This window comes from Geodermatophilus tzadiensis (assembly GCF_003002915.1).
GTDB lineage: Bacteria > Actinomycetota > Actinomycetes > Mycobacteriales > Geodermatophilaceae > Geodermatophilus > Geodermatophilus tzadiensis.
In genome coordinates, this window is record NZ_PVTG01000002.1 from 1 (window position 1) to 111,820 (window position 111,820).

Sequence of the window (111,820 nt, forward strand, 5' to 3'; positions counted from 1 at the left end):
CTGCGGAGCGAATGGTCTTCGACAACCACGTGCGTTCCGCAGAGGCGCCCCCATGTCAACACTCAGTTGCTGCGAGCAACCCACATAACGCGCCTCAGGGGTGGGTCATGGACAGGACGTCGAGGGCCTCGTCGAGCTGCTGCTCGGTGAGCTTCCCCTGCTGCACGTAGCCCCGCTCGACCACGACCTCGCGGATCGTCCTGCGCTCGGCGAGCGACTGCTTGGCCACCTTCGCCGCCTCCTCGTAGCCGATGTACTTGTTCAGCGGCGTGACGATCGACGGCGAGGACTCGGCGTAGGTGCGGCACTGCTCCACGTTCGCGACGATCCCGTCGACGCAGCGGTCGGCCAGCAGCCGGCTGGCGTTGGCCAGCAGCCGGATCGACTCCAGCACGTTGCGGGCCATCAGCGGCAGCGTCACGTTGAGCTCGAAGACGCCGGTGGTGCCGGCGTAGGTGACCGCGGCGTCGTTGCCGATCACCTGGGCGCCCACCTGGATGACCGCCTCGGGGATCACCGGGTTCACCTTCCCCGGCATGATCGAGCTGCCGGGCTGCAGGTCGGGCAGCTGGATCTCGCCGAGGCCGGTGCGCGGGCCCGAGCCCATCCACCGCAGGTCGTTGGCGATCTTCACCAGGCCGACGGCGATCGTCTTGAGCTGGCCGGAGCCCTCGACGAGCGCGTCACGGGAGCTCTGCGCCTCGAAGTGGTCGCGCGCCTCGCTCAGCGGCAGGTCGAGCTCGGCGGCGAGCTTCTCGATGATCGCGGCGGCGAACCCGGGCGGGGTGTTGATGCCGGTGCCGACGGCGGTGCCGCCCAGCGGCAGCTCGCCGATGCGCGGCAGTGAGGACCGCAGCCGCTCGACGCCGTAGCGCACCGCCGCGGCGTACCCGCCGAACTCCTGGCCGAGGGTGACCGGGGTGGCGTCCATCAGGTGGGTGCGGCCGCTCTTGACGACGTCGGCGAACTCCTCGGCCTTGCGCGACAGCGAGGCCTCCAGGTGCTGCAGCGCCGGGACCAGGTCGCGCACGATCGCCCGGGTGGCGGCCACGTGGATGGCCGAGGGGAAGACGTCGTTGGACGACTGCGAGGCGTTGACGTGGTCGTTGGGGTGCACCGGCGTGCCCGTGGCCTCGGTGGCCAGGGTCGCGATGACCTCGTTGGTGTTCATGTTGCTCGACGTCCCCGAGCCGGTCTGGAAGACGTCGATGGGGAAGTGGTCGTCCCACGTCCCGGACGCCACCTCGCCGGCGGCGTCGGTGATCGCCCGGGCGACGTCACCCGGGAGGACGCCGAGGTCGGCGTTGACGCGTGCGGCGGCGCCCTTGATGGCGGCCAGCGCCGCGATGAGCTCGCGCTCGATGGGTGTGCCGGAGATCGGGAAGTTCTCGACGGCACGCTGGGTCTGGGCCCGCCACTTGGCCCAGGCGGGAACGCGGACCTCCCCCATGGAGTCTCGTTCGATGCGGTGGTCCTGCTCCGTGGCCACGCTGGCTCCCGTGTGGTGTCGGTGGGATCGGTGCTGCACGCGTGACCCTAGAAGCACCCCGCCCCCGCCTCTCCTCCCAGGCTCGGAGCGGGAGCCCGGACGGGGTCGCGGCGGGCCCTACGGTCCCCCGGACGTCCCCAGCCCCGAGGAGGGCCACGTGTCCCACCCGCCGTCCGTCGACCCGTCCTGGGAGCCGCCGGCCTGGACCCCGCAGCCGGCGCCGGGCACCCCTGGGGGCGCGTGGACGCCGTGGGGGACCTGGGACCCCGCCGCCGGTCGGGCGGTCCCCGCACCCGGACCGGTCCCCGCGCCGCCGGCGTCCGCCGGCCGGCCGCTGCTGACCGTGCTCGCCGCGACCGCCGTCGGGACCGCCGGCCTGGTCGTCGCCGCCGTCCTCGGCACGCTGGTGCTGAGCTCGGCCGCCGACGACGTCGGCCGCGGGATCGGCGAGGGCATGGCCGAGGCGGTCGGCGCCCAGGCGGGCCTCTACGCCGACCCGTACCCGTCCGGCGGGACGCTCGGGCCGGTGGAGCAGTCGGATCCGGTGGAGCCCGGTGAGCTCGGCCCCGACCCGGTGCTCGACGCCTACGCGCAGAGCTGCTTCGACGGCGACCTGCAGGCCTGCGACGACCTGTTCTACGAGTCGCCCCCGCAGTCGGGGTACGAGGACTACGGCTCCAGCTGCGGGGGCCGGGTGCGGCAGTACGAGGTCCCCTCCTGCACCGACCTGGACTGACCCGCCGTCCCGGCCGGCCACCCCGCGAGCCCGTCCCACCAGGCCGTCCGCGACCCGAGGGACCGCCGGGGGTGCTGGGGCGGGGCGCCGCCGTCCCGTGACCGCGCCGTGCTCCCGGTCCGGCCGGGGCCGACCTAACCTGTCGACCGCAACCGACCCGAATCGAGGAGCCCGCCACCATGTCCCAGCCTCCCTCCCCGCCGCCGGGCGGCACCGACCCCGGGGCCCCGCAGCCGGGGCAGCAGGGCTGGGGCGCGTCCGACGACCCGACCGCGCAGGCGGGCCGGCCGGCACCGCCCACGTCGCAGTTCCAGCCCGGGCAGTACGGCCAGCCGAACCCCTACGGCCAGTCCGGCGAGCGGGAGCAGACCACCCCCTTCGGGCAGCCGGGCCAGGACCCCCACCAGGCCCCGTACGGCCAGCAGCCCTACGACCCGAACCAGACGCAGCACGGCCAGCCGTACGGGCAGCAGCCGTACGACCCGAACCAGGCGCAGTACGCGCAGCAGTACGGGCAGCAGCCCTACGGCGGCTACGACCCCCACCAGGCCCCGTACGGCCAGCAGTACGGGCAGCAGCAGTACGGGCAGCAGTACGGGCAGCAGTACGGCCAGCCGCAGCAGCCGGGCAGCAGGAGGAACCTCGTCGTCGCGCTGACCGTCGGCGGCGTGCTGCTGCTCGCCGGCCTCGCGGTCGGGCTGTTCTTCCTGCTCCGCGGGGACGACGGCGGCACGACGGCGGCCGACCCGACCACCACGAGCGCGAGCTCGCCGAGCTCGTCCGCGAGCTCATCCGCGAGCTCCTCGCCGTCGTCCGCCGGTGACTGCCGGGAGCCGGCGGGGGCGGGCACGGCAGGGGTGCCCGACCCGGCGTCGCCCTGCGACATCACCGAACCCGACCCCGACGGGGACTTCCTCCCCCTGGCCGAGCGGTGCGCGGCCGAGGACTGGGCGGCGTGCGACGACCTCTTCTACGCCACGCCGGTCGGCTCGGCCTGGGAGGAGTACGGCTCCACCTGCGGCGGTCGCAACGACCCGCAGGGCGGCAGCTGCGAGCAGCTCTACGCGGGCGGCGGGAGCCCCACCCCCGCTCCCGGCTCCGTCCCGCCGGCCACCGTCCCACCCACGGGTCTCGGCTCGGACCCGGCCCTGGACGCCCAGGCGCAGCGGTGCTTCGACGGCGACATGGGGGCGTGCGACGAGCTCTTCCTCGCCGCCGACGCGGGCTCGGAGTACGAGCGCTACGCCGACACGTGCGCCGGCCGGCAGCCGGAGGGCACCAACCGGTACTGCACGGACGCCTTCCCGGAGTGACGCGGCGCTGACCGGCGGAGGCCGACGGACGGCGGGCCCGGCACCCCTGGGGGTGCCGGGCCCGCTGCGTCCGCCGGGGGTCAGTGCCGGTCGAAGGGCACCGCGGAGTAGGCGCGCAGCTTCTCCAGCGCGTGCAGGCTGTCGATGGAGCGGATGGTGCCCGACCGCGACCGCATGACCAGCGACTGCGTCGTGCAGCCGCCGGCGTGGTACTGCACACCGCGCAGCAGCTCGCCGTCGGTGATGCCGGTGGCCACGAAGAAGACGTCGCCGCGGACGAGGTCGTCGATCTGCAGCACCCGGTCGAGGTCGTGGCCGGCGTCGAGGGCCTTCTGCCGCTCCTCGTCGTCCTTGGGCCACAGCCGGCCCTGCAGCGCACCGCCCATGCACTTGAGCGCGCAGGCGGCGATGATGCCCTCCGGCGTGCCGCCGATGCCCATGAGCAGGTCGACGCCGGTGCCCTCGCGGGCGGCGGCGATGGCGCCGGCCACGTCCCCGTCGGTGATGAACTTGATCCGGGCGCCGGCCTCCCGGACCTCGTGCACCAGCTGGTCGTGCCGCGGGCGGTCGAGGATGCACACGGTGACGTCGGCTACCGAGCCGCGCTTGGCCTTGGCGACCCGGCGGATGTTCTCGGCCACCGGGGCGGTGATGTCGACGACGTCGGCGGCGGCCGGACCGGTGGCGATCTTCTCCATGTAGAAGACGGCCGACGGGTCGTACATGGCGCCCCGGTCGGCCACCGCCATGACGGCGATGGCGTTGGGCATGCCCTTGGCCATCAGCGTGGTGCCGTCGACCGGGTCGACGGCGACGTCGCACTCCGGGCCGTTGCCGTCGCCGACCTGCTCGCCGTTGAAGAGCATCGGCGCCTGGTCCTTCTCGCCCTCGCCGATGACGACGACCCCGCGCATGCTCACGGTGCCGATCAGGGCGCGCATCGCGTCCACGGCGGCGCCGTCGCCGCCGTTCTTGTCGCCGCGGCCCACCCAGCGGCCGGCGGCCATCGCCCCGGCCTCGGTGACCCGGACGAGCTCGAGCGCGAGGTTGCGGTCGGGCGCGGGCCGGTCGGCGCGGAAGGAGCTGCTGGTGTGCGTGCTCGCCGTCAGCGGGCCGTCGGGCGCGGGCAGGGTCACGGGACCTCCAGGTCGGCCACCGGCGCCGGCGGGGCGGGGTGGGTCGGCGGTGCTGCGATCCTAGGGGAATGAGCACTCCCGGCCCGTCGAGCGAGCAGGCCGCACACCAGGGCGCAGGACCGTCGGCCGACGAGCAGCCACCGCCCCCGCCGTCCGCGGTGGAGCGGGCGAACCGGATGAGCGCGGTCAACATGATCCGGTCGCTGCTGCCGCTGGTGGTCATCTGCCTGCTCGCCGTCGGCTGGATCGCCTTCCGGCAGGGCGACCCCGACCCGGTGCGGCCGATCGACCCGACGAACGCCGTCCAGCTGGCCGCCGCGCGGGCGGGCTACGCCGTCCAGGTGCCCTCCGAGCTGCCCGACGGCTACCGGCCCACCAGCGTGCGCACCGACGCCGGGGACGCCGTCGACGGTGCCCCGGTGACGCTGGAGATCGGCTACGTGACCCCCTCGACGGAGTTCGCCGGCTACGTGACCAGCGACGACCCCGACGCCGACCCGCTCACCGCGGTGCTCGACGGCGCGCAGGCCGACGGCAGCGTCCAGCTGGCCGGCGAGGAGTGGACCCGCGCGACCTCCGGCCGCGGGGAGACGGTGCTCTCCCGCGAGGAGGACGGCGTGACGCTGCTGGTGACCGGCTCGGCTCCCGACGAGGAGCTGCAGACCGTGGCCGCCGCCGTCGCGCCGGTGGCCGCGCGCTGAGCCCGGCTCAGGCCTGCGGCTCGCCGGGGGTGGCCGCGGCCAGCCGTTCGCGCGCCCGGTCCAGCCAGTGCTGGCACAGCCGGGCGAGCTCCTCGCCGCGCTCCCAGAGGGCCAGCGACTCCTCGAGGGTCAGCCCGCCGGCCTCGAGCCGGCGGACCACCTCGGCCAGCTCCTCGCGGGCCTGCTCGTAGGTCTGGGTCGGCTGCTCCGGGGTGGGCTGCTCGGCGGTGGGCTGCTCGGCGGTCACGGCTGCCCATCCTGCCGGTCGACCCGGACGGGCAGCCGGCCACCGGCGACCCGCACCGCGAGCCGCTCGTCGTCGCCGACCTCGGCCGGGTCGCGGACCAGGGCGCCGTCGGCCCGCTGCACCAGCGCGTAGCCCCGCTCGAGCGTGGCCTGCGGTGAGAGCGCGGCCACCCGTGCGCGGGCGTGCTCGACGTCGCGCTCGGCGGTCTCGACGCGGTGGGTGAGGGTGCGCCGGGCGCGGTCGCGCAGCGCCGCGACGTCGTCGCCACGGCCGTGCAGCAGCCGCTCGGGAGCGGCCAGCGCCGGCCGGCTGCGCACGCCCTCCAGCCAGCGCACCTGCTGCTCGAGCCGCAGCGCGAGCAGGTGCCGGGCGCGGGCGCGCAGCCCGTCGACCAGCCGCCGCTGCTCGCCGATCTCGGGCACCACCCGGTGCGCGGCGTCGGTGGGGGTGGCCGCCCGGACGTCGGCCACGTGGTCGACCAGGGTGGTGTCGGTCTCGTGCCCGACGGCGGTGACCACCGGCGTGCGGCAGGCCGCGATGGCGCGCACCAGGCCCTCGTCGGAGAAGGGCAGCAGGTCCTCCACCGAGCCGCCGCCGCGGGCGACCACGATGACCTCGACCTCCGGGTCGCGGTCGAGCCGCTGCAGCCCGTCGATGACCGACGCGGCCGCGTTCACGCCCTGCACCAGGCTGTGGTGGACGGCGAAGCGCACCGCGGGCCAGCGCCGCCGGGCGGTGACCAGCACGTCGCGCTCGGCGGCGGAGTCCTTGCCGGTGACCAGCCCGACCACGGCCGGCGCGAAGGGCAACGGGCGCTTGCGGGCGGCGTCGAAGAGGCCCTCGGCGGCCAGCAGCCTGCGGATGCGCTCGATGCGGGCCAGCAGCTCGCCCAGGCCCACGGCGCGGATCTCGGTGGCGCGCAGCGAGAACGACCCGCGCGCGATGTAGTAGTCGGGCCGGGCCCGGACGACGACGCGGGCGCCCTCGGTGAGCTCCAGGCCGGGCCGGTCGACGACGTCGCGCGCGCAGGTGACCGGCACCGAGAGGTCGGCGGCCGGGTCGCGCAGGGTGAGGAAGACCGTCGCCGCCCCGCGCCGGGACAGCTGGGCGACCTGGCCCTCCACCCACACCTCGCCCAGCCGGCCGATCCACTCGGCGACCTTGCGGGCCACCGTGCGCACCGGCCACGGCGCCTCGGGGGAGGAGGGCGCGGTCATGCACCCGAGGGTGCCAGGCGGGACCGACCGTCCTGCCCGGCACCCCGGACGGGCACTAGCCCCGCGGCTGCAGGGGGCTGGCGTCGACGGCCTGCTGCTCGAGCTTCTCCAGCCGGTTGCGCAGCATGGTGACGAACTGCGGCCGGTTGCGGGTGGCCTCCTCGTAGCCGAGCAGGTCCTGCACCGTGGCGAGCTGGTAGCCGCGCAGCCGGCCGCGCAGCTGGGCGATGGTGAAGGCGTCGTAGCCGTCGATCGGCGCCGAGGCCGCGGCCGGCTCGCCGCTCCCCGCGTCGTCGCCGGGGGCGTCGGACCGCTCGCCGGCCGCGCCGGGAGCCGCGGCGACCGGCGTGCCGCCCTCGTCGGTGGCGGTCGCGGTGTCGGTCGCGGTGTCGGTCGCGGTGTCGGTGTCGGCGGTGTCCGTGGTGGTGCCGGTGTCCGGGGTCGTGGTGGTCGCGGCGTCCTCCGCCGGGCCGGCCTCGGCGCCCATCTCCTCGTCGACGCGGGCGTGCTCCTCGGTGACGACGTCGCTGCCCTCACCGGTCGCGGTGTCCTGCCCGGCCGTCGCGGTCTCCTGCCCGGCCGTCGCGGTGTCCTGCCCGGCCGTCGCGGTGTCCTGCCCGGCCGTCGCGTCGCCGCCCTCGGGGGCGACGACGCCCTCCTCGGTGACGGTGCCCTCGACGGTGGCGACCTCGCCGTCGGGCGTGATGACGTCGACCTCGGACGGCGCCTCGCCACCCGCGTCGGGCTGCGCGTCCTCGGCCAGCACGCCGGCGTCGCCCGCGGGAGCCTCGTCGGCCAGGCCGATGTCGGTGTCGGGGACGCCGGAGTCGGCGGCGTCGGGGGTGGTGGTGTCGTCGCTGCCCACGTCCGGCGCGCCGGCCAGCTCCCCGACCGGGGAGCCGCCGGGGTCGCTGGCGGCGGGGGCGTCGTCGGGGGTGGCGGCGCCGGACTCCGGGCCGGTGCCCTCGGCCTCGAGCAGCGCCGACTCCAGCGCGTCCTCGGCGGTGAGCGTCGAGTCGGCGGCGTCGAGGACGGCCGCGGCCTCCTCGGCGCCCTGCACCTGGTCGGTGATGTCCTCGAGGGCGGCCACGACCTCGGCCGGCGCCGGGTCCGGCGGCAGCCCGGCGGCCTCGTCGTCGACCAGGCCGGCCGCGTCGGTGTCGACGTCGACCTCCATGACGTCGACCTCGGTGAGCTCCGTCCGCGCACCGGTGTCGTCCAGGGCGGAGGCGGTGTCCTCCACCGCGGCGACGACGGCGTCGGCGGCCGGGTCGTCGGGGAGGGCCGCCACCTCCTCGTCGGGGATCGAGCCGGCGGTGGTGTCGACGTCGGGCGCGCGGTCGAAGGCGGAGTCGCGCAGGACGTCGATCGGCTGGGCCACCAGCGGGCTGCCGTCCTGGGCGCGGTCCTGGGCGGTGTCCTCGTCGTCGTCGAAGGTGGCCAGGCCCGGCTCGCTCGCGCCCCGGATACCGGTGAGCACCTCGTCGCCACGGGCCACCAGACCCGACCACTGCTGCTGCAGCTTCATCGCGGCCTGCAGCGCGATGCCGATGAGACGCACCGGGAGTCCCGGCAGCGTCCGGGGGAGGCTGCGGACGTCGTCGAGCACGGTGGCGGCCAGGCCGACACTCGCGCGGATCGGCTCGGGGATCTCACGGGACATGCCTCCAGCCTGCCGCAGTGCCCGCGGAACGGCATCGTGTGCCCTCCGGCGGCCACCCGGTCGGGCGGGGCGCTCGCGCAGCGGCGTGTCGCAGGTCTCACCAGCGGTCCGCCCGGTGGGGCCCGGTGTGACCCGGCGAACGCCGAGGGGCGGGGGGTGCCCCGCCTACCATGGGGGCATGGCTGATCAGCGCGGACGCGTCCTGCTGGCCGATCCCCGGGGCTACTGCGCCGGCGTCGACCGGGCGGTGGTCGCCGTCGAGCGGGCGCTGGAGATCCACGGCGCGCCGGTCTACGTCCGCAAGCAGATCGTCCACAACAAGCACGTCGTCGCCACCCTCGAGCGGCGCGGAGCGGTCTTCGTCGACGAGACCGACGAGGTGCCCGAGGGCTCGGTCGTCGTCTTCAGCGCCCACGGCGTCTCCCCGGCGGTGCACCAGGAGGCCGCGGCCCGGCAGCTGCGCACCATCGACGCCACCTGCCCGCTGGTCACCAAGGTGCACCAGGAGGCCAAGCGGTTCGCCCGCGACGACTACGACATCCTGCTGATCGGCCACCGCGGCCACGAGGAGGTCGAGGGCACCTCCGGCGAGGCGCCGTCGCACATCCAGCTCGTCGACGGGCCCGAGGACGTGGCGAACGTGCAGGTCCGCGACCCCGAGCGGGTGGTGTGGCTGTCGCAGACGACGCTGTCGGTCGACGAGACCCTGGCGACGGTCGACCAGCTGAGGAACCGCTTCCCCGGCCTGCAGTCCCCGCCCAGCGACGACATCTGCTACGCCACCCAGAACCGCCAGCAGGCGGTCAAGCAGATGGCCGCCGAGTGCGACCTGGTCATCGTCGTCGGCTCGACCAACTCGTCGAACTCCGTGCGGCTGGTGGAGGTCGCCCTGGAGGCCGGCGCCCGCGCCTCGCACCTGGTCGACTACGCCGCCGAGATCGACCAGGCCTGGCTCGAGGGAGTCGGCACCGTCGGCGTCACCAGCGGGGCCTCGGTGCCCGAGGTGCTGGTCAGCGAGGTGCTCGACTGGCTGGCCGCGCGCGGCTACCCCGACGTCGAGACGGTCAAGGCCGCCGAGGAGCGGCTGGTCTTCGCGCTGCCCCACGAGCTGCGGCCCAAGCGCGGCTGACCCGCCCCGGACAGCAGCAGGGCCCCCTCCCGGTCGGGAGGGGGCCCTGCTGCTGTCCGGTCAGTTCGGTGCCTTCACCGGCGGGCGGCCCAGCGGATCACGGCGACCACCAGCGCGACGCCGGTGGCGACGGCCATCGTGGGGAAGCCGCGGATGAGCACCGTGGCGATCGTCGGCAGGTTCAGGCCGGCCGAGGGGGCGAGGCCCACGTTCACCGCGGCGACGGCGACGAACACCATCGGCGGGGCGACGACCGGGGTGAGCAGGTCGGGCTTGCGGACCAGCAGCGTCGCGACGGCCGAGCCCGCGACGAGCGTGACCAGGGTCAGCAGGCCCAGGCCGACGCCGAAGAAGGAGTCGACGGCGCCGCCGGCCAGGGTGAGGACGAAGACGCCGAGGACGGCGACCACCCCCCACAGCCGGCCGCCGGACTCCGCCGCGGACGGCGCGGTGCGGGAGCCCGTGCGCGGCGCGGGGCGCCCGGTCGGGCGGCTGTCCCGGCGGGCCGCGGTGTCGGCGTCGTCGCGGTCGGGCAGTGGCGGCACGGCGGCCGAGGGGATGCGCTGGGACGGGCGGGCGCCGGACGGCCGGGGGCCGCCCGGGACGGGGCGGCCCGTCCCGCCGGCGCGGTCGGGAGCCGGCACCGCGGGACGGCCGCGCGGCGGGGGAGGGGGCACCGGCGGCCGGGCCATGCGCACGGGGCGGTCGGGGCCGGTCACGTCGGGGCGGAGGCTGCCGTGGTGGCGCGCCGGGCGCACTCCGCTGTCCCGCCAGGTGTCGGCTGCGCGCACCGAGGCCATGGCACCTCCCCGTCCGGACCGGTGGGCCCCGGGCGGGGCCGCTGTGAGCACTCACGGTAGCGACGGGTGGGGGATCGGCGGGCCGTTTCCCGGTGTCGGACCTCGACACGTCTCCCCGCCGATTTGGCAACTCTGGGTGGGGAGTGGGGGAGGTGTGACGGACGGGACGGGCGGGGTGCGGCCCGGGCGGGTCAGCCGTCCCGCGTCCAGCGCAGGGGGCGCACCTGGTCGTCGGTGTGGTCGTCGGCCCGGTCGTCGGCGGGGTCGCGCTCGGGCAGCAGCGTCCGCTCGGGCAGCGCGGGGCGGGTGACGGGCACGACGAGGTCGCCGGCGACGTCGCCCGCGGGGTCGTCGGCGGGGCGCAGCGTGCGGACCACGGCCTCGACCGCCGGCGGCGTCGGCACCGGGGTCTCGCCGACGCCGAGGTCGTCGAAGCGCCGGGCGGCGGCGAGCACGGAGCGCTCGTAGGAGCCGACCGTCTCGTTGTAGCGGGCGAGCGTGGCGCCCAGCGCCGAGCCCAGCCGGGTGAGGTGGCCCGACAGCGTGGTCAGGCGGGCGTGCAGCCGTCGGCCGACCTCGATGACCTGGTCGGCGTCGCGGGCCAGCCGCTCCTGCCGCCACGAGTGGGCCACCGTGCGCAGCAGCGCCAGCAGCGTGCTGGGCGTGGCGATGACGACGTCGCGGCCGAAGCCGTACTCGAGCAGGCCGGGCTCGGCCTCCAGCGCGGTGGTGAGGAACCCGTCGGAGGGCACGAACAGCACGGTGAACGGCGCCGCCGGGCGGAAGGCGGTGGGATAGCGGCGCGCGGCGAGCTGGTCGACGTGGGTGCGCAGCTGCCGGGCGTGCGCGGCGACCCGCTGCGCCTTGACCGTCTCGTCGGGCGCCTGCACGGCCTCGATGTAGCCGGTGAAGGGCACCTTCGCGTCGACGACCACCTGCCGCCCGTCGGAGAGGGTGACCACCAGGTCGGGGCGGACGCCGGCGCCCTCGTCGTTGGTGGACGACGGCTGCTCGACGAAGTCGCAGTGCTCGAGCAGGCCGGCCACCTCGACCACCCGGCGCAGCTGCACCTCGCCCCAGCGGCCGCGCACGTGCGGCGTCCGCAGCGCGGTCACCAGCGCCGCCGTCTCCTGGCGCAGCATCGCGCTGGTCTGCCCGACGGTGCCCATCTGCTCCCGCAGCTCGCCGTGCGCGGTGGCCCGGGCCTGCTCCATGCCGGCGAGCAGCCGGTGCAGGTGGTCGATCGACTCGTGCAGCGGGTCGAGCCCCGGGTCGGCCGGCCGGCGGCGCGCGAGCAGCGCGACCACCCCGAGCGTGACGGCCGCCCCCAGCAGCACCCCGAAGAGCAGGCCCAGCAGGAGGGAGGCGGCGTCCACGCCAGCAGGGTGCCTCAGCTCACCGACATCTCCCGGGAGCCGCCGCCGAGGCACAGGAGGCTTTCCCCACGTCCGCGGCCCCCGGGACGTGGGGAGAGCCTCCTATGCCTCGACCGGGACCGGGACCTCCACCGGGGCCTCGACCGGGAGCGGGGCGTGCGCGGCCTCGTGGTCGAGCAGCCAGCGCTTGACCGGGGTACCCCACCGGAAACCGCCCAGGCCGCCGTCGGAGCCGAGCACCCGGTGGCAGGGCACGAACAGCGCCGCGGCGTTGCGGGCGCAGGCGTTCGCCGCCGCGCGCACCGCCGACGGCCGGCCGCAGCGGGCGGCGAAGGCGGCGTAGGTGTCGGGCTGCCCGGCGGGCACCGTGCGCAGCACCTCCCACGCGTCCTCGAGGAACGGCCCGGACCGCTGCCGCACCCGGACGGCGTCGATCGCCGCGACGTCACCGTCGACGAAGGCCTCGACGGTGTCGAGCACCGGCAGGGTGTCGGCGTGCTCGACCCAGGTGGGCCGCAGCGCGCGGTGGACGACCGGCAGCAGGTCGGCGACGTCGCCGGTCCAGCCGGCGGCCAGGACGACGTCCTCCCCGCCGGCCCCGGGGGTGACGACGACGGTGAACGGTCCGGGCGGGGTGGCCACGGTGGCGTGGCGGGCGGGCGGGGTCATGACGCACTCCGATCGGGGGCGGGGGAGCGGGTGAACAGTGTGGGCGCGGCGAGGGCCCAGAGGTGCACCGCGGCGTACGACCGCCACGGCCGCCAGCGCGTCGCGGCGTCGGTGTCGGAGCTGCCGACGGCGGCCAGGGCGCGGCGCAGCGCGAGGTCGCCGGGCAGCCACACGTCGGGGTCGCCGAGGCCCCGCATCACCACGAGGGACGCCGTCCACGGGCCGATCCCCGGCAGCGCCAGCAGGTCGCGGGCGGCCTCCTCCCGGTCGCAGCCGGGGTCGAGGGCCACCCGGCCCTCGGCGAGCGCGGCGGCCAGCCCGGTCAGCGTGCGCCGGCGGGCGCCGGTGAGGCCGACCGCCGACAGGTCGGCCGCGGCCAGCGCGGCCGGCCGCGGGAAGGCGTGGGTCAGCGTGCCCACCGGCTCGGCGAGCGGTGTGCCGGCCAGCGCGACGACGCGGGCGGTGAGCGTGCGGGCGCCGGCCACCGACACCTGCTGGCCGAGCACCGCGCGCGCCGCCGCCTCCGGGCCGTCGGGCGAGGCGGGCACCCGGCGGCCGGGCGCGCCGGCGACCAGCGGGGCCAGCGCGGGGTCGGCGCCCAGGACCTCGTCGACGGCGAGCGGGTCGGCGTCGAGGTCGAGCAGCCGCCGGCAGCGGGGGACGGCGGCGCGCAGGTCGCGCAGGTCGGCGAGCAGCAGCCGCGCGGTCACCGCCGGGCCGCCGTCCGCGGCGGGGGAGAGCCGGACGACGCCGGGGCCCGCGGGCAGGTCGAGCACGCGGGAGAACGTCGTCCCGTCCCACTCCTCCAGGCCGGGGACGGCGTGCAGGCCGAGGAAGTGCAGCACCTCGGCGGCGTCGAACGGCGCGCGGGCGGCCAGCCGCAGGGTCAGCCAGCCCGGCGTCCCGCCCTCACGGCCCGGCCGCCGGCGCCGCAGCTCGCTGGGCGTGCACGCGAACACCTCGCGCACGGTGTCGTTGAACTGGCGGACGCTGGCGAACCCGGCGGCGAAGGCGACGTCGGCCATCGGCAGGTCGGTGGTCTCGACGAGCACCCGCGCGGTCTGCGCGCGCTGGGCGCGGGCGACGGCGAGCGGGCCGACGCCGAGCTCCCCGACCAGCAGCCGGTGCACCTGCCGCTCGGAGTAGCCGAGGCGGGCGGCCAGGCCGGGGACGCCGGTGCGCTCGACCTCGCCGTCGGCGATCAGCCGCATGGCCCGGGCGACGACGTCGGCGCGCACGTCCCACTCCGGCGACCCGGGGACGGCGTCGGGGCGGCAGCGGCGGCAGGCGCGGAAGCCGGCGGCCTGCGCGCCGGCGGCGGTGCCGAAGAAGCAGACGTTGGCCGCGGCGGGGGTGCGCGCCGGGCAGGAGGGCCGGCAGTAGATGCCCGTGGTGCGGACGGCGGTGACGAACCAGCCGTCGAAGCGGGCGTCCCGGCTGGCGACCGCGCGGTAGCAGCGCTCGGCGTCGAGGGAGGCGGTCACGGCACGAGCATGGCAGCGCGCGGCGCCGGGGACTGGCGGTTTCCGGACGCCGCCGTGGTCCCCGCCCGGAGTGCGCGCTGTCACCTCCTCCCGACACACTTCCGGGACCCGCCGGTGCCACGGCCGGCCGGGACGAAGGGGGAACCGTGATCGATCCACCGGCCCGCCGGGGCCCGGGCCCGAGGCCGCCCGTCCGGACCACCGGACGCCAGGTCGTCGTCTTCGCCGACCGCGACGACGTGCGGGTCGACTGGTCGGCGGCCGGCGTCACCGACGTCGCCGACTCCCGCGACTTCCCCGCGGAGCGGGTGCCGGCGCAGACGCTGCGCGAGGCCGGTGCCACCGTCTTCGCCCGGCTGGGCATCGCCGTCGTCGCGGCCGGCCCCGACCAGGTCGGCGCCCTGCGCGCCGCGGCCCCGCCGGTGCTGTCGGTCTCGCCGGAGCTGGTGCACCGGGTGCTGCCGGAGGACCTGACCGGCTACGTCCGCGGCTACCGCGACGGCGTCGCCGACCTCGCCGGGCGGGTCCTCGGCGCCGGCGGTGGGGACGGCGCCGCGGCCCCGCCGCTGTTCCAGGACACCGCGGCCGCGACCTGGGGCGTGCAGGCCGTGCGGGCGACGACGTCCCCCTGGACCGGCAGCGGCATCCGGGTCGCCGTCCTCGACACCGGCCTGGACCTCGCGCACCCCGACTTCGCCGGCCGCGCGGTCACCGCCGAGTCGTTCGTGCCCGGGGAGGCCGCCCAGGACGGCCACGGGCACGGCACGCACTGCGTCGGCACCGCCTGCGGCCCGCAGTCGCCGCCGACCGGGCCGCGCTACGGCGTCGCCTCGGGCGCCGAGGTCTTCGTGGGCAAGGTGCTCGGCGACGAGGGCAGCGGGGACGACGGCGGCATCCTGGCCGGCATCGACTGGGCGGTGGCCAACGGCTGCGCGGTCATCTCGATGTCGCTGGGCGCCGACGTGGCCGAGGCCCACCCGCCCTACTCCGCCGCGGGACGGCGGGCGCTGCAGCAGGGCTCGCTGATCGTGGCCGCGGCGGGCAACAACGCCGACCGGGAGAACGGCGAGCTCGGCTTCGTGGGGGCGCCGGCCAACAGCGTCGAGATCCTCGCCGTGGGCGCGCTCGACCCGGCGCTGACGGTGGCCTGGTTCTCCGCGCGGAGCCTGTCGGCGCCCGGCGGCGAGGTCGACGTCGCCGCGCCGGGGGTCGACGTGCTCTCCACCTGGCCGATGCCCGACCGCTACCACACCATCAGCGGGACCAGCATGGCCACGCCGCACGTCGCCGGGGTGGCGGCGCTGTGGGCCGAGGCCACCGGGCGGCGCGGCTACGAGCTGTGGGCGACGCTGACCCAGGCGGCGCAGCGGTTGACCGAGCCGTCGGTCGACGTCGGCAGCGGGCTGGTGCTGGCGCCGCAGGAGGGCGCCGGCGGGGGCTGACGGCGGGGAGGGGACGGGGGTGGGGGGCGTAGCCTCCCGCCATGTCCCTCCCGCTGACGCCGGTCAGCGTGACCGTCGACGACGGCCACCTGGCCCAGGTCGAGACGGTGGCGCAGGCCCTGCGCGACTCCGGGATGCAGGTCGAGCGGGTGCTCGGCTCGCTCGGCGTGATCACCGGGCGGGCGCCGGCCGGCGCCCGCCCGAGCCTGCTGGCCGTCGAGGGCGTCACCTCCGTCGACGAGCAGCTGCGCTTCTCGCTGCCCCCGCCCGACGCCCCCGTCCAGTAGCCGCGGGGACCCTCCCGGCCCGCCGTCCGTTGGCCGGGGTGTGCAGGTCGCCCGCCAGGTCCCGTCCCGGCAGCGGAGGGTCCTCGCGCTCGTCGCCGGCGTCCTCGTGCTGCTCGCGGCCGTGCTGGTGGTCCGCTCCGTGACCGCCGAGCCGCCGCGCTCGGCCGAGTGCGCCGCCGCCGAACCCGCGGTGCGGGTCGACCCCGCCGCGGTCCCGGCGGGCCCGGTCGCCGGCTACGGCGCGGAGCAGCTGGCCAACGCGGCGGCCGTCCTGAACGCGGCGGCGGACCTCGGCCTGGACACCTGCGCGCAGACGATCGGCGTCATGACCGCGATGGGCGAGTCCTCGCTGCGGGTGCTCGACCGTGGCGACGCGGCCGGGCCGGACTCCCGGGGGCTGTTTCAGCAGCGGGACAACGGCGCCTGGGGCTCCTACGCCGACCGGATGGACCCCACCACCAGCGCCACCAACTTCTTCCTCGCACTGCTCGAGGTGCCCGACTGGCCGTCGCTGGAGCCGACCATCGCCGCGCACCGCACCCAGCGCAACGCCGACCCGTACCACTACGCGCGGTACTGGGACCCCGCGGTCGAGGTCGTCTCCGCGCTGGCCGGCCGCCCCGTGCTCGGCACCGCCTAGCAGGAGGGCCTCCCCGCCCCCCGCCACTCGCAGGCTCGCGGCGGGCCCCTGCACGGAGGCCGCCCGTCCACCGACCGGTGGACGGGTGACCCACGGAACGGCCGTCCCGGTGGAACCCGCGGCGGGCCAGGGTGGTGCCATGACAGCGATCCAGGTGGCACCGGCCGCGGTGGAGGCCGGGCAGGACACGGCGGTCCGCGTGCGCGGGCTGGTCAAGCGCTACGGCGGCCGCGCGGTGGTCGACGGCGTGGACCTCGACGTCCGGCGCGGCGAGGTGTTCGCCCTGCTCGGGCCCAACGGCGCGGGCAAGACGACCACCGTCGAGGTGCTCGAGGGCGTGCGCCGGCGCGACGGCGGCGAGGTCACCGTCCTCGGGCAGGACCCCGCGACGGCCGGGCGGGCGTGGCGCGACCGGATCGGCGTGGTCGCGCAGAGCACCGGCGTCGGCGACGCGCTCACCGTGCGGGAGACGCTCGACCACTTCGCCCGCTACCACGGCACCGCGCGGCCCACCGCCGAGCTGCTCGCCGCGGTGGGCCTCGCCGAGGCGGCGGGCACCCGGGTGGCCCGGCTCTCGGGCGGGCAGCGGCGGCGGCTGGAGGTCGCGCTCGGCGTCCAGGGCCGGCCGGAGCTGCTGTTCCTCGACGAGCCCACCACCGGCATGGACCCGGTCGCCCGCCGCCGGTTCTGGGAGCTCGTCCGCGGCCTGCGCGCCGGTGGGACGACGGTCGTGCTCACCACGCACTACCTCGACGAGGCCGCCGAGCTGGCCGACCGGGTCGGCGTCCTGTCCGGCGGCCGGCTGGTCGACGTCGCCCCGCCCGCCGAGCTCGGCGCGCAGCTGCGGCGGGTGGCCACCGTGCGCTGGACGGAGGACGGCGCCACCCGCGAGGTCGTCACCCCCGAGCCGGCCGCCGTGCTGCGCGACCTGCTCGCCGCCCACCCGGCCGGTGAGGTGCCCGGCCTGACCGTCACCCGCCCCGGCCTGGAGGACGTCTACCTGTCCCTGGTCGGCGCCACGCCCGAGGGAGAGACCCGATGACCGCCGTCCTGAGCCCCGCGACGACCCGCCCGGCGCCGCCGTCGGCGCTGGCGATCGGCCTGGCCCGCACCGGCCTGGAGCTGCGGCTGTTCGTCCGCGACCCGGCGCAGGTGGTCTTCTCCTTCGCCTACCCGATCGTGATGCTGGTGATCTTCGCGTCGGTGTTCGCCGGCGAGGACCGGCCGGGCGGGGTGCCGTTCGCGCAGTACTTCCTCGCCGGGATCGCCGCCACCGGGATCATGCTGACCAGCTTCCAGGCGGTGGGGACGGCGCTGGCCGAGGAGCGCGAGCGCGGCGACCTGGCCCGGCTGCAGGTGATCGGCACCCCGCCGCTGGGCTACTTCCTCGGCAAGGCCGGGCAGGTGGTGGTCACCACCGTGCTGCAGCTGGCGGTGCTGCTCACCGTGGCCGCGACCGCCTACGACGTGCCGATGCCCGACGGGGTGGGCCGCTGGCTGACCTTCGCCTGGGTGGTGCTCCTCGGCGCGGTGGCCGGCACGGTGCTGGGCATCGCGGTCGCCTCGGCGGGCAGCAGCCGCGCGGTGGGCAACGGGATCAGCGCGTTCGCCGTCGTCCTGCAGTTCTTCTCCGGGGTGTTCTTCGTCTTCTCCGAGCTGCCCTCGTGGATGCAGGAGGTGGCGGCGGTCTTCCCGCTGAAGTGGCTGGTGCAGGGCATGCGGTCGGTGTTCCTGCCCGACGCGGCGGCCGTGGCCGAGCCCGCCGGCAGCTGGGAGCACGGGACCACTGCCCTCGTGCTGGCCGCGTGGGTGATCATCGGACTCGTGGTCTGCGCCCGCACGTTCCGCTGGCGCCGGACGGCGTGACCGCCGCCCGCCGCCGGCTGGCCGCCGCCCTCCTCCCCACGGCCGGGGACGAGGGCGGCGAGCCGCTGTCCGCGCGCGGGTGGCGCGCCACGGTCGTCGGGATGCACGTCATCTCGGCGGCGGTGTGGACGCTGGCGGTGGCCAGCGTCCTCTCCGGCGAGGTGACCGCGCCGGGGGAGCAGGGGCCGGTGCTCGCCGTCCTCGGGGGACTGGCGCTGTCCTACGTCCTCGCCGGTGCGCCGGCCGTGGCGGGTGGGCACCCGCGGCGGGCGCTGGTCCACCTCGTCGTCGTGGTGGTCGCGTTCGGGCTGCTCGGCTGGCTCGCCCCGGGGCTGCTGTTCCTGCTCTTCCTCGCCTACCCGCAGGTCTGGTTCGTGGTGCAGGGCCGGCTCACCGGGGTGGCCTGGACGGTGCTGCTGGCCGTGGCGAGCGCGATCGGCCCGGTGTCCGGGGCGGCGGCCGGGAGCACTCCGCTGGAGGTCCTGCGCGAGTCGGTGGTCAGCCTGGCGTTCAGCCTCGCGCTGGGGCTGTGGATCAGCCACGTGCTGCGGCAGAGCGCGGAGCGGGCCGACCTCATCGAGCAGCTGGAGCGCACCCGCTCGGAGCTGGCCACCGCCGAGCGCGAGCGCGGGGTGCTCGCCGAGCGGGAGCGGCTGGCCGGCGAGGTGCACGACACCCTGGCGCAGGGCTACACCTCGATCGTGGTGCAGGCGCAGACCGCCGCCGCGCTGCTGTCCGCCGACCCCGACGCCGCCCGCGAGCGGCTGGCGGTGATCGAGGAGGTCGCGCGCGACAACCTGGCCGAGGCGCGGGCGGTCGTGGCCGCGTTCCGGCCGGTGGCCCTGGACGGGTCGACCCTGGTCGAGGCACTGCAGCGGCTCGCGTCCCGCTTCGCGCGCGAGACCGGGCTGGCCGTGCGGGTGGACACCAGCGCGCTCGACGGTCTCCCGGCGCTGCGCACCGACGAGGAGGTGGTGCTGGTGCGCGGGGCCCAGGAGGCGCTCACCAACGTCCGCCGGCACGCGGGGGCCACGGCCGTGGTGCTGCGGCTGGCGCGGGTGGGCCCGCAGGTGTCGGTGCACGTGGAGGACGACGGCGTGGGCTTCGACCCGTCGGCGGTGACCGCGTCGGGGCTGGAGGGCCTGCGCGGCCGGGTGGCGCAGGTGGGCGGCGAGGTCGACGTGGCCTCGGCGCCGGGCGCGGGGACGCGGGTGACCGTGCGGGTGCCGGGGTCGTGAGCATCCGGGTGCTGGTGGTCGACGACCACCCGGTGGTGCGCGGCGGGCTGGTCGGCTGGCTGGCGGCGCAGCCCGACCTCGACGTCGTCGGGGAGGCCGGCGACGGGCAGGAGGCGCTGGCGCAGGTGGCCGCCACCGGGCCGGACGTCGTCCTCATGGACCTGCGGATGCCGCGGATGGACGGCGTGACGGCGATCGAGCGGCTGGCCGTCGCGCACCCCGCCGTCCGCGTGCTGGTGCTGACGACCTACGACACCGACGCCGACATCCTGCGGGCGGTCGCGGCCGGTGCGACCGGCTACCTGCTCAAGGACGCGCCGCTGCCGCAGCTGGCCGACGCCGTCCGCGCCGCCGCCCGCGGGGAGACCGTGCTCGCGCCGCCGGTGGCCGCGCGGCTGGTGTCCCGCATGCGCGCCCCGGCCCCCGAGGAGCCCACCCCGCGGGAGCTGGAGGTGCTGGCCGGGGTGGCGCGCGGGCTGACCAACGCCGAGATCGGCCGGGAGCTGTTCATCGGCGAGGCCACGGTGAAGACCCACCTGCTGCGGGTGTTCGCCAAGCTCGGCGTCGACGACCGCACCCGCGCGGTGATGGTCGCCGTCGAGCGCGGCCTGCTGCCCGGTCCCAGCTCCCGCTGACGCCTCAGCGGGTCGCCGACACCGCGACGAGGGGCGCTCCCGGGACGAGCGTCCGCGGCGGCTCCGGGTGCAGTCCGGCCTCGGTCAGCTGACGGACCAGCGAGCCGGCGTCGGGGAGCTGCAGGTCGCCCTCCTGCGCACGGAGCAGCAGGTCCATGTGCCGGCTGAACAGCTGCGGCACCGTGGCGGTGGTGACCACGAGCAGGGTGCCGCCGGGGGTGAGCAGGCCGGCAACCGCGCGCAGCAGCGGCACCCGTTCGGCCGGCGGGAGGTAGTAGACGACGTTGGCGAGCAGGGCGAGGTCGAAGGGCTCGCCGAGCGGCCCACCCGGTCCCTCGGCGAGCGCGGTCCGGACGTCGAGGGTCGCGACGGTCGCCCGGTCGGCGAGGCCCCGTTCCCGCAGGGTGCGTGCGGCCAGGGCGGCGGCGCCGGCGTCGACGTCCACCCCGACGCCGGTGGCGGCGGGTGCCGCCTCGAGCACCCCGGCGAGCTGCAGCCCGGCACCGCACCCGACGTCGAGCACCCGGCGCGGGCGGCGCTCGGCGACCGTCCGCACCAGCAGGTCGTGCACGAACGGATCGAAGCCGGCGGACATCCGGGCGATGACCTCGCCGTGCTCGGTGGTGTCCCGCCGCCGCGCGCCCTCGGTGAGCACCGGGCGCAGGCCGCGGTAGAGGTCGGTGTGGAACCCGCCGAAGCCCTCGTACGAGGCCCGCACGAGGTCGTCCTCGACGACGGCGCGCCCGGCGCGGGCCAGCCGCCACCGGGCGCCGTCCCCGTCCACGAGCCGGACCACCGCCGCCACCCGCAGGAAGGCCTCCAGCAGGTCGGGGTCGGTGGCGCCGGTGAGCCGGGCGAGCTCCGCGGTGCTCGCGGGCGCCCGGGCGAGCGCGTCCAGCACGCCGGTGTCGAGGGCCGCGCTGACGACCTGCAGACGCAGGGCCGCCTGCCCGTCCTGCGTGGCCCGCAGCCGGGCGCGGAGGTCCCCCCTGCGCAGCAGCTGGAGGAGCGCGCGCGAGCTGATGAGGCGGGCCATGCGACCTCCCCGGGGCGAGGGTGCTCCGGTGGTCAGCGTGCCGGTCGCCGGGACGGGTCACCAGGGTCCCGCGAGCCCTACGCTCTCCCTGCACCCGGGCCGCACCCGGAGGGGGCCTCATGGACGCCGGCGTCGACACCCTGCAGAAGGCGCTGCAGGTCAACCTGGACCTGCGCTGGTACGGGACCATCGCCGAGATCGGCGCGGGCCAGGAGGTGGCCCGCTGGTTCTTCCGCGCCGGGGGCGCGGCGGGCACGGTGGCCAAGTCGATGTCGGCCTACGACATGGCGGTCAGCGACGCCGTGTACGGCAAGGCCGACCGCTACGTCTCCCAGGGCCGGCTGCAGGCGATGCTCGACCGCGAGCTGCAGCTGAACATCGACCGGCTCAGCGACCAGCGCGGCGACGACACGTCGTTCTTCGCCTTCGCCGACACCGTGGTGGCCCGCAGCTACCGCGGCGGCAACGAGTGCCACGGCTGGATGGGCGTCAAGTTCCAGGCGCACCCGCGCGACGAGCCCAGCCAGGTCGTCATCCACGTGCGGATGCTCGACGAGGAAGCGCCCCAGCAGCAGGAGGCCCTCGGGGTGGTCGGCGTCAACCTGCTGCACGGCGCCTTCTTCCAGCACCACGAGCCCGACCGGCTGGTGGAGAGCCTGCTCGACCGGCTCACCACCGGACGGGTCGAGATCGACCTGATCGAGATGAGCGGCATCGAGTTCCGGATGGTCGACAACCGGCTGATGGCGCTCAAGCTCGTGCAGGTCGGGCTCTCCGGCGCGGCGATGTTCGGGCCCGACCGGCGGGTGCTGCAGCCCAGCGAGGCGCTGCGGAAGAAGGCGATCCTGGTGGAGCGCGGCAGCTTCCGCCCACCGACGGTGGTCAACATCGACATGCTCGAGGCGGCCCGGACGGCGTTCGAGAAGGACCCGGCGGTCGCCGGGCGCGAGGTGCTCGTCCTCACCGAGCTCACCATGGCCAACCTGCGCGCCGGCGGGGACGTCGTCGACCGGCGGGACTTCCTCGCCCGCGCCGACCTGCTGGCCGCGTGTGGCCTGCCGGTGCTGATCTCGGACTACCTGGCCTACCACCGGCTGGCCGCCTACCTCGCCTGGCGCACCGACGGCCGGCTCGGGATGGTCATGGGGGTCCCCAGCCTGCTCGAGCTGTTCGACGAGGGCGCGCACGCCGAGCTGCCCGGCGGCATCCTCGAGAGCTTCGGGCGCCTGTTCAAGAACGACCTGCGGCTGTTCGTCTACCCGATGCTGCGCGACGGCCGGGTGGTCACGGTCGACACCGTCGAGGTGGCCGAGCAGCTGCGCCCGCTGTTCGACTACCTCAACCGGCGCGGCAGCTTCGTCGGCCTCGACCACGAGCCGGACTACCTGCCGATCCTCAGCAGGGACGTCCTCCAGCGGATCCCCACCGACGACACCGGCTGGGAGGAGATGGTGCCGGCCGAGGTGGCGGCGCTGATCAAGAAGCGCGGCTTCTTCGGCTACGGCCGGTCCCGCTGACTCCTGGTCGTGCTCCGCTGGCCGGCGGCGCGCTGTTCTGGGGATGAGCCGCTGACCTGGGGATTCAGGCTGCACGAGGGCGTCCCTCCGGCTAGACTTCGTACATGTGTTCGGGTGATCCGCTGACCGGTGACGTGCTGGACGACGTCGCCGCGCTGGTCGCCGAGCGCAACCGGATCGACGCCCTGCTGGCGCGTCGGGTGCGGGCCGCGGAGCTGTCCCAGGCACCGGAGCGGGACGGGGCGAGGAGCATGCTCTCGTGGCTGCCCGGGCACTGCCGGCTGTCGACCGCGGCGGCGGCGCGGGTGGTGGGCAACGGGCGGGTGCTGGAGCACCTGCCGGCGCTGGCCGAGGCCCATGACGCCGGCTTGGTGTCGGCCGAGCAGGTGGCGGTGGCCGCGACCGCGCTGACGCCGGAGCGGCTGGCCGCGGCGGCCGAGCGCGGGGTGGACCTGGCCGTCATCGACGCCGTGCTCACCCAGGTGGCGATCGACCACCCGCACGCCGACTTCGTGCGCGCGGTGCGGCACTACCTGGCCCGGCTCGATCCCGACGGGCCCGAGCCCGATCCCACCGAGGGGCGGCGGTTGACGCTGGCCAGGCACGCTGACGGGTCGTTGTCGGTGCGGGGCGAGCTCGACGCGGTGGGTGGGGAGAAGCTGCAGGCGGCGCTGGAGTCCTTCGTGCAGGCCGACCGTCCCGCCGGCGACGGGCGCAGCCGCGCCCAGCGCCTCGGCGACGCGCTGGTGCAGCTGTGCGACACCGCCCTGGCGTCCGGTTCGCTGCCCACCCTGCGGACGGTGAAGCCCCACGTCGCGGTGGTGATCGACCTCGAGGACCTGGCCGATCCCGCCACCGGCCCCGACGCCGGGCGGATGGGCTTCGGCGCGACCATCTCCGCGGCCCGCGCCCGCTGGCTGGCCTGCGACGCCACCGCGAGCCGGGTGGTGTTCGGCCCCGACGGCGCCCCGCTGGACCTCGGCCGCGAACACCGGCTGGCCGACCGGCACCTGCGCCGCGCGGTCGAGCTGCGCGACCGCGCGTGCGTCTTCGCCGGCTGCGGGGCGCCCACTCACTGGTGCGACGTCCACCACCTGGTGCACTGGCTCGACGGCGGCGAGACCAACCTGGCCAACTCCGCGCTGCTGTGCGAGCGCCACCACACCCAGGTCCACCACGGCTTCCGCGTCGAACGACGACCCGACGGCACCTGGCGCACCTGGCGACCCGACGGCACCGAGATCGGTGTTCCGCCCCCACTGGCCCCGGCGGCCTGACCCTCACTGCTCGACCTCCCGACGCCGGGCAGTGAACGCTCCCGGGTCGTCGCCCGCCCGACAGCGCGAGGAATGCCTCGTCGGCCTCCGAGTGGCTGTGACGTACCGCGGCCGGGTCGGTCGGGTCCCCGGCGCGCGTCGTCCCCTCCCGGGACGGCCCCGTAGGCTGGACTCCCGTGAGTCTCACCATCGGGATCGTCGGGCTGCCCAACGTCGGCAAGTCGACGCTGTTCAACGCGCTGACCAAGAACGACGTCCTGGCGGCCAACTACCCCTTCGCCACCATCGAGCCGAACGTCGGCGTCGTCGGCGTGCCCGACGAGCGGCTGGGCAGGCTCGCCGAGCTGTTCAGCTCGCAGAAGGTGGTGCCGGCGACCGTGTCGTTCGTCGACATCGCCGGCATCGTGCGCGGCGCCAGCGAGGGGCAGGGGCTGGGCAACAAGTTCCTCGCCAACATCCGCGAGAGCGACGCGATCTGCCAGGTGATCCGCGTGTTCACCGACCCCGACGTCGTGCACGTCGAGGGCAAGGTCTCCCCGCGCGACGACATCGAGACGATCAACACCGAGCTCGTCCTCGCCGACCTGCAGACGCTGGAGAAGGCCGTCCCGCGGCTGGAGAAGGAGTCGCGCAAGGACAAGGAGCGCGCCGCGCTGCTGGCCGCCGCCGTGGCCGCCCGGGACGTGCTGGACACCGGGCAGACGCTGTTCGCCGCCGGGGTGGACCCCGCGCCGCTGCGCGAGCTGACCCTGCTGACGACGAAGCCGTTCCTCTACGTCTTCAACGTCGACGCCGACGAGCTGGCCAACGAGTCGCTCATCGCCGAGCTGCGCGAGCTGGTGGCCCCGGCCGAGGCGATCCTGCTCGACGCGAAGACCGAGTCCGAGCTCGCCGAGCTCCCCGCGGAGGAGGCCGCCGAGCTGCTGGAGTCGATCGGGCAGAGCGAGCCGGGCCTCGACCAGCTGGCCAAGGTCGGCTTCCGCACGCTCGGCCTGCAGACCTACCTGACGGCGGGCCCCAAGGAGGCGCGCGCCTGGACCATCCCCGTCGGCGCGACCGCGCCGCAGGCCGCCGGCGTCATCCACACCGACTTCCAGCGCGGCTTCATCAAGGCCGAGGTCGTCTCCTACGACCAGCTGATGGAGGCCGGCTCGATGACCGAGGCGAAGTCCCGCGGCTGGGTGCGCATCGAGGGCAAGGACTACGTCATGGCCGACGGCGACGTCGTGGAGTTCCGCTTCAACGTCTGATCGCTGACGGTCGTGCGCGACCGGCAGCAGTGGCCCCGCCGGGACGCGACACCGCGCCCTATCGGAACGGCGCGTTCCTGTGGTGTGCTCTGGGTCACCCTGCCCTCACCAGCGACGGAGACCCATGAGCACTCCCACCACCCACGCCCCCCGGACCGTCCAGGTCGGCGACACCTCCGTCGCCGTCCAGGAGTACGGCGACGGCGACCCGCTGCTCATCATCAACGGGACCACCCAGTCCCTGGGCTTCTGGGCCGAGCCGGCTCCGGTCCTGGCCGGCGGTCACCGGGTGGTCACCTACGACCTGCGCGGCATGGGTGGGTCCGAGCGGGGCTCGGGCGAGATCAGCGTCGCCTCGCTGGCCGCGGACGCCCTGGGGCTGATGGACGCCCTCGGCATCGAGCGGGCGCACGTCCTGGGCTACTCCCTGGGCAGCGCCGTCGCCCAGGAGCTCGCGCTGGCCGCTCCGGAGCGGGTGGCCTCGCTCGTCCTCTACTGCACCTGGGCCCGCACCGACGGCTTCCAGCGGGCGGTCATCACCGGCCTGGCGCACCCGTGGCGCACCGGCCACCTCGACGCCGCGCTCGGGGCACTCGGCATCGCCTTCTCCCCGCAGCTGCTGGCCAGCCCGCAGTTCGGCGAGCTGATCGAGCAGATGCTGCCGCTGTTCCCGAGCACCGAGCAGCACGTCCGGACCACCGTGGAGCAGTGGGACGCCGACCTGGCCCACGACACGCTCGACCGGATCGGGAGCATCACCGCGCCCACCCTCGTCGTCGCCGGTGAGCAGGACCTGCTCACCCCGCCGTGGCACGGCCGGCAGGTGGCCGAGACGATCCCCGGCGCGGAGTTCGAGCTGTTCACCGGCCCGGGGTCCAGCCACGCGCTCGGCGTCGAGCGCGCCGAGGAGTTCCTCCCCCTGGTGCAGGACTTTCTGGCCCGGAACCCGCTCTCCTGACGAGTCGGGAGACCTGCCCGACCCGGTTCCGCACGTCGTCCTGAGGACGACCCGTTCCGGCACTACTGTGACTCACGTCACTCCAGGCGCACGGGAGGTTCCACCCATGACGGCGACCACTGAGCGGGCAACGGCTCCGGAGACCCGCGGCAGCGACGCCCGCGACAGCGAGCACGTCGACGTCCTCGTCGTCGGTGCGGGGGTCTCCGGGATCGGCGCCGCGCACCACCTCCGGGAGCGGTTCCCGGACCGGTCGTTCGTCCTCCTCGACGCGCAGGACAATCGCGGCGGCACCTGGTGGACCCACCGCTACCCGGGCGTGCGCTCCGACAGCGACCTGTTCACCTACGGCTACCGGTTCAAGCCCTGGCGCGGGCCGTCGATCGCGGCAGGGGAGGAGATCCTGGACTACCTCGACGAGGTGATCGAGGAGGACGACCTCGCCGGGCGCATCCGCTACCACCACAGGGTCACCGCGGCGAGCTGGTCGACCGAGGACCGCCGGTGGACCGTGGAGGTGACCCGGGGCGACACCGGTGAGCAGTTGCGGATTACCACCGACTTCCTGTGGATGTGCCAGGGCTACTACAACCACGCGGAGCCCTACCGGCCGCGGTGGGAGGGCATGGACCGCTACCGGGGCCAGGTCGTCCACCCGCAGCAGTGGCCGCAGGACCTCGACCTCACCGGCACGCGCGTCGTCGTCGTCGGCTCCGGGTCCACGGCCGCCACACTGGTCCCGGCGATCGCGCAGGACGCCGAGCACGTGACGATGCTGCAGCGCTCGCCGTCCTACTTCCTGGCCATGCCGCTGGTGCACGAGCTCGCCGTCACGCTGCGCCAGCTCGACGTCCCCGAGGACTGGACGCACGAGATCGTGCGCCGCGCCTACGCCGCCCAGACCAACGAGCTGGCGCGGCTGTCGCACGAGGCGCCCGACGAGCTGCACGAGTTCCTCATGGAGTCGCTCAGGCCGCTGCTGCCGGAGGGCTTCGACGTCGACAAGCACTTCACGCCGCGCTACCGCCCGTGGCAGCAGCGCATCGCGTTCGTCCCGGAGGGCGACCTGTTCACCGCCCTGCGCGAGGGCAGGGCCTCGATCGTCACCGACACCATCGACACCTTCACCGAGACGGGCATCCGGGTCGGCTCGGGCGAGGAGATCCCGGCCGACGTCGTCGTCACCGCCACCGGGTTCGACCTGTCGGCCTTCGGCGACGTCGACTTCAGCGTGGACGGCGAGCCGGTCGAGTTCCCCGAGCGCGTCACCTGGCGCGGCATCATGATCAGCGGCATCCCGAACATGGCCTACGTGTTCGGCTACTTCCGGCACAGCTGGACGCTGCGCGCCGACCTGGTCAGCGACGTGGTGCTCCGGCTGTTCGAGACCATGCAGGCGAAGGGCGCCACCATGGTCGTGCCGACGCTGCGGCCCGAGGACGCCGACATGCAGATCCGGCCGTGGTCGGACCCGGAGAACTTCAACGCCGGCTACGTCCTGCGCTCGCAGCACGTCCTGTTCAAGCAGGGCGACCGGGAGCCGTGGACCCACATGCTCGAGCACGCGCAGGAGGCCGAGCTGCTCCCGAGGGCCGACCTCGAGGACGGCACGCTCGTCTACCGCTGAGCCGCTCGGACGCCGGGTGCACGCGGGTGCACCCGGCGTCCGGGGTGGTGCGGGGCCGGCGGGCCGCCGGCCCCGTCAGGCCTGCCCGGTGGTCCCGTTGCCCGACTTGGCCGGCGGGACGAGCGGGTCCGGCAGCGGGCCGCCCGCCTGGCTGTGCGCGTCCGTGCTGGTCACCGGCGGCGGCGGGGTCACCACGGCCTCGACGTCGCCGAGGAGGGTGGCCTCGCCCTCGATCGTCCCGGGACCGCTCGTCCCGGTGCCGCTCGTCCCGGTGCCGCTCGTCCCGGTGCCGCTCGTCCCGCGACCCGTGCTCCGGGTGCCGGAGCCCTGACCGCCGGAGGCCTGCTGCGTCAGCTTGTCGATCGTGCCCTGCAGCGGGGCGGGCGCGGCCGCCCGCGCCTGCTCGACGGCCTGCTGGACCTCGGGCCGGCCCAGGAGGCCCTGCGCCGCCTGCACGATCTGCTCGTACCGCTCCGTGCCGGCGCGCGCCCCGAGCACGTACCCGACGGCGAGGCCCAGCCCCAGCGACAGCTTGCCCATGTCTCCTCCTCCAGTCGTGCCCGTCCGGATCGGAACGGCGTCCCCGGAGGGATAGCGCGCGGGACGGGTCCGCAAACCGTCCGCGGCGGTCAGGGCCGGTGCGCGTCGACCACCGTGCGCACCAGGGCGTCGCCGAGGTCGTCGGCGTCCCCCTCGAGCAGGCCCGCGTGCCGCAGCGCGGCCACGCCGTGGGTCGCCGTCCAGCAGGCCTGCGCCAGCGAGTGCGCATCGGCCGCTCGCAGCGTCCCGGCGTCCAGGCACTCCCGCGCCACGGCGACCACCTGGCCGAGCGACCGTTCCCGGCCGGTCTCGCGGGTGGACCGGCCGGGGGTGAAGCCGGGGATCACCGGGCCGAACATGACCGAGAAGAACGCCGGCTCGGTGGCGGCGAACCGGCGGTAGGCGCGGGCCGACGTGACCAGCCGCTCCGGGTCGCCGGCCGGTGCGGGGTCGGCCGCCAGAGCCGCGCGGACCGCGTCACCGAGCCGGCGGAAACCCTCGGCGTAGAGCGCGTCGGCGAGGCCGGGCTTGCCGCCGAACAGCGTGTAGACCAGCTGGGTCGAGCCGCCTGCGGCCGTGGCCAGCCGCCGCAGCGACAGTCCGTGCGGCCCCTCCTCGGCGAGGAGCCGGGCAGCGACCTCGACGACGTGCGTGCGCCGGTCCCGGACCTCGTCGCCATCCCCGTATGACACTGTCATGACACTGTCATAGCATGTCGGCCATGCCGCCTCCCGACCTCGACACCGACTACCTGGTCATCGGCGCCGGGGCCACGGGCCTCGCCTTCGCCGACACGCTGCTCGACGAGAGCGACGCGCACGTCACGATCGTCGACCGGCACGGCAAGCCCGGTGGTCACTGGAACGACGCCTACCCCTTCGTCACGCTGCACCAGCCCTCGGCCTTCTACGGCGTGAACTCCACGGAACTCGGCAGCGGCCGCAAGGACACCACCGGCCCGAACGCCGGGCTCTACGAGCTCGCGACCGGCGCGGAGGTCTGCGGCTACTACGACCGTGTGGTGACCAGCCGCCTCGTCCCGAGCGGTCGGGTCGCCTACCTCCCCATGAGCGAGCACGAGGGCGACGGCCGGGTCCGGTCGCTGCTGTCGGGCGCCGAGACGCGGGTGCGGGTGCGCCGCAAGGTCGTCGACGCCACGTACAACAGCCCGTCGGTCCCCTCGACCCACACGCCGTCCTTCGCCGTGGCCCCCGGCGTCCGGGTGGTGCCGCCCAACGACCTGCCGGGCCTGGGGACGCACCGGGCGCCGCTCCCGCGCCGGTTCACCGTGCTGGGCGGCGGGAAGACGGCGATGGACACCTGCGTGTGGCTGATCGCGTCCGGTGCCGACCCGGACGCGATCACCTGGGTCGTCCCGCGCGACTCGTGGCTGGTCAACCGGGTGACCACGCAGCCGGCACCGGAGTTCTTCGACGAGGTCATCGGCGGGCAGGCCGACCAGATGGCGGCCTTCGCCGCGGCCACCTCCACCGAGGACCTCTTCCTCCGGCTGGAGGCCTGCGGCGCCGTGACGCGGATCGACCGCGAGCGCACGCCCGGCATGTTCCACCTGGCCACGGTCGCCCCGGGGGAGGTCGAGGTGCTCCGCCGGATCCGCGACGTCGTCCGTCTCGGGCGGGTGCGCGCGCTCGAGCCCGACCGCATGGTGCTCGACGAGGGGGAGGTGGCCACGGCGCCGGACACCCTGTTCGTCGACTGCACGGCCTCGGCCGTCCGGCGGCGCCCGGTGCAGCCGGTGTTCCAGGGCGACCGGATCGTCCTGCAGATGCTGCGGCTGCCCCAGCCGGCCTTCAGCGCGGCGCTCACCGCGTGGGTCGAGGCGCACCACGACGACGAGGAGCAGCAGAACCGGCTGTGCGGGCCGGTGGCCTTCCCGCACACGCTCGACGACTACGCCGGCGCGATGGCGAGAACGATGTGGAACCAGTTCCACTGGTCGCAGGACCGCGAGCTGCGCCGCTGGATCCGCGGCAGCCGCCTCGACGGCTTCGGCCGGCTCGTCGCCGGCGTCGCCCGGGACGACGAGCACGGGCAGGCCGTCCTCGCCCGGTACCGGGAGCAGGCGGTGGCCGCGATGGGCAACCTGCCGGCGCTGACCGCCGCGGCGGGCTGACCGCGGACCGGGGCGGAGGGACCTGTCCTCCGCGACGGGCCGCCACTAGGGTCGGCCGCGCTCGCGGGGACCGCTGGCAGGCGAGGCGGCGATGACAGGTGCGGCGCACGTGCGGTTCCGGGTCCTGGGTCCGCTGCAGGTCGAGGACGGCTCCGGGCCGGTCGCCGTCGGCGGTCACAAGCCCCGCACGCTGCTGGCCGCCCTGCTCGTCGCGCACGGTGAGGTGGTGTCCGCCGACCGGCTGGTCGGCGTGCTGTGGGGTGACACCCCGCCCGACGGCGCCCTGACCGCGCTGCGGGCCTACGTCTCCCGGCTGCGCGGCGCTCTGGGGGACGCGGCACCCATCCGGCACCGACCGCCCGGCTACGGCCTCGCGCTCGACGCCGCCACCCTGGACGCCGCCGAGTTCGAGCAGCGGGTCCGGACCGCGCGGGCGGCCGCGGCCTCGGGGGACCACGCGCGGGCGCTGGCCGAGCTCGACGCCGCGCTCGCCCTGTGGCGGGGCGACGCGCTCGCCGAGTTCGCCGACGAGGAGTTCGCCGCCGCCGAGGCGGCCCGGCTGACCGAGCTGCGCACCGGCGCCACCGCCGACCGCGCCGACGCGCTGGTGGAGCTGGGGCGGGCGGCCGAGGCGGTGCCGGAGCTCGAGGCGCTGGTGCGCGGCCACCCGTCGTGGGAGCGGCCCGCGGTGAGCCTGATGCGCGCGCGGTACGCCACCGGGCGGCAGGCCGACGCCCTCGCCGCCTTCCACGAGCTGCGCACCCGCCTCGACGACGAGCTGGGCGTGGAGCCGGCCGCCCCCGCCCAGGCGCTGTACCGGCGGATCCTGGTCCACGACCCCGCGCTGGCCGGGACGCCGCCGCCGGGCAACCTCCCGCGGCGGGCCAGCGGCTTCGTCGGCCGCGGCCGGGAGGTCGAGCGCGTCCTGGCCGCGCTGCGCGCCGGCCCGCTGGTGACGCTGACCGGGGTCGGCGGCGCGGGGAAGTCGCGGCTCGCCGTCGAGGTGGCTGCCCGCGACCGGGACCGCTTCGACGACGGCGTCTGGCTCTGCGAGCTCGCCGGCCTGCCCGAGGGGACCCCGGTCGGCCACGCGGTCGCTGCGGCCCTGGGCATCCGGCAGCGGTCGGGCCTCTCGGTCGAGCAGACGGTGCTGCACTACCTGCGCGAGCGCTCGCTGCTGCTCGTCGTCGACAACTGCGAGCACGTCCTGGAGCACGCCGCGCGGCTGGTCGGCGCGGTGGTGCAGCGGTGCCCGCGGGTGGTGGTGCTGGCGACCAGCCGCGAGCCGCTCGCCGCCGAGGGCGAGCAGGTGTGGCCGGTGCCGCCGCTGCCGCTGGAGGACGCCACCGCGCTGTTCGTCCAGCGGGCCCGCGCGGCGGTGCCCGACTTCCGCCTCGACCCGGCGGCCGCGGACGCCGTCACCGCGATCGTCACCCGCCTCGACGGCCTGCCGCTGGGCATCGAGCTCGCCGCGGCGCGGATGCGCGCCATGAGCCCGGTCGAGGTGGCCCGCCGCCTGGAGGACACCCCGCTGCTCGGCGGCGGGCGCGGACCGGTCGCGCGGCACCAGAGCCTCGAGGCCGCGATCGAGTGGTCCTACCGGCTGCTGCCCGAACCCGAGCAGCGGCTGTTCCGCGGCATGTCGGTGTTCGCCGGCGGCGCCGACCTGCGCGCGGTGCACCGCGTCGTCGACCCGGCGGCGACCGAGGACGACGTCCTCGACCGGCTGACCCGCCTCGTCGACCGCTCCATGGTCGTGGCGCGCAGCGGGGTGCGCAGCCGCTACCGGCTGCTGGAGACCCTGCGCGCCTACGGCCGGGCGCGCACCGAGGAGGCGGGGGAGGACGGCGCGCTGGCCCGCCGGCACGTCGCCGTCCACGTGGACCTGGCCGAGCGCGCCGGGCGGGGCATGCAGAGCGCCGACGAGCGGGCCTGGGCGGAGGAGGGCCTCGCCGTCTACGACGACCTGCGCGCGGCCTTCACCCGCGCCGCCGCCGACCGGGACTGGGAGCCGGCGCTGCGGCTGGTCACCGCGGTGCCCGAGCTCGTGCACCTGCGCGTCGGCTACGAGGCCTACGCCTGGGCCGAGCAGTTGCTGCGCGTCGTCGACCCCGGCCACCCGCTGTACCCGGCCGCCGTGGGCGCCGCGGCCCGCGGCGCGTGGAACCGGGGCGACTTCGCCGGCGCCACCGCCACGGCCCGCCTCGCCGAGGGCCGGCTGCCGCCGCCGGGGAACCCGCGCATCGCCTACCCGGGCGACGTGCTGGCCGACGTGGCGCTCTACCAGGGCGACGTCGGGGCCGCACTCGCGCACTACACCGCGGAGGCGGAGCGGGCCCGGGCCGACGGCGACCGCATCCGGCTGGTCTGGACGCTGTACTACGTCGCGGTGTGCCAGGCGGTCGGCCGGACGCCGGAGCGCGGGCTGGCGGCGGCGCGGGAGAGCCTCGAGGTGGCCGACGCGACGGCCAACCCCACGGCGCGGTCGATGGGCCGCTACGCGCTCGGGCTGGTGCTCAAGAAGACCGACCCCGACCGCGCCCTGGCGCTCTTCGACGCGGCGGGGGAGCTGGCCGCGGGCGTGCGGAACTTCTGGTGGCAGGGGATCGCGATGATGGAGGCCGCGGCCACCCGGGCGGTGCACGGCGACCCCGTCGTGGCCGCCCGCGAGCTGGCCACCGTCCTCGCGCACTGGGAGCGGGTCGGCGACGCCACGCAGCAGTGGCTCAACCTGCGCTACGTCGCCCGGCTCCTGCAGCGGGTGGACGCCGCCGACGACGCCGCGGCCCTGCACGCGTGCCTGGTCGCGGCCGGCAAGCCCTCGCCCCTCGGGCCGGCGGACGGGGCGGGGCACCCGCACGACCTGCGGGCGGCCGAGGCCACCGCCGTCGCGCTCGCCCGCGACGCGCTGGCCCGGGTCGCGGCGTCGTCCGTGCGTGCATGAGCGCTGCATCCGCGCTGCAGCCGGTCTGCAACGCGGCCGCGCCACCGTCGTCGCACCGCGGGGACGACCTCGCACGACGACAGGAGTGATCCATGACCGACACCATCGACGCCGTCGCCGCCGACCGGGCGCTGAAGGCCAGGCACCGGGCCATGTGGGGTCTCGGGGACTACCCGTCGGTGGCCCGCGACCTGATCCCCGAGCTGGGCCGGGTGCTGGTGGCCGCCACCGGGGTCGCCCGCGGGGACCGGGTGCTCGACGTCGCCGCGGGCACCGGCAACGCCGCCGTACCGGCCGCCCTGACCGGCGCCGAGGTCGTGGCCTCCGACCTCACCCCGGAGCTGTTCGACGCCGGCCGCGAGGCCGCCGGGCAGGCGGGCGCCGAGCTGACCTGGGAGGAGGCCGACGCCGAGGCGCTGCCCTACCCGGACGCGAGCTTCGACGTCGTGCTGTCCTGCGTCGGCGTGATGTTCGCGCCCCACCACCAGCAGGCCGCCGACGAGCTCGTGCGGGTGTGCCGGCCCGGTGGGCGGATCGGGCTGGTCAGCTGGACGCCCGAGGGCTTCGTCGGCGAGATGTTCCGGACGATGAAGCCCTACGCGCCCCCACCGCCGCCCGGGGCGCAGCCCCCGCCGCTGTGGGGCGACGAGCAGCACGTGCGCGGGTTGCTCGGCGACCGGGTGACCGACGTCGTCGCGCGCCGGCAGTCGGTGACCGTCTCCGGCTACGCCTCGCCCGAGGCGTGGCGGGACTCCTGGAAGCAGGTCTACGGCCCGACGATCGCCACCTACCGCCACGTCGGCGACGACCCCGAGCGGGTCGCGGCGCTCGACCACGACCTCGCCGCGCTGGCCGCGCGCTACGACCGCGGCAGCGGGGGCACCGTGCTGGACTGGGAGTACCTGCTGCTCACCGCGCGCCGCGCCTGACCGGCCGCGGCGACCGGGGTGGGACCGCCGTGGCGGTCCCACCCCGGTCGGCTCAGCCGGGTACGGGCAGGACACCGAGCTGCTCGAGGAGCTCGGCGCGGTCGAAGTACAGGGTGAAGTGGGTGGTCCTCCCGCCGTCGTCGAACCGGTTGACCAGGACGAAGGGGAGGGTGACCCGCCGCCCGGTCGCCGGGATCGTCTGCCCGGGGGCGTTCATCGGCCCGGTCTGGGTGCCGTGGAACTCGGCCTGCAGGATGCCCGTGGCGCCGTCCTCGAAGATGCCGACCACGTGGACCTCGTTGTCCGGGAACGCGTCCTGCCAGATCGACCAGAACGTGTCGGCCAGGTCGGCGGCCGAGCCGCTGACCCCCGGGCCGGCCAGCTCCGCGTCGGGGCGGAAGCTGCCCACCCAGGCCGCCGAGTCGTGGGCGTTCCAGGACTTCGTGTTCTGCTCCAGGAGAGCTCGTGCCTCACCCATCTCCCGTCCTCCTCCACCGGAACGAGGTCGTGCGGGGCGGCGACGCTACGCCGGGGGCCGTGCCCTCGTAAGGGGTCCGCCGCCGTCTCTGTGCCCGCGCGGGGATCGGTGCTTCACTGGCGGGGACGCCGTGGCGGGAGCACCCACCGCGGCGCCGCCGTCCCGGTCGGTCCGCAGTCGAGTCCCTCGGGCGAGGAGCCGCAGATGGGCACGCTCACCGCGTCGTCGTCCTCCCGCGCCACCCGGGTCGCCCGGCCGCCGCTGCGGCCGTGCGTGGCCGGGGACATCGGCCCCGAGCGCCGGGAGATCGAGTGCGAGCCGGTGGCCGACCCGGCTCCGGCCCGGCCGGAACCGGCGCCGACCGCGCCGGCCCAGCCCGCGCCGGCGTGACCTCGCCTCCCCGCCCTCCGGACCCGTCCCCGGCGCTGGTGCCCGGGGAGGTGCGGGGGTACCGGCGGTTCCGGCTGACCGAGGACGGGTTGTGCCCGCCGGTGCACCTCGACGCCGGGCCCTGGCGCGGGCCGGTCGAGCGGGCCCGGTGCGCGGTCGACGAGGAGCACGTGCCGCCGCAGTGGGGGTGCGGCTGCGGGCTCTACGGCTGGTACCACCCCAGCCACACCGGCCTCGGCACGGGCTGGGGGAACGTGACGGCGGTCGTCGCCGCCCGGGGCCGCGTCATCCTGGGCGACTCCGGCTTCCGCGCCGCGGCCGCGCGCGTCGTCGCCGTCAGCCTGCCCCCCGGCACCGGCCCGCGACGGCGGCGCCACTGGGAGCAGGTGCTCGCCGAGCGACACCCCGGGGTGTCGGTCCACCGCTCCCGGCGGCAGATGGTCCGCCGGCACCCGCCCGAGGACCTCTCCGGGCTGGGCATCGACGTCCGTCCCAGCGCGGCCGTGCGCTACCGCTGGACCGCCCTGGCGCTGTGGCTGTGCGGCGTCCTCGCGGTGTGCTCGGTGGCGGTGCTCCCGCGCGGGGTGCTGGTCCGGATGGGCCCGGGGGAGTGGCTCGCCGTCCTCGCCTGCTTCGTCGCGTGGCAGGTGGCCCTCGGCTGGCTGGTCTGCCGGGCCTCCCCGCCTCCCGCGGGCGCCACCCGCGAGGAGCCCCCGTGGGCCGACGGCGGCGGGGAGGGGCCCCGATGAGGACCAGCCGGCTGGTGCTGACCGGCGCGGCGGTGGGCACGATCGTGGGCACGGCCCGCGCGGACCTGAACGCCACCCACGTGTTCAACCCCGAGTGGCCCCCGCACGCCCGGTTCCACGGCGCCGCCGGCTGGGGCACGGTGGCGGGCGCCCAGCTGGTGGCGCTGTGGCTGCTCTGGCGACCGGCGTCCTCGGCGGCCGAGGAGGACCTGGCGGCCCGGACTGCCGCGCTGCTGTCGGCGGTCGCCTGGGCGCCGTTCTTCCCCGCCCTCGCCACCCCCGGCACGGCGGTCGAGGACGAGCCCGGTCACCTGCCGCGGGTGGCCGGCGTGCCGCTCAACCTGGTCCCCGCCGGCCTGGTGCCGGCCGTCGCCGCCGTCGGCCTCCTGCTGCACCGGCACGGGCGGTAGGCCACCCGGGCCGGGTCGCCTGCGGCCCGGCGACGGTCAGCCGGCGGAGGCGGCCTGCTCGGCGTACCGGCGGCGGGCGTCCTCCAGCGCGGCGACCGCCTTCGCCTTGCGCTCCCAGCCGCGGGTCTCGGCCGACTTGTCCGGCGCCAGGGCCTCGTAGATCTCGAAGAAGTGCCAGATCTCGGCGATCTGGTGCATCGGCACGTCCTCGAGCTCCTGCAGGCGCTGCTGCCGCGGGTCGTGGGCGGGCACGCACAGCAGCTTGGCGTCCGGCCCGCGCTTGTCGTCCACCCAGAACACCGCGATGACCCGGGCGCGGACCAGGCAGCCGGGGAAGGTGGGCTCGCCCAGCAGGAGCAGCGCGTCGATGGGGTCGCCGTCCTCGGCGATGGTCTCCGGCACGAAGCCGTAGTCGCCCGGGTAGCCGGTCGCGGTGAAGAGCATCCGGTCCAGCCGGATCCGGCCGAGCCGCTGGTCGTACTCGTACCTGTTCCGGGAGCCCTTCGGCACCTCGACGATCACGTCGGCTTCCACGGACGCCCTCCTCCGGTGCGGGGATCGCGGTACCCGGCGGAGCCGGCTGCGGCCCGACCCTGACGCCGGTCCCGCCCGGCGGCAACTCGACCCGGCCGCCGCGACGCGTGAGCGAGGGTCAGGCGGACGGCGTCACCAGCCTCGTCACGTCGCCGGCGAGCTCGGCCAGCCGGTCGCACTGCTGCAGGGACAGGGCCCGGGGCTGCTCGTCGAAGACGCACAGCGTGCCGATGGTCGAGCCGTCGACGACGAGCGGCGCGCTGGCGTAGCCGCGCACGCGGGCGTTCCGGCCGTCGACCCACGGGTTGCCGGTGAAGCCGGGCTCCTCGGCGAGGTCGGTGAAGGCGTACACGTCGGGGGCGTCCCCGGTGACCTGGGCGCAGATCGAGTCCGCGAGCGGGGAGTCGGTGCCGGCGAATCCGTGGCTGCCGACCTGCCGCTGCCGGTCGCCGTCGAACAGGTTCACCGTCGCCTTCGGCATGCCGGTGGCCGCGGCGGCGGCCCGGACCAGCTCGCCGAGCTCCGGGCCGGCCGCCCGGGCGGTGGCGGTCTCGGGGGTGGGCGGGGTGGTCACCGGAGGTGTCCTCTCGTCGGCGGTGCGGGCTCTCGACCGAGGTGATCGGCCGGTCCCGGACCCGACTTGAGCACCTCCCCGGGGGAACGGCCGTCGCCCGGCGCCTGAGGGCACCGGGCGACGGGGGTGCAGCGCGCTGCGGCTCAGGCCGCCGCGCGGTGGTGGTGGCAGCGGCCGCCGCTGGTGGCGCGGGCGGCGCAGGGGGCACCGGCGCGGGTCACGCCGCCGCTGTCGCCGCAGCGGGCCGGCGCGGCCGGCCGCTCGACGGCCACGGGGCGGGGGAAGGCCAGGACGACGGCGTCGGGTCCCTCGGCCGGGGCGGCCGGGAGCGGCGCGGCGGACGGGGCCGGCGCGGTGCGCCCGGCGGACCGGCGCAGGAGGGAGGCGGCGGTGAGACCGGCGGTGAAGGCGGCGAGGGCGGTGGCGAGGTGGCTGGCGCGCATGCCCGCTTCATCGGCGGTCCGCGCACCCGGCGGGACCCGCACGCCCCAGCCGTCCCACCCGTCGCACCGGCCGGTCAGGTGCCGCAGAAGGTCGTGTAGGCGCCGAAGGTCTCCGGCGCCGGCGCGGCGTACCGCTCCAGGCCCGGGCGCTCCTCGAACGGCCGCGTCACCGCGTCGAGCAGCCGGTGCAGCGGGTCGAGGTCGCCGTCCGACGCGGCGGCCAGCGCCTCCTCGACCAGGTGGTTGCGCGGGACGTAGACGGGGTTGACCCGGTCCATCGCGTCGGCGTCCGGGGTCAGGGCCCGCCACCGCGCCAGCCAGCCGTCGATCCCGGCCAGGTCCAGGAAGAGCTCCCGCGTCGGCTCGGCGGCGCCCCGCGCCGCACCGGAGAGGCCGCGGGAGAACGAGGTCAGGTCCACGCGGCCGGCGGTGAGCAACGCCAGCAGGTCGTCGTACAGCGCCCGCGCCACCTCGTCGTCCAGGCCCCCGGGCAGGCCCAGCTTGCGCCGCATGCCCTCGGACCAGGCGTCGTTGTAGGCCGGGCGGAACCCGCCGAGCGAGGCCACCGCCACCTCGATCGCCGCCTCCTGCTCGTCGGCCAGCAGCGGCAGCAGCGCCTCGGCGAAGCGGGCCAGGTCCCACTCGGCCACGATCGGCTGGTTGCCGTACGCGTAGCGCCCGCCGACGTCGATCGAGCTGTAGACCGTCGCCGGGTCGAACGCGTCGAGGAACGCGCAGGGGCCGTAGTCGATGGTCTCGCCGGAGACGGTCACGTTGTCGGTGTTCATCACCCCGTGCACGAACCCGACGAGCATCCACCGCGCCACCAGCGACGCCTGCGCGGCCACCACGGACTCGAACAGCGCGACGTAGGGCTGGGGCGCGTCGGCCGCCGCCGGGTGGTGCCGGGCGATCGCGTGGTCGGCCAGCCGGCGCAGCAGGTCGGCGTCGCCGGTCGCCCGCGCGTACTGGAAGCTGCCCACCCGCAGGTGGCTGGCCGCCACCCGCGCCAGCACGGCGCCGGGCAGCACCGTCTCGCGGCGCACCGGCCGGCCCGTGGCGACGACGGCCAGCGACCGCGTCGTGGGGATGCCGAGGGCGTGCATCGCCTCGCTGACGACGTACTCGCGCAGCATCGGACCCAGGGCGGCCAGGCCGTCGGCGCCGCCCCGCGCGAACGGCGTCCGCCCCGACCCCTTGAGCGCCAGGTCGCGCAGCCGGCCCTCGCCGTCGGTGAGCTCGCCCAGCAGCAGCGCCCGGCCGTCGCCCAGCCGCGGCACGAAGCCGCCGAACTGGTGCCCGGCGTAGGCCTGCGCCACCGGGGTGGCGCCCTCGGGGACCGCGGTGCCGGTCAGCAGGCCGACGCCGTCGGGGCCGCGCAGCCACGACGGGTCCAGTCCGAGCTCACCGGCCAGCGGTTCGTTGAGCACGAGCAGCCGCGGGTCGGGAGCGGCCTCCGCCTGCCACGGGACCGCCATCTCCGGCAGCTCGCGGGCGAAGCGGTCGCTCAGGGTGACGGTCGGCGGCGGGGCGACACTCACGCCCACGACGGTACGTCCCTCCCGCCACCCCGGCGGAACGGTTCCGTGCGTGATGGGCGCTGACCTGGGGTAACGCCCCCACCGCGTGTCCAGAACGTCCTGCGACGAAGGAGGATGAGCGATGACCACCAAGGTCGAGAAGTCGATCCAGGTCGACGTCCCGGTGACGACCGCCTACAACCAGTGGACGCAGTTCGAGGACTTCCCGCACTTCATGGGCGGGGTCAAGGAGGTCCGCCAGCTCACCGACGACCGGATGCACTGGGTCGCCGAGATCGCCGGCGTGCGGCGCGAGTGGGAGGCCGCCGTCCTCGAGCAGGAGCCCGACCGCAAGGTCGCCTGGGCGGCCACCAGCGGTGCGACCAACGCCGGGGCCGTCCGGTTCGAGCCCGCCGGGCCGAGCTCGACCATCGTGTACCTGGAGCTCGAGTACGAGCCCGAGGGCCTGGTGGAGCAGGTGGGCGACAAGCTGGGCATCGTCGGGCGGCAGGCACAGTCCGACCTCGAGCGGTTCAAGGAGCTGGTCGAGAGCCAGGGTTACGCCACCGGCGCCTGGCGCGGCTCGGTCAACGAGCACGTCGACGTCGGCACCCCCACCACCAGCGACGCCTACGGCTCGCACGGCGACAAGGGCAAGGCCGGTGTCTCGGGCGTGGCCGTCGCCGCCGGCGTGGCCGCGGTCGCGGGCGCCGCGGCGGCCGGGGTGGCCGCGGCGACGTCGTCGTCCGGGAGCCGGCAGGAGGAGGTGCCGCCGCCGACCACGGAGGGCGTCGTCCAGCCGCAGGAGGTGACCGTCGTCGAGCAGCCGCCGCCGGACGCCGTGGTGCGCGACGACGTGCTCGTCCCGGAGTCCGGGTCCGAGGGCTACACCGCGACCTCGTCCACCGAGGGCGTCGAGCACGACGTGCGGCGGGACGGCGACGACCCGATGATCGGCGGCGGCAACCGCTGACCGCACCCGGTGGCCGGGAGGGGCGGACGTCCCTCCCGGCCACCGTTCTCGAGGAGGACCCGTGGAGTACCGCACGCTCGGCCGCAGCGGCTGCGCCGTCTCCGCCCTCGCCCTGGGCACGATGACCTTCGGCGCCGAGACCGACGAGACCGGCGCGCACGAGCAGCTCGACGTGTTCGTCGAGGCCGGCGGCACGCTGGTCGACACCGCCGACGTCTACTCCGCCGGCGCGGCCGAGGAGATCACCGGGCGCTGGCTGGCCGCCCGCCCGGCCGAGGTCCGCGACCGCGTCGTCCTCGCCACCAAGGGCCGGATGCCGATGGGGGAGGAGCCCAACGCCGTCGGCAACTCCCGCCGTCACCTGCGCCGGGCGCTCGACGACTCGCTGCGCCGGCTCGGCGTCGACCACGTCGACCTCTACCAGCTGCACGCCTGGGACCCGCTCACGCCGCTCGAGGAGACGCTGCGCTTCCTCGACGACGCCGTCCGCGCGGGCAAGATCGGCTACCCGGGCCTGTCGAACTTCCTCGGCTGGCAGGTGCAGCAGGCCGTGGACCTCGCCGAGCGCGAGCACCTCGCCGTCCCGGTGACGCTGCAGCCCTCCTACAGCCTGCTCGTGCGGCAGGTCGAGTTCGAGATCGTGCCCGCCTGCCGGCACAACGGCCTGGGCCTGCTGCCCTGGGGGCCGCTCGGCGGCGGCTGGCTGTCGGGCAAGTACACCCGCGAGCAGCGGCCCACGGGCGCGACGCGGCTGGGCGAGGACCCCGCCCGCGGCATGGAGGCCTACGACCGGGTCGGCGGGCGCGAGCGCACCTGGGACGTGCTCGAGGCCGTGCAGGACGTCGCCGAGGCCCGCGGGGCGTCGATGGCGCAGGTGGCGCTGGCCTGGCTGGCCGCACGGCCGGCGGTGACCTCGGTGGTCCTCGGCGCCCGCACCACCGAGCAGCTGCGCGGCAACCTGGCCGCCGCCGACGTCGTGCTGGACGACGACGAGACCGCCCGCCTCGACGCGGTCAGCGACCCCGGCGCGGCCGACTACCCCTACGGCGAGATCGGCGTCGAGCAGCGCACCCGCGCGCTGCCCTGACCGCGGCGCGGGGACCCGGCACCCACCCGGGCACCGGGTCCCCGCGGAGCAGCCCTACCGCCGGCCGGTGAGCCGACTCGCCGTCTGCACGATCTGCTCGTAGCGCGGCCGCCCGGCCTGGGCCCCGACGACGTAGCCCGCACCGAGGCCGGCGCCCAGCGAGGCCATCCGCACGACCCGCCTGCCCCGCTTGCGCGCCCGGTGGCCGGCCTTGACGACCGCCTCGGGCACCTCCTCGACGGCGCGCTCCGCGCGCATCGCCGCGCGCAGGCCGGTCCGGCCCAACTCGGCGCCGGCCTCGGCCGCCTTGGACACGGCGGTCGCGGCGAGCCCGGCACCGGCGTCGACCGCCCGGAGCGCGGCCCCGGTGCCCACGCCCGCGCTGTGCTGCAGCGCGGCGCCGGTCGAGGCCAGCAGCGGCCCGGCCTGCGCGGCGGCCTCCGCCGCGCGGGCCCGCACGACGGGAGCGGCCGCGGCCGCCTGCTGCGCGGTCACCACGGCCGCCCGGCCCACCGAGTCCACCCCGGCGCGCGACGCCGTCCCGACCACCTGCGCGGCGGTCGCGGCGAGCGGCGCCACCGACGCCGACAGCTGCGCGAGCCGGGCCCGGCCCGCCGTGGCCTGCGCCGCGGTCTGCCGCCGCGCCCGCCGGCCCACGCGCCCGGCCTGCCGCGACGCCGAGCGCGATGCCCTCCGCGAGGCCTTCCGTGACGCCCGGCCGGCCCTCCGCGACACCTTCGCGGCGGGCCGCTGCCGGCGGCGGGTCAGGGAGAAGACCGTGCCCCCGAGCGCCAGGACCGCGGCCACCACGGCGGCGATCTGCCCGGCGCGCCCGGCCGACCGGTCGGGCGCCGAGCCGTCGCGGCCGAAGTCGCGGTCGCCGGGCTGGGCCACCGGCGGCGGGGGCTCGGTGGGCAGCGCCTCGGGGTCCCGGGGCGCGACGGGAGCGGGCTCGGCCTCGGCGGCCGGCAGCACGCTCTCCGACGCGTCGGTCGAGTACTGGATGCCGTAGTGCAGGTAGAGCTCGGTCTCCTGGTCGGTGGTCAGCCGGCGGCTCTCGCCGTAGCGCGGCGCGGCGAGCACGGCGGTGCGCTCGACGACCACCCGCACCCGGCCGTCGTCGTCGGTGGCGTCGAGCAGCGGCACCGCGACGACGGCGTCGTCCACCTCGGCGTACATCCACTCGGGCGCGCCGGTGTCCTCGTCGGCGAGCAGGTGCGTGACCCGGCCGATCTCGGTCCCGTCGCGGCCGACCACCGTCCGGCCGACCCAGTCGCGCACGGAGTCCCGGTCGGGGAGTGCCATGGTCGTCTCCCAGCTGAGTTCGCGGCGGCGCCCTCGTGGCCCGCCTCGTCCGCGCCGCCGTACCCCTCCGACCTGGGCCCAACCGGAACGGAGGAGGACGCGACCTGCGGTGACGGCCCGGCTACCCCCGCGCGGCACCCACCGCCGACCGGGCCGGACCGCTCAGGCGCGCACGGCCTCCCGGACCTCCCGCAGCGACGGGTTGGTCAGGTACCGCCCATCGACGACGACGGTGGGCGAGACCTCCCAGCCCTCGGGGTGGTGCGCCCGGACGGCGGCGGCACCGTCGGGATCGTCGGCGAAGCGCACCGAGCGGTGGGGGAGGCGGGCCAGCGCCAGCTGCGCCCGCAGCTTCGCCGAGAAGGGACAGCCCGGCTTGTAGTACACGGTGACGGCCTGGTCGGTCATGACGACTCCTGCTCTCGAGCCCGCGGCGGGCACGCTCCTCCGCTGCGCTCGCCCGGGCAAGTGGGTTGCTCCGCCGCGCGGCGCGGTGTCCCGCCGGGCAGGCTGGGCCCGTGAGCTGGCTGGTCACCGGGGGCGCCGGGTACGTCGGGGCGCACGTCGTGCGCGCCATGGTGGCGGCGGGGGAGGACGTCGTCGTGCTCGACGACCTGTCGACCGGCGACGCCGACCGGCTGGCCGGGCTGCCCGGCGTGCCGCTGGAGGTCGGCTCCGTGCGCGACCGCGGGATGGTCCGGCGGGTGCTGCGCGAGAACGGCGTGACCGGGGTGGTGCACCTGGCGGCCAAGAAGCAGGTCGCCGAGTCGGTGGCCGACCCGCTGCTGTACTGGGCCGAGAACGTCGAGGGCCTGGTCGCGCTGCTCGAGGGCTGCCGCGCCAAGGGCGTCACCCGCTTCGTGTTCTCCTCCAGCGCCTCGGTGTACGGCACGCCCGACGCCGAGCGGGTCGACGAGGACACCGTCTGCCGCCCGCTGTCGCCCTACGGCCGCACCAAGCTGGCCGGTGAGGACCTGCTGCGCGACTGCGCCGCCTGGGGGCTGGCCGCCACCAGCCTGCGCTACTTCAACGTGGCCGGTGCGGCGGCTCCCGAGCTCGGCGACCGGGGGACGGCGAACCTGGTGCCGTTGGTCTTCGCCGCCCTCGACGCCGGCCGGCCGCCCCAGCTGTTCGGCGACGACCACCCGACACCCGACGGCAGCCCGGTGCGCGACTTCGTGCACGTCTCCGACGTCGCCGACGCGCACGTGGCCGCGGCCCGCGCGCTGGCCGCCGGCCGGCCCGGCGGCACGTACAACGTCGGCCGCGGCGAGGGCAGCAGCGTGCGGGAGGTGCTGCGCGTCGTCGCCGAGGTCACCGGCGGGGACACCACGCCCGAGGTGGCCGGCCGCCGTCCCGGGGACCCGGCGCGCGTGGTGGCCGCCGTCGACCGGATCGGCCGCGACCTCGGCTTCCGGGCCACCCGCGACCTGCGGGAGATGATCACCAGCGCGTGGACCGCCTGGCGGGCGCTGCAGCCCCTGTAGTGCCCCTTCGGACGGTCGTGCTCTGCCCACGGAGGCGGGGCAGAGCACGACCGGGCTCCGGGCTAGAACGCGTCCCCGGTGCGCCAGGCCATCTCCTGCAGGGTCAGCGTGTTGCCGTCGGGGTCGGCGAACCAGGCGTAGCGGACCCCGCCGCCGACGTCGACGACCTCGCCGACCTCCACCCCGCGGGCCACCAGGTCGGCGCGGGCCGCCTCGATGTCGGGGACCACGAGGTGCAGGCCGCGGACGGTGCCGGGCGCGGCGTCGTCGTAGGCGGGCACGCCGGTGCCGAAGCCGAGGGAGCAGGCCGAGCCCGGCGGGGTCACCTGGACGACGCGGACGCCGTCGGCCGGCCGCACGTCGACGTCCTCGGTGAAGCCGAGCCGGTCGACGTAGAACGCCTTGGCGCGGTCGACGTCGGCGACCGGGACCGGCACCAGTTCCAGCTTCATGTCCACGGGGTGCTCCTGTGCAGTGAGGGGGCGTCGCAGTCCAGACCCCCGGTCGCGGCGCGAGTCATCGGCGCGCGGCGAGCTCCCGGGCGCCGGCGTCGGCGAGGACCACCTCGGGCAGGCCGGCCAGCGCCGTCCGCATCTGCTCCGGCCCGCCGAACTGGAAGCCGAGCTGCGTGGCGTAGCAGGCGCAGGCGTCGGCCCGCCGGTCGAGGTCCTGCGGCAGCTCGAGCGGCGTCAGCCCGGCGGGCAGTTCCGGCCCCGGCACGGCGTCCGGGTCGCGCAGCACGTAGGGCGAGTCCCGCCACCACAGCACCGGGCGGCCGGTCCCGGCGACGGCGCGCAGCACCTGCAGGTGGTCGACGTGCCCGCCCAGCGCCTGCGGGGCCAGCCACAGGTCGCCGGGCAGGCCGGTCAGCGCCGCCCGCACGTCCTCCCACACGTCGTCGTCCTCGCGCACGCCGGCGAACAGCTCCGCCGCGCTCTCGTAGCCGCGGTGCGGGGCCTCGCGCAGGTCCAGGTGCAGCGGCGTCGCCCCCAGCACGGCCATCGCGGCGGCGTCCTCGTCGCGGCGCAGGGCCATGTAGTCGACGTCGGCGGGCAGTCCCTTGTCGAGCTGGCAGGCCAGTGCGAACCCCTCCGGGTCGGGCACGCTGCGGGTGAAGCAGGTGACCACCGTGACCTCGTGCCCGGCGTCGGCCAGCGCGGCCAGCGTGCCGCCCACGGAGAACGCGGCGTCGTCGAGGTGCGGGCTGACCGCGGTCACCCTCACAGCAGGTGCGCGGCCGACCGGAACCGGCAGGAGAGGTCGACCTCCGGCGGCATCGTCCAGCCGGTGGACGGCGTCGTCCCCGCCACGTCCCGGTAGACGGTGTCGATCGAGCGGGCCAGCACCGGCCACGAGTAGAGCCGGCGCACCTCCTCCAGCGCCGTGCCCGCCAGCCGCTCCCGCAGCGGGCGGTCGCCGAGCAGCCGGTCCAGCGCGGACCGCAGCCCGGCGACGTCACCCGGCTCGTGCAGCAGGCCGTTCTCGTCGTGGCGCAGGCAGTCGACGACGCCGACGCTGTCGGTGCTCACCGTGGGCAGCCCGCTGGCCATCGCCTCGAGCAGCGTGTTGGAGAACCCCTCGCTGTAGGTGGGGCTGACGAAGACGTCGGCCGAGCGGTACACCGCCGGCGCCTCGCCGGGCGGCACGTAGCCGAGGAACGTCGTCCGGTCGTCGGCGCGCGCCCTCGCCTCGTCCAGGTCCGGGCCGATGCCCGAGACCACCAGCCGGACGCCGTCGGGCAGCGCCTCGAGCAGGTCGAGCACGCCCTTGCGGCGGTCGACGCGGCCGTGGAACAGCAGCACCGGCGGGTCCTGCAGCGCGCCCAGCGGCCGCTCGGCCGGCGTGAACCGGCGGGTGTCGGTGGCGCCGGGGACGATCGTGAACCGCGCCGGGTCGCTGCCCAGGTTGCCGACCACCTCGTCGCGGAAACTGGCGCTGCCGATGAGCACGGCCGACGAGGCGTCGACGACGGTGCGCATCGCGTGCGCGTGGGTGGCGCAGCAGGTGCCCACCCAGTGCCCGTCGCCGCCCTGGATGCTCACCACGGCCGGCAGCCCGGTCTCCCGCGCGGCGGCCAGCACCGCCAGCCCCGGCGGGTAGCCGTACTGGGCGTGCAGCACGTCGAAGGGCCGCTCGGCGTGCAGCGCCAGCACCGTGCGGACGATCTCGGCGATGTCGCCCTCCCAGTCGGCGGGGACGACGGTCTCGCCGCGGCTGGGCAGCGCGCGCACCTCGACGCCGGCCGGCACGCGGTCGGGCGGGGGCGGGCCGCCGCCGTAGACGCGGGTCCCGGCCTCGTCGTCGCGGTACTGGCTGACCAGCACCACCTCGTGACCGAGCGCGACGAGCTCGCGCAGCAGGTTCTCCGCGTAGACGCTCATCCCGCTGACCGCGGGCCAGTAGCGCCGGCTGACGAAGCAGGTCCTCACGCGCCCTCGGCCTCCCTCAGCGTCGCGATCGAGCGGGGCACCATCTCGTGCGCCCGGTGCCCGTCGCGGGACAGCTCCAGCGTCACCAGCCGGTCGAACGACGCCTCGCGCAGCGCCCGCAGCACCGCGGGCAGGTCGACGTCGCCCTCGTCGAGCGGCAGGTGGTCGTGCACGCCGCGGCGCATGCCCTCGACGGCCACGGTGCCCAGGTGCGACGCGAAGCGGGCGACCGCCTCCTCGGGCGCGTACGCGCCGGACACCACGCAGTGACCGGTGTCGAGCGCCAGCGTGATGCCGGGCGCCGCCGCGGCGAGCCGGGCCCAGTCGTCGCAGTCCTCGACCAGCATCCCGGGCTCGGGCTCGACGGCCAGCGCGTAGGAGCGCCCGCCGTGGCTGTCGGCCAGCGCGCGCACCCCGTCGGTGAACCAGCCCCACGCGGCGTCGCGGTCGACGCCCGGCCTGGGCACGCCGGCCCAGAAGCTCACCGCCTCCGCACCCAGCACCTCCGCCAGGTCGCACGCCAGCCGCAGGTAGGCCAGCCGCCGGGCCCGTCCCTCGGCCGACGCGGTGACGAGTGTCGGCTCGTGCTTGGCCCGCGGGTCGAGCAGGAACCGGGCGCCGGTCTCCACCACCACGCCGAGGCCGAGCTCGTCGCAGCGGGCCCGCACCCCCTCTGCCTGGGCGAAGGCGTCGGGCGCGAACGGGTCGAGGTGCACCACGTCGAGGGTGAGCGCCACCCCGGCGTAGCCGCAGTCGGCGAGGAAGGGCAGGGCGTCGGACAGCCGGTGCGAGGTGAGCCCGTTGGTGTTGTAGGCGTACCGGAGCCTGCCCCGTCCCTCGCGTGACCTCGCGAGCTCGGTCACGAGGCCAGCACCTCGGCGACCACGTGCCGGCCCGGCTCCCGGTACAGCGCGTACAGCGCCCCCACCCGCCGCTGCGCGCCCGCGCGGTCGAACCACGCCGGCCCGCCCAGGCGCTCCTCGGCCGCGGGCGTCAGGTGCACCCGCGCCCAGCCGCCGGGGTCGGCGCCGACGACGGCCAGACCCTCATCGTGCTCGACGAGCCGGCGCACGCCGCGCTCGCCGATCCGGCCGTAGGACATCGTCTCGACCTCCAGGCCGGTCACCAGCACCTTGGCCGCGACGGCGTCGCCGACCGAGGGCTGCAGCTCCACCAGCACGTCGTGGCCGGCGCCCTGCACGGCGCCGGTGACGTGCGCGTGCAGGTCGTCCCCGCGCCAGGTGGACAGGCCGGCCAGCGGGACGGTGGACCGCCGCGACAGCACGGTGTCCTGCAGCAGGTCCACCAGCGCGGCGGTGCCCATCCGGGTCCAGGAGAGCATCGCCTGCAGCGCGCGGTCCTCCTCGACCAGCCGCTCCGGCGGGTGCCCGCCGCGCCAGTGCTCGAGGTAGCCCGACGGCGTCGCCGGCAGCACGACGTCGAACGGCCCGTGCATGAATGCCTTGCGGCTGCGCGCCGAGGCGAACTCGTGCAGCGCCTTGCGGACGGCGGTGTCGCGGTCGGGGTGCGCCGCCTCCCCGCACGCGGTGGCCATCACCGGCACCGGCTCGGAGCCGTCGCGCGAGCAGCCCACCGCGTAGACGTCGACCACGCCGAACTCCGTGGACGCCAGCTTGACCACGACGTCGATGCCCGCGGCGTCGAGCCGGTCGAGCAGCGCGAGCGCGTCGGGGTCGGTGAGCCCGTCGAGGTCGACGACGACGCCGCGGTCCATCGCGCGGAAGGCGGTGGCGTTGCCGTCGCGCTGCAGCACCTCCAGCAGCGCGTGGGTGACCGCCCGGTCGGCGTCGAAGGCCGCGCCCTGGCCGTTGGTGATGACCGTGGTCAGCCAGCCTCCGGGCGGGGGAGCGCCGGGCAGGTCGTCGGGCGCGGAGGCGACCAGCTCGGCGGGCACCTGCACCGTCTCGCCGTCGCGCAGCCGGGTCATCGGCAGCCACTGCAGGACACGGTCGTCGTCGTACGGGCTGCCCGCCTCCAGGCACAGCTCGCGCGGGTCGGCGACCCGGTGGCGGCCGTGCCGGCGGGTCATCTCGGCGAACGAGCCCTCCTCGCGGGAGACGCCCTGGTGCGCGCGCAGCGACAGGGCCATCTCGGCCATCTCGCCCATCGCGCCGGTGCGGGCCTCCTCGCGGGTGGCGCCGTAGCCCAGCCCGCTGCCGCCGGGGTGCAGCTCGGACGGCGGCAGCACCGCGGAGTGCAGCGGCACGTCGAGGACGTCGATGCCCGCGATGGCGAAGTCCTCGACCGGCGTCGGGAACGACTCCCGGTAGCGCTGGGACGGGGTCGTCCGCGTGGCGGTCACAGCTCGGCCAGGGGGACGGGGGCGGCGTCCGGCGGCCCGGACAGCAGCCGCTGCACCAGGTGCACGACGTGGTCGGTGGTGACGCCGGGGACCATCTCGAACGGCGTCGCGACCACCTCGAAGTCCAGCTCCGCGACGACGGCGAGCATCTCCCGCAGCTCGCCGTGCGACAGCGGGATCTGCGCGTGGAACGCCTTGTGCGCGCTCAGCGCGACCGGCTTCCCGTCGTCGGCCAGGTCCACCTTGAGCGAGTCGCCGCAGAACAGGACCCCGCGGCGGGAGTCGTGCAGCACCGAGTGGCCGGGGAAGTGGCCGCCGGTGCGGTGCAGGGTGAGGTCGGGGGCGAGTGCCAGCACGTCGTCGGCCGGCCAGGTGACCCGGAAGGCCTTGGTCCAGACCAGGTCGTGCACGTTGACGCAGACCACCCGCGGCTCGAGCTCCTGCTGCAGCTGCCACAGCGCGCCGTAGCCGTGCACGTGGCTCGAGGCGAGCACGGGGAAGCCGCCCTTCTCGGCGGCCATCCGGCGCAGCTCGGCGAGCATGTCGGCGGTGTACCAGGGCGCGCACTCGAAGCCGACCAGGCCGATGTCGGTCTCGATCACCCAGCCGCGGCTGTCCAGGCCGAAGCGCGGCTCGGTGCCGAACTCGGTGACGCCGTCGACCGGGGCCGGCCGCCAGAACCCGGTGACCAGCTCGTCGGCCTCCTTGGCGGGGACGAACTCGAAGCCGTGCTCGGGCAGCGCGTTGCGGACGTCGGCGCACACCGGGCAGACCACCGGTCCGGGCGCCGGCCAGCGCTGCCAGTGCCCGCAGTTGGTGCAGGCGTAGGCCGGCAGGTCGGGCAGCAGGCCGCGGTAGGGGTTGGTGTCGACACCTCCCTGACGAGCCTGGCTGGACACGTGCCGCGCGCCGTCGTCGGCGGCGGGGTCGGTGGCCCGGTCGATGGCAGCGGGCACGTCGGGCGAGCTCACGGGGTCCCTCTCTCCAGAGCGGTGAGGAGCAGGCGGTGCAGGGCGAGGTCGCGGGCCGGGTCGTACGGCCACCGAGCGCGGCCCGCGACCGCGTCGGTGAAGGCGGCGAACTGCGCGGTGAACGGCGGGGTGTCGGCGAACGGCACGTCCACCGGGTCGGGGCGGTAGAGCGTCAGCGAGCCTCCCGCCGTCTGCCCCATCGTGTCGACGGCGACCGCCATGCCGCGGGTGCCCACGACCTCCAGGCGGCGGCGCGGGAGCGCGTCGGGGGTGTTGAACGCGACGTGCAGGCTGACCAGCACGCCGCCGTCGGTGCTGCCGGTCAGCAGCGCGCCGTCGTCGACGCCGTAGCCGTGCACGCGGGTCTGCAGCAGCGCCGACAGCGTGGTGACGTCCTCGCCGAGCAGCGTGCCGGTCAGGTCCAGGCCGTGCGGGGCCAGGTCGATCGCGGCACCGCCGCCGGCGCGGGCGGGGTCGACGCGCCAGTTGTCGTGCGGCCGGCCGTCGGGCGTCCAGTCGCCGGGCAGCCAGCAGCAGTAGACGATCCGCACCGCGGTGACGGTGCCCAGCTCGGCCACCAGCTCCCGCAGCCGCACGTGGGCGGGGTGCCAGCGCTGGTCGTAGGCGGTGCCGAGCAGCACGCCGGCCGTGGCGCACGCGTCCACCAGCGCCCGCGCGTCGGCGACGTCGGCGGCCAGCGGCTTCTCGCACAGCACCGCCTTCCCGGCCGCGGCGGCCACCTCGACCAGCGGCCGGTGCCCGGCGTTCGGGACGGCGACGTAGACCGCGTCCAGGCCCGGGGTGGCCAGGAACTCGGCGAGGTCGGTGCTGCGCCGGGCGCCCTCGACCGGCATCCGCTCCATCGCGGCGGCGTCGAGGTCGTGCAGCGCCACCACCCGCGCGTCGGGCACGGCGAGCAGCGCGCGCAGCGCGTGGTCGCGAGCCACCCACCCGCACCCGGCGACGCCCCACCCGACGGTCACGCCGGCCCCCCGCTGCACGAGATCGGCGCTCTCGTGGCGATCGGCGCCTGATGGCCACGAGAGCGCCGATCTCGCAGGGAGGACCGGGGACTCACCATGCCTCCGGGAGGTCGACGAGCAGCCGGCGACGGGCGGCGTCGGCGGGCAGCGGGTCGGGCCAGCGCGCCGGCAGGTACGCCGAGCGCGGGCCGTACTCGGCGGCGTAGCGCTCGCTGGGCCAGGTCAGCACGCCGTCGCGGTAGAGCGGGTTGGGCGACAGCGGCGGCAGCGGCTCGCCGAGGTCGGCCGGGGCGGGCCCCAGCGGGTCGCCGGCCACCAGCGCCACCGCCTCGCTGGCGTGCAGGTCGGCGGGCGCGGACGGGCGCGGCGGACGGCCCTCGAGCAGCGACCGGGTGAGCTCGTCGTCGTCGTAGAGCAGGCCGGTGCCGAGCACCTCGGCGTAGCCCTCCGGTGTCAGCGGCTGCCCGTGCGGGTCGGCCACGTGCGCGTGCCCGACGACGACGGTCCCGCCGTCCCCGGCCAGCGCGCGCATCGCCGCCGCGGCCGCGGGCTTGTCGCGCAGGAAGTAGAAGGCGTCGTGGCACATGACGTAGGCCGGGGTGCCGACGGCGAGGTCGGGCGCCGCGGTCAGGTCGGCGCACACGTAGCGCGCGCCGGGGCAGACGAACCGCCGCGCCAGCCAGAGCTTGGCCCACACGACGTCGACGCCGAGCAGGTCGCCCGCGCCCCGCCGCGACAGCTCGCGCAGGTGCGCGCCGGTGCCGCAGGCGACGTCGACCACCGGCCGCCCGCCGGGCCAGTGCGCCTGCAGCAGCGCGAGCCCCGCCAGGTGGGTCGGGTCGGACCAGCGGTGGGCGAAGTAGTCGGCCACCCGCCCCATGCCGAGCAGCGCCATCGCCTCGCGCAGCGTCCGCGCGGCCGGGACGCGGGCCAGCTGATCGGGCGGGGGCGGCGGCTCGGTCCACCAGTCGTCGGCGTCGGCGAACAGCAGCACCCGCGCGCGGTCGGTCTCCCCGGCGGCGAGCAGCCCGGTGACCTCGGCGCGCAGGTCGTCGCGGCCGGCGCGGGCGAAGGGGATCCCGTCCACGACGGGCGCGTCGAGGAGCAGGCCGGTCACAGCCCGGCCGCCGCCAGGACGTCGAGGTGGTAGCTCTGCACCGGCCCGGCGTGCACCAGCTCCAGGTCGTCGAGCGCCTGCGACGCGGTGAACGCCGCCGCCCGCGCGTGGTGGTGCACCTGCAGCACCCGGTCGAGGACGTCGGCGGCGTGGAAGGCCCGCGCCTCCGGGACGTCGGCGCCCGGCCGCAGCGCCAGCACCTCGCGCAGCCGGCCGGCCAGCGGGCCGGGCAGCGCGGCCAGCTCGCGCTCCTCCAGCGTGGCCATCACCCGCTCCAGCGCGTCGCCGAGCAGCACCTCCCCGGCGAACCCCGCGTCGGGCAGCACGACGTTGTGCAGGTGGTGTCCCAGGCCCAGCAGGAACGGCGCCACCGGGTCGGCGCCGACGACCGGTGCCACCAGCGCGCCGTAGACCGCGACGGTGAGGCAGTGGTCCCCGTGGCTCTCCGGCGGCTCGATCACGATCCGCGCGACGCCGGGCGCGGTGGCCCCGGCGCGCGGCTGGCCGTTGAGCGCCGCGGCGAGGTCCGGCGCGGAACCGGTCGCCGGCAGCGGCCCCAGCGCCGCCCGCAGCCGCTCGCGCAGCTCCGGGTCCAGCGGGCCGGCGACCTCGTCGAAGCCCCGGTGCAGCACCTCGAGCGCCTCGGCGTCCGACAGCCCGGCCGTCGTCAGCACCCCGGCGTCGATGCCGGCCAGCCGGGCGCGGGCGACGGCGGCCGCCGTCTCCGACTCCGCGACGGCGGCGACGTCCTCGCCGGCCACCAGCCGCGCCCACGCGCGGGCGAAGGCCTGCTCGGCCAGCGAGCCGGGGACGCCGGAGACCCGGACGCGCTTGGCGTCGCCGATCTCGGCGAGCAGCGGTCGCAGCCCGGCGAGCGCCTGCAGCGTCCCGGGGGAGGCGAGCGCGGTCACCGGGAGGGAGTGCCGGCGGCCAGCCAGTCGAGCAGCGCGGACTCCTGCCGGTGGAAGGCGTGCTCGGGCACGCTCCCGTCGGCGGTCATCGGGGCCTTGAAGAACCAGCCCAGCTGCCGCTGCACCCCACCCTCGCCGCGCTGTTGCGCGAGGTCGGTGAGCCGGGCCAGCTCCAGCGCCAGCGGGGCGGCGAGGATGGAGTCGCGGCACTGGAAGTCGACCTTGACCTGCATGCGCTGGCCGAGGAAGCCGACCAGGTCGATGGCGTCCCAGGCCTCCTTCTGGTCGCCGCGCGGCCGGTAGTAGTCGATGCGGACGACGTGGTCCTCGACGGGGTAGCCCAGGATCGAGTCGAGCACGCTGCCCTTGGTGTTCAGCTTGCTCGCCAGCGAGTCGGGGTCGTCGAGGGCCAGGCCGTCGCGGTTGCCGAGGATGTTGGTGGAGTACCAGCCCTCGACGGTCAGCGAGCGGGCGCGGAAGGCCGGCGCGAGGACGGTCTTCATCATCGTCTGGCCGGTCTTGCCGTCCTTGCCGGCGACCGGCACATCGCGGGCCTCGGCGAACGCGACCAGGGCCGGGACGTCGGCGGCCAGCGACGGCGTGAAGTTGACGTAGCCGACGCCCTCGGCGATCGCCGCGTAGGCGTAGACCATCGCCGGGGTGATGGCGCGGTCGTCGGCGTCGAGCCCGGCCTCGAACGCCTCGATCGTCTGCAGCGCCTCCGCCGCCGGGTCGGGCCAGCGCTCGGTGGAGGCCAGGTTGACCAGCACCAGGCCGTCGAGGGACTCCTCCTCGCGGAAGCGGCGCAGGTCGGCGCGGACGGCGTCGACCTGCGCGCGGCGCGTCTCGGCCAGGACGACGTTGCCGCCGGTGACGTTGCGGCAGAAGTCGGCGTCTCCGGCCGCCGGCCAGGGCGTCACGGACGACAGCGCCGGGCCGGCCTCCTCCAGCTGGCGGGAGTCGAGCACGGCGTGCTGCTCGGCGGCCTTGCGCAGGTCGGAGCCGTCGAGGTCCCACCCGCGGACGACCAGCGAGTCGTAGGACACCAGGCCGGTGGTCTCCTCGACCGGTCCGCCGGCGACCTGCAGCCCGGCGAGCGGCAGCCCGTCGGTCCCGGCCGCCCCGGTGCGGACCAGCTCCAGACCGGCGACGGCGGTCGTCGCGACCGCACCTCCCAGCCCGACCACAGCGACGCCGACACGACGGGACTCCTGCGACAAGACGACCTCCCACCCTCGACGGGTGGACCTCCGCCACCCCCCCGACCGAGCCTGGCACAGCGTCCGCGGCCTCGCCGGGTGAGCGCCAGATTCTCGCCCGCAACCGAGTGGCCCCCCGTCCTCTGTGCAGGTAGGGGTGTCCGGGAGGCCCCGCGGGCGGACGGCCCGGGCCAGGATGGAGCCCCGCCCACCCGAGAGGAGCCCGCCGTGACCGTGCCGCCCGCCGCCCAGTCCCAGCCCTCTGCCGCGATGGTCGTGCCGCGCTTCGCCGTGCGCCAGCGGATCACCGTGATGGTCAACCGCTACGAGGTCCGGGCCGTACAGCCTGACGGCAGCGAGGGCCACCTCCTGGCCATGGCCCAGCAGAAGCGGCTCAAGCTCAAGGAGGAGGTGGTGTTCACCGCCGACGAGGCGCGGACCCGCCCGGTGTTCTCCTTCCGGGCCCGCCAGCGGCTCGACGTGCACGCCGAGCACGACGTCTTCGACGAGTACGGGCAGGTGCTCGGCTACTTCCGCAAGCGGTTCGGCGCCAGCCTGCTGCGCTCGACCTGGGAGCTGTCGGTGCCCGGCCTGCAGGCGATCGGCCGGGAGCGGCGGCCGTTCCTGGCCATCCTGCGGCGCATCTGGGAGTTCATCCCCTACCTCGGCGACGTCTGGGTGCCCTTCGTCTTCCACTTCGACTTCGTCGACACCGCCACCGGCGCGCCGGTGCTCGTCGTGGAGCGGCGCAAGAGCATCCGCGACCGCTACGACGTGCACGTCCCCGACCCGCGCCTGGACTTCCGGGTGGCCGCCTCGATGGCCGTGGCCCTCGACGCCCTGCAGAGCCGGTGACCGCCACCGCCGACCCCACCGGCGAGTTCACCGACGACTTCGACGGCGACGACCTCGACCGTGACGTCTGGGTCCCGCACTACCTGCCCCAGTGGAGCTCGCGGGCGGCCACCGCGGCGTGCTACGAGGTCCGCGACTCCTGCCTGCGGCTGTACCTGCCCGAGGAGGCGCCGCTGTGGTGTCCCGGCGACCACCCGCCGCTGCGGGTCTCGGGCATCCAGTCCGGCGTCTTCTCCGGGCCGGTCGGCAGCACGGTCGGCCAGCAACCGGCGCGGCCGGGTGCCGTCGTCCGCGAGGAGCAGCCGGCGCACTGGGGGTGGACACCCCGGTACGGGCGGCTGGAGATGCGGGCCCGGGCGACCGTGACGCCGCGGTCGATGGTCGCCTGGTGGCTGGTCGGCCTGGAGGACTCGCCGGAGCGGTCCGGCGAGCTGTGCGTGGTGGAGGTGTTCGGCGACGCCGTCGACCCGGTCGAGGGCGCCGCCGTCGGGATGGGCACCCACCCCTTCCGCGACCCGCGGCTGGCCGAGGACTTCGCCGCCCCCCGGCCGGGGATCGACGTGGCCGACTGGCACACCTACGCCGTCGACTGGCGCCCCGACGGCGCCGCGTTCGCCGTGGACGGGCGGGTGGTGCGCGAGGTCGCGGTCACCCCCGACTACCCGGTGCAGGCGATGCTCGCCGTCTTCGACTTCCCCGACGAGGCGGTGCCGGGGCAGCCCTACGTCGTCCCCGAGCTCGTCGTCGACCGGATCGGCGGCGGCTGAGCCTCAGGCCGGCAGCGGGAAGACCAGCAGCGAGCTCGACGCCGTCGCCACCTGCTTGCCGGCCGCGTCGAGCACCTCGCCCTCGGCGAAGGCGACCCGCCGGCCGGGCTTGACCACCCGGCCGATGGCGGTCAGCGGCCCGCTGGCCTGGGTCACCGCGCGCAGGTAGGTGACCTTCAGCTCGATGGAGGTGTAGCCGACGCCGTGCGGCAGCGTGGTGTGCACCGCGCACCCGGCCACGGAGTCCAGCAGCGTGCACACCAGCCCGCCGTGCACGACGCCGATCGGGTTGTAGACCGACTCGTCGACGGCGCAGCGGAACTCGACCCGGCCCTCCTCGACGACGACCATGTCCATCTGCACCAGCTGCGCGATCGGCGGGGGCGGCAGGAGGCCGTCGCGCACCGCCTGCAGCGCCTCCAGTCCCGAGCGCTCCCGCCCGCCGGCCGCGGTGACCATCGGGTCGTGCCAGCTGACGGTGCGCGTGCGCGGCTCGCCCCACGACTCGGGGCCGGCGGCCGGTGCCCCCGGGACGGCGTCAGTGCTCATGGCCGTGCTCCTCGGCGGGCAGGCCCGACAGCACCCGGCCGGCCGGGGTGAGGACGCGCTCGACCCGGCTCTCGTTGACCGGTTCGCCGCACGTCCGGCACACCCACGCGGCGTCGACGGGGTGCGCCTCGTGCCCGGCCGGCGCGTGCCGCAGGCGCACCGGCGGCTCCTCGGCGGCCCACCGGTCGCCCCACTGCAGCAGCGCCTGCAGCACCGGCAGCAGGTCGCGGCCCGACGCGGTGAGGTGGTAGCCCGACCGCGGCGGCGAGTCGCTGTACTGCCGCCGCTCCAGCACGCCGGCGGCGACCAGCGCGTTGAGCCGGGCGGTCAGCCGGTCACGGGGTGCGCCGGTGCCCCGGGCGATGTCGCTGAAGCGGTGGTTGCCCAGCGACACCTCCCGGACGACGAGCAGCGCCCACCGCTCACCCACCAGCTCCAGCGCGGCGGCGATCGAGCAGGGGCGCCCCGGGAGGGAGGCCAGGTCGAACGAGGCGGTCACGCCCGTCAGTTTGCCGGTCGAACCGACCGGGCGCCACCGTCCCGGGACACCGACGGGCGGGGACCCGTGGTGGGTCCCCGCCCGGTGGCGGTGGTGGAACGGGCCCCCTCGCAGGGCCCCACCGTGAGTTCGCGAGTGGTGGGGGCGAGGGGGTCCTGTCAGCTCTTGGGGCGTGCGCCGGCGCGCAGAGCGCCGAGCAGGTCGTGGTTGAGCCGCGAGATGTTCTCCATCGAGATGCCCTTCGGGCAGCTGGCGGAGCACTCACCGATGTTGGTGCAGCCGCCGAAGCCCTCGAGGTCCTGCTGGTGGATCATGTTCACCACGCGGTCGTTGCGCTCGGGCTGGCCCTGCGGCATGAGCCCCAGGTGCACGACCTTCGACGAGGTGAACAGCATCGACGAGGCGTTCGGGCAGGCCGCGACGCAGGCGCCGCAGCCGATGCAGGTGGCGGCGTCGAACGCGGCGTCGGAGTCCTTCTTGGCGACCAGGATCGAGTGCGCCTCGGGGGCGGTGCCGGTCGGGGCGCTGATGTAGCCGCCCGACTGGATGATCCGGTCCAGGGCCGACCGGTCGACGGCGAGGTCCTTGATGACGGGGAACGCCGTCGCCCGCCACGGCTCGATGTCGATCGTGTCGCCGTCCTTGAAGGACCGCATGTGCAGCTGGCAGGTGGTGGTCTGCGGGTGGTCGTCGAACAGCCCGTTGCCGTGCGCGCGACCGTTGATCATGACGCCGCAGGAGCCGCAGATGCCCTCACGGCAGTCGTGGTCGAAGGAGACCGGGTCCTCGCCGTCGAGGATGAGCTGCTCGTTGAGGACGTCGAGCATCTCGAGGAAGGACATGTCCGGCGAGACGTCGGTGACCTGGTAGGTCACCATCTTGCCCTTCTCGGCCGCACTCCGCTGGCGCCAGACACGCAGCTTGAGGTTCATTACTTGTAGCTCCGCTGGGCGAGGTGGACGTAGTCGAACTCGAGGGCTTCCTTGTGCAGGACGGGCGGGGCGCCTTCCGGCGTCCACTCCCAGGCCGCGACGTAGGCGTAGTTCTCGTCGTCGCGCAGGGCCTCCCCGTCGGGGGTCTGGCTCTCCGCCCGGAAGTGCCCACCGCAGCTCTCGTTGCGGTGCAGGGCGTCGACGCACATGAGCTCGGCGAGCTCGATGAAGTCGGCGACGCGTCCGGCGTGCTCGAGGCTCTGGTTGAACCGCCCGGCCTCGCCGGGCACCTTGACGTTCGTCCAGAACTCCTGCCGGATCTCGGGGATCCGGTCGAGGGCCTTGCGCAGGCTCTCCTCCGAGCGCTCCATGCCGCACAGGTCGAACATCAGCCGGCCGAGCTCGCGGTGGAACGACGCGGTGGTGCGGGTGCCGTTGATCGACAGCAGCCGCTCGGTCTGCGCCCGGACGCCCTCGAGGGCCTCGACGGCGGCCGGGTTGCCGGCGTCGACCTTCTCGAAGGGACCGCTGGCCAGGTAGTCGTTGATGGTGTTGGGCAGGACGAAGTAGCCGTCGGCCAGGCCCTGCATCAGGGCGCTGGCGCCCAGCCGGTTGGCGCCGTGGTCGGAGAAGTTGGCCTCGCCGATCACGAACAGGCCCGGGATGGTCGACTGCAGGTCGTAGTCGACCCACAGGCCGCCCATCGTGTAGTGGACCGCCGGGTAGATCCGCATGGGGACTTCGTAGGGGTCCTCACCCGTGATCTGGGCGTACATGTCGAAGAGGTTGCCGTACTTGGCCTCGATCGCCGGCCGGCCCAGCCGCTGCATGGCCTCGGCGAAGTCCAGGTACACGCCCAGGCCGTTGGGGCCGACGCCGCGGCCCTCGTCGCAGACGTTCTTGGCCTGCCGCGAGGCGATGTCGCGGGGGACCAGGTTGCCGAACGAGGGGTAGAGCCGCTCGAGGTAGTAGTCGCGCTCGTCCTCGGGGATCTGCCGCGGGTCGCGGTCGTCGCCGCGCTCCTTGGGCACCCACACCCGGCCGTCGTTGCGCAGCGACTCGCTCATCAGCGTGAGCTTCGACTGGTACTCGCCGTGCACCGGGATGCAGGTCGGGTGGATCTGCGTGTAGCAGGGGTTGGCGAACAGCGCGCCGCGCTTGTGCGCCCGCCAGATCGCCGTGGCGTTGGAGCCCTTGGCGTTCGTGGACAGGTAGAAGACGTTGCTGTAGCCACCCGTGGCCAGCACGACCGCGTCGGCGAAGTGGGTGCTGATCTCACCGGTGATGAGGTTGCGCGCGACGATCCCGCGGGCCCGGCCGTCGACGACGATCAGGTCGAGCATCTCGGTGCGCGCGAACTGCTCGACGGTGCCGGCCGCCATCTGCCGCTCCAGCGCCTGGTAGGCGCCGTAGAGCAGCTGCTGGCCCGTCTGGCCGCGGGCGTAGAAGGTCCGCGACACCTGGGTGCCACCGAAGGAGCGGTTGTCCAGCAGGCCGCCGTACTCGCGGGCGAAGGGGACGCCCTGGGCGACGCACTGGTCGATGATGTTGACGCTGACCTCGGCCAGCCGGTGGACGTTGTCCTCCCGGGACCGGAAGTCGCCGCCCTTGACGGTGTCGTAGAAGAGCCGGTGCACCGAGTCGCCGTCGTTGCGGTAGTTCTTGGCGGCGTTGATGCCACCCTGCGCGGCGACGCTGTGGGCGCGGCGCGGGCTGTCCTGGTACCAGAACGACTTGACCTTGTAGCCGGCCTCGCCGAGGGTGGCGGCGGCCGAGCCGCCGGCCAGGCCGGTGCCGACGACGATGACGGTCAGCTTGCGGCGGTTGGCCGGGTTGACCAGCTTCGCCCGGAAGCGGCGCTCGCTCCAGCGCTCGCCGATCGGGACGTCGCGCGGGGCCTTGGTGTCGGCGATGGGGTCGCCGACGGTGAACAGGTCGAGGGCCATGACGAGTGCTCCTACTCGATGATGCCGACGAGGACGCTGAGCGGCGGGATGAGGAAGCCCGCGGTCAGCACCACGGCGAACACCGTGGCGAAGGCGTTGACGGTGCGCTCGCGCGTCTTGTTGCTCTGCCCCAGCGTCTGGGTCGCGCTCCAGACGCCGTGCCGGAGGTGGAAGCCGAGGGCGAGCAGCGCGACGACGTAGACACCGACGACGATCGGGTTGGAGAACCCGGCGATCGCGCGGTCGTAGGGCGTCGCGTCGTGGCCGGCGGGGTTCGCCACACCGAACGTGAGGTCGAGGAGGTGGTAGACGACGAACAGGCCGAGGATGACGCCACCCCAGCGCATGGTCCGCGAGGCGTAGCTCTGCGCCACCTGCTTGCGGGCCACGTACTGCTGGGGGCGGGCGCGCTTGGCCTGGCGCCACAGCGAGATCGCCGCCCAGATGTGCGCGACCACGGCGGCCAGCAGGACGACGCGGATGATCCACAGGACGGTCTGTCCGGGGACGGCCGGCTCGCCGATGCGGCGGATCCACTCGGAGTACCCGTTGAAGGTCTCCGCGCCGGCGAAGAGCTTCAGGTTCCCCACCATGTGTGCGATCAGGTACAGGACCAGGATGATCCCGCTGACCGCCATCACGACCTTCTTGAAGACCGAGCTGGTCTTCGCTGCCTTCGGGGTCCTGCGCTGGCCCGAGTGCGTCACCGTCACCACGACTCAAAGTTAGGCTCCATATCCCCGTTGCGGCCACGTGAACACGCAGTGACTCGTCTCATGTAAGGGAACCCTCAGCGCAGGTCAGGACGTTGGTGGTCGCTCGCCGGGCGTGGCAGCGTTCCGGCACCACCACCCGATCGGAGGAGGACGCGTGGCAGGACCGACCCGGGGGTTCCTCGGCAGGCGGCGCGAGCGGGACCCGCGGCTGCCGCCCGGCCAGTACGACGTGGGCGGTGACTGGCCGGTGCTCACGGCCGAGCCGACGCCGCGCATCGCGCCGGAGACCTGGAGCATCACCGTCGACGGGCGCGTCGAGAGCCCGACGACGTGGACGTGGGACGACGTCCACCGGCTGCCGGCCTCGGACTACCGCGGCGACATCCACTGCGTGACGACGTGGTCGAAGTTCGACACCCACTTCGCCGGCGTCAGCGTCGACACGCTGCTCGAGGCCGCCCGGCCCACCGCCGACGCGCACTTCGTCATGGCGACGTCGAAGACCGGTTACACCACCAACCTGCCGCTGGAGGACGTCACCGGTGGCAGGGCGTGGATCGTCTGGGAGTTCGACGGCGAGCCGCTGCCGGTCGAGCACGGCGGCCCGGTGCGGCTGCTCGTCCCGCACCTCTACTTCTGGAAGAGCGCCAAGTGGGTCACCCGGCTGACCCTCCTCCAGCGCGACCAGCAGGGCTTCTGGGAGCAGAACGGCTACCACGACCGCGGCGACCCGTGGCGCGAGCAGCGCTACCAGGGTGACTGAGGAAGGACCCCACTGCCCCCCACCGCTCGCAGGCTCGCGGCGGGGCCCTGCAGCGGGGCCGACGGGTTCCTCACCAGGGCCGACGGATCTCTCACCGGGACGACGCCGGCTGCGGGAACCGGCCGGGGGCTGGCGGACCGCGACGGTGCGCGAGGTGGACCGGCCCACCCCGCGCACCGTCCGGCTGCGGCTGGAGGTGCCCGACCGGGTCGAGCACCTGGCCGGGCAGCACTACGTCGTGCGCCTGACCGCGGAGGACGGCTACCGCGCCCAGCGCTCGTACTCGCTGGCCTCCCCGCCGGGCGACCCGCTCGTCGAGCTGCTGGTTGAGCGGCTCGACGACGGCGAGGTGTCCGGCTACCTGGCCGACGTCGTCGAGCCCGGGGACACCCTCGAGGTGCGCGGGCCCATCGGCGGCTGGTTCGTCTGGGAGGGCGACGAGCCGGCGCTGCTGGTCGGCGGCGGTACGGGCGTCGTGCCGTTCGTGTCGATGCTGCGCACCGCCCGCGACCTCGGCCGCGCCGACCTGCTGCGGATCGCCGTCTCCACCCGCACGCTGGCCGACCTGCCCTACGCCGACGAGCTGCGCGGGGCCGGGGCGCTGGTGGTCACCACGCGGGAGGCCTCGGGCATCCGCCCGGCCGGCCGGCTCACCGCGCCGGACCTCGTGCCGCTGTGGGAGCCGGGGCAGACGGCCTACGTGTGCGGGTCGGCGTCCTTCGCCGAGGCCGCCAGCCAGCTGCTGGTGGGCCTCGGCGTGCCGGCCGCCGACATCCGGGTGGAGCGCTTCGGTCCCAGCGGCGCGTCCGGCTGAGCGGCCCCCGCCCGGTCGGTGACCGAGGTCGCCGACGATGATCGAGGCCATGCCGAGCGCCGAGCCGACCGCCGGGCCGACCCTCGAGGTGACCGCCGTCGACGCCGTCGACCCGGAGCTGCGCCGCCGGCTGCTGGCGTGCTGGACCGACGTCACCAACGCCGGCGGCGCGGTGGGCTTCGTCCCGCCGGTCACCCCCGACGACGTCGCCCCGGTGCTCGACGCGCTGCTCGAGCGGGTGCAGCAGGGCCGCGAGCGGCTGGTCGTGCTGCGGGTCGACGGCGAGCTCGCCGGCTGGGCGGTGCTGTCGCTGTCGCTGAGCCCGCTGCGCCGGCACTGGGCCACGGTGCTGCGCGTGCAGGTGCACCCGCTCCGGCAGGGGCAGGGGCTGGGCCGGGTGCTGCTGTCGGGGGTCCACGACGTGGCCCGCGCGCAGGGCCTGGAGATGCTGCACCTGACCGTGCGCAGCGGCTACGGCCTCGAGCGGTTCTACGCCGGCCTGGGCTACCGCGAGTTCGGCCGGATGCCCGGCGCCATCCGGGTGGCCCCGGGCGACGACCGCGAGGAGGTCCACCTGTTCGTGCGACTGTAGAAGGACCCCGGCGCCCCCCAGTCCTCGCTCCGCTCGGACCGGGACCCTGCGCCAGGGCCGTTCCAGGCCGTCACCCGAGGGGGTCGACGCCGTCGACGGTGCCCCGCGAGGACAGCACCGCGAGCCGGGCAAACAACTCCTCGGCGTACCAGCCCTCCTGCGCGGTCCGGGTGACCACCGCCGCGTGCGGCGCCCGGTCGTAGGCGAAGGCGTTGAGCGCCGCGGCGGAGTCCCAGACGCTGAAGGTGCCCTGCAGGCCCAGCGGCGCCTCGCCCACCCCGAGGGCCATCCGCAGCCCCGGCGCGGCGTGCAGGTCGGCCGACACCGGCGGCACCGCCGACCAGAACCGGGCCGCCCGGCGCAGCACCAGCCGGGCGCGGGTGACCGCCGCGACCGGCCCGTCCCAGCGCTGCGGCCGCGGCGAGCCGAAGGGCTCGCGGCCCGACCACCGGCCGCGCGCGGCCAGCGGGCGCAGCCGCGCCGACCACTCCTCGTCGGCGATGCGGCGCCAGCTCGCGGTGACCGGCCCGTCGTCGAGGGCGTCGGCGGCCGCCGCGTCGTCCCACACGGCCAGCAGGCCCCACCGGCGCGGGTCGGCGTCGCGGACGGTGAACGTGCGCCCGTCGCCGGTGCCCAGCAGCTTGGCGAAGCGCAGCCCCGGGGTCCGGGCCAGCGCCGGGCGGACCGACGCCATCCGCAGCACCGCGCGCGGCACCGCCCGGCCGGGGACGCCCCACAGGTGCAGCGTCACGAGCGGATCGGGTGGGGGCACGCCGCCGAGGGTAGGTGCGCACGGTGACCGACCAGCGCCGCGTCCAGCTCGGCGACACCGACGCCCCCGCCGAGGACGAGCTCGTCGAGGCCTTCGACCGGGTGGTGGGCCAGGGCGCCCAGCGGCTGCACCGCACCTGGCGGGAGGTGCTGACCACCGGCCTGGCCGGCGGTCTCGAGGTGTCCGTCGGGGTGCTGGCGCTGCTGGCCGTCTACGCCCAGACCGGGAGCCACCTGCTCGCGGGGCTGGCCTTCTCCGTCGGATTCATCGCCCTGCTGCTGGCCCGCAGCGAGCTGTTCACCGAGGGCTTCCTGCTGCCGGTGACCGCGGTGGTCGCCCGCCGGGCGAGCTGGGCGCAGCTGGCCCGCCTGTGGTCGGGGACCCTGGTGGCCAACCTGGTCGGCGGCTGGCTGTTCATGTGGGTGGTGGTGCACGCCTTCCCCGAGCTCGGGTCCACCGTCGTGGAGTCGGCGCGGCACTTCGTCGAGGCACCGCTGGACCTGCGCGCGCTGTGCCTGGCCTTCCTCGGCGGTGTCGCCATCACGCTGATGACCCGGATGCAGAACGGCACGGGCGCCGACGGCGTCAAGGTGGTCGCCGCCGTCGCCGGGGCGTTCGTCCTGGCCGGTCTGCAGCTGTTCCACTCGGTGCTCGACTCGCTGCTGGTCTTCGGGGCGATCCACACCGGCACCGCGCCGTTCGGGTACGGCGAGTGGCTGGCCTGGTTCTGGTACACCACGCTGCTCAACATGGCCGGCGGTCTGCTCGTGGTCACCCTGCTGCGCCTGGTGCGCAGCAAGGAGCTCATCGAGCGGGAGCGCGCGGCCGCGGCCGCCGAGGACTGAGCGCCGCGACGCCTACCGCGGGCCGAACGCCACCACCCGGAACGCGCCGAACAGCGCCGGGGGAGCGGGCGAGTCCCACATCTGGTTGGTGAGCAGCACCGCCGTCGTCCTGGTGACGGGGTCGGTCCACCAGGAGCCGCCCAGGCCGCCGTCCCAGCCGTAGGAGCCGGCGTGCCGGCCGCCGGGCTCGTCGGTGCGCCGGACGCCGAGGCCCAGTCCCCAGCCGCCGCCCTCGTCGTCGACCGGGCCGACCTGCTCGGTGAGCATCGCGCGCACGGTGTCCGCGCCGAGCACCGGCGCCCCGCCGGTCCGCAGCGCCCGGGCGAGGGCCGCGAGGTCGTCGACCGTGGACACCAGCCCGTCGGCGCCGTCGGGGAAGGCCGGCAGCGAGGCCCACTGGCCGTCGGCGGGGTCGTACACCCGGCGGGCGCCGGCGTCGTCCGGCGGGGTCCAGTGCGGCCCGAACCGGTCCCGGGCGTGCGCGGGCACGGCGAAGCCGGTGTCGGCCATGCCCAGCGGGGTGAGCACCCGCTCGGCGAGCACCTCGGGCAGCGGCCGGCCGGCGGCCCGGGCGACGAGCACGCCGAGCACGCTGGCACCCACGTGGTAGAGCCAGCGCTCGCCGGGCTGGTGGGCCAGCGGCACGGTGGCGACCCGGTGCAGCCACTCGTCGGTCGAAGGTGCGGCCTGCGGCGCCGGTGGCCCGGCGGGCAGGCCGGTCGCCGCCAGGGCGGCCACCGTGGGCGTCGGCCACGGCGCCGTGAAGTCGATGCCGAGGCCGAGGCGGAACGTGAGGACGTCGCGGACCGTGATCGGCCGCCGGGCGGGCACGGTGCCGGCGTCCGCGTCGGCGGGGTCGGCCAGCACCCGCCGCCCGGCGAGCTCGGGCAGGTGGCGGTCCACCGGCTCGTCGAGGGCGAGCGTGCCGCCCTCGACCAGCGCGAGCGCGGCGACCGCGACCACGGGCTTGGTCACCGAGGCGATGCGGAAGACCGCGTCCGGCGGGAGCGCGTCGTCCCCACCCGGGGTGTGCGCGCCGGCCGCGCCGCGGGCCACCTCCTCCCCGTCGCGCTCGACCCGCCAGGCCGCGCCCGGCACCGCGCCCGCGGCCACCGCCTGCGTGACGACCTGCTCGACGTCCCGTGCCAGCCCCATGCGGGGGTGACCGGAGCCGGGACACGGACTCATCGGTGCGGCACCATCCGGGCATGACCGCGCCCGGCACCGTCGAGGAGTACCTGGCCGCGCTGCCCGCGGAGGCGCGGGCGGTGCTCGAGCAGGTCCGCGCCGCCGTCCTGCGCGGCATGCCCGGCGCCACGGAGACCGTCCGCTACGGCATGCCCGCCGCGGTGCTCGGCACCCGGTACGGCCTGCACTACGCCGCCTGGAAGAAGCACGCCGCGCTGTACCCGGTGCCGGTGTTCGACGGTGACCTGGAGGCCGAGGTGGCGCCGCTGCGCTCCGGCAAGGACGCCGTCCACCTCCGCTACGGCCGCCCGGTACCCGGGGACCTGGTCGAGCGGATCGCGTCCGCGGTGGCCGCCCTCCGCAGGGACGACAGGTAGCGGCGGGTCGCCAGGCCCTGCACGAAGCGGCTCACCGGCGGCACCGCGCGGGCCGCCGGGGTGGCCAGCCGGGAGAACACCCGGATGGTCGCGACGACGTCGCCGGTGCCGGTCAGCCGCACGGTGAAGCGCTCCTCGCCGCTCTCCGGGTGCCCGGGCAGCGTGCCGTAGGCGAAGCCGCGCTCGTCGCCGGTGGTCCGCGCCCACACCACCCGGCACGGGATGTCGTAGCCCAGCCGGGGCAGTCCCGCGGTCAGGACGACGACCGTGCCCACCTCGCGGGGCGACCCGGTGGCGCGCACCCGCAGGCCCACGCTGCGCTGGGGCGCCCAGTCGAAGACGGCGGCGGCGACCCGCTCGAGCACCTCCCGGCCCGAGCCGACCACCGCGCTCTCCTCGCCGTGCAGGTAGCCGGCCGGCAGCTCGGCGTCCCCGGTGGCGCCGACCTCGGCGTAGGTGAGCGGGGTGTCCCGGAGGTCGGCCGGCGCGGTCGCGCGGAGGAGGCCCATGCGTCGATTCTGCGACGCTGCGCCGGGTCGGGCTCGTGACCTGCGGCAGGACGGGACCCCGGGTCAGCGTGCGCCGGCCAGCTGGCGGCCCTCGGCCAGCGGCTCGCCCTCGGACTCGCGGACGCCGTAGCGGGCGTAGAACCGGCCCAGCGGCTCCGGCGCCCACCAGTTCGCCCGGCCGAGGAGCCGCATGGTGGCCGGCACGAGCAGGGCCCGCACGACCGTCGCGTCGACCACGATCGCGATGAGCATCGCCACCCCGATCATCTTGATCAGGACGACGCCGGAGAGCGAGAAGGCGCCGATCACCACGACGAGCAGCAGCGCCGCGCTCGTGATGATGCCGCCGGTGCGCTGCAGCCCGGTGGCCACCGCGGCGGTGTTGTCGCCGGTGAGGTCGTACTGCTCCCGGATCCGGGACATGAGGAAGACCTCGTAGTCCATCGACAGCCCGAAGACGATGGCCAGCACCAGGATCGGCGAGGTGGCCTCGACGAACCCGGTCGGGGTGAAGTCCAGGAGCCCGGAGAGGTTCCCGTCCTGGAAGATCCACACCAGCGCGCCGAAGGAGGCGCCCAGGGACAGCACGTTCATCAGCACCGCCTTGACCGGCAGCACGACCGAGCCGAACGCCATGAAGAGCAGGACGAACGACGTCACCGCCACCAGGAGGGCCATCCACGGCAGCAGCTCGCCGAGGCTGTCGAGCAGGTCGGCGTACACCGCGCTGGTGCCGCCGACGAGGACCTCGGCGCCGTCCGGTGCGGGCACCTGCCGGACCGCCGCGACCAGGTCCCGGCCCTCGGTCCCCAGCGCGTTGACGTCGGCGGCGACCACCACCCGTGCCGTGCTCCCGGCGATCTCGGCGACCGCGGCGCCGTCCACCCGGGGGACGGCGCCGACCGCGTCGACGTAGGACTGCAGCGCCGCGCCGCCCTCCGGGGTGTCGGCGGGACCGGGGAGGGTGAGCACCGCCTCGACCGGACCGGACGGGCTCGGCGGGAAGTCCTGCTCGATCGTCTCGGCGACGACCCGGCTCTCCGCGCCCTCGGGCATGGCGCGCACGTCGATGCCGCCGAACTCCGCGCGCGTGAACGGCAGGGCCAGCACGACGAGCACCGTCCCCACGACCAGCGTGTACAGGACCGGACGGCGCATGACGCTGTGCGCGATGCGGTACCAGACCCCGTCGCGCTCGACGTCGGCGTGCGCCGGGCGCCGTCGCCGAGGCAGGAGGCGCCGCAGCGACAGGGCGTCGACGCGCGGACCGAGGACGGCCAGCAGTGCCGGCAGCAGGGTGAGCGCGGCGAGCATCGCGATGAACACGGCGCTCATCCCGCCGAAGCCCATCGAGCGCAGGAACACCTGCGGGAAGACCAGCAGGCCGGCGAGCGAGACCGCCACGGTGACGCCGGAGACGGCGACCGTGCGCCCGGCGGTCGCCATGGTGCGGGCGAGCGCGTCCTCCACGGTGGCCTGCCGGCGGACCTCCTCGCGGAACCGGCTGACCACGAACAGCCCGTAGTCGATGGCCAGCCCGAGGCCGAGCACGGTGACCACGTTGACCGCGAAGATCGACACGTCGGTCACCAGCCCGAACGCCCGCAGGGCCGCGAACGAGCCGAGGATCGCCGTTCCCCCGATCGCCAGGGGCAGCGCGGCCGCGGCGAGGCCACCGAAGATGACGACGAGCAGGATCGCCAGGACCGGCAGCGAGATGGTCTCCGCCGTCGCGATGTCCTCGCTCACCAGCAGGTTCATGTCCCGGTTGAGGGTCACCTCCCCGCCGATCCGGGTGGTCAGCCCGGGGGCGGCCAAGTCGTCCTCGATGGCGTCGAGGACGTCCTCGCGCCCGTCCTCGTCGCCGCGCAGGCTGAGGACGGCGTAGGTGCTGCGCCGGTCCTCGCTCACCAGGAAGGCCGCGCCCGTGTCGTACCAGGACACCGTGCGCAGCACGTCGTCCCGGGGGAGGGCGTCGAGCGTGGAGGTGACCGCCTCGGCGTAGGCCGGGTCGTCGACCGTCATCCTGTCGCTGGAGTACAGGACGACGACGTCGGCCGCGCTGCGGCCTAGTTCCCGCTCGGCCACCTCGGCGGCCCGGGAGCTCTCGCTGTGGGGGTCGGCGAAGCCGCCGCCGGTCATCTGGCCGAAGACACCGGTGCCCCAGACGCCGGCGACGACGACGAACACCACGGAGAGCGCCAGGACCCAGCGGCGCCGGCGGTACACGGTGCGACCCAGTGCCTCGAACACGGACTCTCCCCGCTCTTGGTGGTGGCTGCTCAGGTGCCCGACGGGTGACGGCAGCCCGTCGCCGGCCGCGGTCGTCCCGGCGACACGGCGCCCGTCGGCTCGGCGGTGCAGCCGTCGCAGTCCTCGTCCACGTCCGCCCCCGCGTCCGCTCCGGCCGGACCGGCCACGACGGCGGTCCCGGCGTCGGGACGGGAGCATGACGGCCCGACCCGCCGCAGGGAACGGGGTACGGCACGGCTCCCGGGTCGACGACGGCCGGCCCGGGGGAGCGGACGTCGGGCACCGGTAGGTTGACGCCACTGTGCTGCCCGCCGTCACCGCCACCCGCTACGTCACCCCGCTGCGCGAGGGTGGCTCGCTGCCCGGGCTCATGGAGGCCGACGACCTGGGCACCTACGTGGTCAAGTGGCGCGCCGCCGGCCAGGGCGTGCGGGTGCTCGTGGCCGAGGTCGTCTGCGGGGAGCTCGCCCGAGCGCTGGCCCTGCCGGTGCCCGCGCTGGTCACCGTCGACGTCGCCCCGGAGCTGGCGGTGGGGGAGCCCGACCCCGAGGTGCAGGAGCTGCTGCAGCGCTCGGCGGGGCCGAACCTCGGGCTGGACTACCTGCCCGGCGCGCTGGACTTCGAGGCTGGCGCCGGCCAGGTGGACGCCGAGCTGGCCGGCCGCGTGCTGTGGTTCGACGCGCTGGTGGGCAACGTCGACCGCTCCTGGCGCAACCCGAACATGCTGTTCTGGCACGGCCGGCTGCAGCTGATCGACCACGGCGCGGCGCTGACGTTCCACCACTCCTGGCCGGGGGCGCAGGCCGCCGTCACCCGGGCCTACGACGCCTCGCAGCACGCGCTGCTCGAGTGCGAGCCCGACGTGCGCGCCGCCGACGCCGCGCTCGCGGGCCGGGTCACCCGCGCCCTGCTCGACGGCGTGCTCGGCCAGGTGCCCGACGACTGGCTGGAGGGTCCCTCGCCCGACGACGCCCCCGACGACGTCCGCGCGCGCTACGCCGACCAGCTGCTGGCGCGCCTGGCCGCGCGCGACGCGTGGCTGCCCGGGGTGGTGGCCGCGGCCGCCGCCGGGGGCAGCCGGCGCCGGGCGCCGCGCGGGGAGAACCGCCCCGCCTGGCTCGGCCCGCCGCCACCGCCCGGGGTGCGCCAGCGGTGAGCCGGGAGACCTTCGAGTACGCCGTGCTGCGGGTGGTGCCGCGGGTGGAGCGGGGCGAGGTGCTCAACGCCGGCGTCCTCGTCTACTGCCGCCGGCGCGACTACCTGGGCAGCCGCGTGCACCTCGACGCCGACCGGCTGCGCGCGCTGGACCCGACCGCCGACCCCGAGGCGATCGGCCGGGCGCTGCAGGCCGCCGCCGACGTCTGCGCCGCCGACCCCGCCGCGGGGGCCGCCGGCCGCGAGGCGCTCGGCTCGCGGTTCCGCTGGCTGACCGCGCCGCGCAGCACGGTGGTGCAGCCCGGGCCGGTGCACACCGGCCTGACCGAGGACCCCGACGCGGAGGCCGACCGGCTGCTGCGGCTGCTGGTGCTCCCGGTCGAGGACTGAACCGGCTCAGCCCGGGAGCAGCGCGTCGATCCGGCGGGCCAGCTCGAGGTCGAGCTCGCTGACCCCGCCGGCGGAGTGGCTGACCAGCGTCAGGTGCAGGGTGCGCCAGCGCAGGTCGACGTCGGGGTGGTGGTCCATCGCCTCCGCGGCGAAGCCGATCCGCACGACCGCGGCCACGGCGTCGGCGAACGAGGGCAGCTCCACGCTGCGCCGCAGCCCGTCGGCGTCGCCGGACCACCCCGGCAGCTCCGCGAGCGCGGCGGTGACGGCGTCGGGGGACAGGCGCGGAGGTCGGGGCACCCCGCCATCCTGCCGTCCTGGGTCAGGAGTGCAGGCCGCACTCGGTCTTGCCGCGGCCGGCCCAGCGCCCCGCACGCGGGTCCTCACCGGGGGCCACGGGGCGGGTGCACGGCGCGCAGCCGATCGAGGCGTAGCCGATCTCCTGCAGCGGGTTGACCGGCACCTGGTGCTCGGCGACGTAGGCGTCGACGTGCTCCTGCGTCCAGGCCGCGAGCGGGTTGACCTTGACCATCCCGCGCTTGGCGTCCCAGTCGACGACCCTCGTGCCCGCGCGGGTCGCCGCCTCGTCGCGGCGCACGCCCGAGCCCCAGGCGGTGTAGCCGGCCAGCGCCTGCGCCAGCGGCTGCACCTTGCGCAGCGCGCAGCACAGGTCGGGGTCGCGCTGGTGCAGGTCGGGCCCGTGCTCGGCGTCCTGCTCGGCCACCGTCCGCGGCGGCGTCACGTTCACCAGGGTGATCGGCATGACCGCGCTGACCCAGTCGCGGGTGCCGATCGTCTCGGCGAAGTGGTAGCCGGTGTCGAGGAAGACCACGTTCACCCCGGGGACGGCGCGGCCGGCCAGGTGCGCGAGCAGCCCGTCGGCCATCGACGAGGTGATCGCGAAGTCGTCGCCGAAGGTCTCCCCGGCCCACCGCAGGACGGCCAGTGCCTGCTCGACGGGGTCGGCGATGCCCTCGAAGCGGGCGTCGGCCTCGGCGGCGAGCTCCGGCGTGGGCCGGACGGCGGTCGTCATGGTTCCCGTACTCCTGTCCCGGTGAGCCGGACGGTGAAGGTCCGCAGGCACGCGGCGCAGTGCCAGCCGCCCTCGTCCCCGTGCGGGGTCAGCTCCTCGTCCCCGCAGTACGGGCAGTGGAACACGGGCAGCGGGCGCTGCCTTCCCGAGGGAGACGGCCGACCCTCGGTCACAGCAGCCAGGCCTCCTCGGCGCGCGAGACGTAGTGCGCGAAGGACTCGCCCGCGGTGCGCCGCTCGAGGAACCCGCGCAGCACCCGCTCGCAGTAGTCGGCGGTCTCGGCCTTGGTCACCTTGTGGCCGCGGAACTTGCGGCCGAAGGTCGCCTCCACGCCGAGGTGGCCGCCGAGGTGCACCTGGAAGCCCTCGACCATCTCGCCGTTGTCGTCGCGGACCATCGAGCCCTTGAAGCCGATGTCGGCGGTCTGGAACCGCGCGCAGCTGTTCGGGCAGCCGTTGACGTTGATGCCGATGGGGGTGTCGAAGTCCGGCAGCCGCTTCTCCAGCTCGGCGTACAGGTCCTGCGCGTGCTGCTTGGTCTCGACGATCGCGAGCTTGCAGAACTCCAGGCCGGTGCAGGCCATCGTGCCGCGGCGGAAGGCGCTGGGCCGGACCTGCAGGTCGTGGGCGGCGAGCGCGTCGACCAGCGCCTCCACCCGCTCGTCGGGCACGTCGAGGATGACCAGCTTCTGCTGCGTCGTCGTCCGGATGCGCCCCTGCCCGTACTCGTCGGCGAGGTCGGCGATCGTGGTGAGCAGCGAGCCGCTGATCCGCCCCGTGCGCAGCGCGAAGCCGACGGCGTTGCGGCCGTCCTTCTGCTTCGAGACGCCGACGTGGTCGCGCTGGTCGTGCTTCGCCGGGGCGGGCGCCGGGCCGTCGGGCAGCTCCGTCTTGAGGTACTCGTCCTGCAGCACCTGGCGGAACCTCTCCGGGCCCCAGTCGGCCATGAGGAACTTGATGCGGGCGCGGTTGCGCTGCCGGCGGTAGCCGTAGTCGCGGAAGATCGCGGTGCAGGCCGCCCAGACGTCGGTGACCTGGTCGGGCCGGACGAAGACGCCGATCCGCTGGGCGAACATCGGGTTGGTCGACAGGCCGCCGCCGACCCACAGGTCGTAGCCGGCCTCGCCGTCCTCGTTGCGCACGCCGACGAAGGAGACGTCGTCGATCTCGGGCTCGGTGCAGTGGTCGACGCAGCCGGACATCGACGTCTTCCACTTGCGCGGCAGGTTGCTGAACTCGGGGGAGCCGACGTACTTCTCGACGGTTTCGGCGATGACGTCGGTCGCGTCGATGACCTCGTCCTCGAGGATCCCGGCCAGCGGGCAGCCGAGCATGACGCGCGGGACGTCGCCGCAGGCCTCCATCGTGCTGAGGCCCACCGACTCCAGCCGGCGCCAGATCTCGGGCACGTCCTCGATGCGGATCCAGTGGTACTGCACGTTCTGCCGGTCGGTGACGTCGGCGACGTCGCGGCCGAACTCGGTGCTGATGCCGCCCAGCACCCGCAGCGCGTCGCTGGTCAGCTGACCGCCGTCGATGCGGGCCCGCATCATGAAGTACGAGTCCTCGAGCTCCTCGGGCTCCAGCACGGCGGTCTTGCCGCCGGGGATGCCCTGGGCGCGCTGGGTGTAGAGACCCATCCAGCGCATGCGGCCGCGCAGGTCGCTGGGGTCGATGCCGCCGAAGCCGGTGTGCGCGTAGATGTCGAGGACGCGCTGGCGGACGGTGAGGCCGTCGGCGTCCTTCTTCATCCGCTCGTTGGGGTTGAGCGGCTCCCGGTAGCCCAGTGCCCACTGGCCCTGGCCGCGCTGGGGGGTGTCGCGGCGCGGCGGTCGGTTGGTCGTACGGGGGGTGGTCACGGTGGCACTTCCTCCTGCGCCGCCCGTCGCGGCGCCGGACCGGGACGGGGAGGGCGCTGCCGGATCGGGGGCGCAGCGGGTGCTGCGGGGGACCTCGGGTGTCAGCGCGCGGGGCGACAGACCGCGCTGCTCACCAGCGCCAGGTCGATGTGGCGGCGCGCGACGAGGAGCAGGGCGCGACCGGACACGCGCTCCATGGTCGCACACGCGCGGCCGTGGCCGCGGTCACGTCAGGCGGCCGACGAGGCGCCGCCACCGTCCATGGCCGCGCGGATCCGGGCCACCGACTCGGCCAGCGGGGTGACCGACGTGTCGATCACCAGCTCGGCGCGGGCGGGCGGCTCGTAGGGGTCGTCGACGCCGGTGAAGCCGGTGAGCTCGCCGGACCGGGCGCGGGCGTAGAGGCCCTTGACGTCGCGGGCCTCGCAGACCTCCAGCGGGGTGGCCAGGTGCACCAGCACGAACCGGCCGTGCCGCTCGACCAGGGCCCGGGCCTCCTCACGTGCCTGCTCGTAGGGGGCGATCGCCGCCACGACGACGGTGCCGCCGTGCCGGACCACCTCGCCGGCGACGAAGCCGATCCGCCGGATGTTGAGGTCGCGGTGCTCCCGGGAGAAGTCCAGCTCGCTGGACAGGTGGGTGCGGACGACGTCGCCGTCGAGGACCGTCACCGGCCGCCCCTCGGCCTCCAGCTCGGCGACCAGGGCGTCGGCCACGGTCGACTTGCCCGCGCCGGACAGGCCGGTGAGGAAGACGGTGACGCCACCGTGCTGCGCGCTGCTCACCCCCCGAGTCTCGCCCAGGGACGCCGCGCGCCGTCCCGCGGGGCTCAGTCGCGGGCGCGCTCGTCGCTGAAGGAGCGCCAGGCGCTCTCGACCGCGGCCAGCTCCGCCACGGGGTCGGGCAGCCGCCCGGCGACGACGTCGGCCAGCGTGACCTCCTCCAGCACCCGCCGGTAGGCGGCGCGGGCGGCGACCCAGACGCTGGCCAGCTCCGCGGCGGCGCCGGGGTAGCTGACGTCCTCGGGGCGCTGCCCGTGCACCTCGGCGAGGAAGCCCTGCTCCACCCGCATGACGCGGGCGATGGAGATCTCCGACGCCGGCAGCGCCAGGCGGTAGCCGCCCTCCCGGCCCCGCTGGCTGGTGACGAGGCGGGCGTGCTGCAGGTCGCCGAGGATGCCCTGCAGGAAGCGCGACGGGATGTCCTGCGCGGTGGCGATCCGGTCGCAGGTCAGGCTGCCCGGGGCCGCCGCGGCCAGCTCCAGGGCCGCGCGGACGGCGTAGTCGACCCGGGCCGTGATGCGCACCGTGCTCCCTCCTGCGGACTCTCCGGGAGCCCATCCTGCCCGGTCTGCGAGGGTGGCGGCGTGTACCGGCTGGCCTTCACCACGATCGTGGCCGCGCCGCTCACCGTCGCCTTCGACGTCGCCCGCGCCCTCGGGCGCCCCTGGCCGGTGCCGCTGGAGGAGGTCGAGTCGGTCCGGCCGGTCCGCGACGTGTACGCCGCCGGTCCCGGCGGGGCCTGGCGCTCGCTCGTGCACACCCGCCGGTTCACGGCCACCGGCGAGGGCACCCGCGTCGACGAGCAGGTCGACTGGGAGACCGCCCTGCCCGGTCCGCTGGGCGCGCTGGCCGACCGGACGGTGCTGCGCCGTCGGGTGGCCCGGTCGATGCGCCGGCACCTGGACGGCTACGCCGCGGCGGCGGCCCGGCAGGCGCTCGACGTCGTGCAGGTGGTGGGCGCGGCGATCGTGCGCGGCGACCGGGTGCTCGTGGCGCAGCGCGGTGGCACCGGTGCGCTGGCCGGCCGCTGGGAGTTCCCCGGCGGCAAGGTCGAGCCGGGGGAGGACGACCTGGCCGGCCTCGTCCGCGAGTGCGCGGAGGAGATGGGCGTCGCCGTCCTGCCGCAGGCCTTCCTCGGCGAGGTGCTCCTCGACGGCGCCGTCGCCGGTGGCGCCCCGGGCACCTCGACGCTGCGGCTGTGGTCGGCGCGCCTGGTACAGGGGGAGCCGGTGGCCCACGAGCACCGCGAGCTGCGCTGGGTGACCGCCGGGGAGCTCGACGCCCTGGACTGGATCCCCGCCGACCGCCCGCTGCTGCCCGCGGTCCGCGGACTGCTGACCGGCTCCTGACCCACCACGGGCGCCGCACCCGTGGGTGCGGCGCCCGTGGCGAGGTACTGGGACGGCCGCCGTCACAGCAGCCGAGCCCGGCCCCGCCCAGAGGCTCACCCCGAGCTTGCGAGGGGTGAGGGGGACGGGGTCCTTTATTTGAAGACGTCCTTGACCTTCTCGCCGGCCTGCTTGAGGTTGCCGGCGGCCTTGTCGTTGGCGCCCTCGGCCTGCAGCTCGCGGTCGCCGGTGGCCTCGCCGACCCGCTCCTTGCCCTCGCCGGACAGCTCCTGGACCTTGTTCTTGGCCTTGTCGATGCCGCTCACGGGTGAGCTCCTCTCCTCGGGTGAGCGACGGTTACCCAGGACCGGGCGGTCGGACACCCGGGTCCCCCCGAAGGCGTAAGTCCTGCGGGGGTATCGTCCTCGCGCCGCAACACCTGTCGTCCCGAGGGCGGCAGACCGCGGTCGTTGCGGCACGGAGTGCCGAGGTCGTGAGCCTGGGTCACAAATCGGTGACGGTCCCGGACGGTCGTGGACGGTCTCCACCGGGCGTGCCTAGGGTCGCGACCGGCGTTCCGGCCGTTGCGGGCGCCCCGTCCCGCAACACGCCGTTGCCCGGCCTCGCGCCGGGCTGCGCACCAACCAGTCCGTTCCCCCCGCACACACGCGGGTCGAGGGAGGCAACGCACGTGAAGTTGAGCAAGCGCCGGTCGGCGCTGGTCGCGGCCGGGATCTCCGGTGCGCTGCTGCTGTCCGCCTGTGGCGGCGGCAGCGACGACAGCAGCAGCTCCGGCGGCTCCGGTGCCGGCGCCGAGGGTGGCACCTTCAGCGTCTACATCGGCGAGCCCGAGAACCCGCTCGTCCCGGGCAACACCGCCGAGTCCGAGGGCGACCAGGTCATCAGCTCGCTGTGGACCGGTCTCGTGCGCTACACCGAGGAGGGCGAGGTCGACTACAGCGGCGTCGCCGAGTCGATCGAGTCCGAGGACAACACCACCTGGACCGTGACGCTCAAGGACGGCTGGACCTTCCACGACGGCACGCCGGTGGACGCCGCGTCCTTCGTCAACGCGTGGAACTACACCGCGTACAGCCCCAACGCCCAGGGCGCCGCGTCCTACCTCGCGCGCATCCAGGGCTACGACGACCTGCAGGCGCAGACCGACGACGCCGGCACCGTGACCGCCGAGCCGGTCGCCACCGAGATGAGCGGCCTGCAGGTGGTCGACGACCGGACCTTCACCGTGACGCTGTCCTCGCCGTTCTCCAACTTCCCGGCGATCACCGGCTACAACTCCTTCCACCCGCTGCCGCAGGCCTTCTTCGACGACCCCGAGGGCTTCGGCACCCGGCCGATCGGCAACGGCCCGTTCCAGGCCGAGGAGGACTTCGTCCCGGGCCAGGGCATCACCCTGACCCGCTACGAGGACTACGCCGGTGAGGACGCCGCCGTGGCCGACTCCGTCGAGTACGTCGTCTACGCCGACGTCAACACCGCCTACACCGACGTGCAGGCCGGCAACCTCGACATCGTCGACGTGATCCCGCCCGACGTCATCGAGTCGGCCGAGTCGGAGTTCGGTGACCGGTTCATCCGCACCGAGTCCTCGCAGATCACCTACCTCGGCTTCCCGACCTACGACGAGCGCTTCGCCGACCCGCGGGTCCGCCAGGCCATCTCGATGGCCATCGACCGGGAGGCGATCTCCGAGGCGATCTTCCAGGGCACCCGCGCCCCGGCCGACTCGTTCATCCCGCCGGTCATCGACGGCTACCGCGAGGGCAGCTGCACCGCCTGCGCCCTCGACGTCGACCAGGCCAACCAGCTGCTCGAGGAGGCCGGCTTCGACAAGAGCCAGCCGATCGACCTGTGGTTCAACGCCGGCGCCGGGCACGACGCGTGGATGGAGGCCGTGGGCAACCAGCTGCGCGAGAACCTCGGCGTCGAGTACACGCTGCAGGGCAACCTCGACTTCGCCGAGTACCTGCCGCTGGCCTCCTCGCAGGGCCTCACGGGCCCGTTCCGCATCGGCTGGAGCTTCGACTACCCCGCCGCGGACAGCTACCTGACCCCGCTGTTCACCCAGGCGGCGTTCGGGCCGGCCGGCTCGAACTACTCCTTCTACTCCAAGCCCGAGGTCGAGCAGCTGCTCGTCGCCGGTGACCAGGCGGAGAGCCCCGAGGCGGGCCTGGAGGACTACCAGGCGGCCGAGGACATCGTCGCCGAGGACATGCCGATGGCGCCCATGTTCTTCACCGAGATCCAGTCGGTGACCTCCGAGAACGTGAGCAACGTCCGGCTCGACCTCTTCCAGCGGATCGTCACCTCCGAGGTCACCGTCACCAGCTGACCTCACCCCGCAGGACCCGCACCACCCGCCGGGGGCGCCCGTCCTACCAGGACGGTCGCCCCCGGCGGCGCGTGTACCCGGACCCGCGGGCACGATGGACACCGGCGCCGCCGTACGACCCGGCGGCGCACACACCCCGAGGGGGACCATGGGCCGCTACGTCGCGCGCCGCCTGCTGCTCACCATCCCGGTTCTGCTGGGCGCCTCGTTCCTGATCTTCGCGATGGTCTACGCCCTGCCGGGCGACCCCATCCGCGCCCTCGGCGGTGACCGCCCGATCTCGCCGGCCGTCGTCGCCGAGCTCCGTGAGAGGTTCCACCTCAACGACCCCCTGTACGTCCAGTACTGGGAGTACCTGAAGGGCCTGTTCTCCGGCGACCTGGGCACCGACTTCCGCGGCCGCCCGGTCCTGGACACCATCGAGCGCACGCTGCCGGTCACGATCAAGCTGGCCCTCGTCGCGATCGTCTTCGAGGCCGTCATCGGCCTCGTCGCCGGTGTCCTGGCCGGCATCCGGCGCAACAGCTTCTTCGACAACCTCGTCCTGGTGTCGACGACGCTCGTCGTGTCGATCCCGATCCTGGTGCTGGCCTTCTTCGCCCAGCTGCTGTTCGGCCTCAAGCTCGGGTGGTTCCCGATCGCCGGGACCAACGAGGGCCTCTACAGCTACCTCCTGCCGGGGTTGGTCCTCGCTTCCGGCTCGCTCGCCTACGTCGCCCGGCTCACCCGCACCAGCCTCGCGGAGAACCTCCGTGCCGACTACGTGCGGACCGCGCGGGCCAAGGGTCTGCCCAACCGGACGGTCATCGTCCGGCACACGCTGCGCAACAGCCTGATCCCGGTCGTCACCTACATCGGTGCCGACATCGGGACGCTGCTCGGCGGGGCCATCGTCACCGAGACGGTGTTCAACCTGCCCGGCATCGGCCGGGAGGTCTTCAACTCGATCCGCTCCCAGGAGGGCGCGGTCGTCGTCGGCATCGTCACCTTGATGGTGTTCTTCTTCATCTTCTTCAACCTGGTCGTCGACGTGCTCTACGCCGTCCTCGACCCGAGGATCCGCTATGACTGACCAGCAGCAGCTGGACCTGCGCAAGGACGCGGTCGAGGCCGGGACCACCACCGGCCTCGCCAGCCCGTCGGTCGACGTCACCAAGGAGCGGCAGAACAGCCTCTGGAGCGACGCCTGGGGCGACCTGCGGCGCAACCCCTTCTTCTGGATCGGCGCCGTCCTCGGCCTGGCCTTCCTGCTCATGGCCCTCGTCCCGCAGGTGTTCGCCCGCGGGGCCGACCCGCGCTCGTGCGACCTGGGGAACTCCCGGGCGCTGCCCTCCGCGCAGCACTGGTTCGGCTTCGACACGCAGGGCTGCGACTACCTGGCCAACGTCGTCTACGGCGCCCGCAACTCGCTGATCATCGGTGTGATCGCCGTGCTGGTCATCCTGCTGCTCGGCGTCGTCGTCGGGGCCCTCGCCGGCTACTACGGCGGGCTGACCGACGGGATCCTGGCCCGCATCGCGGACATCTTCTACGCGCTGCCGCTCATCCTCGGCGCGCTGGTGCTGCTGCGGGTCGGCCCCTCGACCGACATCCCGGTCATCAACTCCCGCGGGCCCGGCGCGGTGGCCATCGCGCTGGCGCTGTTCGGCTGGATGACGGCGATGCGGCTGGTCCGCTCCCAGGTCATCGCGGTGAAGGGCTCGGACTACGTGGCCGCGGCCCGCGCGATGGGGGCCTCGAGCCGCCGCATCCTGGTGCGGCACATCCTGCCCAACGCCGTCGCCCCGGTGCTGGTCTACGCGACCATCACCATCGGCGTGATCATCGCCGCGGAGGCGACGCTGACCTACCTCGGCGTCGGCCTGCAGCGGCCGGCGATCTCCTGGGGCCTGCAGATCGAGGCCGGGCAGGACTCCATCCGCACCGCCCCGCACCTGGTGCTGTTCCCCAGCCTGATCCTGACGATGACCGTGATGGCGTTCGTGATGATGGGTGACGCCCTGCGCGACGCCCTCGACCCGAGGCAGCGCGCATGACCAACCTGGACCTGACCAAGCCGACCGCGGAGCTCGCCGCGCAGGGCACGCCCCTGCTGGAGGTCGACGACCTGCGGGTGGAGTTCCGCACCCGCTCGGGCGTGGTGAACGCCGTCAACGGCATCAGCTACAGCCTCGGGGCGGGTGAGACGCTGGCCATCCTCGGTGAGTCCGGCTCGGGCAAGTCGGTCTCGGCCCAGGCGATCATGGGGATCCTCGAGACCCCGCCGGCGGTCATCAGCGGCGGCGGCATCTGGTTCCAGGGTCGCAACGTGCTGGAGATGTCGGCCGAGGACCAGCGCACGATCCGCGGCCCGGGCATCTCGATGATCTTCCAGGACGCGCTGTCGTCGCTGAACCCCGTGTACAGCGTCGGGTTCCAGATCGGCGAGATGTTCCGCGCCCACCGCGGGCTGTCGAAGAAGGCCGCGCGCGCGAAGGCCGTCGAGCTGATGGACCGGGTGCGCATCCCGGCCGCCGCCCGCCGCGTCGACGACTACCCGCACCAGTTCTCCGGCGGCATGCGCCAGCGCGTCATGATCGCCATGGCGATCGCGCTCGACCCGCGGATCCTCATCGCCGACGAGCCGACCACCGCCCTCGACGTGACCGTGCAGGCGCAGGTCATGGACCTGCTCAAGGACCTGCAGCAGGAGACCGGGATGGGGCTGATCCTCATCACCCACGATCTGGGCGTGGTCAACGAGGTCGCCGACAACGTCGCGGTCATGTACGCCGGCGAGATCGTCGAGCGGGGCACCGTCGACGACGTCTTCGGCCGCCCCTCCCACCCCTACACCGAGGGCCTGATGAGCTCGGTGCCGCAGGTGGAGGCCAAGGGCGGCCGGCTGCGGCCGATCGCCGGCCAGCCGCCGAACCTGGCCCGCATCCCCAGCGGCTGTCCGTTCCACCCGCGCTGCGCCCGCCGCCGGCTGGGCGCCGAGGCCGCCCCTGGCCGCGACTGCGCCACCGACGTCCCGCCGCTGCGGCTGGTCGTCCCCGGGCGCGAGGCCGCGTGCCACTACAGCGAGGAGGTGCTCGGTGTCCGAGCCCCGTGAGCACGGCGCGACCGCCGCGTCGTCCCTGTCGGCGTCCACGCCGGCAGCCCCGTCCCTGAGCAAGCCGGCCGGCTCCGGCGCGCGCGGCGCGATGGGGGAGACGCTGCTCGAGGTCCGCGGGCTGCAGAAGCACTTCCCGCTGACCCAGGGCATCGTCTTCAAGCGCACGATCGGCCACGTCCGCGCCGTCGACGGGGTCGACCTGACCCTGCGGCGCGGCGAGACCGTCGGCCTGGTCGGCGAGTCCGGCTGCGGCAAGTCGACGGTGTCGAAGCTGATCGTCGCGCTGGAGCGGCCCACCGCCGGGTCGATCCTCTACAAGGGCAAGGACGTCGCCCGCATGGGCGGCCGCGCGCTGAAGGAGTACCGGCGCGAGGTCCAGATCATCTTCCAGGACCCCTACGCCTCGCTGAACCCGCGGATGACCGTCGGCGACATCGTCGCCGAGGGCTGGGCGGTGCACGCCGACGCCGCGCCGAGGAAGGGCCGGCTCAAGCGCACCCAGGAGCTGCTCGACCGCGTCGGCCTCAACCCCGACTACGTCAACCGCTACCCGCACCAGTTCTCCGGCGGTCAGCGGCAGCGCATCGGCATCGCCCGCGCGCTGGCGCTGCAGCCGGAGGTCATCGTCTGCGACGAGCCGGTGTCGGCCCTCGACGTCTCGGTGCAGGCGCAGGTGGTCAACCTGCTCGAGGACCTGCAGGACGAGTTCGGCCTGTCCTACCTGTTCATCGCGCACGACCTGTCGGTGGTGCGGCACATCTCCGACCGGGTCGCGGTGATGTACCTGGGCAGCATCGTGGAGGAGGGCACCGACGAGCAGGTCTACGCCTCGCCGTCGCACCCCTACACGCAGGCGCTGCTGTCGTCGGTGCCGCTGCACGAGCCGCACCTGCGCGGGCAGAAGGACCGCATCCTGCTGCAGGGCGACGTCCCGAGCCCGGCCGACCCGCCCTCGGGCTGCCGCTTCCGCACCCGCTGCTGGAAGGCGCAGGACGTCTGTGCCCAGGAGGCCCCGGCGCTGGTCGACCGTGGCCAGGGGCACCCGAGCGCCTGCCACTTCGCCGAGGCCCGGATGGTCGTCCCGGTCGACGTCGAGTAGGCCCGGCGACGATCAGGTGACCTGATCCCGGCGCGTCCTCCCTCACGGTGCACGGTGGGGGAGGACGCGTCGCGGTGGGGGAGGACGCCGTCCCGCCCGCCGGCCGACGACCCGCCCCCGGGGTCGGGGATGATGGGTCCTCGTGACCGCCGACCGCCGGATGCTGCTGGTGCACGCCCACCCCGACGACGAGACGATCAACAACGGCGCGACGATGGCGCGCTACGTCGCCGAGGGGACCCAGGTCACCCTGCTGACCTGCACGCTGGGCGAGGAGGGCGAGGTCCTCGTCCCCGAGCTCGAGCTGCTCGCCGTGGACCACGCCGACCAGCTGGGCGGGTACCGGATCGCCGAGCTGCGGGCGGCGATGGAGGCCCTCGGGGTGACCGACTGGCGCTTCCTCGGCGGACCGGGCCGCTACCGCGACTCCGGGATGATGGGGACGCCGGCCAACGACGAGCCCCGGGCCTTCTGGCGGGCCGACCTCGACGAGGCGGTGGCGCACGCGGTCGCCGTCGTCCGGGAGGTGCGGCCGCAGGTCGTGGTCACCTACGACGAGAACGGCGGCTACGGCCACCCCGACCACATCCAGGCCCACCGGGTGGCCATGGCCGCCGTCGACCGGGCCGCCGACCCCGGCTACCGCCCCGACCTGGGCGAGCCGTGGGACGTCGCCAAGGTCTACTGGTGCTGCGTGCCGCGCTCGGTGCTGCGGGAGGGTCTCGACGCCCTGGCGGCGCTGGGCGAGGACTCGCCCTTCGCGCAGCTCGGCGAGGTCGACGACGTCCCGTTCGCCGTCCCCGACGAGCTGGTCACCGCCGCCGTCGACGGCCGCGCGCACGCCGGCCGCAAGGACGCCGCCATGCGCGCGCACGCCACCCAGATCACCGTCGACGGGCCGTTCTTCGCGCTGTCGAACAACCTCGGCCAGCAGGTGCTCGGCGTCGAGCACTACCGGCTGGTCCGTGGCGAGCGGGGGCCCGCGGGCGAGGCGCCGCACGGGTGGGAGGACGACCTGTTCGCCGGCCTCTCCTGATGCGGGCCGTCGACCGCGCGCTGGCCGGCACCGGGGTGGTCCTCGTCGCCGGGTGGCTGGCGGTGGTGGAGGTCTTCTGGCTGCCGCTGCGGGTGGCCGGCGTGCTGGTGCCGCTGTCGGTGCTGCTCGCCGTCGTGGGCAACCTGGTGCTCGTGGCCGGCGCGCACCGGCTGACCGGGTCGCGGGCGGTGGCGGTGCTCCCGGCGCTCACCTGGCTGGCGGTGGCCCTCGCGGCGACCGCCCGCCGTCCCGAGGGGGACCTGGTCGCCGTCGGCACCGGCGGGCTGGGGGCGGTGACCCTCGCCTTCCTGGGCCTGGGCGTGCTGGCCGCGGCGTTCGCCGTCGGCCGTGTCCTGGGCGCACGCCCGGCCGGCGGTCAGGTCCTCGGGTCGCCGTCCGCCGCCGGGACACCGCCCGCCCGCCGGTCCGAGGACGGCGCCCACCGGTAGTGGTAGCGGTGGTGCTCGACGAACCCCGACCGGCGGTAGAGCGCCCGCGCCGCGTCGTTGGTGGCGGTCACCTGCAGGTACACCCAGTGCGCGCCCTCCCCGGCGCCCCAGCGGGCGAGCGCGGCCATGAGGGCCGAGGCCAGCCCGCGGCGCCGGTGTCCCTCGGCCACGGTCACCGCGGTGACGCCGAGCCAGTCGTCGGTTCCCACGCCGCGGGCGACGGCGACCGGCGGTGCGGGCGCGGGGGCCTGGCGGACCGCGGCGAAGACGACCCGCGGCGCGCGGGTGAGCACCGCGCGGACGGTGCGGGCGTCGGCCCGGTCCAGGTAGCCGGACGCCGTCAGCCAGCCGTCGTCGGGCGTGCCGGTCAGCTCCACCGGGACGCCGTCGGCAGCGGCGGGCACCAGCGGCGCGGTGAGGACCAGGACGTCCTCGTCGCGCGGCCACCCCGCGGCGGCGAAGGCCGCGTCGGCCCGCCGGGAGCGCACGCCGGCCAGCTGGGCGCCGGGCCGCAGCCCCCGGGCGGCGTACCAGCCGGCGACGGCGTCGACCGCCTCCGGCAGCGCCCGGCCGGGGTCACCGGCGACCAGCGCGGTGTTGGCCCGCCCGGTGAACCCGCCCGCGGCGCGCAGCAGCCAGTCGCCCAGCGGCTCCTCCTCGGCGGCCCGCCAGCCGCGCGCGGCCAGTCGTTCCAGGTCGGCGACGCCCAGGGGTGATCGGCTCTGTCCCACGGCGGTCGATCCTGCGCCCCGCGGCGGAGCCCCGCCCCGACGGGGGCACGCGGGTCCACCCGTCGCGTTTGGCGGGGCACGACGGGGCCATACTGGTCGGCAGACACGCGCGAGACCCGGCGGCGAGCCGGTCCGCTGCTCCGCACGTCCCCGGGAGGACCCCCGTGACCTACGTGATCACCCAGGCCTGCGTCGACGTCCTCGACAAGGCGTGCATCGACGAGTGCCCGGTGGACTGCATCTACGAGGGCGACCGGATGCTCTACATCCACCCCGACGAGTGCGTCGACTGCGGTGCCTGCGAGCCGGTGTGCCCGGTGGAGGCCATCTACTACGAGGACGACGTCCCGGACAAGTGGAAGGACTTCTACAACGCCAACGTGGAGTTCTTCTCCGACCTGGGCAGCCCCGGCGGCGCGGCCAAGACCGGCAAGGTCGGCAGGGACCACCCGCTGGTCGCCGCCCTGCCGCCGCAGGGTGAGGGCCACTGACCGCCACCACTCCGGGGACGGCGGCCGGCCGGCTGCCGGACTTCCCCTGGGACAGCCTGGAGGCCGCCCGGACCCGCGCCGCGCGGCACCCCGGCGGCCTGGTCGACCTGTCCATCGGGACGCCGGTCGACCCGACGCCCGAGCTGCTGCGCGGCGCGCTGGCCGCGGCGGGGGACTCCCCGGGCTACCCGACGGCGCTGGGCACCCGCGCGCTGCGTGAGGCGGCCGCGGGCTGGCTGCAGCGCCGGCTGGGTGTGACCGTGGCCGACCCGTTCGCGGCCGACCCGTCGGTGGTCCCCACGATCGGCTCCAAGGAGCAGGTGGCGCTGCTGCCCACGCTGCTCGGGCTGCGCGAGGGCACGGTGCTCATCCCGGAGGTCGCCTACCCCACCTACGAGGTGGGCGCGGTGCTGTCCGGGCTGGCGGTGCGCCGCACCGACACGCCGCCCGACGACGCCGCCGGGGTCGTCCTGGTCTGGTTGAACTCGCCGGGCAACCCGCACGGCCGGGTGCTCTCCGACGAGCAGCTGCGCGGCTGGGTGACGTGGGGCCGGGCGCACGGCGTGCCGGTGGTCGCCGACGAGTGCTACGCCACCCTCGGCTGGGACGTGCAGCCGCGCTCGCTGCTGCACCCCGCCGTGGCCGGCGACGACCACACCGGCCTGCTGGCGGTGCACTCGCTGTCCAAGCAGTCGACGGCGGCCGGCTACCGCGCCGGGCTGCTCTCCGGCGACCCCGCGCTGGTCCGGCGGGTGTGGGAGGTGCGCCGGCACCTGGGGCTGCTGGTGCCCGGGCCGGTGCAGGCGGCGATGGCCGCGGCGCTGGCCGACGACGCGCACGTCGACGCGCAGCGCGAGCGCTACCGGTCCCGCCGCGAGCGGCTCTCCGCCGCGGTCCGGGCCTCCGGCGCGCGCATCGACCACTCCGAGGCGGGCCTCTACCTGTGGGTCACCCGCGACGAGGACTGCTGGGCGACCATCGACTGGCTGGCCGGCCTCGGCGTCGTCGCCGCGCCCGGCTCCTTCTACGGCCCGGCCGGCGCCCGGCACGTGCGGATGGCGCTGACGGCCACCGACGAGCGGATCGACGCGGCCGCCGAGCGCCTGACCGCCTGAGCCGCCGCGGCCGGTCAGCCGCAGGCGCGGGTGAAGTCGTCCGAGCGCAGCGCCGCCGTCAGCGAGTGGGCGAAGCCGTCCCACCGCTGGTACGCGCGCGGGAACGCCGAGCGCTGCACGCTGTCGGCGACGACGGTGAGCTCGCCGGACTCCCAGCCCGGGACCCGCACCAGGCGGTCGTAGAACTGGCCGGCGGCGTAGACGGGGTCCTGCACCTGCTCGGGCGTGCCCCAGCCCTGCGAGGGCCGCTGCTGGAACAGGCCGAGGGAGTCGCGGTCGCCGTAGGGCAGGTTGCGCAGCGTCGACTCCTGCATCGCCGTGGCCAGCGCGACGACCACGGCCCGCTCGGGCAGGCCGCGGTCGTAGCCGACCTGCGCGATCGTGCGCGCGTTGGCGACCTGCTCGCCGGAGAGCTCCACCCCGGTCTCGGGCACGGTGCACTCCGCCGTGGCCAGCGGCACCTCGCGCTCCTCGGCGTCGGCGGTGACCGCGACGAGCACGACCACCGCGAGCACCGCCGTCAGCCAGCCCCAGGACGCCAGGCGGCGCCGCAGCCCGGGCCGCCGGGCGGGCGGACGGGCGCTCGGCCTGCGTGCCGGGGGCTTGCGGGCGGGCGGCCGGCGAGCGGACGTCGTCCGGCGGGCCGCGGGGCGGGTGCCGGTCCGTGCGCTCGTCATCGCCGCCGAGGGTAGGTGTCGCCCCTGGCAGGAGCCTGGACGTCGGGGGTGCCGGTGGTGCGCCTGGGACGGCCGCGCCGCTGTCGCCGGGAGGGGCCGACCGCTAGCGTGTGCGGGCTCCCGTCCCCTCGTGCGGCTGTGGCCGCCGTCCAGGAGGTTCCGTGCCCGACGTCCTGCTCCCCGGGATCACCGCCACCCGGGTGCCCACCGCGCGGCTCGTCCAGAACGTGCTGCACCCCGAGGGCACCGACCCGGCCGGGCCCGGCGAGGCGGTGCTGTTCGTGCACGGCAACGTCAGCTCGGCGCTGTTCTGGCAGCAGCAGCTGCTGACCGTGCAGGAGACCGGCCGGCACCGGGCGCTCGCGGTCGACCTGCGCGGCTACGGCGACACCGACCCGCTGCCGGTCGACGCCCGCCGGGGGGTGCGCGACTGGGCCGACGACCTCGGCGCGCTGCTCGACGCGCTCGGCCTCGACCGGGTGCACCTGGTCGGCTGGAGCATGGGCGCCGGCGTCGTCCTGCAGCTGCTGCTCGACGACCCCGGCCGGGTGGCCTCGGTGGCCCTGCAGGCGCCCATCGCCCCCTACGGCTTCGGCGGCACCGCCGGGCCGGAGGGACGGCGGCTGTCCGACGACGGCGCGGGCTCGGGCGCCGGTGCGGCCAACCCGGAGTTCGTCGCCGCGATCGCCGCCGGGGACACGGGGGACGCCGCGCCGACCAGCCCGCGGTCGATCCTGCGCGCCTTCTACGTCGCCCCGGGCTCCCTGCCGCTGGACCCCGCGCTGGAGGACGTGTACGTCGCCTCGATGCTGTCGACCCGCACCGGCGAGGACCACTACCCGGGCGACAGCGTGCCCAGCGGCACCTGGCCGGGGACGGCACCGGGGCAGCGCGGCGTGCTCAACACGATGGCGCCGACGGTGTTCGACGTCTCCGGCCTCGCCGACCTGCCGGTCCGGCCGCCGGTGCTGTGGATCCGCGGCGACGCCGACGCGATCGTCTCCGACACGTCGGCCTTCGACCTGGCCTTCCTCGGCCAGCTCGGCGCGGTGCCGGGCTGGCCCGGCGCGGAGGTGTGCCCGCCGCAGCCGATGGTGGCCCAGACCCGCGCGGTGCTCGACCGCTACGCCGCGGCCGGCGGGACCTACCGCGAGGTGGTGCTCCCCGGCGTGGGCCACTCGCCGCACGTGGAGCGCCCGCAGGAGTTCGCCGTCGCGCTGCTGGAGCACCTCGCCGTCCCGACGCCGTCCGGGGCCTAGGGAGCCGCGCCCCGTCCTCCGCGGTCGTCCGTCCCGGCCCTCACGGCGTGGGGACCGACGGCAGACCGGCGAGGGACGGGGCGAGCCGCTCCTCGGTCACGTCCTCGTCGACCATCCGCCCGGACAGGTAGGCGTCGTAGGCGGCCAGGTCGAGGTGGCCGTGGCCGCACAGGGCCGTGACGATGACCTTCTCCTCGCCGGACTCCCTGCAGGCCAGGGCCTCGCGGATGCAGGCGGCGAGGGCGTGCGTCGGTTCCGGTGCCGGGACGATGCCCTCGGTCCGGGCGAACCGGACGGCGGCCGCGAAGCACTCGGTCTGCGGCAGCGCGAGGGCCTCCACCAGACCCAGCTCGTACACGTGGCTCATCAGCGGGGACATCCCGTGGTAGCGCAGCCCCCCGGCGTGGATGGGGTCCGGGACGAAGCCGTGGCCCAGCGTGTGCATCTTCATCAGCGGGGTCAGGCCGGCGGTGTCCCCGAAGTCGTAGGCGTAGACCCCGCGGGTCAGCGAGGGGCAGGAGACCGGCTCGACGGCGCGGATGACCGGCGACATCCGCCCGGCCAGCTTCTCCCGCAGGAACGGGAAGGTCAGCCCACCGAAGTTGGACCCACCCCCGGTGCAGCCGACGATGACGTCGGGGACCTCCTCGACCGCGGCGAGCTGCAGCAGCGTCTCCTCGCCGATCACCGTCTGGTGCAGCAGGACGTGGTTGAGGACGCTGCCGAGCGCGTAGCGGGTCTCCGGGTCCCCGGCGGCGACCTCCACCGCCTCGCTGATCGCGATGCCCAGGGACCCGGGGTGCTGCGGGTCCTCGGCGCGGACGCCCCGGCCCGCCCGGGTGAGGTCCGACGGCGAGCGGTGCACCCGGGCGCCGAAGGTCTCCATCATCGTGCGCCGGTAGGGCTTCTGGTCGTAGGAGGCGCCGACCTGCCACACCTCGCACTCGAGGTCGAACAGGCCGCTGGCGAAAGCCAGGGCGGTGCCCCACTGGCCGGCGCCGGTCTCGGTGGTCAGCCTCCGCGCCCCGGCCCGCGCGTTGTAGAAGGCCTGCGGCACCGCCGTGTTGGGCTTGTGCGACCCGGCCGGTGAGACGCCCTCGTACTTGTAGTAGATCCGGGCGGGGGTGCCGAGCGCCCGCTCCAGCCGGTGGGCGCGGTAGAGGGGCGAGGGCCGCCACAGCCGGTAGACGTCGAGGACCTCGCCGGGGATGTCCACGAACCGCTCGGTGCTGACCTCCTGGGCGATGAGGTCGTCGGGGAACAGCGGCGCGAGGTCGTCGGGCCCGATCGGCTGCAGGGTCCCCGGGTGCAGGGGTGGCGGCGGCGGGCCGGGCAGGTCGGGGACGACGTTGTACCACTGCGTCGGCAGCTGCGACTCGTCGAGCAGGATCTTGTGCGGAAGGCCGGCCATGCCGTCTCCTCGGACTCCGTCCGCCAGGGTCGCGGCGAGCCTAGTGCCGGACCTGCGGGTCAGGTGTTGGCGTGCAGCGCGGCGTTGAGCTCGCCCCAGGTGCCGGTGCGCGGCAGGGCCTCCAGCGCCCCGGTGACGCTGTTGCGGCGGAACAGCAGCCCGCTGCGCCCGGACAGCTCGCGGCCCTTGACCACCGAGCCGTCGGGCAGCGTGATCCGCGAGCCGGCGGTGACGTAGCAGCCGGCCTCGACCACGCAGTCGTCGCCGAGCGAGATGCCGATGCCGGAGTTGGCCCCCAGCAGGCAGCCGGTGCCGATCGAGACGACCTCCTTGCCGCCGCCGGAGAGCGTGCCCATGATCGACGCGCTGCCGCCGACGTCGCTGTCGGCGCCGACGACGACGCCCGCGCTGATCCGGCCCTCGACCATCGAGGGGCCCAGGGTGCCGGCGTTGTAGTTGACGAAGCCCTCGTGCATGACCGTCGTCCCCTCGGCCAGGTGGGCGCCCAGCCGCACCCGGTCGGCGTCGGCGACGCGCACGCCGGAGGGCAGCACGTAGTCGACCATCCGCGGGAACTTGTCCACCGACAGCACGGTCAGGTGCCCGTGCGCCGCGCGCAGCGACGCCCGCCGGGCGGGGGTCAGCTCCGTGGCCAGCACCGGGCCGGCGCTGGTCCACGCCACGTTGGCGAGCAGGCCGAAGACGCCGTCGAGGTCGACCCCGTGCGGGCGGACCAGGCGGTGCGAGATCAGGTGCAGCCGCAGGTAGACGTCGTGCGCGTCGGCCGGCGGCGCGTCGAGGTCGGCGATCGTCGTCCGGACGCCGACCACCTGCACGCCGCGGACGTCGTCGGTGCGCACCAGGCCGGAGAACTCGGGGCCGAGCTCGCCCTCCAGCTCGAGGGTGCCCAGCTGCCGCGTGCCGGCCGGCCCGTCGGCGCCGAGCGCGGGGGAGGGGTACCAGGTGTCGAGCACGGTCCCGGAGGCGGTGACGGTCGCGAGACCGGCGGCGACGGCGGAGCGGGCGGGGGCGGTCACGGGCACCGACGGTACCGAGGTCGGCGCGCTGGGACGGCCGGTGGGGGAGCCCGGACGTAGGCTCGGTGCCCGTGAGCGCCCCGCCCGACCTGGACCTCTCCGCCGACGTGCTCACCCTCACCCGGGCGCTGGTGGACACCCCCTCGGTCTCCGGCGACGAGCGCGCGCTGGCCGACGCCGTGGAGGCCGCGCTGCGGGCACTCGGCGGCCTGGAGGTGGAGCGGGTCGGCGACACCGTGCTGGCGCGCACGGACCTCGGCCGCGACACCCGCGTCGTCCTCGCCGGGCACCTCGACACCGTGCCGATCGCCGACAACGTGCCCAGCCGGCTCGAGGACGGGCGGGTGTTCGGCTGCGGCACCAGCGACATGAAGTCCGGCGACGCGGTGATGCTGCGGCTGGCCGGCCGCTTCGGCGTCCCCGGCGCCGCGCCCGTGCACGACCTGACGTTCGTCTTCTACGACAACGAGGAGGTCGAGTCGGTCAGGAGCGGCCTGGGCCGGGTGGTCCGGGAGCGGCGCGGCTGGCTCTACGGCGACCTCGCCGTCCTGCTCGAGCCCACCGACGGGGAGATCGAGGCCGGCTGCCAGGGCACGCTGCGCGCCCGGCTGGAGACCCGGGGACGGCGCGCGCACAGCGCCCGCAGCTGGCTGGGCGTCAACGCCGTCCACGGGCTGGCCGGGGCGCTGGCCGCGCTGGCGGCCTACCGGCCGCGCGAGGTGGACATCGACGGCTGCCACTACCGCGAGGGCCTCAACGCCGTCGGCATCTCCGGGGGCGTGGCCGGCAACGTCGTCCCCGACGAGGCCGCGCTGACGGTCAACTTCCGCTACGCGCCCGACCGCGACGAGGACGCCGCCGAGGCGCACGTCCGCGAGGTGTTCGCCGAGGCGATCGCCGCCGGTGCCACGCTGACGGTCACCGACAACGCCGGCGGCGCGTTGCCGGGGCTCACCGAGCCCGCGGCCGCGGCGTTCGTCGCCGCCGTCGGCCGCCCGGCCCGGGCCAAGCTCGGCTGGACCGACGTGGCCCGCTTCGCCGCACTCGGCATCCCGGCGGTCAACTACGGCCCCGGCGACCCGCAGCTGGCGCACACCCGCGAGGAGTCGGTGCTGGTCGAGCGCCTGCAGCCGGCCGAGGACGCCCTGACCGCCTACCTGTCCGGAGACCGCGCATGACGACCACCCCACCGCCCGACGGCGCCCGCAGGCCCCGCCCGACGCGCCACCGCGGCCCGGTGGTGCTGCGCGGCGGCGAGCCCGACTCGCAGACCGTCGGGACGACGACCGACCAGCGGCTGCTCGACCGGCGCGGGCCCACCGACTGGGTGCACACCGACCCGTGGCGCGTCCTGCGCATCCAGTCCGAGTTCGTCGAGGGCTTCGGCCTGCTCGCCGAGCTGCCCCGGGCGGTCAGCGTCTTCGGCAGCGCGCGCACGAAGCCCGACCACCCCCACTACGAGGCCGGTGTGCGGATCGGCGCGGCGCTGGCCCGCGCCGGCTACGCGGTCATCACCGGCGGGGGGCCGGGCGCGATGGAGGCGGCCAACCGCGGCGCCCACGAGGCCGGTGGGCTCTCGGTGGGCCTGGGCATCGAACTGCCGTTCGAGCAGGAGCTCAACGAGTGGGTCGACGTCGGCATCAGCTTCCGCTACTTCTTCGTCCGCAAGACGATGTTCGTGAAGTACGCGCAGGCCTTCGTCATCCTCCCCGGCGGCTTCGGCACCCTCGACGAGCTGTTCGAGGCGCTGACCCTGGTGCAGACCCGCAAGGTGACCCGCTTCCCCGTCGTCCTGTTCGGCACCGCGTACTGGTCGGGGCTGGTCGAGTGGATCCGCGGCGCGCTGCTGGAGTCCGGCACGATCAGCCCCGGAGACCTCGACCTGTTCACCGTCACCGACGACGTCGACGAGGTGCTCGCGCTGATCAAGGAGGCCGAGGCCGCCGGCGCGAACGGTGGCGGCGGGGGCGGCATGCGGGCGCCGCTGTCCGGGCCGGTCGAGCCGGTCGAGGGCTGAGGACGCCGGTGCTGTCCCTCCTCGTCGGGCTGGCCGCGGTCGCCGTCGTCGGAGCGCTGCTGTTCCTCGGCGGGTCGGTGCTGCTCGGCCGCGGGGAGACCCAACCGCCGGCCGACCTCGACCGCTCGCCGGTGGAGCTGCCCGAGGACCGCCCGGTGACCGGCGCCGACGTGCGGGCGCTGCAGATCTCCGTGGCCGTGCGCGGCTACCGGATGACCGAGGTCGACTGGCTGCTCGAGCAGCTCGCCCAGACGATCGAGGAGCGCGACGAGGTCATCGCGGCGCTGCGGGCCGAGGGCGAGCGGCCGGGACGGGCCGCCGACGCCGCCACCGACCCCGGGCTGACCCTGCCGCCGGCGCCGGCGCAGGACGGGACCGCCGCGGCGGAGGACACGGGCACGCGGGAGGCGCGCAGCGATGCCTGAACTGGTGCTGCCGGTGCACGTGGAGGCGCCGCCGGAGCGGGTGTGGGCCGCGCTCACCGACTGGCGCGGCCAGGGGCGGTGGATGCCGGCGACCGACGTCGAGGTGGTCACCGCCGCGGAGCAGGGCGTCGGCGTGCGGCTGGCCGCGCGGACCGGCGTCCCGCTGCCGTGGCGGCGCGGCCGGCACCTCGGCGTGCTCGACACGATGGTGGTCACCGAGTGGGACCCGCCGCGGCGGGTGGTCGTCCAGCACACCGGCCGGATCGTGCGCGGTCCGGGCATCTTCGAGCTCACGCCCGCCGGGGGCGGCACCGACCTGGTCCTGACCGAACGGTGGTACCCGCCCTTCGGCCTGCTGGGCCGGGCCGGCTGGCCGCTGGCGCGCCCGTTCGTCGTCGTGGGCTTCCGGGTCGCGCTGCGCCGGTTCGCCCGGTTCGCCCGCACCTATCCCGGCTGAGCGGCCGCCCGGACGGCGTCGCGGCTGACGTACCAGCGCCGCCACAGCAGCGCCGCCGTGACCAGGGTGACTACGGTGCCGCCGTCGTACATGAGCCGCGCGCCCTGCTCGGCGCCGACGGTGCCCGCGGGCGGGGCGGCGTAGAGGACCTTGGCCAGGACGTCGTGCGCGGCCGCCCCGCCGGCCAGCGACAGCGCGCGTACGGCCACAGGCCGGCGGTGCGGCGCCGGGTCGACGGCGAGCACCGCCGCGGTGGCGAGGTACCCGCTGGACAGCACGTGCAGCCAGACGAGTGCGGCCAGGCCGGGTCGGTGCGCGACTGCTGTGTGCAGCCCGGTGCCGTAGAGCAGCCACAGCCCGGCGGCGTTGAGCGGGACGGCGACCAGTGGGTCGGCCAGCCACCGGGCGGGCGCGGTGCGCAGCAGCCGGGACAGCCGGCGCGCGGCCGGCGGCGGCAGGGCGCGCAGCGCGAGGGTGACCGGGGCGGCGAGCACGAGCAGCAGCGGCGCCACCATGCCGAGCAGCAGGTGCCCGGCCATGTGCGCGTGCAGGTCGGCGTGCGCCCGCAGCGGGCCGGCGACGGCGACCCCGGCGGCGGCCAGGCCGGCCAGCCAGGCCGCGGTGCGGGCCAGCGGCCAGGGACTGCGGCACCGCCAGGTGGCGGCCACGTACGCCGCGCCGGCGGCCAGCAGGAGGACGGTCACCGCGCGGGTTCGGTGCGGGCCCGCCGCAGCAGCACGACCCCGGCGGCGAGCAGGAGCGCCCCCGGCAGCACCCAGCCGACGTCGTAGCCGGTCAGGTCGACGCCGTAGCGCACCTGGTGCAGGCGCAGCAGCTTGTGGTGCACCAGGCCGTCCCACACCTGGAAGGCGCCGGCGCCGGTGAGCACCGCGCCCCACCACAGCGGCGGGGCGAACCGGCCGCGGCGGCGGGCGTCGGCGAACAGCGCCATGCCCGCGACGGCGGCGGAGAAGGTGCCCGCGTGCAGCAGCCCGTCGGAGACCAGCCCCGCCGCGCCGCTGGCCCGGTCGTAGAAGTGGTGCCAGTGCAGCAGCTGGTGGAACACGATCTCGTCGACCGCGCCCGCCGTCCCCAGGCCCAGCAGCAGGCCCGAGACCAGCAGCCGTCGCCGGGCCGCGGGTCGCGTCGGTGCGTCGGACACCCGGGCCTCCCGTCGTCGCGTCCCCGGACGCTGCCCGGCGGCGTCGGACGGGAAACCGGTCAGCGGCCGCCGACGAAGGCCAGCGCCTCCCGCGCGAGCGCCAGGTCGAGCGCGTCGTCCGAGCCGAGGGCCACCCACTCGCGCATCGGCCGGCCGCTGCCGTTGGCGAAGGGGCTGCCCGCCCCGGCGGCCACCAGCGCGGCCACCCGCTCGCGCGGCAGCTTCAGCACCAGCGCCCCGCCGACGGCCATCGCGAAGACCGACCCGTCGACCGTCAGCGCCGTCGAGCCGAACCGGCGCCGTCCCGGCTGCGGGGGCGCCACGCCGGGCTCACCGGCGAGGGCGTCGACCAGGGCGGCGAGGCGGTCGTCGGCGGTCATGCCGGGCAGTGCAGCGGAGCCCTCCGCCGTCCGCAAGGCCCGTCGGCTCGAGCCCCCCGGGGCGGGCCGCAGACCGCTCCCGTGGGCGGACACCTGCTGGCCGGCGAGTTCGCGTGGGCGCGGCTGATCGCGCTGCTGCGGCGGGCGGGCATGCCGCTGGGGCGGGTGCGCGACGTCGTCGACCTGCCGGCGGCGCAGCGGCGCGCGGCCGTGGCGCGGTGGTGGGCCGGGGTGGAGGACGACGTCCGGGACCGCCGGGCGCTGGTGGAGCTGCTGACGAGGGCCGGCGAGGAGGACGCGGACGTGTACGAGGTGAGGCTGCGGGACGTGCCGGAGGCCGAGCTGCTGACCCGCGAGGCGCGGCTGACCGTCGACGAGCTCGACGGGGTCGTCCGCACGGTCACCTGCCTGTCCCGGCGGCAGGCGCCGTTCCCCGGCATCCTCGGCGCCTACGAGGCGGTCGGGGCGTGGGTGGACGCCGCGGGCCTGGCGCGGGCGGGCAACCCGGCGGAGGTCCACCCCACCGACCGGGACGCCGCGGACCCCGACGCCCCGCACCTCGAGGTGGCCTGGCCGGTCGGCTGAGGCTCACCCCCGGTCGGCGGCGAGGCGGGCGCCGAAGGCGAGCAGCGCGCACCCGGTGAACGCGTCGAGCGCCCGGCGCACCGGCCGCCGGGCGAGCAGCCGCCGCGCCCGGTGCAGCACGGTGACGAGGCCCAGCAGCCAGACGAGCCCGACCGCCGCGTGGGTCAGCGCGTAGGCCATGAGCACGGGGACGGCGGTGCCCGGGCCGAGGAACTGCGGCAGCACGGCCAGGTAGAAGGCCAGCACCTTCGGGTTGGTGACGTTGGACAGGAAACCCTGGCGCAGCCCGGCCGACGCACCCCCGCCGGCCGCCGTCCCGCCACCGTCGAGGTCGGCGTACCGGCCGCGGACGGCGGAGACGAACGCCTGCACCGCCAGGTAGGCGAGGTAGCCGACGCCGATCCAGCGGATCGCCTGGAACAGCGGCTCGACGCGGACGACCACCGCGGCCAGCCCGGTCGCGGCCGCCGTCCCCTGCACGACGTTCGAGGCGGTGATGCCCACCGCGCTCCACGCGCCGCGGCGCCGCCCGCCGGCGAGGGTGTTGCGGACGACCACCGCGAAGTCGGGCCCGGGCACGAGCACCAGGACGACGGCGAGGAGGACGAAGGTGCCGTAGCCGGACCAGGCGCCGCTCACCGCGCCACCTCGGGCAGGGTGAGCAGCTCGCGCGGCCGGCGCTCCCACTGGTCGAGCGGCAGGTCGCCGACCCCGGCGAACAGGCGCGCGCTGCCGGCCTGCAACGCCTCGGGGGAGGACCACACCGAGATGGCGACGACGCGGCCGCCCTCGGCGTCGTGGAAGGCGCCGATCTCCTCGAGGCCCTCGATGCCCCGGGCGGCCTCGTTGAGCCGCCGCATGGCGCCGAGCAGGGCGTCGAGGTGCTCGGGGTGCGGGTGGTGGACGGCGTGGAACAGGACGCGTGGCACCGGTCCAGGGTGCCCGAGGGGCGGGCGTCAGGATGACCGGGTGCACGAGGACGACGGAGGCGGCCGGTGAGCCGTCGCGGGTGGGCGCTGTTCCTGGCGATGTCGGTGATCTGGGGGGTGCCCTACCTGCTGATCAAGGTCGCCGTCGAGGAGACCTCGCCGGTGGTCGTCGTCTTCGTCCGCTGCCTCGTCGGCGCGGTGCTGCTGCTGCCGCTGACGCTCGCCCGCGGGCAGTTGCGGCCGGCGCTGCGGCACTGGCGGCCGCTGCTGCTGTTCACGGTGCTGGAGATGACCGGGCCGTGGCTGCTGCTGTCCTACGCCGAGGACACGCTGTCGAGCTCGCTGACCGGGCTGCTCGTGGCCTCGGTGCCGTTCGTCGCGGCGCTGGCCGCCCGGCTGGTGGGCGACGAGGAGCGGCTGACCCGGGTGCGGCTGGTGGGCATGGGGCTGGGCGTCGCCGGGATCGTCGCGCTGCTCGGTTTCGACGTCGAGGGGATCGCGCTGCTGCCGGTCCTTGCGGTGGTCCTGGTCGTCGTCGGCTACGGCACCGCGCCGCTGGTGGCCAGCCGCCGGCTCGCCGACGTCCCGGGGGTGGCGGTCAGCTCGCTGGCCCTGGTGGCGACCGCGCTGGTGTACGCGCCGTTCGCGCTGCCGCGGATCGGTGAGGTGGGGACGGCGTCGACCCGGGCGATCGGGTCGCTGGCGGCGCTGGGCGTCGTGTGCACCGCGCTGGCGCTGGTGCTGTTCTTCGCGCTCATCCGCGAGGTCGGCCCACAGCGGGCGCTGGTGATCACCTTCGTCAACCCGGCCGTCGCCGTCCTCGCCGGGGTGCTGCTGCTCGACGAGCCGTTCACCCTCGGCCTGGCCGTGGGCCTGCCGCTGGTGCTGGCCGGCTGCGTGCTCGCCACCCGGCGCAACGCCCCGGCGCCCGCCGCGGTCGACGCGCCGGTGCCCTAGGACGGCTCCCCTCGCTGCCCCGGTCAGGCGGCGGGTCGGACGAGTGGTGGTCCGGTGCGGATCTCGGTGCCGTCGGGTCGCCAGGTGCGCCAGGTGCCGTCGGGTTGTCGTTCGACGCGGAAGCCGTGGTGGACCTGGGTGTGGTGGCGCTCGCACAGCAGCGCGCTGTTGTTGAGGTTGGTCTCGCCGCCGTCGAGCCAGTGGATGAGGTGGTGCACCTCCGCCCACCACGTCGGGGCACCGCAGCCGGTGAACACACACCCGCCGTCGCGTAGCTCGACCGCGCGACGCAGATAGCGGTCGGCCAGCCGTTGCTCGCGGCCGAGGTCGATCGGGGCGCCGTCGGGGCCGAACACGACGCGGGAGACGGTGCTGTCGCAGGCGATCCAGCGGGCGCGGGCGGCGGAGATGACCGCGCCGAAGCCCATGGTCGCGGTGGCCGGTCCGGTCGCAGGGTCGGCCAGGTCCTCGAGATCGATCACCACCGCGACGTGCGGCTTGACCGTGCGCAGGACCGGCAGGCCGCCGGCGGCCAGCGCGGTGTCGCACAGCTGCACCAGCGCATCCCCCAGCCGCTGAGCGCGGCTCCGGCCGGGCGGTCGGCCTGCACGAAGGACTCCAGCGCCGCCTGCAGCTTCTCCCCACCGACGGCGTCGAGCTCACCGCGCACCGACAGCGACCCGTCGGCGTGCTTCGCGAGCGAGAGCCGCCGTCCCTCGGTGGGGTCGGGCTCGGGGCCGTCGGAATCGAGGCGGGCCAGGTAGTGGCGCACGACGGTGACGAAGTCGGTGTACCGCTGCTCGATCGCCGCCTCGGTGAGCACCGCATCGATCTGCGCGAGGTCCACGCCGCCGTCGGCGGCGGTCTGCAGGCGTTCCGGCGTCAGCGCGGTCGCGGCGACGGCCACGTGCTCGGCCGAGACCAGGCCGGCGTCGTGGGCCTCGGCCAGCGCGGGCAGGTGGTCGAGCACCCGACCGTTCCCGATGATCCGGGCGGCCGCCGCAGGCGACAGCCGGCAGTGCCCGGGCAGCCACGAGCGCATGCTCTTCAGCCCGTCGCGCTCGGGTGCCTGGGTCAGCTCCGCGGCTCGCACCCGACGGGCCAGCAGGGCGTCAATCCGGTTGCGCTCGGCGACCAGCGTGGCGACGTCGTCCAGCACGTCACCGGTCCGCGGATCACTCGAACGCATGTGCGAAGTCTACCCCACCGACATACCCGCTGCCGGACGAATCCCCAGCTCATCGGGTTGTCCACAGATCGCGGGAGTCCACTGACGGGATCCCGGTGACGTCCGAGCACATCCGGCTCCCGGCCGGACTCAACACGGCGGCGCGGCGGCCGATCCTCTCGCGGCACCTGGGCACTCCGGGGGCGGCTGGAGGCGACGGTGGCGCGGCAGCAGAGGGACCGGACGGCGGGACGCCGACGGCGGTGGGCGGTCCGCCTGCTGGGAGCGCTCGTGCTCGTCGGCCTGGCGCTGTCCGGCTCCGGCTCGGTGCGCCAGCCGGACTTGGCGACGGCCAGCTTCGCCGACCCGGTGCCGCCGACCAACGTGTCGGCCGTGGGCTCCGACCGGGCGCTCACCGTGTCCTGGACGGCGCCGGCCAGCGAGAGCTTCGTCTCGGGTTACGACGTCTTCCTGGACAACGACATCAAGGCCAGCCCGGCGGGCACCAGTGCAGTCATCACCGGCCTGGTCAACGGCCACACGTACACGGTCACCGTCCGGACGAGGACGGCGCTCCTCGGGTCCACCGGGGAGGGCAGCACCCGCAGCACGCCGGTGACCGGCACGCCCCGCGACTCGGTCGCACCGGCTCCGCCGACCGGTGTCACGGCCACCGCGGGGAACATGTGGGCGACGGTCACCTGGACGCCGAACTCCGCCGACCCGGACGCCGACGGCTACCGCGTGCTCCGCGACGGCACCCCCGTCACCGGCCTGCTCGCGGGCCGCGCGACGGCGAGCTGGACCGACACGGCGGTCGTCGGTGACCGGACGTACGGCTACACGGTGCAGACCCACGACACCTCGGGGAACTGGTCGGCCGCCTCGAGCCCCGTCGCGTCCGCGCGGCCGACGGACCTGACGCCACCGGCGACGCCGACCGGGCTGGTGGCCACCGCGGGGGACACGCGGGTGGTGCTGTCGTGGACGGCGAACACCGAGTCCGACCTGGCCGCCTACGTGGTCCACCGGGACGGCGTCGAGGTGGCGCGGGTGACCACCGGCACGTCGTGGACCGACACCGGCGTCGCCAACGACACCACCTACGCCTACCGGCTGGCCGCCGTCGACCGGCACGGCAACCTCTCGGCGGCCTCGGCACCCGCCGTGTCGGCCCGCCCGACCGACCTCACCCCGCCCGCGACGCCGACCGGGCTGGTGGCGGTCGCCCGCGACGGGGCGGTGGAGCTGTACTGGGCCGCCAACCCCGAGCCCGACCTGCAGCGGTACGTCGTCCACCGCGACGGGGTCGAGGTCGCCCGGGTGGCCGGCACCGGCTGGACCGACACCGGGGTGGTCAACGACACCACCTACGCCTACCGGCTGGCCGCGGTGGACGGGCACGGCAACGCCTCGGCGTTCTCCGACCCGGCGGTGACCGCGCGCCCCACCGACCAGACCGCTCCCGCGACGCCGACCGGGCTGGTGGCGGTCGCCCGCGACGGGGCGGTGGAGCTCCGCTGGGCCGCGAACACGGAGCCCGACCTGCACCGCTACGTCGTCCACCGCGACGGTGCGGAGGTCGTCCGGGTGACCGGCACCAGTTGGACCGACACCGGGCTGGCCAACGACACCACCTACGCCTACCGCCTCGCCGCGGTGGACGGGCACGCGAACGTCTCGCCAACCAGCGACCCCGCGGTGACCGCGCGGCCGACCGACCAGACCCCACCGGCGGCGCCGACCGGGCTGGTGGCCACCGCGCGGGACGGCTCGGTCGAGCTGGCCTGGCAGGCGAACGCCGAGGCCGACGTCGACCGCTACGTCCTGTACCGCGACGGCGTCGAGGTGGCGCGGGTGGCCGGCACCAGCCGGGTGGACACCGGTCTGGTCAACGGCAGCACGTACGCCTACCGGGTCCAGGCCGTCGACCGGCACGGCAACGCCTCGGCGCTCTCCGACCCGGCGGTGACCGCGCGGCCGACCGACCAGACCCCACCGGCGGCGCCGACCGGCCTGGTGGCCACCGCGCGGGACGGCTCGGTCGAGCTGGCCTGGCAGGCGAACGCCGAGGCCGACGTCGACCGCTACGTCCTGTACCGCGACGGCGTCGAGGTGGCGCGGGTGGCCGGGACGGGCTGGACCGACGCCGGCGTCGTCAACGGCACCACCTACGGCTACCGGGTCCAGGCCGTCGACCGGCACGCCAACGCCTCACCCACCAGCGATCCCGCGGTGACCGCGCGGCCGTTCGACCAGGTCGCACCCACGGCCCCGGCGGGCGTCACGGTCACCGCCGGGGACAGACGGGCGCTGCTGCGCTGGACGGCGAACGGCGAGCCCGACGTCACCGCCTACCGCGTGCTCGCCGAGGACGGCGGCACGCTGGCGACCGCCACCGCGCCGGCCACCCAGGTCACGGTGACCGGCCTGGTCAACGGCACCGAGCGCCGGCTGCGGGTGGTCGCCGTGGACACCTCCGGCAACGCCTCGTCGCCGTCGGCCGAGGTCGCCGTCACCCCGGTGGCGACGGGCGTCCCGGCCGAGGGCGCGGCGCAGAGCGGCGGCGTGGCGGCCAGCGCCGACGGGCGCTTCGTCGTCGTCGGCACGTCGGCGCGCTGGGAGGAGTCCGACACCAACACCGCCTACGAGCTCCACCTGCTCGACCGGGCCGCCGGCACCGCCCGCCGCATCGCGCCGCTGCCCGCCTCGGCCACCGGCAGCAGCGACCCGACCAACGCGGCGGCCCCCGCGGTCAGCGACGACGGCCGCTACGTCGCCCTCGCCACGACCGCCGCGCTGCGCCCCGAGGACACCAACCGGCTCGCCGACGTCTACCGGCTCGACACCCGGTCGGGCACCTGGGAGCTGGTCAGCGTGCCGGCCCGGGGGAGCGTCCACCCGTCGGTCGCCGGCACCGTCCTGCAGACCGGCGCCGCCGTGCACGCCACCAGCCCGACCGTCGTCCTGTCCGGCAGCGGCGACCTGGTGCTCTTCTACTCCGCCCGCCCCGACCTGGTGCCCGGCGACACCAACGGCGTCGTCGACGTGTTCGCCAAGACGCTGTCGACCGGCGCGGTGACCCGGGTGTCGACGTCCGCCACCGGGGGCGACCTGCCGCGCGCCGCCACCGGCCCCGCGCTCGCGGTCACCCCCGACGGCCGGTTCGCGCTGTTCCCGGCGACGTCGTCCTCCGGCCCGGTGGTGCTCTACCGCAAGACGCTGTCGGGCCCGGGCGCCGGGCAGGCCCTCGTGGTCTCGGCGGTCCCCGTCGGCGGCCGGCCGGTGGAGTACGGCGTCCACCGCGACGCCGGCGACGTCGCGCTCAGCGACGACGGGCGTCACGTCGCGCTGGTCACCGCCGCGAAGGTGACGACGTCGACGCCGACCGCGAGCTGGCCGACCGGCCTGGCGTACCGCGTGGACACCACCACCGGCGCGGTGACCCCGCTGGGCAACGGCCAGACGGCGGTGTGGGAGCACCGGGTCGAGCTCGACCCGACCGGCCGGTACGCCTTCTTCGCCACCGCCGCGGCGCAGGTCCCCGGCGACGGCAACGGCCACACCGACCACCTCCGCCGCGACCTCGGCACCGGCGCGCTGACGCTGGTGACCGCCGACGCCGCCGGCCGCGCCACCAACGGTCCCACCGGGTCGGTGACCCCGGCCGAGTACGGCCGGCTGATGGCCGTGGACGGCGACCGCGTGCTGGTGACGACGTCGCAGGCGCTGACCGCGAGCGACACCAACCGGCTGCGCGACCTCTACGCCAAGGACCTCGCCGACGGCACGGTGACGGTGCCCCGCGGCTGACCCGGCGCCGGGTCCCCGGGGAGCTCACCGGCCACCTCACCGGCCACCTCGGCGACCACCTGCGCGGTGCGGGTGCCGGGGTCGCAGGCGGCGGCCGCCGTCAGCGCGTCGGGGAAGGAGCCGACGTCGGTGAGCTCGGGCAGGTCGAGCACGGTCAGCCCGGCGTCCTCCAGCGCCTGCCGCGTCCGCTCCGCCGTGTCGGTGCGGGCCGTCGGCACGTCGGGCAGGACGCCGGCCTCGAGGGCCGCGTGCAGGCCGAGCGCCCACCAGCGGCCGTCCGGCGCGGCACCGAGCACCGCCGTCTGCCGGCTGGTCGTGACCAGCCGGTCCAGGCAGGCGGCCAGCAGCGCCGGCGTCACCTGCGGGGTGCCGGTGCCGATGAGCAGCGTCGGCACGGCCGCGCCGTCCATCGCGTCGGCGAAGGCGGCGGCCAGCCGGGTGCCCGTGTCGCCGCCCGTCTGCGGGACGACGGTGCAGCCGGACAGGTCCAGGTCGCCGGGGTCGCCGTCGAGGGCCACCACCCGGCGGGCCACCGGGGTGGCGCGCACCGCGTCGAGGGTGTCGGCAGCCGCGGCCTCGGCGATCGCGGCGGCCTGGTCCGGGGTGCACGGCGGGCCCAGCCGCGCCGTGCCGCGCCCCGGTGCCTCGGCGAGGACCAGCAGCTGGGCGGCGAGGGCGGCGTCGGGCACCCGGGGACCGTAGCCCCCGGGGACCGCCGACGGCCCTCCCGTGCGCACGACCACCCGTCCGGGCGCACCGCCGGCCGTCGGGGGCCGGCGCTACGGTCCGGCACGTGGAGCGGGTGCGGTGCGCGTGGGGCGACAGCGCCCCGGAGTACGTCGTCTACCACGACGAGGAGTGGGGCACCGAGCTGCACGGCGACGACGCGCTGTTCGAGCGGCTCTGCCTCGAGGCGTTCCAGTCGGGCCTGTCGTGGCTCACCATCCTGCGCAAGCGGCCGGCCTTCCGCGCCGCCTTCGCCGGCTTCTCGATCGACGCGGTCGCCGCCTTCACCGCCGACGACGAGGCGCGGCTGATGGCCGACGCGGGGATCGTCCGCAACCGCGCCAAGATCGCCGCCGCCGTCCGCAACGCCCGCGCCGCCCAGCAGCTGCCGGACGGGCTCGACACGCTGCTGTGGTCCTTCGCGCCGTCCGGACCGCGTCCCCGGCCGGCCACGCTCGCCGACGTCCCGGCCACCAGCCCGTCGTCGACGGCGATGGCGCGGGAGCTCAAGCGGCGCGGGTTCGTCTTCGTCGGGCCGACCACCGCCTACGCGCTGATGCAGGCCACCGGGATGGTCGACGACCACGTCGCCACCTGCTTCCGGGCGACCGGCGCAGGCACCCCGTAGGGGGCTCCGGTTGGAGTCCCGGCGGGGATACGGGATCATGTCTCCGGAGCTCAGCAGCGATCAACAGCCACACCGCAGCCGCAGAGGGGCGGCGGGTGGCCGGCGAAGGAGGCACGCATGGCGGCCATGAAGCCGCGCACGGGTGAAGGTCCCCTGGAGGTCACCAAGGAGGGGCGCGGCCTGGTCATGCGGGTGCCGCTCGAGGGCGGCGGCCGCCTGGTCGTCGAGCTGTCGCCGGACGAGGCGCAGGCCCTCTCGGAGGCACTGAAGGGCGCGACCAGCTGAACGTCGCCGCGCACCTGCCCGAGGGCAGCACCGCGCAGGACGACGCGGCCCCGGCCGCCGGCAGCACGCCGGCGACCGGGGCCGCACCCTTGCCGCGGGTCGAGCTGCTGACCACCCTGCCCCGCCTGGGCGAGGACGACGTGCTGGCCGTGCCGGTCGGCACCGGCGGCGCGCTGCCGCCCTGGCTCGAGCGGCCCGCCTTCGGCACCCTCCCACCGGTGCCCGCACGGCTGCTGGCCGCGGCGCTCCGCGACACCGGCAACACCGGCAAGCCGGGCGCGGTCACGAACCTGCCCGTCCCCGGCCGCCGCCCGCGCAGCCTGGTCGCCGTCGGCCTCGGCGACGGGACGCTGCCGGACCTGCGCGGCTACGTGGCGACCGCCGTGCGCCGCGCGCAGACCCTCGCCGAGCACGGCGCCACCCGGCTGGTGCTGCCCGTCGACGGCGCGGCCGCCCCCGCCGGCGCCGACGAGGTCCGGGCCGCGGTCGAGGCCGCGCTGCTGGCGGGCTACCGCTTCCGCGACACCTCCACCCCGCACCCGCCGCGGCTGGCCACCGTCACCGTCGTCGCCACCGACGGTGCCGACCCCGCGGTGGTCGCCGCCGCCCGCGCCGGCGAGGTCACCGGCCGCGCCGTCGCCTGGGCGCGGGACCTGGTCAACACCCCGAGCAACACCAAGGACCCCGCCTGGCTGGCGGACCAGGCGGTCGAGCGGCTGGCGGGCCTGCCGCACGTGACGGTGACCGTGCTGGGCCCCGAGGAGCTGCGCGCCGGTGGGTTCGGCGGCGTCCTGGCCGTCGGCGGCGGGTCGGCGTCCCCGCCGCGGGTCGTCGTCGCCGCCTACGACCCGCCCGGTGCCGGCCCGGCCCGGCCGGTGCTGGTGGGCAAGGGCATCACCTTCGACACCGGCGGCATCTCGATCAAGCCCAACGCCGGCATGCGGGAGATGAAGACCGACATGGCCGGGGGAGCGGCGGTGCTGGCCGCCGTCGACGCCGCCGCCCGCCTGGGGCTCCCGGTCGCGGTGACCGCCGTCGTCCCGGCCGCCGAGAACGCGGTGTCGGGGTCGTCCTACCGGCCGGCCGACGTCGTCCGGCACGTCGGCGGGCGCACCACCGAGGTGCAGAACACCGACGCCGAGGGCCGCATGGTGCTCGCCGACGGCCTGGCGTGGGGCCGCCTGGAGCTGGGCGCGACCGTGCTGGTCGACGTCGCCACGCTCACCGGCGCGATGAAGGTCGCGCTCGGCACCCGCACCGCGGGCCTGTACGCCACCACCGACGGGCTGGCCGACGCGCTGTCCACCGCCGCGCTGCACGCCGGTGAGCGGGTCTGGCGGATGCCGCTGGCCGAGGAGTACGCCGACCTGCTCGCCAGCGACGTCGCCGACGCCAACAACGCCCCCGGCAACCCGGGCGGCACCACCGCGGCGCTGTTCCTGCAGCCCTTCGCCGGCGACCTGCCCTGGGCCCACCTCGACGTCGCCGGCCCCGCGCGTGCCGGCTCCGACGACGCCGAGGTGGTCAAGGGCGGCACCGGCTTCGGCGCGCGCACGCTGCTGCGCTGGCTGGAGGCGGGGGCGCCGCTCGACCCGCCGCCCACGGTGACCGACTGATGGACGACGACACCGGCGTCGTCTTCCCCGCCGGCCCCGACGGTCGCCGCAGCACCGCGGCGGTCGGCCGCGCCGTGGTCGCCGACGCGCTGCGGCCGGTCGACCCGGTCGGCGCCCGCGCCGCCGAGCAGGAGACCAACTGGCGGGCGGGCTACCTGGTGCACTTCCGCCGGCTGGTCGAGGCCGGCCTGGGCTCCGCGGAGGCGGCACTGGCGATCGCCGGTGCCGGGCTCGACGCCGTCCACGCCCGGCTGCGGGTGGCCGGCGCGGACGGCGAGCAGCCGCTGACCGCCCTGCTCAGCGCACCGGCGGGGCGGGTGCCGGCCACCCGCGAGGTGACCGGCACCGCCGAGCCCGAGCGCGAGCTCAGCCTGCCCTTCCGCGGCGCCCGGCTGCGCGGCGCCGACCTGCACCGGCGGCTGGACACCTGGGTCGAGCGCGGCGTGCTCGAGCCGTCGGCGGCCGAGGCGGTGCGCACCGTCGCGGCGCACCCGGAGTGGCTGCCCCTGCCCGGCCGCACGGTCGCCGTGCTCGGCGCCGGCGCGGAGATGGGCCCGCTGACCGCGCTGCTGCGGTGGGGCGCGACGGTGGCCGGCGTCGACCTGCCCCGGCCGGAGCTGTGGCGCCGGGTGCTCGACACCGCCCGGCGGGGCGCCGGCACGCTGCTGGTCCCCACCTCGGGCGACCTGCCCGAGGGGGCCGGCGCCGACCTGGTCCGCGAGGTGCCCGCGGCCGCCGACTGGCTCGCCGGACTGCCGGGCGAGCTGGTGCTGGGCGACTACGTCTACGCCGACGGCGCCCTCAATGTGCGCGTGTCGGCCGCCGTCGACGCGCTCACCCTGCGCGTGCAGGCGGCCCGGCCGGAGACGGCGCTGGCGTTCCTGGCCACGCCCACCGACGTCTTCGCCGTCCCCGGGGACGCCGTCGCGCACTCGGTGCGCAACTACGCGGACCGCTCCCGATTCGGCAAGCTCGTCGGCCGCCCGCTGCGGACCCTCTCGGCGGGGCGGCTGCTGCAGCGGGCCTACGTGCCCGGTGCCGACCCCGGCATCAGCGACGACCTGGTCGCCCAGCAGGGGCCGAACTACGCGCTGGCCAAGCGGCTGCAGCGGTGGCGGGCCACGGTCGCCCGCCAGGCCGGGACGACGGTGTCGATGAACGTCGCGCCGCCCACCCGCACCCGCTCGGTGGTGAAGAACCGGGCGCTGGCCGCCGCCTACGCCGGGGCGCACCGCTTCGGCGTCGAGGTGTTCGAACCGGCGACGTCCAACGTGCTCATGGCCGCGCTGCTCGTGCACGACCTGCACACCGGCGGCGGACCGCGGCACGACCACCCCTGGCAGGACGAGGCACACGCCGCCGTGCACGGGGGGCTGTGGCGGACGGCGTACGCGCCGCGCAGCGCGCTCGGGCTGGCGGCGGTCCTGGGGCTCGGGGCGGCGCGCGGCTGACCCGCACGTCCCCGGACCGGGCGCGGTCGTCGGGGAGGATCCGGGCCGTGCCGCCGCCGTCCCGCCTCCGCCGGCTCGCACCGGTGCTCGCCGGGCTGGCCGTGCTCGCGATCGCCCTGGTGGCGCTGGTCGCCGTCCGCGCGCCGGCCGGGGCCGAGGCGACGCGGCTCGCCGTCCCGCCGGTCCCGGTGCCGCCCGCCTTCCCGACCGCGAGCGGGCCCGCACCCGCCCCGTCGCCCTCGCCGGTGGCGCCGGTGTGCTCACCCCTGGGGCTCTCGGTCACCGCGGGCGAGGTCGACGCCGCACTCGGGCACCGCGCCGTCGTCCTCACCGTCACCAACTGCGGCAGCGAGCCCCGCGAGGTGACCGGCTACCCGGACGTCGCCGTCCTCGACGCCTCCGGTGCGCCCGTGCCGTTCACCGTCGCCCACGACTCCAGCTACACCGTCCGCGACCCCGGCCCGGTCCCGCCGGTGCTCCAGCCCGGCCGGCAGGCCGTCACCGGGGTCTCCTGGTCGGCCACCGTCACCGCCGGCGGGCCCACCGAGGGGCAGGCCCTGCGGGTGGTGCCGGTGCCCGGCGACGTCGCCCAGGTGCTGCCCGTGTGGGTCGACGCCGGCACCACCGGGGAGATCGCCGTCGCGGCCTGGGCGACCGAGCTGGCGCGGTAGGGCTCACTCGCCGAGGACGCCGTCGATCGCCTCGCGGATGAGGTCGGCGTGCCCGTTGTGCCGGGCGGTCTCCTCCAGCAGGTGCAGCAGCGCCCAGCGCAGGCTGAAGCGGTTGCCGTTGCGCAACGGCACGGCCGACAGCGCGTCGAGGTCGCCGGCGTCCGCGACGACGTCCCGCGAGCGGCGGCAGGCCTCCTCGTAGCGGCTGCGCAGCACCTGCGGCTCGAGGGTGGGGCCGGTCTCCAGCTCCCAGTCGGGGGTCGCGTCCCAGTCGACGGTGTCCCACGGCTCGGGGATCGGCCCGCCGGCGAAGCGCTGCACCATCCACGTCTCCTCGACCAGCGCCAGGTGGTAGACCAGCCCGGCCAGCGTCAGGGCCGAGGGCGGGTGCCGGTGCGCGAGCTGCTCCCGGGTGAGGCCGTCGGCCTTCAGCAGCAGCGTCTGGCGGTGGAAGTCGAGGTAGGCGGTCAGCTGCACGAGTTCCGGGGCGGACTCGGGCGGGTCGGTGCGCACCGGCCGACCCTGGCACGCTCCCCGCGGTCGCGGGCCGCTTCTGCACGTGCCGGGCGACTCCTCCCGGTGCACGTCTGCTGGCGAGCCCGTGACCTGCAAGAACTGTCGTACCCCGGTCGTAGGTTCGGGTCGTGCAGGAGATGGAGGACGACGCGCCGCCGGTGTTCGCCGGTGGTCTCCTCGACCTGCTCGTCGCCGGCGCGCCGGAGGTGCAGCGGCTGCCGGTGGCGCTGCTCTCGCGGGAGCAGAAGGCCGCCGAGCTGGCCCGGGTGCAGGCCCGCAAGGCGATGGACGCCGCCTACGAGGCCGAGCTCGTCCTCGGCCTGGCCGACGACAGCCCCGACGACCTCGACCCCGCACCCGGGACTCCCGGTGCCAAGCGGGGGTCGTGGGCGCCGGATCCGGAGCTGCCCGGCGTCTCGGAGTTCTTCACCGCCGAGCTGGCCATGATCATCAACTGCGGGCGACGCAGCGCCTCGCTGCTGGCGCAGCGGGCGTGGGTCTACCGCGAGTCGCTGCCGGCGACGTGGGCGGCCCTCGCGGAAGGCGTGCTGGACGAGGCGCGGGCCAAGGTGCTCGTCGATGTCCTGCAGCACACCGACCCCGGCGTCGCGCGGCAGGTGGAGTCCCAGCTGCTGCCCCAGGCCGCCGGCTGGACGACGCACGTGCTGCGCAAGCGGGCCGTGGCCGCGCTGCTGGCGGTGGACGCGGACGCGGTGGATGCCCGGCGCAAGGAGGCGGAGCGGCAGGCCGACGTGCGCGTCTACCCCTCCCCGCGCGAGGGCATGAGCACGCTGGCCGCCGATCTGCCCGCGCCGGTGGCGGCGGCGTGCTTCGACCTGGTCGACCAGCTCGCGGTCCTGCTGAAGAAGGACGGCGACGACCGCCCCATCGGCCAGCTGCGGGCTGCGGTGCTGGCCGACCTGATCCAGCGGCCGTGGGACGACTCGCGGCCGCCGGTGACGGCGCACCTGCAGCTGATCGCCACCCTCAGCGCCCTGACCGGCCGCAGCGGCGAGGCGGGTGAGGTGAACGGGCTGCCAATCACCATCGGCCAGCTGCGCGACCTGCTCGCCCGACTCGACGCCCTCGGCGTGCGCACCTCGCCCGGCGGTTCGGTGACGCTGGCGCTGACCGACGACGACGGCACGCTGCGGGCGACGACCTCGCTGGAGCAACTGCGCCGCCTGGCCAAGCGCGGCTGCCCCACGCACTCGGGCCTCAACTGCGGATGCGGAGTCCTCGACCGGCCGGGGCAGACCGACGCCTACGAGCCGTCGGGAGCGCAGCAGGCGTTCGTGCACACCCGCGATCGCACCTGCCGCTTCCCCGGCTGCGGCCAACGGGTGGGCTGGGCCGACGCCGACCACGTCCTCCCGCACGCCTGCGGCGGCGCCACCGACTGCGCCAACCTGTGCTGCCTGTGCCGCAGCCACCACCGGCTCAAGACCTTCGCCCCCGGCTGGCGGTTCACCATGACCCCCGACGGCGTGCTCACCGTGACCACCCCGTCCGGCATCACCCGCACGACGAGACCACCGGGCCTGCGACCACCACCGCCGGCCGAGACGACATCACCGGCCGACACCGGATCACCACCGCAGCAGGCGACCGAGCCGGACGACGACCCCCCACCGTTCTGACCCGGCGCGCGGCACCGCCGGTGCGTCAGGCGGGGCCGATCAACCCCGCGACGATCTCGGCCGACAGCGCCACCAGCGGCAGCCCGCCGCCGGGGTGCGAGGAACCGCCGACCAGGTAGAGCCCGCGCACTGGCGCGGCGTTGCCCGGCCGGAGGAAGGCCGCGCGGGCCCCGTTGCTCGACGTGCCGTAGATGGAGCCGCCGACGCTGCCGGTCTCGCGGGCGAGGTCGGCCGGGGTGCGGGTCACGCACCAGCGCACCCGGTCGCGGACGTCGAGTCCCCGCGCGGCCATGACCTCCAGCACCCGCGCCGCGTAGCGGTCGGCCAGGCCGGGAGCGTCCCAGTCGACGCCGCCGTCGGGGTCGTGCCGCGGCGCGTTGACCAGCACGAACCACGACTCGCTGTCGTCGTCGGGGCGGGTCACCGGGTCGTCGGGCGCGCTCACGTAGACGGTGGGGTCGGGTACGGGGCACGGGACGCCGCGGTGCCGGCCGGTGCCGAAGACGGCGTCGAACTCGGCGTCGTAGTCCTCGGGGAACAGCACGGTGTGGTGCGCCAGCCCCGGCGTCCGGCCGCGCAGCGCCAGCAGCAGGACGAACCCCGACAGCGACGGCGTCGCCCGCGTCAGCCCCCGTCGTACCGCCCGCGTCCGCCGCGACGGCGGCAGCAGCCCGGCGTACAGCGCGGTGGCGTCGGCACCCGAGACGACGACGTCGGCGGTCATCTCCCCGCCGTCGGCGAGCTCGACGGCCGACACCCGCCCACCGTCGCCGAGCACCCGGCGCACCGGGGTGCCGGTGCGGACGTCGGCGCCGCGCTCGCGCGCCCGGTCGGCGACCGCCTCGGCCAGCCGGTGCAGCCCGCCGCGGACGTACCAGGAGCCGAACGCCTGCTCGACGTAGGGCACGGTGGCCAGCACCGCCGGCGCCCGCCGCGGGTCGGACCCGGAGTAGGTGGCGTACCGGTCGAGCAGCACCCGCAGCCGCGGGTCCCGCAGGTAGCGGGCGCCGAGGCCGCGCAGCGTCTGCCAGGGCGCCACCGTGCCGACGTCGCCCGGGTCGCGGGCCAGCCGCGCGAGGGTGGCCGCACCGCGCAGCGGTGAGCGGAGGAAGGGCTGCTCGGTGATCGCCCACATCGCCTCGGCGCGGTCGAGCAGCGCCCGCCACTGCGCGCCGGCGCCCTCGCCCAGTGCCCCGTCGAGCGCGGCGGGCACCGCGTCGAGGTGGCCGGGCACCGCCAGCCGGGTGCCGTCGCCGAAGCGGTAGTCGACGGCGGGGTCGAGGCGCTCGAGGTCGACGGCGTCCTCCAGCGGCCCGCCGGTCGCGTCGAACAGGTCGCGGTGCACCTGGGGCAGGGTGACCAGGCTCGGGCCGGTGTCGAAGGCGTGGCCGTCGCGGGCGTACCAGCCGAGCTTGCCGCCGACGTCGTCGGACTGCTCCAGTACGGTGACCCGGTGCCCGAGCGCGGCCAGCCGCGCGGCCGCGGCCAGGCCGCCGAGCCCCGCGCCGACGACCACCACCCGCGCCACGCCGCCACCGTAGCCGTGGTCGGCGCGGCACCCGGTGCGGGACGGTGGTGGCCGGCGCCGGGGTACCGGCTCAGACCGGGACGGTCAGCGCCAGGACGGCCAGGTCGTCGGCCTCGTACCGGGAGTTCCGCAGCCGCTCCGCCACCGTGGCCGAGATCCGCTCGACGATGCACTCGGCGCCGTCCACGCCCGGCTGGCTCAACAGCGTGACCAGCCCGGCCTCTCCGAGCTGGACGCCGGCGTCGTCCCGGGCCTCGGTGACCCCGTCGGTGTAGAGGACCAGCGACGCCCCGGGCGGGAGGGGAAGGGCGACGGGGTCGAACCGGGCCCCGGCGTCGATGCCGAGCGGGACGTCGCGGGCGCCGACCTCCGACCAGCCTCCCGACGTGCGCAGCAGCGGCAGCGGGTGACCGGCGACGCTCAGCTCGGCCCGTGTGCCGTCCTCGCCGCGTGGTCCGAGCACCAGGCAGCACGCGGTCACGAACCGGAGGGGACCGGCGGCCTGCTCCCGCAGCAGCGCGGCGTTGACCGCCCGGAGCACCTCGGCCGGGTCCCCGGCGGCCGCGGCCGCGCGGGCCGTGTGGCGCGCGAGGGCGGTCACCGCGGCCGCCTCAGCGCCGGTGCCGCACACGTCGGCGATGAGCAGCAGGGAGCGCCCGTCGGGCAGCTCGGTGACGTCGTAGGTGTCACCGCCCACCAGGGCCGCCCCGCCCCCGGCCCGGTAGCGGGCGGCGAGGTCGAGCCCGGGGACGGTCGGCAGGTGGGAGGGGAGCAGGCTGCGCTGCAGGGTGTCGGCGAGGTGCCGGACCTCGGACTCCGCGCGCAGCCGGCCCAGGAACTGGCCGATCTGCCGGCCGGCGTGCGCGAGGACGTCGAGCAGCTCGACCGGCACCGGTCGCGACTGCCGGGAGAACAGCTCGCAGACCGCGACCACGGTGCCCCCGCGCAGCACGGGGAAGGCCACCCCGGTGCGCAGGCCGTCGGCGCGCGCCGCGGCGCCGCGGAGGAAGCGCGGGTCGCTCCAC

The 111,820-nt window shown here is 75.8% G+C and carries 117 protein-coding genes (1 of these 117 cut by a window edge); 58 read left to right on the forward strand and 59 right to left on the reverse strand.

Annotated elements, in window-relative coordinates; genetic code table 11:
• Window positions 1-94: 94 nt before the first annotated feature.
• Window positions 95-1,489, reverse strand: a complete 1,395-nt coding sequence (locus tag LY71_RS02975) for a class II fumarate hydratase (RefSeq protein ID WP_106275500.1) — start codon at window positions 1,487-1,489, stop codon at window positions 95-97.
• A gap of 157 nt (window positions 1,490-1,646) precedes the next feature.
• Here LY71_RS02975 and LY71_RS02980 point away from each other — a divergent pair, with 157 nt between their 5' ends.
• Both LY71_RS02980 and LY71_RS02985 read left to right on the forward strand, forming a co-directional pair.
• On the forward strand, window positions 1,647-2,225 hold the full coding sequence (locus tag LY71_RS02980; RefSeq protein WP_106275501.1) for a hypothetical protein: 579 nt from the start codon (window positions 1,647-1,649) through the stop codon (window positions 2,223-2,225).
• A gap of 179 nt (window positions 2,226-2,404) precedes the next feature.
• On the forward strand, window positions 2,405-3,538 hold the full coding sequence (locus LY71_RS02985) for a hypothetical protein (RefSeq protein ID WP_106275502.1): 1,134 nt from the start codon (window positions 2,405-2,407) through the stop codon (window positions 3,536-3,538).
• An 80-nt stretch (window positions 3,539-3,618) separates the two neighbouring features.
• On the opposite strand, the gene glpX is transcribed toward LY71_RS02985, so the two are convergent.
• A complete protein-coding gene (glpX, locus tag LY71_RS02990) occupies window positions 3,619-4,674 on the reverse strand; it encodes a class II fructose-bisphosphatase (protein WP_211297119.1) in 1,056 nt (351 codons plus the stop codon).
• A 68-nt stretch (window positions 4,675-4,742) separates the two neighbouring features.
• Between glpX and LY71_RS02995 the strand changes: the two genes are divergently transcribed.
• Window positions 4,743-5,375: a DUF4245 domain-containing protein gene (locus LY71_RS02995; RefSeq protein ID WP_106275503.1), complete on the forward strand. Its 633-nt coding sequence runs from the start codon at window positions 4,743-4,745 to the stop codon at window positions 5,373-5,375.
• Between the two features lie 7 nt (window positions 5,376-5,382).
• Here LY71_RS02995 and LY71_RS03000 read toward each other — a convergent pair whose 3' ends face one another.
• From LY71_RS03000 to LY71_RS03010, 3 genes are read right to left on the reverse strand one after another with little or no spacing between them, the layout of a single operon-like run.
• A complete protein-coding gene (locus tag LY71_RS03000; RefSeq protein ID WP_106275504.1) occupies window positions 5,383-5,622 on the reverse strand; it encodes an exodeoxyribonuclease VII small subunit in 240 nt (79 codons plus the stop codon).
• Window positions 5,619-6,839 carry an exodeoxyribonuclease VII large subunit gene (xseA, locus tag LY71_RS03005; protein WP_106275505.1) on the reverse strand — a complete coding sequence of 407 codons (1,221 nt, stop codon included), beginning with the start codon at window positions 6,837-6,839 and terminating at the stop codon, window positions 5,619-5,621. The genes LY71_RS03000 and xseA overlap by 4 nt, the downstream gene beginning before the upstream one ends.
• A 55-nt stretch (window positions 6,840-6,894) precedes the next feature.
• Complete coding sequence (locus LY71_RS03010) at window positions 6,895-8,502, reverse strand: hypothetical protein (protein ID WP_106275506.1); 1,608 nt, start codon at window positions 8,500-8,502, stop codon at window positions 6,895-6,897.
• A gap of 178 nt (window positions 8,503-8,680) precedes the next feature.
• Here LY71_RS03010 and LY71_RS03015 point away from each other — a divergent pair, with 178 nt between their 5' ends.
• A complete protein-coding gene (locus tag LY71_RS03015; protein WP_106275507.1) occupies window positions 8,681-9,631 on the forward strand; it encodes a 4-hydroxy-3-methylbut-2-enyl diphosphate reductase in 951 nt (316 codons plus the stop codon).
• A gap of 74 nt (window positions 9,632-9,705) precedes the next feature.
• Here LY71_RS03015 and LY71_RS03020 read toward each other — a convergent pair whose 3' ends face one another.
• The 4 genes from LY71_RS03020 to LY71_RS03035 form a co-directional block, all read right to left on the reverse strand.
• A complete protein-coding gene (locus tag LY71_RS03020; protein WP_146146048.1) occupies window positions 9,706-10,422 on the reverse strand; it encodes a DUF6542 domain-containing protein in 717 nt (238 codons plus the stop codon).
• Between the two features lie 200 nt (window positions 10,423-10,622).
• On the reverse strand, window positions 10,623-11,807 hold the full coding sequence (locus LY71_RS03025) for a DNA recombination protein RmuC (RefSeq protein ID WP_106275509.1): 1,185 nt from the start codon (window positions 11,805-11,807) through the stop codon (window positions 10,623-10,625).
• A gap of 102 nt (window positions 11,808-11,909) precedes the next feature.
• The gene (locus tag LY71_RS03030; protein WP_106275510.1) at window positions 11,910-12,476 is read right to left on the reverse strand and encodes a methylated-DNA--[protein]-cysteine S-methyltransferase; all 567 of its coding nucleotides are present in this window, start codon (window positions 12,474-12,476) and stop codon (window positions 11,910-11,912) included.
• On the reverse strand, window positions 12,473-13,960 hold the full coding sequence (locus LY71_RS03035; RefSeq protein WP_106275511.1) for an AlkA N-terminal domain-containing protein: 1,488 nt from the start codon (window positions 13,958-13,960) through the stop codon (window positions 12,473-12,475). Before LY71_RS03035 ends, LY71_RS03030 begins: the two co-directional genes overlap by 4 nt.
• A gap of 146 nt (window positions 13,961-14,106) precedes the next feature.
• Here LY71_RS03035 and LY71_RS03040 point away from each other — a divergent pair, with 146 nt between their 5' ends.
• From LY71_RS03040 to LY71_RS03070, 7 genes are all read left to right on the forward strand, one after another.
• Window positions 14,107-15,402 (forward strand): S8 family serine peptidase, encoded by a 1,296-nt coding sequence (locus tag LY71_RS03040; protein ID WP_106275512.1) that lies wholly within the window; start codon window positions 14,107-14,109, stop codon window positions 15,400-15,402.
• 41 nt (window positions 15,403-15,443) lie between these two features.
• Window positions 15,444-15,689, forward strand: a complete 246-nt coding sequence (locus LY71_RS03045) for a hypothetical protein (protein ID WP_106275513.1) — start codon at window positions 15,444-15,446, stop codon at window positions 15,687-15,689.
• A 40-nt stretch (window positions 15,690-15,729) separates the two neighbouring features.
• The gene (locus tag LY71_RS23670) at window positions 15,730-16,329 is read left to right on the forward strand and encodes a hypothetical protein (protein ID WP_211297120.1); all 600 of its coding nucleotides are present in this window, start codon (window positions 15,730-15,732) and stop codon (window positions 16,327-16,329) included.
• 139 nt (window positions 16,330-16,468) lie between these two features.
• Complete coding sequence (locus LY71_RS03055; protein WP_106275514.1) at window positions 16,469-17,371, forward strand: ABC transporter ATP-binding protein; 903 nt, start codon at window positions 16,469-16,471, stop codon at window positions 17,369-17,371.
• A complete protein-coding gene (locus LY71_RS03060; protein ID WP_106275515.1) occupies window positions 17,368-18,195 on the forward strand; it encodes an ABC transporter permease in 828 nt (275 codons plus the stop codon). The genes LY71_RS03055 and LY71_RS03060 overlap by 4 nt, the downstream gene beginning before the upstream one ends.
• Window positions 18,192-19,433: a sensor histidine kinase gene (locus tag LY71_RS03065; RefSeq protein ID WP_245887632.1), complete on the forward strand. Its 1,242-nt coding sequence runs from the start codon at window positions 18,192-18,194 to the stop codon at window positions 19,431-19,433. The genes LY71_RS03060 and LY71_RS03065 overlap by 4 nt, the downstream gene beginning before the upstream one ends.
• Window positions 19,430-20,068, forward strand: coding sequence for a response regulator (locus LY71_RS03070; protein WP_106275516.1), 639 nt, complete (start codon window positions 19,430-19,432; stop codon window positions 20,066-20,068). The genes LY71_RS03065 and LY71_RS03070 overlap by 4 nt, the downstream gene beginning before the upstream one ends.
• Window positions 20,069-20,072: 4 nt before the next feature.
• Here the strand turns inward: LY71_RS03070 and LY71_RS03075 are convergent, their stop codons facing one another.
• Complete coding sequence (locus LY71_RS03075) at window positions 20,073-21,104, reverse strand: class I SAM-dependent methyltransferase (RefSeq protein ID WP_106275517.1); 1,032 nt, start codon at window positions 21,102-21,104, stop codon at window positions 20,073-20,075.
• A gap of 119 nt (window positions 21,105-21,223) precedes the next feature.
• On the opposite strand from LY71_RS03075, the gene LY71_RS03080 reads away from it, so the two are divergent.
• From LY71_RS03080 to LY71_RS03100, 5 genes are all read left to right on the forward strand, one after another.
• Complete coding sequence (locus LY71_RS03080; protein ID WP_106275518.1) at window positions 21,224-22,621, forward strand: nicotinate-nucleotide adenylyltransferase; 1,398 nt, start codon at window positions 21,224-21,226, stop codon at window positions 22,619-22,621.
• A gap of 104 nt (window positions 22,622-22,725) precedes the next feature.
• Window positions 22,726-23,898, forward strand: a complete 1,173-nt coding sequence (locus LY71_RS03085; protein WP_106275519.1) for an HNH endonuclease signature motif containing protein — start codon at window positions 22,726-22,728, stop codon at window positions 23,896-23,898.
• A gap of 176 nt (window positions 23,899-24,074) precedes the next feature.
• Entirely contained in the window at window positions 24,075-25,148 is a 1,074-nt protein-coding gene (gene ychF / locus LY71_RS03090; protein WP_106275520.1) for a redox-regulated ATPase YchF, read from the forward strand.
• 124 nt (window positions 25,149-25,272) lie between these two features.
• Window positions 25,273-26,106, forward strand: coding sequence for an alpha/beta fold hydrolase (locus tag LY71_RS03095; RefSeq protein ID WP_106275521.1), 834 nt, complete (start codon window positions 25,273-25,275; stop codon window positions 26,104-26,106).
• A gap of 106 nt (window positions 26,107-26,212) precedes the next feature.
• Window positions 26,213-27,733 carry a flavin-containing monooxygenase gene (locus LY71_RS03100; RefSeq protein WP_106275522.1) on the forward strand — a complete coding sequence of 507 codons (1,521 nt, stop codon included), beginning with the start codon at window positions 26,213-26,215 and terminating at the stop codon, window positions 27,731-27,733.
• A gap of 75 nt (window positions 27,734-27,808) precedes the next feature.
• Here LY71_RS03100 and LY71_RS03105 read toward each other — a convergent pair whose 3' ends face one another.
• Window positions 27,809-28,273, reverse strand: a complete 465-nt coding sequence (locus LY71_RS03105) for a hypothetical protein (protein WP_106275523.1) — start codon at window positions 28,271-28,273, stop codon at window positions 27,809-27,811.
• Between the two features lie 89 nt (window positions 28,274-28,362).
• Window positions 28,363-28,971, reverse strand: coding sequence for a TetR/AcrR family transcriptional regulator (locus LY71_RS03110; RefSeq protein WP_106275524.1), 609 nt, complete (start codon window positions 28,969-28,971; stop codon window positions 28,363-28,365).
• A 23-nt stretch (window positions 28,972-28,994) separates the two neighbouring features.
• On the opposite strand from LY71_RS03110, the gene LY71_RS03115 reads away from it, so the two are divergent.
• From LY71_RS03115 to LY71_RS03125, 3 genes are all read left to right on the forward strand, one after another.
• On the forward strand, window positions 28,995-30,407 hold the full coding sequence (locus LY71_RS03115; protein WP_106275863.1) for an NAD(P)-binding protein: 1,413 nt from the start codon (window positions 28,995-28,997) through the stop codon (window positions 30,405-30,407).
• 109 nt (window positions 30,408-30,516) lie between these two features.
• Window positions 30,517-33,351: an AfsR/SARP family transcriptional regulator gene (locus LY71_RS03120; RefSeq protein WP_211297121.1), complete on the forward strand. Its 2,835-nt coding sequence runs from the start codon at window positions 30,517-30,519 to the stop codon at window positions 33,349-33,351.
• Between the two features lie 92 nt (window positions 33,352-33,443).
• Window positions 33,444-34,280, forward strand: coding sequence for a class I SAM-dependent methyltransferase (locus LY71_RS03125; RefSeq protein WP_106275526.1), 837 nt, complete (start codon window positions 33,444-33,446; stop codon window positions 34,278-34,280).
• 52 nt (window positions 34,281-34,332) lie between these two features.
• Here the strand turns inward: LY71_RS03125 and LY71_RS03130 are convergent, their stop codons facing one another.
• Complete coding sequence (locus LY71_RS03130; RefSeq protein ID WP_106275527.1) at window positions 34,333-34,758, reverse strand: ester cyclase; 426 nt, start codon at window positions 34,756-34,758, stop codon at window positions 34,333-34,335.
• Window positions 34,759-34,962: 204 nt separating this feature from the next.
• Here LY71_RS03130 and LY71_RS03135 point away from each other — a divergent pair, with 204 nt between their 5' ends.
• From LY71_RS03135 to LY71_RS03145, 3 genes are read left to right on the forward strand one after another with little or no spacing between them, the layout of a single operon-like run.
• On the forward strand, window positions 34,963-35,148 hold the full coding sequence (locus tag LY71_RS03135) for a hypothetical protein (RefSeq protein WP_106275528.1): 186 nt from the start codon (window positions 34,963-34,965) through the stop codon (window positions 35,146-35,148).
• A complete protein-coding gene (locus LY71_RS03140; protein WP_146146049.1) occupies window positions 35,145-35,897 on the forward strand; it encodes a hypothetical protein in 753 nt (250 codons plus the stop codon). The genes LY71_RS03135 and LY71_RS03140 overlap by 4 nt, the downstream gene beginning before the upstream one ends.
• On the forward strand, window positions 35,894-36,307 hold the full coding sequence (locus LY71_RS03145; RefSeq protein ID WP_146146050.1) for a DUF6640 family protein: 414 nt from the start codon (window positions 35,894-35,896) through the stop codon (window positions 36,305-36,307). The genes LY71_RS03140 and LY71_RS03145 overlap by 4 nt, the downstream gene beginning before the upstream one ends.
• A 36-nt stretch (window positions 36,308-36,343) precedes the next feature.
• On the opposite strand, the gene LY71_RS03150 is transcribed toward LY71_RS03145, so the two are convergent.
• The 4 genes from LY71_RS03150 to LY71_RS03165 all read right to left on the reverse strand — a co-directional run bounded on the left by LY71_RS03150 (window position 36,344) and on the right by LY71_RS03165 (window position 39,399).
• Window positions 36,344-36,841 carry an inorganic diphosphatase gene (locus LY71_RS03150; RefSeq protein ID WP_106275531.1) on the reverse strand — a complete coding sequence of 166 codons (498 nt, stop codon included), beginning with the start codon at window positions 36,839-36,841 and terminating at the stop codon, window positions 36,344-36,346.
• Between the two features lie 118 nt (window positions 36,842-36,959).
• A complete protein-coding gene (locus LY71_RS03155; protein WP_106275532.1) occupies window positions 36,960-37,415 on the reverse strand; it encodes a GAF domain-containing protein in 456 nt (151 codons plus the stop codon).
• 143 nt (window positions 37,416-37,558) lie between these two features.
• On the reverse strand, window positions 37,559-37,858 hold the full coding sequence (locus LY71_RS03160) for a hypothetical protein (RefSeq protein ID WP_106275533.1): 300 nt from the start codon (window positions 37,856-37,858) through the stop codon (window positions 37,559-37,561).
• A gap of 74 nt (window positions 37,859-37,932) precedes the next feature.
• On the reverse strand, window positions 37,933-39,399 hold the full coding sequence (locus LY71_RS03165; RefSeq protein ID WP_106275864.1) for a protein adenylyltransferase SelO: 1,467 nt from the start codon (window positions 39,397-39,399) through the stop codon (window positions 37,933-37,935).
• A gap of 121 nt (window positions 39,400-39,520) precedes the next feature.
• Here LY71_RS03165 and LY71_RS03170 point away from each other — a divergent pair, with 121 nt between their 5' ends.
• Window positions 39,521-40,351: an SRPBCC family protein gene (locus LY71_RS03170; RefSeq protein WP_106275534.1), complete on the forward strand. Its 831-nt coding sequence runs from the start codon at window positions 39,521-39,523 to the stop codon at window positions 40,349-40,351.
• Between the two features lie 61 nt (window positions 40,352-40,412).
• Window positions 40,413-41,438 (forward strand): aldo/keto reductase, encoded by a 1,026-nt coding sequence (locus LY71_RS03175; RefSeq protein ID WP_106275535.1) that lies wholly within the window; start codon window positions 40,413-40,415, stop codon window positions 41,436-41,438.
• 54 nt (window positions 41,439-41,492) lie between these two features.
• Here the strand turns inward: LY71_RS03175 and LY71_RS03180 are convergent, their stop codons facing one another.
• Window positions 41,493-42,743 (reverse strand): PRC-barrel domain-containing protein, encoded by a 1,251-nt coding sequence (locus LY71_RS03180; protein ID WP_106275536.1) that lies wholly within the window; start codon window positions 42,741-42,743, stop codon window positions 41,493-41,495.
• 162 nt (window positions 42,744-42,905) lie between these two features.
• Window positions 42,906-43,151, reverse strand: coding sequence for a glutaredoxin family protein (locus LY71_RS03185; RefSeq protein ID WP_106275537.1), 246 nt, complete (start codon window positions 43,149-43,151; stop codon window positions 42,906-42,908).
• A gap of 110 nt (window positions 43,152-43,261) precedes the next feature.
• Here LY71_RS03185 and galE point away from each other — a divergent pair, with 110 nt between their 5' ends.
• On the forward strand, window positions 43,262-44,230 hold the full coding sequence (gene galE, locus LY71_RS03190) for a UDP-glucose 4-epimerase GalE (protein WP_106275538.1): 969 nt from the start codon (window positions 43,262-43,264) through the stop codon (window positions 44,228-44,230).
• Window positions 44,231-44,292: 62 nt separating this feature from the next.
• Here galE and LY71_RS03195 read toward each other — a convergent pair whose 3' ends face one another.
• The 10 genes from LY71_RS03195 to LY71_RS03240 form a co-directional block, all read right to left on the reverse strand.
• On the reverse strand, window positions 44,293-44,682 hold the full coding sequence (locus LY71_RS03195; protein ID WP_245887675.1) for a VOC family protein: 390 nt from the start codon (window positions 44,680-44,682) through the stop codon (window positions 44,293-44,295).
• 64 nt (window positions 44,683-44,746) lie between these two features.
• Window positions 44,747-45,448 (reverse strand): PIG-L deacetylase family protein, encoded by a 702-nt coding sequence (locus tag LY71_RS03200; RefSeq protein ID WP_245887633.1) that lies wholly within the window; start codon window positions 45,446-45,448, stop codon window positions 44,747-44,749.
• A gap of 2 nt (window positions 45,449-45,450) precedes the next feature.
• Complete coding sequence (locus LY71_RS03205) at window positions 45,451-46,659, reverse strand: glycosyltransferase family 4 protein (RefSeq protein WP_106275541.1); 1,209 nt, start codon at window positions 46,657-46,659, stop codon at window positions 45,451-45,453.
• Window positions 46,656-47,522: a sugar phosphate isomerase/epimerase family protein gene (locus LY71_RS03210; RefSeq protein WP_106275542.1), complete on the reverse strand. Its 867-nt coding sequence runs from the start codon at window positions 47,520-47,522 to the stop codon at window positions 46,656-46,658. The genes LY71_RS03205 and LY71_RS03210 overlap by 4 nt, the downstream gene beginning before the upstream one ends.
• Window positions 47,519-48,982, reverse strand: a complete 1,464-nt coding sequence (locus LY71_RS03215; RefSeq protein WP_106275543.1) for a YcaO-like family protein — start codon at window positions 48,980-48,982, stop codon at window positions 47,519-47,521. Before LY71_RS03215 ends, LY71_RS03210 begins: the two co-directional genes overlap by 4 nt.
• Window positions 48,979-49,953 (reverse strand): MBL fold metallo-hydrolase, encoded by a 975-nt coding sequence (locus tag LY71_RS03220; protein WP_245887634.1) that lies wholly within the window; start codon window positions 49,951-49,953, stop codon window positions 48,979-48,981. Before LY71_RS03220 ends, LY71_RS03215 begins: the two co-directional genes overlap by 4 nt.
• Complete coding sequence (locus LY71_RS03225; RefSeq protein WP_342747993.1) at window positions 49,950-50,954, reverse strand: Gfo/Idh/MocA family protein; 1,005 nt, start codon at window positions 50,952-50,954, stop codon at window positions 49,950-49,952. Before LY71_RS03225 ends, LY71_RS03220 begins: the two co-directional genes overlap by 4 nt.
• 73 nt (window positions 50,955-51,027) lie before the next feature.
• On the reverse strand, window positions 51,028-52,053 hold the full coding sequence (locus LY71_RS03230) for a class I SAM-dependent methyltransferase (protein WP_106275544.1): 1,026 nt from the start codon (window positions 52,051-52,053) through the stop codon (window positions 51,028-51,030).
• On the reverse strand, window positions 52,050-52,964 hold the full coding sequence (locus LY71_RS03235; RefSeq protein ID WP_170121197.1) for a hypothetical protein: 915 nt from the start codon (window positions 52,962-52,964) through the stop codon (window positions 52,050-52,052). Before LY71_RS03235 ends, LY71_RS03230 begins: the two co-directional genes overlap by 4 nt.
• Window positions 52,961-54,151 carry an inositol-3-phosphate synthase gene (locus LY71_RS03240; RefSeq protein ID WP_245887636.1) on the reverse strand — a complete coding sequence of 397 codons (1,191 nt, stop codon included), beginning with the start codon at window positions 54,149-54,151 and terminating at the stop codon, window positions 52,961-52,963. Before LY71_RS03240 ends, LY71_RS03235 begins: the two co-directional genes overlap by 4 nt.
• A gap of 240 nt (window positions 54,152-54,391) precedes the next feature.
• On the opposite strand from LY71_RS03240, the gene LY71_RS03245 reads away from it, so the two are divergent.
• Both LY71_RS03245 and LY71_RS03250 read left to right on the forward strand, forming a co-directional pair.
• On the forward strand, window positions 54,392-55,018 hold the full coding sequence (locus LY71_RS03245) for an LURP-one-related family protein (protein WP_211297122.1): 627 nt from the start codon (window positions 54,392-54,394) through the stop codon (window positions 55,016-55,018).
• The gene (locus LY71_RS03250) at window positions 55,015-55,785 is read left to right on the forward strand and encodes a glycoside hydrolase family 16 protein (RefSeq protein ID WP_106275546.1); all 771 of its coding nucleotides are present in this window, start codon (window positions 55,015-55,017) and stop codon (window positions 55,783-55,785) included. The genes LY71_RS03245 and LY71_RS03250 overlap by 4 nt, the downstream gene beginning before the upstream one ends.
• A gap of 3 nt (window positions 55,786-55,788) precedes the next feature.
• Here the strand turns inward: LY71_RS03250 and LY71_RS03255 are convergent, their stop codons facing one another.
• From LY71_RS03255 to LY71_RS03275, 5 genes are all read right to left on the reverse strand, one after another.
• Entirely contained in the window at window positions 55,789-56,334 is a 546-nt protein-coding gene (locus LY71_RS03255; protein WP_106275547.1) for a PaaI family thioesterase, read from the reverse strand.
• Window positions 56,324-56,833 carry a winged helix-turn-helix transcriptional regulator gene (locus LY71_RS03260; RefSeq protein WP_245887637.1) on the reverse strand — a complete coding sequence of 170 codons (510 nt, stop codon included), beginning with the start codon at window positions 56,831-56,833 and terminating at the stop codon, window positions 56,324-56,326. Before LY71_RS03260 ends, LY71_RS03255 begins: the two co-directional genes overlap by 11 nt.
• A gap of 158 nt (window positions 56,834-56,991) precedes the next feature.
• Entirely contained in the window at window positions 56,992-57,765 is a 774-nt protein-coding gene (locus tag LY71_RS03265) for a succinate dehydrogenase/fumarate reductase iron-sulfur subunit (protein ID WP_106275548.1), read from the reverse strand.
• Entirely contained in the window at window positions 57,765-59,711 is a 1,947-nt protein-coding gene (locus LY71_RS03270) for a fumarate reductase/succinate dehydrogenase flavoprotein subunit (RefSeq protein WP_106275549.1), read from the reverse strand. The genes LY71_RS03265 and LY71_RS03270 overlap by 1 nt, the downstream gene beginning before the upstream one ends.
• A gap of 11 nt (window positions 59,712-59,722) precedes the next feature.
• Complete coding sequence (locus LY71_RS03275; protein WP_245887638.1) at window positions 59,723-60,427, reverse strand: succinate dehydrogenase cytochrome b subunit; 705 nt, start codon at window positions 60,425-60,427, stop codon at window positions 59,723-59,725.
• 154 nt (window positions 60,428-60,581) lie between these two features.
• Here LY71_RS03275 and LY71_RS03280 point away from each other — a divergent pair, with 154 nt between their 5' ends.
• From LY71_RS03280 to LY71_RS03290, 3 genes are all read left to right on the forward strand, one after another.
• Window positions 60,582-61,190, forward strand: coding sequence for a sulfite oxidase-like oxidoreductase (locus tag LY71_RS03280; RefSeq protein ID WP_106275550.1), 609 nt, complete (start codon window positions 60,582-60,584; stop codon window positions 61,188-61,190).
• Between the two features lie 154 nt (window positions 61,191-61,344).
• Complete coding sequence (locus LY71_RS03285; RefSeq protein ID WP_245887639.1) at window positions 61,345-62,004, forward strand: FAD-binding oxidoreductase; 660 nt, start codon at window positions 61,345-61,347, stop codon at window positions 62,002-62,004.
• Between the two features lie 37 nt (window positions 62,005-62,041).
• Window positions 62,042-62,596, forward strand: a complete 555-nt coding sequence (locus tag LY71_RS03290) for a GNAT family N-acetyltransferase (protein WP_106275551.1) — start codon at window positions 62,042-62,044, stop codon at window positions 62,594-62,596.
• A gap of 70 nt (window positions 62,597-62,666) precedes the next feature.
• On the opposite strand, the gene LY71_RS03295 is transcribed toward LY71_RS03290, so the two are convergent.
• Entirely contained in the window at window positions 62,667-63,368 is a 702-nt protein-coding gene (locus tag LY71_RS03295) for a monooxygenase (protein WP_106275552.1), read from the reverse strand.
• 23 nt (window positions 63,369-63,391) lie between these two features.
• Between LY71_RS03295 and LY71_RS03300 the strand changes: the two genes are divergently transcribed.
• The gene (locus LY71_RS03300; RefSeq protein ID WP_106275872.1) at window positions 63,392-64,213 is read left to right on the forward strand and encodes a formate/nitrite transporter family protein; all 822 of its coding nucleotides are present in this window, start codon (window positions 63,392-63,394) and stop codon (window positions 64,211-64,213) included.
• 12 nt (window positions 64,214-64,225) lie between these two features.
• On the opposite strand, the gene LY71_RS03305 is transcribed toward LY71_RS03300, so the two are convergent.
• Window positions 64,226-65,368 carry a serine hydrolase domain-containing protein gene (locus tag LY71_RS03305; RefSeq protein ID WP_170121198.1) on the reverse strand — a complete coding sequence of 381 codons (1,143 nt, stop codon included), beginning with the start codon at window positions 65,366-65,368 and terminating at the stop codon, window positions 64,226-64,228.
• A gap of 53 nt (window positions 65,369-65,421) precedes the next feature.
• On the opposite strand from LY71_RS03305, the gene LY71_RS03310 reads away from it, so the two are divergent.
• Window positions 65,422-65,778, forward strand: a complete 357-nt coding sequence (locus LY71_RS03310; RefSeq protein WP_106275554.1) for an iron chaperone — start codon at window positions 65,422-65,424, stop codon at window positions 65,776-65,778.
• Here LY71_RS03310 and LY71_RS03315 read toward each other — a convergent pair.
• Both LY71_RS03315 and LY71_RS03320 read right to left on the reverse strand, forming a co-directional pair.
• A complete protein-coding gene (locus LY71_RS03315; RefSeq protein WP_106275555.1) occupies window positions 65,700-66,287 on the reverse strand; it encodes a DUF1990 domain-containing protein in 588 nt (195 codons plus the stop codon). The genes LY71_RS03310 and LY71_RS03315 overlap by 79 nt on opposite strands.
• A 63-nt stretch (window positions 66,288-66,350) precedes the next feature.
• Complete coding sequence (locus LY71_RS03320) at window positions 66,351-68,540, reverse strand: MMPL family transporter (RefSeq protein ID WP_106275556.1); 2,190 nt, start codon at window positions 68,538-68,540, stop codon at window positions 66,351-66,353.
• A gap of 301 nt (window positions 68,541-68,841) precedes the next feature.
• Between LY71_RS03320 and LY71_RS03325 the strand changes: the two genes are divergently transcribed.
• Window positions 68,842-69,696, forward strand: a complete 855-nt coding sequence (locus tag LY71_RS03325) for a HipA family kinase (protein WP_106275557.1) — start codon at window positions 68,842-68,844, stop codon at window positions 69,694-69,696.
• Entirely contained in the window at window positions 69,693-70,085 is a 393-nt protein-coding gene (locus tag LY71_RS03330) for a DUF3037 domain-containing protein (RefSeq protein WP_106275558.1), read from the forward strand. The genes LY71_RS03325 and LY71_RS03330 overlap by 4 nt, the downstream gene beginning before the upstream one ends.
• Before the next feature lie 6 nt (window positions 70,086-70,091).
• Here the strand turns inward: LY71_RS03330 and LY71_RS03335 are convergent, their stop codons facing one another.
• From LY71_RS03335 to LY71_RS03355, 5 genes are all read right to left on the reverse strand, one after another.
• Window positions 70,092-70,385, reverse strand: a complete 294-nt coding sequence (locus tag LY71_RS03335; protein ID WP_106275559.1) for a 4a-hydroxytetrahydrobiopterin dehydratase — start codon at window positions 70,383-70,385, stop codon at window positions 70,092-70,094.
• Between the two features lie 22 nt (window positions 70,386-70,407).
• Window positions 70,408-71,118 (reverse strand): phosphoadenylyl-sulfate reductase, encoded by a 711-nt coding sequence (locus LY71_RS03340; RefSeq protein WP_106275560.1) that lies wholly within the window; start codon window positions 71,116-71,118, stop codon window positions 70,408-70,410.
• A gap of 169 nt (window positions 71,119-71,287) precedes the next feature.
• Entirely contained in the window at window positions 71,288-72,976 is a 1,689-nt protein-coding gene (locus tag LY71_RS03345; RefSeq protein ID WP_106275561.1) for a nitrite/sulfite reductase, read from the reverse strand.
• Between the two features lie 230 nt (window positions 72,977-73,206).
• A complete protein-coding gene (gene cysC / locus LY71_RS03350; protein WP_106275562.1) occupies window positions 73,207-73,761 on the reverse strand; it encodes an adenylyl-sulfate kinase in 555 nt (184 codons plus the stop codon).
• A gap of 44 nt (window positions 73,762-73,805) precedes the next feature.
• On the reverse strand, window positions 73,806-74,282 hold the full coding sequence (locus LY71_RS03355) for an RrF2 family transcriptional regulator (RefSeq protein WP_106275563.1): 477 nt from the start codon (window positions 74,280-74,282) through the stop codon (window positions 73,806-73,808).
• Between the two features lie 60 nt (window positions 74,283-74,342).
• On the opposite strand from LY71_RS03355, the gene LY71_RS23675 reads away from it, so the two are divergent.
• On the forward strand, window positions 74,343-75,107 hold the full coding sequence (locus tag LY71_RS23675) for an NUDIX domain-containing protein (RefSeq protein WP_211297123.1): 765 nt from the start codon (window positions 74,343-74,345) through the stop codon (window positions 75,105-75,107).
• Between the two features lie 134 nt (window positions 75,108-75,241).
• Here LY71_RS23675 and LY71_RS03365 read toward each other — a convergent pair whose 3' ends face one another.
• The gene (locus tag LY71_RS03365; RefSeq protein WP_106275564.1) at window positions 75,242-75,412 is read right to left on the reverse strand and encodes a CsbD family protein; all 171 of its coding nucleotides are present in this window, start codon (window positions 75,410-75,412) and stop codon (window positions 75,242-75,244) included.
• A gap of 365 nt (window positions 75,413-75,777) precedes the next feature.
• Here LY71_RS03365 and LY71_RS03370 point away from each other — a divergent pair, with 365 nt between their 5' ends.
• From LY71_RS03370 to LY71_RS03400, 7 genes are all read left to right on the forward strand, one after another.
• Entirely contained in the window at window positions 75,778-77,439 is a 1,662-nt protein-coding gene (locus LY71_RS03370; protein ID WP_106275565.1) for a peptide ABC transporter substrate-binding protein, read from the forward strand.
• Between the two features lie 148 nt (window positions 77,440-77,587).
• Window positions 77,588-78,511, forward strand: a complete 924-nt coding sequence (locus tag LY71_RS03375) for an ABC transporter permease (protein WP_106275566.1) — start codon at window positions 77,588-77,590, stop codon at window positions 78,509-78,511.
• Window positions 78,504-79,475, forward strand: coding sequence for an ABC transporter permease (locus tag LY71_RS03380; protein ID WP_106275567.1), 972 nt, complete (start codon window positions 78,504-78,506; stop codon window positions 79,473-79,475). Before LY71_RS03375 ends, LY71_RS03380 begins: the two co-directional genes overlap by 8 nt.
• Entirely contained in the window at window positions 79,472-80,533 is a 1,062-nt protein-coding gene (locus tag LY71_RS03385) for an ABC transporter ATP-binding protein (RefSeq protein ID WP_106275568.1), read from the forward strand. The genes LY71_RS03380 and LY71_RS03385 overlap by 4 nt, the downstream gene beginning before the upstream one ends.
• Entirely contained in the window at window positions 80,517-81,635 is a 1,119-nt protein-coding gene (locus LY71_RS03390; protein WP_106275569.1) for an ABC transporter ATP-binding protein, read from the forward strand. The genes LY71_RS03385 and LY71_RS03390 overlap by 17 nt, the downstream gene beginning before the upstream one ends.
• 142 nt (window positions 81,636-81,777) lie before the next feature.
• The gene (gene mshB, locus LY71_RS03395; RefSeq protein WP_106275570.1) at window positions 81,778-82,671 is read left to right on the forward strand and encodes an N-acetyl-1-D-myo-inositol-2-amino-2-deoxy-alpha-D-glucopyranoside deacetylase; all 894 of its coding nucleotides are present in this window, start codon (window positions 81,778-81,780) and stop codon (window positions 82,669-82,671) included.
• Window positions 82,671-83,120 carry a hypothetical protein gene (locus tag LY71_RS03400; RefSeq protein ID WP_106275571.1) on the forward strand — a complete coding sequence of 150 codons (450 nt, stop codon included), beginning with the start codon at window positions 82,671-82,673 and terminating at the stop codon, window positions 83,118-83,120. The genes mshB and LY71_RS03400 overlap by 1 nt, the downstream gene beginning before the upstream one ends.
• Here LY71_RS03400 and LY71_RS03405 read toward each other — a convergent pair.
• A complete protein-coding gene (locus LY71_RS03405; protein WP_106275572.1) occupies window positions 83,048-83,851 on the reverse strand; it encodes a GNAT family N-acetyltransferase in 804 nt (267 codons plus the stop codon). The genes LY71_RS03400 and LY71_RS03405 overlap by 73 nt on opposite strands.
• Before the next feature lie 164 nt (window positions 83,852-84,015).
• Here LY71_RS03405 and fdxA point away from each other — a divergent pair, with 164 nt between their 5' ends.
• The gene (gene fdxA / locus LY71_RS03410; protein WP_029431665.1) at window positions 84,016-84,342 is read left to right on the forward strand and encodes a ferredoxin; all 327 of its coding nucleotides are present in this window, start codon (window positions 84,016-84,018) and stop codon (window positions 84,340-84,342) included.
• Between the two features lie 32 nt (window positions 84,343-84,374).
• Window positions 84,375-85,457: a succinyldiaminopimelate transaminase gene (gene dapC, locus LY71_RS03415; RefSeq protein WP_281261583.1), complete on the forward strand. Its 1,083-nt coding sequence runs from the start codon at window positions 84,375-84,377 to the stop codon at window positions 85,455-85,457.
• A gap of 14 nt (window positions 85,458-85,471) precedes the next feature.
• On the opposite strand, the gene LY71_RS23300 is transcribed toward dapC, so the two are convergent.
• The gene (locus LY71_RS23300; protein ID WP_170121199.1) at window positions 85,472-86,134 is read right to left on the reverse strand and encodes a hypothetical protein; all 663 of its coding nucleotides are present in this window, start codon (window positions 86,132-86,134) and stop codon (window positions 85,472-85,474) included.
• A 161-nt stretch (window positions 86,135-86,295) separates the two neighbouring features.
• Between LY71_RS23300 and LY71_RS03425 the strand changes: the two genes are divergently transcribed.
• On the forward strand, window positions 86,296-87,393 hold the full coding sequence (locus LY71_RS03425) for an alpha/beta fold hydrolase (protein ID WP_106275574.1): 1,098 nt from the start codon (window positions 86,296-86,298) through the stop codon (window positions 87,391-87,393).
• Window positions 87,394-87,433: 40 nt separating this feature from the next.
• On the opposite strand, the gene LY71_RS03430 is transcribed toward LY71_RS03425, so the two are convergent.
• A complete protein-coding gene (locus tag LY71_RS03430; protein ID WP_106275575.1) occupies window positions 87,434-88,804 on the reverse strand; it encodes a TrpB-like pyridoxal phosphate-dependent enzyme in 1,371 nt (456 codons plus the stop codon).
• Window positions 88,805-88,863: 59 nt separating this feature from the next.
• Complete coding sequence (gene dapD, locus LY71_RS03435) at window positions 88,864-89,841, reverse strand: 2,3,4,5-tetrahydropyridine-2,6-dicarboxylate N-succinyltransferase (protein WP_281261582.1); 978 nt, start codon at window positions 89,839-89,841, stop codon at window positions 88,864-88,866.
• Between the two features lie 71 nt (window positions 89,842-89,912).
• Between dapD and dapE the strand changes: the two genes are divergently transcribed.
• The 4 genes from dapE to LY71_RS03455 are packed head-to-tail and all read left to right on the forward strand — an operon-like array spanning window position 89,913 to window position 92,740.
• Complete coding sequence (dapE, locus tag LY71_RS03440) at window positions 89,913-91,019, forward strand: succinyl-diaminopimelate desuccinylase (RefSeq protein WP_106275577.1); 1,107 nt, start codon at window positions 89,913-89,915, stop codon at window positions 91,017-91,019.
• Complete coding sequence (locus tag LY71_RS03445; protein ID WP_106275578.1) at window positions 91,016-91,858, forward strand: LOG family protein; 843 nt, start codon at window positions 91,016-91,018, stop codon at window positions 91,856-91,858. Before dapE ends, LY71_RS03445 begins: the two co-directional genes overlap by 4 nt.
• 8 nt (window positions 91,859-91,866) lie before the next feature.
• Window positions 91,867-92,283 (forward strand): DivIVA domain-containing protein, encoded by a 417-nt coding sequence (locus LY71_RS03450; RefSeq protein WP_106275579.1) that lies wholly within the window; start codon window positions 91,867-91,869, stop codon window positions 92,281-92,283.
• A complete protein-coding gene (locus LY71_RS03455) occupies window positions 92,276-92,740 on the forward strand; it encodes an SRPBCC family protein (protein WP_106275580.1) in 465 nt (154 codons plus the stop codon). Before LY71_RS03450 ends, LY71_RS03455 begins: the two co-directional genes overlap by 8 nt.
• Here the strand turns inward: LY71_RS03455 and LY71_RS03460 are convergent.
• The 3 genes from LY71_RS03460 to LY71_RS23680 are packed head-to-tail and all read right to left on the reverse strand — an operon-like array spanning window position 92,728 to window position 94,282.
• Window positions 92,728-93,444: a cytochrome c oxidase assembly protein gene (locus LY71_RS03460; protein ID WP_106275581.1), complete on the reverse strand. Its 717-nt coding sequence runs from the start codon at window positions 93,442-93,444 to the stop codon at window positions 92,728-92,730. The two genes, LY71_RS03455 and LY71_RS03460, sit on opposite strands and share 13 nt — an antisense overlap.
• Window positions 93,441-93,902, reverse strand: coding sequence for a DUF2243 domain-containing protein (locus tag LY71_RS03465; protein ID WP_211297124.1), 462 nt, complete (start codon window positions 93,900-93,902; stop codon window positions 93,441-93,443). Before LY71_RS03465 ends, LY71_RS03460 begins: the two co-directional genes overlap by 4 nt.
• Window positions 93,903-93,961: 59 nt before the next feature.
• Window positions 93,962-94,282 carry a TfoX/Sxy family protein gene (locus LY71_RS23680; RefSeq protein ID WP_211297125.1) on the reverse strand — a complete coding sequence of 107 codons (321 nt, stop codon included), beginning with the start codon at window positions 94,280-94,282 and terminating at the stop codon, window positions 93,962-93,964.
• Window positions 94,283-94,363: 81 nt separating this feature from the next.
• Between LY71_RS23680 and LY71_RS03475 the strand changes: the two genes are divergently transcribed.
• Window positions 94,364-94,867, forward strand: a complete 504-nt coding sequence (locus LY71_RS03475) for a hypothetical protein (protein WP_106275582.1) — start codon at window positions 94,364-94,366, stop codon at window positions 94,865-94,867.
• A 3-nt stretch (window positions 94,868-94,870) separates the two neighbouring features.
• Here the strand turns inward: LY71_RS03475 and LY71_RS03480 are convergent, their stop codons facing one another.
• On the reverse strand, window positions 94,871-95,506 hold the full coding sequence (locus LY71_RS03480; RefSeq protein ID WP_106275583.1) for a LysE family translocator: 636 nt from the start codon (window positions 95,504-95,506) through the stop codon (window positions 94,871-94,873).
• A complete protein-coding gene (locus LY71_RS03485) occupies window positions 95,503-95,796 on the reverse strand; it encodes an antibiotic biosynthesis monooxygenase (protein WP_106275584.1) in 294 nt (97 codons plus the stop codon). The genes LY71_RS03480 and LY71_RS03485 overlap by 4 nt, the downstream gene beginning before the upstream one ends.
• Before the next feature lie 66 nt (window positions 95,797-95,862).
• Between LY71_RS03485 and LY71_RS03490 the strand changes: the two genes are divergently transcribed.
• On the forward strand, window positions 95,863-96,753 hold the full coding sequence (locus LY71_RS03490) for a DMT family transporter (protein ID WP_106275585.1): 891 nt from the start codon (window positions 95,863-95,865) through the stop codon (window positions 96,751-96,753).
• Between the two features lie 23 nt (window positions 96,754-96,776).
• Here the strand turns inward: LY71_RS03490 and LY71_RS24600 are convergent, their stop codons facing one another.
• Both LY71_RS24600 and LY71_RS03495 read right to left on the reverse strand, forming a co-directional pair.
• Window positions 96,777-97,310 carry an HNH endonuclease signature motif containing protein gene (locus tag LY71_RS24600; protein ID WP_342747994.1) on the reverse strand — a complete coding sequence of 178 codons (534 nt, stop codon included), beginning with the start codon at window positions 97,308-97,310 and terminating at the stop codon, window positions 96,777-96,779.
• Entirely contained in the window at window positions 97,232-97,942 is a 711-nt protein-coding gene (locus LY71_RS03495; protein WP_342747995.1) for a DUF222 domain-containing protein, read from the reverse strand. Before LY71_RS03495 ends, LY71_RS24600 begins: the two co-directional genes overlap by 79 nt.
• 270 nt (window positions 97,943-98,212) lie before the next feature.
• Between LY71_RS03495 and LY71_RS03500 the strand changes: the two genes are divergently transcribed.
• On the forward strand, window positions 98,213-101,734 hold the full coding sequence (locus LY71_RS03500) for a fibronectin type III domain-containing protein (protein ID WP_146146051.1): 3,522 nt from the start codon (window positions 98,213-98,215) through the stop codon (window positions 101,732-101,734).
• Here LY71_RS03500 and LY71_RS03505 read toward each other — a convergent pair.
• On the reverse strand, window positions 101,686-102,423 hold the full coding sequence (locus LY71_RS03505) for a TIGR04282 family arsenosugar biosynthesis glycosyltransferase (RefSeq protein ID WP_106275876.1): 738 nt from the start codon (window positions 102,421-102,423) through the stop codon (window positions 101,686-101,688). The two genes, LY71_RS03500 and LY71_RS03505, sit on opposite strands and share 49 nt — an antisense overlap.
• Window positions 102,424-102,527: 104 nt before the next feature.
• Between LY71_RS03505 and LY71_RS03510 the strand changes: the two genes are divergently transcribed.
• The 5 genes from LY71_RS03510 to LY71_RS03530 all read left to right on the forward strand — a co-directional run bounded on the left by LY71_RS03510 (window position 102,528) and on the right by LY71_RS03530 (window position 107,111).
• Complete coding sequence (locus tag LY71_RS03510; RefSeq protein WP_106275587.1) at window positions 102,528-103,088, forward strand: DNA-3-methyladenine glycosylase I; 561 nt, start codon at window positions 102,528-102,530, stop codon at window positions 103,086-103,088.
• A 117-nt stretch (window positions 103,089-103,205) separates the two neighbouring features.
• A complete protein-coding gene (locus tag LY71_RS03515; RefSeq protein WP_091115270.1) occupies window positions 103,206-103,373 on the forward strand; it encodes a DUF3117 domain-containing protein in 168 nt (55 codons plus the stop codon).
• 89 nt (window positions 103,374-103,462) lie between these two features.
• Window positions 103,463-104,989: a leucyl aminopeptidase family protein gene (locus LY71_RS03520; RefSeq protein ID WP_106275588.1), complete on the forward strand. Its 1,527-nt coding sequence runs from the start codon at window positions 103,463-103,465 to the stop codon at window positions 104,987-104,989.
• On the forward strand, window positions 104,989-106,440 hold the full coding sequence (locus tag LY71_RS03525; RefSeq protein WP_106275589.1) for a hypothetical protein: 1,452 nt from the start codon (window positions 104,989-104,991) through the stop codon (window positions 106,438-106,440). The genes LY71_RS03520 and LY71_RS03525 overlap by 1 nt, the downstream gene beginning before the upstream one ends.
• 47 nt (window positions 106,441-106,487) lie before the next feature.
• On the forward strand, window positions 106,488-107,111 hold the full coding sequence (locus tag LY71_RS03530) for a DUF4232 domain-containing protein (RefSeq protein ID WP_211297126.1): 624 nt from the start codon (window positions 106,488-106,490) through the stop codon (window positions 107,109-107,111).
• Window positions 107,112-107,114: 3 nt separating this feature from the next.
• On the opposite strand, the gene LY71_RS03535 is transcribed toward LY71_RS03530, so the two are convergent.
• Complete coding sequence (locus LY71_RS03535; RefSeq protein ID WP_106275590.1) at window positions 107,115-107,624, reverse strand: DinB family protein; 510 nt, start codon at window positions 107,622-107,624, stop codon at window positions 107,115-107,117.
• 140 nt (window positions 107,625-107,764) lie between these two features.
• Here LY71_RS03535 and LY71_RS03540 point away from each other — a divergent pair, with 140 nt between their 5' ends.
• Entirely contained in the window at window positions 107,765-109,267 is a 1,503-nt protein-coding gene (locus tag LY71_RS03540; protein WP_106275591.1) for an HNH endonuclease signature motif containing protein, read from the forward strand.
• Window positions 109,268-109,292: 25 nt separating this feature from the next.
• On the opposite strand, the gene LY71_RS03545 is transcribed toward LY71_RS03540, so the two are convergent.
• Window positions 109,293-110,795: a phytoene desaturase family protein gene (locus LY71_RS03545; RefSeq protein WP_106275592.1), complete on the reverse strand. Its 1,503-nt coding sequence runs from the start codon at window positions 110,793-110,795 to the stop codon at window positions 109,293-109,295.
• Window positions 110,796-110,865: 70 nt separating this feature from the next.
• Window positions 110,866-111,820, reverse strand: partial view of a SpoIIE family protein phosphatase gene (locus LY71_RS03550; protein ID WP_106275593.1) — the 3' portion only. The gene runs 707 nt beyond the window's last position; the window shows 955 of its 1,662 coding nt (coding positions 708-1,662); the start codon falls outside the window, past its right edge; it ends in the stop codon at window positions 110,866-110,868.

Excerpts from the sequence above, each read along its gene's own strand:
- LY71_RS03455 (WP_106275580.1), top strand. The coding sequence starts at position 92,276 with ATGCCTGAACTGGTGCTGCCGGTGCACGTGGAGGCGCCGCCGGAGCGG.
- LY71_RS03130 (WP_106275527.1), bottom strand. The coding sequence starts at position 34,758 with ATGGGTGAGGCACGAGCTCTCCTGGAGCAGAACACGAAGTCCTGGAAC.
- LY71_RS03095 (WP_106275521.1), top strand. The coding sequence starts at position 25,273 with ATGAGCACTCCCACCACCCACGCCCCCCGGACCGTCCAGGTCGGCGAC.
- LY71_RS03045 (WP_106275513.1), top strand. The coding sequence starts at position 15,444 with ATGTCCCTCCCGCTGACGCCGGTCAGCGTGACCGTCGACGACGGCCAC.
- LY71_RS03110 (WP_106275524.1), bottom strand. The coding sequence starts at position 28,971 with ATGACAGTGTCATACGGGGATGGCGACGAGGTCCGGGACCGGCGCACG.
- LY71_RS03085 (WP_106275519.1), top strand. The coding sequence starts at position 22,726 with ATGTGTTCGGGTGATCCGCTGACCGGTGACGTGCTGGACGACGTCGCC.
- LY71_RS03080 (WP_106275518.1), top strand. The coding sequence starts at position 21,224 with ATGGACGCCGGCGTCGACACCCTGCAGAAGGCGCTGCAGGTCAACCTG.
- LY71_RS03255 (WP_106275547.1), bottom strand. The coding sequence starts at position 56,334 with ATGAGCACTGACGCCGTCCCGGGGGCACCGGCCGCCGGCCCCGAGTCG.
- LY71_RS03270 (WP_106275549.1), bottom strand. The coding sequence starts at position 59,711 with ATGGCCCTCGACCTGTTCACCGTCGGCGACCCCATCGCCGACACCAAG.
- LY71_RS03540 (WP_106275591.1), top strand. The coding sequence starts at position 107,765 with ATGGAGGACGACGCGCCGCCGGTGTTCGCCGGTGGTCTCCTCGACCTG.
- LY71_RS03180 (WP_106275536.1), bottom strand. The coding sequence starts at position 42,743 with ATGGCACTCCCCGACCGGGACTCCGTGCGCGACTGGGTCGGCCGGACG.
- LY71_RS03185 (WP_106275537.1), bottom strand. The coding sequence starts at position 43,151 with ATGACCGACCAGGCCGTCACCGTGTACTACAAGCCGGGCTGTCCCTTC.
- LY71_RS03375 (WP_106275566.1), top strand. The coding sequence starts at position 77,588 with ATGGGCCGCTACGTCGCGCGCCGCCTGCTGCTCACCATCCCGGTTCTG.
- LY71_RS03115 (WP_106275863.1), top strand. The coding sequence starts at position 28,995 with ATGCCGCCTCCCGACCTCGACACCGACTACCTGGTCATCGGCGCCGGG.
- LY71_RS03075 (WP_106275517.1), bottom strand. The coding sequence starts at position 21,104 with ATGGCCCGCCTCATCAGCTCGCGCGCGCTCCTCCAGCTGCTGCGCAGG.
- LY71_RS03060 (WP_106275515.1), top strand. The coding sequence starts at position 17,368 with ATGACCGCCGTCCTGAGCCCCGCGACGACCCGCCCGGCGCCGCCGTCG.
- LY71_RS03525 (WP_106275589.1), top strand. The coding sequence starts at position 104,989 with ATGGACGACGACACCGGCGTCGTCTTCCCCGCCGGCCCCGACGGTCGC.
- LY71_RS03515 (WP_091115270.1), top strand. The coding sequence starts at position 103,206 with ATGGCGGCCATGAAGCCGCGCACGGGTGAAGGTCCCCTGGAGGTCACC.
- xseA (WP_106275505.1), bottom strand. The coding sequence starts at position 6,839 with ATGACCGCGCCCTCCTCCCCCGAGGCGCCGTGGCCGGTGCGCACGGTG.
- LY71_RS03125 (WP_106275526.1), top strand. The coding sequence starts at position 33,444 with ATGACCGACACCATCGACGCCGTCGCCGCCGACCGGGCGCTGAAGGCC.
- LY71_RS03195 (WP_245887675.1), bottom strand. The coding sequence starts at position 44,682 with ATGAAGCTGGAACTGGTGCCGGTCCCGGTCGCCGACGTCGACCGCGCC.
- LY71_RS02995 (WP_106275503.1), top strand. The coding sequence starts at position 4,743 with ATGAGCACTCCCGGCCCGTCGAGCGAGCAGGCCGCACACCAGGGCGCA.
- LY71_RS03445 (WP_106275578.1), top strand. The coding sequence starts at position 91,016 with ATGACGACCACCCCACCGCCCGACGGCGCCCGCAGGCCCCGCCCGACG.
- LY71_RS03160 (WP_106275533.1), bottom strand. The coding sequence starts at position 37,858 with ATGCGCGCCAGCCACCTCGCCACCGCCCTCGCCGCCTTCACCGCCGGT.
- LY71_RS03105 (WP_106275523.1), bottom strand. The coding sequence starts at position 28,273 with ATGGGCAAGCTGTCGCTGGGGCTGGGCCTCGCCGTCGGGTACGTGCTC.
- LY71_RS03015 (WP_106275507.1), top strand. The coding sequence starts at position 8,681 with ATGGCTGATCAGCGCGGACGCGTCCTGCTGGCCGATCCCCGGGGCTAC.
- LY71_RS23300 (WP_170121199.1), bottom strand. The coding sequence starts at position 86,134 with ATGACGAGCGCACGGACCGGCACCCGCCCCGCGGCCCGCCGGACGACG.
- LY71_RS03385 (WP_106275568.1), top strand. The coding sequence starts at position 79,472 with ATGACCAACCTGGACCTGACCAAGCCGACCGCGGAGCTCGCCGCGCAG.
- LY71_RS03170 (WP_106275534.1), top strand. The coding sequence starts at position 39,521 with ATGACCACCAAGGTCGAGAAGTCGATCCAGGTCGACGTCCCGGTGACG.
- LY71_RS03030 (WP_106275510.1), bottom strand. The coding sequence starts at position 12,476 with ATGACCCCGCCCGCCCGCCACGCCACCGTGGCCACCCCGCCCGGACCG.
- LY71_RS03135 (WP_106275528.1), top strand. The coding sequence starts at position 34,963 with ATGGGCACGCTCACCGCGTCGTCGTCCTCCCGCGCCACCCGGGTCGCC.
- LY71_RS03290 (WP_106275551.1), top strand. The coding sequence starts at position 62,042 with ATGATCGAGGCCATGCCGAGCGCCGAGCCGACCGCCGGGCCGACCCTC.
- LY71_RS03265 (WP_106275548.1), bottom strand. The coding sequence starts at position 57,765 with ATGAACCTCAAGCTGCGTGTCTGGCGCCAGCGGAGTGCGGCCGAGAAG.
- LY71_RS03400 (WP_106275571.1), top strand. The coding sequence starts at position 82,671 with ATGCGGGCCGTCGACCGCGCGCTGGCCGGCACCGGGGTGGTCCTCGTC.
- LY71_RS03380 (WP_106275567.1), top strand. The coding sequence starts at position 78,504 with ATGACTGACCAGCAGCAGCTGGACCTGCGCAAGGACGCGGTCGAGGCC.
- LY71_RS03310 (WP_106275554.1), top strand. The coding sequence starts at position 65,422 with ATGACCGCGCCCGGCACCGTCGAGGAGTACCTGGCCGCGCTGCCCGCG.
- LY71_RS03305 (WP_170121198.1), bottom strand. The coding sequence starts at position 65,368 with ATGGGGCTGGCACGGGACGTCGAGCAGGTCGTCACGCAGGCGGTGGCC.
- LY71_RS03145 (WP_146146050.1), top strand. The coding sequence starts at position 35,894 with ATGAGGACCAGCCGGCTGGTGCTGACCGGCGCGGCGGTGGGCACGATC.
- LY71_RS02985 (WP_106275502.1), top strand. The coding sequence starts at position 2,405 with ATGTCCCAGCCTCCCTCCCCGCCGCCGGGCGGCACCGACCCCGGGGCC.
- LY71_RS03495 (WP_342747995.1), bottom strand. The coding sequence starts at position 97,942 with ATGCGTTCGAGTGATCCGCGGACCGGTGACGTGCTGGACGACGTCGCC.
- LY71_RS03430 (WP_106275575.1), bottom strand. The coding sequence starts at position 88,804 with ATGGCCGGCCTTCCGCACAAGATCCTGCTCGACGAGTCGCAGCTGCCG.
- LY71_RS03010 (WP_106275506.1), bottom strand. The coding sequence starts at position 8,502 with ATGTCCCGTGAGATCCCCGAGCCGATCCGCGCGAGTGTCGGCCTGGCC.
- LY71_RS03340 (WP_106275560.1), bottom strand. The coding sequence starts at position 71,118 with ATGACGACCGCCGTCCGGCCCACGCCGGAGCTCGCCGCCGAGGCCGAC.
- LY71_RS23680 (WP_211297125.1), bottom strand. The coding sequence starts at position 94,282 with ATGACCGCCGACGACCGCCTCGCCGCCCTGGTCGACGCCCTCGCCGGT.
- LY71_RS03315 (WP_106275555.1), bottom strand. The coding sequence starts at position 66,287 with ATGGGCCTCCTCCGCGCGACCGCGCCGGCCGACCTCCGGGACACCCCG.
- LY71_RS03100 (WP_106275522.1), top strand. The coding sequence starts at position 26,213 with ATGACGGCGACCACTGAGCGGGCAACGGCTCCGGAGACCCGCGGCAGC.
- LY71_RS03055 (WP_106275514.1), top strand. The coding sequence starts at position 16,469 with ATGACAGCGATCCAGGTGGCACCGGCCGCGGTGGAGGCCGGGCAGGAC.